This window comes from Variovorax sp. dw_954 (genome assembly GCF_018449755.1).
Lineage (GTDB): Bacteria > Pseudomonadota > Gammaproteobacteria > Burkholderiales > Burkholderiaceae_C > Variovorax.
Window position 1 is genome coordinate 112,254 of sequence record NZ_JAAVVD010000003.1, and the last position, 110,488, is coordinate 222,741.

At 67.1% G+C, this 110,488-nt stretch carries 109 protein-coding genes and 4 pseudogenes (2 of these 113 only partly in view); 51 read left to right on the forward strand and 62 right to left on the reverse strand.

What is annotated here, in order from left to right:
* A protein-coding gene (locus HB681_RS06615; protein WP_213954001.1) for a hypothetical protein crosses the window boundary here: on the forward strand, positions 1-174 show its 3' portion. It extends 144 nt beyond the left edge of the window; the window shows 174 of its 318 coding nt (coding positions 145-318); its start codon lies beyond the left edge, outside the window; its stop codon occupies positions 172-174.
* 15 nt (positions 175-189) lie between these two features.
* On the opposite strand, the gene HB681_RS06620 is transcribed toward HB681_RS06615, so the two are convergent.
* A complete protein-coding gene (locus HB681_RS06620; protein ID WP_213954002.1) occupies positions 190-1,092 on the reverse strand; it encodes a LysR family transcriptional regulator in 903 nt (300 codons plus the stop codon).
* Between the two features lie 141 nt (positions 1,093-1,233).
* Here HB681_RS06620 and HB681_RS06625 point away from each other — a divergent pair, with 141 nt between their 5' ends.
* The 6 genes from HB681_RS06625 to HB681_RS06650 are packed head-to-tail and all read left to right on the forward strand — an operon-like array spanning position 1,234 to position 7,623.
* Complete coding sequence (locus tag HB681_RS06625; protein ID WP_213954003.1) at positions 1,234-2,310, forward strand: amidohydrolase family protein; 1,077 nt, start codon at positions 1,234-1,236, stop codon at positions 2,308-2,310.
* Positions 2,307-3,218: a VOC family protein gene (locus HB681_RS06630; protein WP_213954004.1), complete on the forward strand. Its 912-nt coding sequence runs from the start codon at positions 2,307-2,309 to the stop codon at positions 3,216-3,218. The genes HB681_RS06625 and HB681_RS06630 overlap by 4 nt, the downstream gene beginning before the upstream one ends.
* Entirely contained in the window at positions 3,215-4,078 is an 864-nt protein-coding gene (locus HB681_RS06635; protein WP_213954005.1) for a fumarylacetoacetate hydrolase family protein, read from the forward strand. Before HB681_RS06630 ends, HB681_RS06635 begins: the two co-directional genes overlap by 4 nt.
* A gap of 16 nt (positions 4,079-4,094) precedes the next feature.
* The gene (locus HB681_RS06640) at positions 4,095-5,666 is read left to right on the forward strand and encodes a bifunctional 3-(3-hydroxy-phenyl)propionate/3-hydroxycinnamic acid hydroxylase (protein WP_213954006.1); all 1,572 of its coding nucleotides are present in this window, start codon (positions 4,095-4,097) and stop codon (positions 5,664-5,666) included.
* Positions 5,666-6,643: a tripartite tricarboxylate transporter substrate binding protein gene (locus HB681_RS06645; RefSeq protein ID WP_213954007.1), complete on the forward strand. Its 978-nt coding sequence runs from the start codon at positions 5,666-5,668 to the stop codon at positions 6,641-6,643. Before HB681_RS06640 ends, HB681_RS06645 begins: the two co-directional genes overlap by 1 nt.
* Entirely contained in the window at positions 6,640-7,623 is a 984-nt protein-coding gene (locus tag HB681_RS06650) for a tripartite tricarboxylate transporter substrate binding protein (protein WP_213954008.1), read from the forward strand. The genes HB681_RS06645 and HB681_RS06650 overlap by 4 nt, the downstream gene beginning before the upstream one ends.
* Before the next feature lie 4 nt (positions 7,624-7,627).
* Here HB681_RS06650 and HB681_RS06655 read toward each other — a convergent pair whose 3' ends face one another.
* Positions 7,628-8,053: a heme-binding protein gene (locus HB681_RS06655; protein ID WP_213954009.1), complete on the reverse strand. Its 426-nt coding sequence runs from the start codon at positions 8,051-8,053 to the stop codon at positions 7,628-7,630.
* Between the two features lie 443 nt (positions 8,054-8,496).
* Here HB681_RS06655 and HB681_RS06660 point away from each other — a divergent pair, with 443 nt between their 5' ends.
* Positions 8,497-11,958 (forward strand): SdrD B-like domain-containing protein, encoded by a 3,462-nt coding sequence (locus tag HB681_RS06660; protein WP_213954010.1) that lies wholly within the window; start codon positions 8,497-8,499, stop codon positions 11,956-11,958.
* 106 nt (positions 11,959-12,064) lie between these two features.
* Here the strand turns inward: HB681_RS06660 and HB681_RS06665 are convergent, their stop codons facing one another.
* From HB681_RS06665 to HB681_RS06675, 3 genes are read right to left on the reverse strand one after another with little or no spacing between them, the layout of a single operon-like run.
* Positions 12,065-13,786, reverse strand: a complete 1,722-nt coding sequence (locus HB681_RS06665) for a tannase/feruloyl esterase family alpha/beta hydrolase (protein ID WP_213954011.1) — start codon at positions 13,784-13,786, stop codon at positions 12,065-12,067.
* 23 nt (positions 13,787-13,809) lie between these two features.
* Positions 13,810-14,802, reverse strand: a complete 993-nt coding sequence (locus HB681_RS06670; RefSeq protein WP_213954012.1) for a tripartite tricarboxylate transporter substrate binding protein — start codon at positions 14,800-14,802, stop codon at positions 13,810-13,812.
* A gap of 31 nt (positions 14,803-14,833) precedes the next feature.
* Positions 14,834-15,307, reverse strand: coding sequence for a DUF3237 domain-containing protein (locus HB681_RS06675; protein WP_213954013.1), 474 nt, complete (start codon positions 15,305-15,307; stop codon positions 14,834-14,836).
* A 64-nt stretch (positions 15,308-15,371) separates the two neighbouring features.
* Between HB681_RS06675 and HB681_RS06680 the strand changes: the two genes are divergently transcribed.
* Positions 15,372-16,160: a helix-turn-helix transcriptional regulator gene (locus HB681_RS06680; RefSeq protein WP_213954014.1), complete on the forward strand. Its 789-nt coding sequence runs from the start codon at positions 15,372-15,374 to the stop codon at positions 16,158-16,160.
* Positions 16,161-16,166: 6 nt separating this feature from the next.
* Here the strand turns inward: HB681_RS06680 and HB681_RS06685 are convergent, their stop codons facing one another.
* The 4 genes from HB681_RS06685 to HB681_RS06700 all read right to left on the reverse strand — a co-directional run bounded on the left by HB681_RS06685 (position 16,167) and on the right by HB681_RS06700 (position 18,667).
* Positions 16,167-16,337: a hypothetical protein gene (locus tag HB681_RS06685; RefSeq protein ID WP_213954015.1), complete on the reverse strand. Its 171-nt coding sequence runs from the start codon at positions 16,335-16,337 to the stop codon at positions 16,167-16,169.
* Between the two features lie 94 nt (positions 16,338-16,431).
* Positions 16,432-17,403, reverse strand: coding sequence for an aldo/keto reductase (locus tag HB681_RS06690; RefSeq protein WP_213954016.1), 972 nt, complete (start codon positions 17,401-17,403; stop codon positions 16,432-16,434).
* Positions 17,404-17,427: 24 nt separating this feature from the next.
* A complete protein-coding gene (locus tag HB681_RS06695) occupies positions 17,428-18,027 on the reverse strand; it encodes a chromate transporter (protein WP_213954017.1) in 600 nt (199 codons plus the stop codon).
* A gap of 49 nt (positions 18,028-18,076) precedes the next feature.
* Complete coding sequence (locus HB681_RS06700) at positions 18,077-18,667, reverse strand: chromate transporter (RefSeq protein ID WP_213954018.1); 591 nt, start codon at positions 18,665-18,667, stop codon at positions 18,077-18,079.
* Between the two features lie 124 nt (positions 18,668-18,791).
* Here HB681_RS06700 and HB681_RS06705 point away from each other — a divergent pair, with 124 nt between their 5' ends.
* The 4 genes from HB681_RS06705 (at position 18,792) to HB681_RS06720 (ending at position 22,339) form a co-directional block, all read left to right on the forward strand.
* Positions 18,792-19,241, forward strand: coding sequence for a CHRD domain-containing protein (locus HB681_RS06705; protein WP_213954019.1), 450 nt, complete (start codon positions 18,792-18,794; stop codon positions 19,239-19,241).
* 180 nt (positions 19,242-19,421) lie between these two features.
* Positions 19,422-20,549, forward strand: coding sequence for a patatin-like phospholipase family protein (locus HB681_RS06710; RefSeq protein WP_213954020.1), 1,128 nt, complete (start codon positions 19,422-19,424; stop codon positions 20,547-20,549).
* 94 nt (positions 20,550-20,643) lie between these two features.
* Positions 20,644-21,390, forward strand: a complete 747-nt coding sequence (locus tag HB681_RS06715; RefSeq protein WP_213954021.1) for an acetoacetate decarboxylase — start codon at positions 20,644-20,646, stop codon at positions 21,388-21,390.
* Positions 21,391-21,556: 166 nt separating this feature from the next.
* Positions 21,557-22,339, forward strand: coding sequence for a 3-hydroxybutyrate dehydrogenase (locus HB681_RS06720; protein WP_213954022.1), 783 nt, complete (start codon positions 21,557-21,559; stop codon positions 22,337-22,339).
* A 9-nt stretch (positions 22,340-22,348) separates the two neighbouring features.
* Here the strand turns inward: HB681_RS06720 and HB681_RS06725 are convergent, their stop codons facing one another.
* Positions 22,349-23,248 carry a crotonase/enoyl-CoA hydratase family protein gene (locus HB681_RS06725; RefSeq protein ID WP_213954023.1) on the reverse strand — a complete coding sequence of 300 codons (900 nt, stop codon included), beginning with the start codon at positions 23,246-23,248 and terminating at the stop codon, positions 22,349-22,351.
* A 61-nt stretch (positions 23,249-23,309) separates the two neighbouring features.
* A pseudogene (locus tag HB681_RS38680) lies at positions 23,310-23,432 on the reverse strand (SMP-30/gluconolactonase/LRE family protein); the annotation flags it as partial.
* Positions 23,433-23,688: 256 nt separating this feature from the next.
* Between HB681_RS38680 and HB681_RS37940 the strand changes: the two are divergent.
* The gene (locus tag HB681_RS37940; RefSeq protein WP_256734842.1) at positions 23,689-23,817 is read left to right on the forward strand and encodes a hypothetical protein; all 129 of its coding nucleotides are present in this window, start codon (positions 23,689-23,691) and stop codon (positions 23,815-23,817) included.
* Positions 23,814-24,644: a peptidoglycan-binding protein gene (locus HB681_RS38685; RefSeq protein ID WP_213954024.1), complete on the forward strand. Its 831-nt coding sequence runs from the start codon at positions 23,814-23,816 to the stop codon at positions 24,642-24,644. Before HB681_RS37940 ends, HB681_RS38685 begins: the two co-directional genes overlap by 4 nt.
* Before the next feature lie 16 nt (positions 24,645-24,660).
* Here HB681_RS38685 and HB681_RS06735 read toward each other — a convergent pair whose 3' ends face one another.
* Together HB681_RS06735 and HB681_RS06740 are read right to left on the reverse strand one after the other, a co-directional pair.
* Complete coding sequence (locus tag HB681_RS06735) at positions 24,661-25,038, reverse strand: hypothetical protein (RefSeq protein WP_213954025.1); 378 nt, start codon at positions 25,036-25,038, stop codon at positions 24,661-24,663.
* Between the two features lie 134 nt (positions 25,039-25,172).
* Positions 25,173-25,619, reverse strand: a complete 447-nt coding sequence (locus tag HB681_RS06740; protein WP_213954026.1) for a hypothetical protein — start codon at positions 25,617-25,619, stop codon at positions 25,173-25,175.
* On the opposite strand from HB681_RS06740, the gene nirB reads away from it, so the two are divergent.
* From nirB to HB681_RS06765, 5 genes are all read left to right on the forward strand, one after another.
* Positions 25,618-28,149 (forward strand): nitrite reductase large subunit NirB, encoded by a 2,532-nt coding sequence (gene nirB, locus HB681_RS06745; protein WP_213954027.1) that lies wholly within the window; start codon positions 25,618-25,620, stop codon positions 28,147-28,149. The genes HB681_RS06740 and nirB overlap by 2 nt on opposite strands.
* Positions 28,150-28,168: 19 nt before the next feature.
* Complete coding sequence (gene nirD, locus HB681_RS06750; protein WP_213954028.1) at positions 28,169-28,510, forward strand: nitrite reductase small subunit NirD; 342 nt, start codon at positions 28,169-28,171, stop codon at positions 28,508-28,510.
* A gap of 40 nt (positions 28,511-28,550) precedes the next feature.
* Positions 28,551-29,363 carry a formate/nitrite transporter family protein gene (locus HB681_RS06755; protein ID WP_213954029.1) on the forward strand — a complete coding sequence of 271 codons (813 nt, stop codon included), beginning with the start codon at positions 28,551-28,553 and terminating at the stop codon, positions 29,361-29,363.
* 174 nt (positions 29,364-29,537) lie between these two features.
* Positions 29,538-31,256, forward strand: a complete 1,719-nt coding sequence (locus HB681_RS06760; RefSeq protein ID WP_213954030.1) for a protein kinase — start codon at positions 29,538-29,540, stop codon at positions 31,254-31,256.
* Positions 31,257-31,407: 151 nt separating this feature from the next.
* Complete coding sequence (locus tag HB681_RS06765; RefSeq protein ID WP_213954031.1) at positions 31,408-31,899, forward strand: cupin domain-containing protein; 492 nt, start codon at positions 31,408-31,410, stop codon at positions 31,897-31,899.
* Positions 31,900-31,916: 17 nt separating this feature from the next.
* Here HB681_RS06765 and HB681_RS06770 read toward each other — a convergent pair whose 3' ends face one another.
* The gene (locus HB681_RS06770; protein WP_213954032.1) at positions 31,917-32,873 is read right to left on the reverse strand and encodes a helix-turn-helix domain-containing GNAT family N-acetyltransferase; all 957 of its coding nucleotides are present in this window, start codon (positions 32,871-32,873) and stop codon (positions 31,917-31,919) included.
* 166 nt (positions 32,874-33,039) lie between these two features.
* Here HB681_RS06770 and HB681_RS06775 point away from each other — a divergent pair, with 166 nt between their 5' ends.
* Complete coding sequence (locus HB681_RS06775; RefSeq protein ID WP_213954033.1) at positions 33,040-35,490, forward strand: YgiQ family radical SAM protein; 2,451 nt, start codon at positions 33,040-33,042, stop codon at positions 35,488-35,490.
* 31 nt (positions 35,491-35,521) lie between these two features.
* On the opposite strand, the gene HB681_RS06780 is transcribed toward HB681_RS06775, so the two are convergent.
* Positions 35,522-36,205, reverse strand: coding sequence for a DUF1294 domain-containing protein (locus HB681_RS06780; RefSeq protein ID WP_213954034.1), 684 nt, complete (start codon positions 36,203-36,205; stop codon positions 35,522-35,524).
* A gap of 99 nt (positions 36,206-36,304) precedes the next feature.
* The gene (locus tag HB681_RS06785; RefSeq protein WP_213954035.1) at positions 36,305-36,793 is read right to left on the reverse strand and encodes an Lrp/AsnC family transcriptional regulator; all 489 of its coding nucleotides are present in this window, start codon (positions 36,791-36,793) and stop codon (positions 36,305-36,307) included.
* A 111-nt stretch (positions 36,794-36,904) separates the two neighbouring features.
* Between HB681_RS06785 and HB681_RS06790 the strand changes: the two genes are divergently transcribed.
* From HB681_RS06790 to HB681_RS06820, 7 genes and pseudogenes are all read left to right on the forward strand, one after another.
* Positions 36,905-37,936 carry a histone deacetylase family protein gene (locus tag HB681_RS06790; RefSeq protein ID WP_213954036.1) on the forward strand — a complete coding sequence of 344 codons (1,032 nt, stop codon included), beginning with the start codon at positions 36,905-36,907 and terminating at the stop codon, positions 37,934-37,936.
* A gap of 42 nt (positions 37,937-37,978) precedes the next feature.
* Positions 37,979-39,058 carry an ornithine cyclodeaminase gene (locus HB681_RS06795; RefSeq protein ID WP_213954037.1) on the forward strand — a complete coding sequence of 360 codons (1,080 nt, stop codon included), beginning with the start codon at positions 37,979-37,981 and terminating at the stop codon, positions 39,056-39,058.
* Positions 39,059-39,090: 32 nt separating this feature from the next.
* The gene (locus HB681_RS06800) at positions 39,091-40,299 is read left to right on the forward strand and encodes a M20 aminoacylase family protein (RefSeq protein ID WP_213954038.1); all 1,209 of its coding nucleotides are present in this window, start codon (positions 39,091-39,093) and stop codon (positions 40,297-40,299) included.
* Positions 40,300-40,356: 57 nt separating this feature from the next.
* Positions 40,357-41,925: an ABC transporter substrate-binding protein gene (locus HB681_RS06805; RefSeq protein ID WP_213954039.1), complete on the forward strand. Its 1,569-nt coding sequence runs from the start codon at positions 40,357-40,359 to the stop codon at positions 41,923-41,925.
* A gap of 40 nt (positions 41,926-41,965) precedes the next feature.
* Positions 41,966-42,936: pseudogene (locus tag HB681_RS06810) on the forward strand (ABC transporter permease).
* Between the two features lies 1 nt (position 42,937).
* Positions 42,938-43,780: an ABC transporter permease gene (locus tag HB681_RS06815; protein ID WP_213954040.1), complete on the forward strand. Its 843-nt coding sequence runs from the start codon at positions 42,938-42,940 to the stop codon at positions 43,778-43,780.
* Positions 43,777-45,414, forward strand: a complete 1,638-nt coding sequence (locus HB681_RS06820; RefSeq protein ID WP_213954041.1) for an ABC transporter ATP-binding protein — start codon at positions 43,777-43,779, stop codon at positions 45,412-45,414. Before HB681_RS06815 ends, HB681_RS06820 begins: the two co-directional genes overlap by 4 nt.
* Positions 45,415-45,417: 3 nt before the next feature.
* On the opposite strand, the gene HB681_RS06825 is transcribed toward HB681_RS06820, so the two are convergent.
* From HB681_RS06825 to HB681_RS06850, 6 genes are all read right to left on the reverse strand, one after another.
* Positions 45,418-46,455, reverse strand: coding sequence for an alpha/beta fold hydrolase (locus HB681_RS06825; protein ID WP_213954042.1), 1,038 nt, complete (start codon positions 46,453-46,455; stop codon positions 45,418-45,420).
* Positions 46,456-46,646: 191 nt separating this feature from the next.
* Positions 46,647-47,780 carry a peptidoglycan-binding protein gene (locus HB681_RS06830; RefSeq protein ID WP_213954043.1) on the reverse strand — a complete coding sequence of 378 codons (1,134 nt, stop codon included), beginning with the start codon at positions 47,778-47,780 and terminating at the stop codon, positions 46,647-46,649.
* An 11-nt stretch (positions 47,781-47,791) separates the two neighbouring features.
* The gene (locus tag HB681_RS06835) at positions 47,792-48,724 is read right to left on the reverse strand and encodes a hypothetical protein (RefSeq protein ID WP_213954044.1); all 933 of its coding nucleotides are present in this window, start codon (positions 48,722-48,724) and stop codon (positions 47,792-47,794) included.
* Positions 48,721-49,038, reverse strand: a complete 318-nt coding sequence (locus HB681_RS06840; RefSeq protein WP_213954045.1) for a hypothetical protein — start codon at positions 49,036-49,038, stop codon at positions 48,721-48,723. Before HB681_RS06840 ends, HB681_RS06835 begins: the two co-directional genes overlap by 4 nt.
* Positions 49,039-49,231: 193 nt before the next feature.
* Entirely contained in the window at positions 49,232-50,761 is a 1,530-nt protein-coding gene (locus tag HB681_RS06845) for an MFS transporter (protein ID WP_213954046.1), read from the reverse strand.
* Positions 50,758-51,240 (reverse strand): MerR family transcriptional regulator, encoded by a 483-nt coding sequence (locus tag HB681_RS06850; RefSeq protein ID WP_213954047.1) that lies wholly within the window; start codon positions 51,238-51,240, stop codon positions 50,758-50,760. Before HB681_RS06850 ends, HB681_RS06845 begins: the two co-directional genes overlap by 4 nt.
* 246 nt (positions 51,241-51,486) lie before the next feature.
* On the opposite strand from HB681_RS06850, the gene HB681_RS06855 reads away from it, so the two are divergent.
* The 5 genes from HB681_RS06855 to HB681_RS06875 are packed head-to-tail and all read left to right on the forward strand — an operon-like array spanning position 51,487 to position 57,140.
* Positions 51,487-52,455, forward strand: a complete 969-nt coding sequence (locus HB681_RS06855) for a VOC family protein (protein ID WP_213954048.1) — start codon at positions 51,487-51,489, stop codon at positions 52,453-52,455.
* A gap of 49 nt (positions 52,456-52,504) precedes the next feature.
* Positions 52,505-53,728 carry an amino acid ABC transporter substrate-binding protein gene (locus tag HB681_RS06860; protein WP_213954049.1) on the forward strand — a complete coding sequence of 408 codons (1,224 nt, stop codon included), beginning with the start codon at positions 52,505-52,507 and terminating at the stop codon, positions 53,726-53,728.
* A gap of 10 nt (positions 53,729-53,738) precedes the next feature.
* A complete protein-coding gene (locus HB681_RS06865) occupies positions 53,739-54,599 on the forward strand; it encodes a branched-chain amino acid ABC transporter permease (protein ID WP_256354341.1) in 861 nt (286 codons plus the stop codon).
* On the forward strand, positions 54,596-56,428 hold the full coding sequence (locus HB681_RS06870) for a branched-chain amino acid ABC transporter ATP-binding protein/permease (RefSeq protein WP_213954050.1): 1,833 nt from the start codon (positions 54,596-54,598) through the stop codon (positions 56,426-56,428). Before HB681_RS06865 ends, HB681_RS06870 begins: the two co-directional genes overlap by 4 nt.
* Complete coding sequence (locus tag HB681_RS06875; protein WP_213954051.1) at positions 56,421-57,140, forward strand: ABC transporter ATP-binding protein; 720 nt, start codon at positions 56,421-56,423, stop codon at positions 57,138-57,140. Before HB681_RS06870 ends, HB681_RS06875 begins: the two co-directional genes overlap by 8 nt.
* 81 nt (positions 57,141-57,221) lie before the next feature.
* Here HB681_RS06875 and HB681_RS06880 read toward each other — a convergent pair whose 3' ends face one another.
* From HB681_RS06880 to HB681_RS06905, 6 genes are all read right to left on the reverse strand, one after another.
* Complete coding sequence (locus tag HB681_RS06880; protein ID WP_213954052.1) at positions 57,222-57,602, reverse strand: glutaredoxin domain-containing protein; 381 nt, start codon at positions 57,600-57,602, stop codon at positions 57,222-57,224.
* Between the two features lie 204 nt (positions 57,603-57,806).
* The gene (locus HB681_RS06885; protein WP_213954053.1) at positions 57,807-58,211 is read right to left on the reverse strand and encodes a hypothetical protein; all 405 of its coding nucleotides are present in this window, start codon (positions 58,209-58,211) and stop codon (positions 57,807-57,809) included.
* 327 nt (positions 58,212-58,538) lie between these two features.
* On the reverse strand, positions 58,539-59,168 hold the full coding sequence (locus HB681_RS06890; RefSeq protein WP_213954054.1) for a LysE family translocator: 630 nt from the start codon (positions 59,166-59,168) through the stop codon (positions 58,539-58,541).
* Between the two features lies 1 nt (position 59,169).
* Positions 59,170-59,562, reverse strand: a complete 393-nt coding sequence (locus tag HB681_RS06895; RefSeq protein ID WP_213954055.1) for a DUF4345 family protein — start codon at positions 59,560-59,562, stop codon at positions 59,170-59,172.
* 10 nt (positions 59,563-59,572) lie between these two features.
* Entirely contained in the window at positions 59,573-60,043 is a 471-nt protein-coding gene (locus tag HB681_RS06900) for a cupin domain-containing protein (protein ID WP_213954056.1), read from the reverse strand.
* Positions 60,044-60,179: 136 nt separating this feature from the next.
* Entirely contained in the window at positions 60,180-60,851 is a 672-nt protein-coding gene (locus HB681_RS06905) for a dihydrofolate reductase family protein (RefSeq protein WP_213954057.1), read from the reverse strand.
* 140 nt (positions 60,852-60,991) lie between these two features.
* Here HB681_RS06905 and HB681_RS06910 point away from each other — a divergent pair.
* Positions 60,992-61,132 (forward strand): annotated as a pseudogene (locus HB681_RS06910) (tyrosine-type recombinase/integrase); the annotation flags it as partial.
* A 3-nt stretch (positions 61,133-61,135) separates the two neighbouring features.
* On the opposite strand, the gene HB681_RS38690 reads toward HB681_RS06910, so the two are convergent.
* From HB681_RS38690 to HB681_RS06925, 3 genes are read right to left on the reverse strand one after another with little or no spacing between them, the layout of a single operon-like run.
* Positions 61,136-62,365, reverse strand: coding sequence for a beta-ketoacyl-[acyl-carrier-protein] synthase family protein (locus HB681_RS38690; RefSeq protein WP_213954058.1), 1,230 nt, complete (start codon positions 62,363-62,365; stop codon positions 61,136-61,138).
* Positions 62,362-62,601: an acyl carrier protein gene (locus tag HB681_RS06920; RefSeq protein WP_213954059.1), complete on the reverse strand. Its 240-nt coding sequence runs from the start codon at positions 62,599-62,601 to the stop codon at positions 62,362-62,364. The genes HB681_RS38690 and HB681_RS06920 overlap by 4 nt, the downstream gene beginning before the upstream one ends.
* Before the next feature lie 60 nt (positions 62,602-62,661).
* Positions 62,662-63,363, reverse strand: a complete 702-nt coding sequence (locus HB681_RS06925; RefSeq protein WP_213954060.1) for a phosphatase PAP2 family protein — start codon at positions 63,361-63,363, stop codon at positions 62,662-62,664.
* A gap of 218 nt (positions 63,364-63,581) precedes the next feature.
* On the opposite strand from HB681_RS06925, the gene HB681_RS06930 reads away from it, so the two are divergent.
* Positions 63,582-64,328: a hemerythrin domain-containing protein gene (locus HB681_RS06930; protein ID WP_213954061.1), complete on the forward strand. Its 747-nt coding sequence runs from the start codon at positions 63,582-63,584 to the stop codon at positions 64,326-64,328.
* Here HB681_RS06930 and HB681_RS06935 read toward each other — a convergent pair whose 3' ends face one another.
* The 3 genes from HB681_RS06935 to HB681_RS06945 are packed head-to-tail and all read right to left on the reverse strand — an operon-like array spanning position 64,329 to position 66,651.
* Positions 64,329-65,699, reverse strand: coding sequence for a GAF domain-containing protein (locus HB681_RS06935; protein ID WP_213954062.1), 1,371 nt, complete (start codon positions 65,697-65,699; stop codon positions 64,329-64,331).
* A gap of 14 nt (positions 65,700-65,713) precedes the next feature.
* The gene (locus HB681_RS06940) at positions 65,714-66,214 is read right to left on the reverse strand and encodes a hypothetical protein (protein WP_213954063.1); all 501 of its coding nucleotides are present in this window, start codon (positions 66,212-66,214) and stop codon (positions 65,714-65,716) included.
* Complete coding sequence (locus HB681_RS06945; RefSeq protein ID WP_213954064.1) at positions 66,214-66,651, reverse strand: universal stress protein; 438 nt, start codon at positions 66,649-66,651, stop codon at positions 66,214-66,216. Before HB681_RS06945 ends, HB681_RS06940 begins: the two co-directional genes overlap by 1 nt.
* A 115-nt stretch (positions 66,652-66,766) precedes the next feature.
* On the opposite strand from HB681_RS06945, the gene HB681_RS06950 reads away from it, so the two are divergent.
* Positions 66,767-67,696, forward strand: coding sequence for a pseudouridine synthase (locus HB681_RS06950; RefSeq protein ID WP_213954065.1), 930 nt, complete (start codon positions 66,767-66,769; stop codon positions 67,694-67,696).
* Here HB681_RS06950 and HB681_RS06955 read toward each other — a convergent pair.
* From HB681_RS06955 to HB681_RS06965, 3 genes are read right to left on the reverse strand one after another with little or no spacing between them, the layout of a single operon-like run.
* Positions 67,656-68,159 carry a hypothetical protein gene (locus tag HB681_RS06955; protein ID WP_213954066.1) on the reverse strand — a complete coding sequence of 168 codons (504 nt, stop codon included), beginning with the start codon at positions 68,157-68,159 and terminating at the stop codon, positions 67,656-67,658. The genes HB681_RS06950 and HB681_RS06955 overlap by 41 nt on opposite strands.
* Entirely contained in the window at positions 68,138-68,737 is a 600-nt protein-coding gene (locus tag HB681_RS06960; protein ID WP_213954067.1) for a GNAT family N-acetyltransferase, read from the reverse strand. The genes HB681_RS06955 and HB681_RS06960 overlap by 22 nt, the downstream gene beginning before the upstream one ends.
* Complete coding sequence (locus HB681_RS06965; protein WP_213954068.1) at positions 68,734-69,159, reverse strand: Cd(II)/Pb(II)-responsive transcriptional regulator; 426 nt, start codon at positions 69,157-69,159, stop codon at positions 68,734-68,736. Before HB681_RS06965 ends, HB681_RS06960 begins: the two co-directional genes overlap by 4 nt.
* A 247-nt stretch (positions 69,160-69,406) precedes the next feature.
* Here HB681_RS06965 and HB681_RS06970 point away from each other — a divergent pair, with 247 nt between their 5' ends.
* Together HB681_RS06970 and HB681_RS06975 are read left to right on the forward strand one after the other, a co-directional pair.
* A complete protein-coding gene (locus HB681_RS06970; protein WP_213954313.1) occupies positions 69,407-71,518 on the forward strand; it encodes a heavy metal translocating P-type ATPase in 2,112 nt (703 codons plus the stop codon).
* A gap of 203 nt (positions 71,519-71,721) precedes the next feature.
* Positions 71,722-72,354 (forward strand): OmpA family protein, encoded by a 633-nt coding sequence (locus tag HB681_RS06975; protein WP_256354355.1) that lies wholly within the window; start codon positions 71,722-71,724, stop codon positions 72,352-72,354.
* A gap of 33 nt (positions 72,355-72,387) precedes the next feature.
* On the opposite strand, the gene HB681_RS06980 is transcribed toward HB681_RS06975, so the two are convergent.
* The gene (locus HB681_RS06980; protein WP_213954070.1) at positions 72,388-72,936 is read right to left on the reverse strand and encodes a phosphatase PAP2 family protein; all 549 of its coding nucleotides are present in this window, start codon (positions 72,934-72,936) and stop codon (positions 72,388-72,390) included.
* A gap of 231 nt (positions 72,937-73,167) precedes the next feature.
* Complete coding sequence (locus HB681_RS06985) at positions 73,168-74,205, reverse strand: AraC family transcriptional regulator (RefSeq protein ID WP_213954071.1); 1,038 nt, start codon at positions 74,203-74,205, stop codon at positions 73,168-73,170.
* A gap of 259 nt (positions 74,206-74,464) precedes the next feature.
* On the opposite strand from HB681_RS06985, the gene HB681_RS06990 reads away from it, so the two are divergent.
* Positions 74,465-74,866, forward strand: a complete 402-nt coding sequence (locus HB681_RS06990; RefSeq protein WP_213954072.1) for a response regulator — start codon at positions 74,465-74,467, stop codon at positions 74,864-74,866.
* A 151-nt stretch (positions 74,867-75,017) separates the two neighbouring features.
* Here the strand turns inward: HB681_RS06990 and HB681_RS37960 are convergent, their stop codons facing one another.
* The 7 genes and pseudogenes from HB681_RS37960 to HB681_RS07015 all read right to left on the reverse strand — a co-directional run bounded on the left by HB681_RS37960 (position 75,018) and on the right by HB681_RS07015 (position 80,836).
* Positions 75,018-75,509, reverse strand: a complete 492-nt coding sequence (locus tag HB681_RS37960) for a PaaI family thioesterase (protein ID WP_256734857.1) — start codon at positions 75,507-75,509, stop codon at positions 75,018-75,020.
* Positions 75,506-75,976, reverse strand: a complete 471-nt coding sequence (locus tag HB681_RS37965) for a PaaI family thioesterase (RefSeq protein ID WP_218510663.1) — start codon at positions 75,974-75,976, stop codon at positions 75,506-75,508. The genes HB681_RS37960 and HB681_RS37965 overlap by 4 nt, the downstream gene beginning before the upstream one ends.
* 226 nt (positions 75,977-76,202) lie before the next feature.
* Positions 76,203-76,943, reverse strand: a pseudogene (locus tag HB681_RS37970) (DMT family transporter); the annotation flags it as partial.
* Between the two features lie 54 nt (positions 76,944-76,997).
* Complete coding sequence (gene trmB / locus HB681_RS07000) at positions 76,998-77,783, reverse strand: tRNA (guanosine(46)-N7)-methyltransferase TrmB (protein ID WP_213954074.1); 786 nt, start codon at positions 77,781-77,783, stop codon at positions 76,998-77,000.
* Entirely contained in the window at positions 77,741-78,640 is a 900-nt protein-coding gene (gluQRS, locus tag HB681_RS07005; RefSeq protein WP_213954075.1) for a tRNA glutamyl-Q(34) synthetase GluQRS, read from the reverse strand. Before gluQRS ends, trmB begins: the two co-directional genes overlap by 43 nt.
* Before the next feature lie 113 nt (positions 78,641-78,753).
* A complete protein-coding gene (locus tag HB681_RS07010) occupies positions 78,754-79,824 on the reverse strand; it encodes an FAD-dependent oxidoreductase (RefSeq protein ID WP_213954076.1) in 1,071 nt (356 codons plus the stop codon).
* A gap of 58 nt (positions 79,825-79,882) precedes the next feature.
* Positions 79,883-80,836: a LysR substrate-binding domain-containing protein gene (locus HB681_RS07015; RefSeq protein ID WP_213954077.1), complete on the reverse strand. Its 954-nt coding sequence runs from the start codon at positions 80,834-80,836 to the stop codon at positions 79,883-79,885.
* A 149-nt stretch (positions 80,837-80,985) separates the two neighbouring features.
* Here HB681_RS07015 and HB681_RS07020 point away from each other — a divergent pair, with 149 nt between their 5' ends.
* The 11 genes from HB681_RS07020 to HB681_RS07070 all read left to right on the forward strand — a co-directional run bounded on the left by HB681_RS07020 (position 80,986) and on the right by HB681_RS07070 (position 92,571).
* Entirely contained in the window at positions 80,986-81,687 is a 702-nt protein-coding gene (locus HB681_RS07020; RefSeq protein WP_213954078.1) for a pirin family protein, read from the forward strand.
* Positions 81,688-81,805: 118 nt separating this feature from the next.
* Positions 81,806-82,252 carry a DoxX family protein gene (locus tag HB681_RS07025; RefSeq protein ID WP_213954079.1) on the forward strand — a complete coding sequence of 149 codons (447 nt, stop codon included), beginning with the start codon at positions 81,806-81,808 and terminating at the stop codon, positions 82,250-82,252.
* A 435-nt stretch (positions 82,253-82,687) separates the two neighbouring features.
* Entirely contained in the window at positions 82,688-83,248 is a 561-nt protein-coding gene (locus tag HB681_RS07030; RefSeq protein ID WP_213954080.1) for a flavodoxin family protein, read from the forward strand.
* A gap of 187 nt (positions 83,249-83,435) precedes the next feature.
* On the forward strand, positions 83,436-84,353 hold the full coding sequence (locus tag HB681_RS07035; RefSeq protein ID WP_213954081.1) for a pirin family protein: 918 nt from the start codon (positions 83,436-83,438) through the stop codon (positions 84,351-84,353).
* A 52-nt stretch (positions 84,354-84,405) separates the two neighbouring features.
* On the forward strand, positions 84,406-85,458 hold the full coding sequence (locus HB681_RS07040; protein ID WP_213954082.1) for a DMT family transporter: 1,053 nt from the start codon (positions 84,406-84,408) through the stop codon (positions 85,456-85,458).
* Positions 85,433-85,891, forward strand: coding sequence for a hypothetical protein (locus tag HB681_RS07045; protein ID WP_213954083.1), 459 nt, complete (start codon positions 85,433-85,435; stop codon positions 85,889-85,891). The genes HB681_RS07040 and HB681_RS07045 overlap by 26 nt, the downstream gene beginning before the upstream one ends.
* Positions 85,892-86,069: 178 nt before the next feature.
* Entirely contained in the window at positions 86,070-87,332 is a 1,263-nt protein-coding gene (locus HB681_RS07050; protein WP_345944633.1) for a TolC family protein, read from the forward strand.
* Positions 87,333-87,372: 40 nt separating this feature from the next.
* A complete protein-coding gene (locus tag HB681_RS07055; RefSeq protein WP_213954085.1) occupies positions 87,373-87,933 on the forward strand; it encodes a hypothetical protein in 561 nt (186 codons plus the stop codon).
* Entirely contained in the window at positions 87,930-89,033 is a 1,104-nt protein-coding gene (locus HB681_RS07060; RefSeq protein ID WP_213954086.1) for an HlyD family efflux transporter periplasmic adaptor subunit, read from the forward strand. The genes HB681_RS07055 and HB681_RS07060 overlap by 4 nt, the downstream gene beginning before the upstream one ends.
* Position 89,034: 1 nt before the next feature.
* Positions 89,035-92,154, forward strand: a complete 3,120-nt coding sequence (locus tag HB681_RS07065) for an efflux RND transporter permease subunit (RefSeq protein WP_213954087.1) — start codon at positions 89,035-89,037, stop codon at positions 92,152-92,154.
* Between the two features lie 42 nt (positions 92,155-92,196).
* The gene (locus HB681_RS07070) at positions 92,197-92,571 is read left to right on the forward strand and encodes a hypothetical protein (RefSeq protein WP_213954088.1); all 375 of its coding nucleotides are present in this window, start codon (positions 92,197-92,199) and stop codon (positions 92,569-92,571) included.
* Positions 92,572-93,031: 460 nt separating this feature from the next.
* On the opposite strand, the gene HB681_RS07075 is transcribed toward HB681_RS07070, so the two are convergent.
* Both HB681_RS07075 and HB681_RS07080 read right to left on the reverse strand, forming a co-directional pair.
* A complete protein-coding gene (locus HB681_RS07075) occupies positions 93,032-93,817 on the reverse strand; it encodes a sulfurtransferase (RefSeq protein ID WP_345944634.1) in 786 nt (261 codons plus the stop codon).
* 44 nt (positions 93,818-93,861) lie between these two features.
* Positions 93,862-94,026 (reverse strand): hypothetical protein, encoded by a 165-nt coding sequence (locus tag HB681_RS07080; RefSeq protein WP_213954090.1) that lies wholly within the window; start codon positions 94,024-94,026, stop codon positions 93,862-93,864.
* 281 nt (positions 94,027-94,307) lie between these two features.
* Here HB681_RS07080 and dnaE point away from each other — a divergent pair, with 281 nt between their 5' ends.
* Complete coding sequence (gene dnaE / locus HB681_RS07085) at positions 94,308-97,832, forward strand: DNA polymerase III subunit alpha (RefSeq protein WP_213954091.1); 3,525 nt, start codon at positions 94,308-94,310, stop codon at positions 97,830-97,832.
* 215 nt (positions 97,833-98,047) lie between these two features.
* Here the strand turns inward: dnaE and HB681_RS37975 are convergent, their stop codons facing one another.
* The 14 genes from HB681_RS37975 to HB681_RS07150 form a co-directional block, all read right to left on the reverse strand.
* Complete coding sequence (locus HB681_RS37975; protein WP_256734843.1) at positions 98,048-98,176, reverse strand: hypothetical protein; 129 nt, start codon at positions 98,174-98,176, stop codon at positions 98,048-98,050.
* 1 nt (position 98,177) lies between these two features.
* Positions 98,178-99,203, reverse strand: coding sequence for a cell envelope integrity protein TolA (gene tolA / locus HB681_RS07090; RefSeq protein ID WP_213954092.1), 1,026 nt, complete (start codon positions 99,201-99,203; stop codon positions 98,178-98,180).
* 3 nt (positions 99,204-99,206) lie between these two features.
* Positions 99,207-99,644 carry a biopolymer transporter ExbD gene (locus HB681_RS07095; RefSeq protein ID WP_213954093.1) on the reverse strand — a complete coding sequence of 146 codons (438 nt, stop codon included), beginning with the start codon at positions 99,642-99,644 and terminating at the stop codon, positions 99,207-99,209.
* Between the two features lie 15 nt (positions 99,645-99,659).
* The gene (gene tolQ / locus HB681_RS07100) at positions 99,660-100,358 is read right to left on the reverse strand and encodes a protein TolQ (RefSeq protein ID WP_213954094.1); all 699 of its coding nucleotides are present in this window, start codon (positions 100,356-100,358) and stop codon (positions 99,660-99,662) included.
* Positions 100,355-100,843, reverse strand: a complete 489-nt coding sequence (gene ybgC, locus HB681_RS07105; protein ID WP_213954095.1) for a tol-pal system-associated acyl-CoA thioesterase — start codon at positions 100,841-100,843, stop codon at positions 100,355-100,357. The genes tolQ and ybgC overlap by 4 nt, the downstream gene beginning before the upstream one ends.
* 34 nt (positions 100,844-100,877) lie before the next feature.
* Positions 100,878-102,149, reverse strand: a complete 1,272-nt coding sequence (locus HB681_RS07110) for a pyridoxal phosphate-dependent aminotransferase (protein ID WP_213954096.1) — start codon at positions 102,147-102,149, stop codon at positions 100,878-100,880.
* Positions 102,146-102,676 carry a transcription antitermination factor NusB gene (nusB, locus tag HB681_RS07115; RefSeq protein ID WP_213954097.1) on the reverse strand — a complete coding sequence of 177 codons (531 nt, stop codon included), beginning with the start codon at positions 102,674-102,676 and terminating at the stop codon, positions 102,146-102,148. The genes HB681_RS07110 and nusB overlap by 4 nt, the downstream gene beginning before the upstream one ends.
* Entirely contained in the window at positions 102,673-103,137 is a 465-nt protein-coding gene (gene ribH, locus HB681_RS07120) for a 6,7-dimethyl-8-ribityllumazine synthase (RefSeq protein ID WP_213954098.1), read from the reverse strand. The genes nusB and ribH overlap by 4 nt, the downstream gene beginning before the upstream one ends.
* A gap of 2 nt (positions 103,138-103,139) precedes the next feature.
* Positions 103,140-104,297, reverse strand: a complete 1,158-nt coding sequence (ribBA, locus tag HB681_RS07125; RefSeq protein ID WP_213954099.1) for a bifunctional 3,4-dihydroxy-2-butanone-4-phosphate synthase/GTP cyclohydrolase II — start codon at positions 104,295-104,297, stop codon at positions 103,140-103,142.
* Complete coding sequence (locus tag HB681_RS07130; protein ID WP_213954100.1) at positions 104,294-104,947, reverse strand: riboflavin synthase; 654 nt, start codon at positions 104,945-104,947, stop codon at positions 104,294-104,296. Before HB681_RS07130 ends, ribBA begins: the two co-directional genes overlap by 4 nt.
* A 129-nt stretch (positions 104,948-105,076) precedes the next feature.
* Positions 105,077-106,177: a bifunctional diaminohydroxyphosphoribosylaminopyrimidine deaminase/5-amino-6-(5-phosphoribosylamino)uracil reductase RibD gene (gene ribD / locus HB681_RS07135; RefSeq protein WP_256734845.1), complete on the reverse strand. Its 1,101-nt coding sequence runs from the start codon at positions 106,175-106,177 to the stop codon at positions 105,077-105,079.
* Positions 106,178-106,239: 62 nt separating this feature from the next.
* A complete protein-coding gene (locus tag HB681_RS07140; protein WP_345944635.1) occupies positions 106,240-106,692 on the reverse strand; it encodes a type IV pilin protein in 453 nt (150 codons plus the stop codon).
* Positions 106,689-109,892: a PilC/PilY family type IV pilus protein gene (locus tag HB681_RS07145; protein WP_213954102.1), complete on the reverse strand. Its 3,204-nt coding sequence runs from the start codon at positions 109,890-109,892 to the stop codon at positions 106,689-106,691. Before HB681_RS07145 ends, HB681_RS07140 begins: the two co-directional genes overlap by 4 nt.
* Positions 109,889-110,488 carry the 3' portion of a PilX N-terminal domain-containing pilus assembly protein gene (locus HB681_RS07150; RefSeq protein ID WP_213954103.1) on the reverse strand. The gene runs 60 nt beyond the window's last position, so only the last 600 of its 660 coding nucleotides appear in the window; the start codon falls outside the window, past its right edge; its stop codon occupies positions 109,889-109,891. Before HB681_RS07150 ends, HB681_RS07145 begins: the two co-directional genes overlap by 4 nt.

The following is a 110,488-nucleotide window of genomic DNA, read 5'->3' on the forward strand; positions in this document are numbered from 1 at the left end:
AGCATGGACGCCCGCGACGACGGCGACAGCAACCTGGCGAATGCGCTCGAAGGCATTGCCAAGGGCTTCGCGAATCAGGAAGAGGGCTTGTCGATCGGCCTGCTGAAGGCCGCGCATGGCGTGCGCAACGACGAGGCGCTGGGCGATATTCCGCTGGCGCCGGACAACGGCTGAGCCTTCGCAGCCTGATCAGGCGCCAAAGAGCTTTTGTACGCGCCCGCGCAGCCAGATGTTGGCCGCGTCCTGGTGGAATCGCCGGTGCCAGAACTGGTGCACCTCGACCACTGGCGCCTTGAAGGGCGGGTCGACGATGCGGATGTCGGCATGCCGAACGCAGATGTTCGCGAGGTCGCGCGGCACCGTCGCGACGAGGTCGGAAGTCTCGATGATCGGCAGCAGGCTCATGAAGTGCGACAGCCCCACCAGCACGCGTCGCTTCAGGCCGCGCCGCTGCAGGAACTGGTCGAGCAGGTGCTCGCGGCCGTCGGGGCTCACCACGGCGTGGGAAGCGGCCAGGTAGGTCTTGAGCGTGAGCCGCTCGCCGATGGTGGGATGCCTTCCGCGCACGATGCACACGTAGTCGTTGCGAAACAGCTTCTGCAGGAAGAAGCCGGCCTTCTGCAGGTCGGGCAGGTAGCCGATGGCGAGTTCCGCCGCGCCGGTTTCCAGGGCCTCCGCCGCGGCCTGGCGCGGCATCGACAGCGTCCGCAGGTCGCAATGCGGCGCCTCCTGCGCAAAGCAGGCGAGGATCTTCGGCAGGAAATGCACCTCGGCGATGTCCGGCGTGACCAGGGTGAACACCTTGCTGTCGCGCAGCGGATCGAAGGCCGGCGCCGGGAGGATCTCGGCCTTGACCGTGTCTATCACGCGGCGCACCGCGCCGTCGAGTTCGGCCGCGCGCGGGGTGGGCTGCATGCCCGCGCCGGTCTTCACGAACAGGGCGTCGTTGAACAACAGCCGCAGGCGCGCGACGGCCGCACTCATGGCGGGCTGGCTCAGGCCGATCGACTCCGCGGCGCGCGTCACGCTGCGGTGTTCCGACATGGCGTGGAAGGCCACGAGCAGGTTGAGATCGACTTGCCGGATATCCATGCCGTGGATTCTATGTATATGACCAATCCACTTCATCAATGCAAGGCAGCTGCCTAGACTCCACCTCCACAAGCCTGCCGACCTGATCGCGCCGGGCGCCAGGAGACAACATGGATCGAAGGACTTCGCGGGGTGCAGCGCATGGTTGACGACGCAACGCAGCGGCTGCGCTGCGCCTGTGGCATCGACGTGCATGCGCACATGGTGCCGGCGGAATTCCCGGCCTACCTCGGCCGCAGGATGCCCGCGCAATGGCCATCGACCGCCGCCGCGCCCGATGCCGGCGGCCTGTGCCACAGGCACGTGATGATCGCCGGCAAGAACTACCGGACCGTTTCGGAAAAGAGCTGGAGCGTGACGCGCCGCCTGGCCGACCTGCCCGCCATGGGCCTGGCGCACCAGGCCATCTCGCCGATGCCCGAGTTGCTGTCGTACTGGATGGAGCCAGCCGATGCGCAGCAGTTGCTGCGCTACCTCAACGAGCAGATCGCGTCGATGGTGGCGGAGGGCGGGGGCGCCTTGATCGGCATGGGCGCGGTGCCGCTGCAGGACGTCGACGCCGCGATCGTGGAGCTTCGCTACGTCATCGAGACGCTGGGCTTCGCGGGCGTGGAGATCGGCAGCAACGTGAACGGCGTGCCCATTGGCGACCCTTGCTTCGATCCATTCTTCGAAGCCTGCGAGGCGCTCGGTGCGGCGGTGTTCGTCCATGCGCTCAAGCCGACCGGCATGGACCGCCTGGTGGGCCCGGCGCCACTGCAGCAGGTGCTGGCCTATCCGACCGATGTCGGGTTGGCGGCCGCGTCGGTGATCACCGGCAACCTGATGCTGCGCCGGCCAGGGCTGCGCATCGCCTTCAGCCACGGCGGCGGCACGCTGGCGATGCTGCTGCCGCGCTTGCAGCAAGGCTGGGGCGTATTCCCGGCACTGAAGGAGCAGGTGCGGACCTCGCCGGTCGAACAGGCCCGGCACTTGTTCTTCGACACCCTGGTGTTCGATGCGCCGACGCTGGCACATCTGGCCACCGTGTTCGGCCCCACGCAGTTGATGGTCGGCACCGACTACCCGTTCAACTTCCACGAGCGCGCGCCGCTCGCGCGAATCGAGGCGGCCGGACTTGGCGCCGACGCGGCGGCGCTTCTGACCGATGGCAATGCGCGCCGCTTCCTGGCGCGCGCGTTTGCTGCACAGACCGAATCATCGAAGGAGAGGCCATGAGCTCACCCTGGATCAACGGCCTGCGCAGCGTGGCACTGAACGTGCCCGACCTTGCGCGCGCCGAGGCGTTCTACACCGATGTGTGGCACCTGGACGTGGCCGAGCGCCGCGACGATGCGCTCTACCTGCGCGGCACCGGCGCCGACCATCACCTGCTGTCCCTGCATCGCGATGGCGGCCCCTGCGCGATCCGCCATGTGACCTTGCGCGCCCGCAGCGCCGAAGCATTGCAGGCCGTGGCCGACGCCGCGGTGAGCGCCGGCGGCCATGTCCTCGAGCCGATCGCACCCCTTGTGGCGCCCGGCGGCGGCACGGGCCTGACGATCCGCGATCCGCACGGCCGGTTGCTGCAGGTCGTGCACGGGGATGCGCAGCACCCCGACGCGCACGAGGCGAAGGACCGGCCATCACGCCTCGCCCACGTCGTGCTCAACACCCATGACGTCGCTGCCACGCAAGCCTTCTTCGAACGGGCGCTGTGCTTCCGGCTGGCCGACCGCACGCGCATCATGGCCTTCCTCAACTGCAACAGCGACCACCACAGCGTGGCGCTGGGCGACACCGACAATGACGCGCTGAACCACATCGCCTTCGTCATGCCCGACCTCGAATCGGTGATGCGCGGTGGAGGCCGCCTAAAGGACGCAGGCCATGCCATCGAATGGGGCCCCGGCCGCCATGGTCCCGGCGACAACGCCTTCAACTACTTCATCGGCCCGTTCGGCGAAGTCATCGAGTACACGGCCGAGGTCGAACAGATCGACGACAGCTACGTGGCCGGCGGCCCCGCCGACTGGACGTGGCCGCCCGGCCGGGTCGACCAGTGGGGCATCTCGCAGCCGCCCTCGGTGCGACTCAAGGAAGCGCAGCGACAGGTTTTCTTCATCCCGACTCCGGAGCATTCATGAGATTCACCACCTTCCTGAAGGACGATCGCGCGCGCCTGGGCGTTGTCGACGGCGCGCAGGTCATCGACCTGAACGCGGTGCAGCCGCAGGTGCCGGACAGCCTTCGCGCGGCGCTCGCCGCCGGCGTCGATCTGGCAGCCGCCACGAAAGCCGCCATCGCTTCCGACGCACCGCGGCAGCCCCTCGCGTCGCTGAAGCTCGCGCCGCTGGTCCCGGAGCCCGGCAAGATCATCTGCCTCGGCCTCAACTATTTCGACCATGCGAAGGAGGGCGGTCGCGAGAAGCCCGAGTACCCGTGGTTCTTCTTCCGCGGCGCGACCTCACTCGTCGCGCACGGCGCGCCCGGCATCCTGCCGAAGGTCTCGAGCAAGTTCGACTACGAGGCCGAGCTGGCACTCGTCATCGGCAAGCGCGTTCCGCGCCATGTGTCGCAGGACGACGCGCCGAGGTACGTCTTCGGCTACACCGGCTTCAACGACATGTCGGTGCGCGACTACCAGAAGCGCACGCCGCAATGGACCATCGGCAAGAACTTCGACGGCACCGGTGGCTTTGGACCGGTGCTGGTCACGGCCGACGAATTGCCGCCTGCGGCCACGGGACTCAGGATCCAGGGCCGTCTCAACGGCAAGGTCATGCAGGACGCCAACACCACCGACATGATCTGGAGCGTGGCCGAGACCATCTCGCTGCTGAGTGACGTGCTCACGCTGGAGCCCGGCGACGTGATCGTCATGGGCACGCCGGCCGGCGTCGGCCAGGCGCGCACGCCGCCGGTGTGGATGAAGGCGGGCGACACCTACGAAGTCGAGATCGAGCGCATCGGCACGCTGGTGAACACGATCATCGCCGAGGCCTGAGCGAATGGCGTCCGCAATGCAACGCGACGCCGTCTTCGACGTCGCGGTGGTCGGCTTCGGCCCGTCCGGCGCTGTGGCCGCGGGCCTGCTCGCGGGATTGGGCCTGCGCGTGTGGGTGTGCGACCGGTCGCGCGAGGTGTACGACAAGCCGCGCGCCATCGCCGTCGACCACGAGATCCTGCGCGTGTTCCAGCAACTGGGCGTGATGGACGCGGTCGCGCCGCACCTGGAGCCTTTCACGCCCTCCGAGTACTTCGGTGTGGACGGGCAGCTCATCAAGCGGCTCACGATGGTGGAGCCGCCGTATCCGCTGGGCTACACGCCGTCGAACGTGTTCACGCAGCCGCTGGTCGAGGCCGCGCTGCGTGCGCATGTGCAGCCGCTGGCCAACGCCCACATCGCGCTCGGCACCGAGGTGGCGGCGCTTTCGCAGGACGCCGATGCCGTCACCCTGCAGTGGCGGCGCGACGACGGCCATGCGGGCCAGGTGCAGGCCCGCTACGTCGTCGCCTGCGACGGCGCATCGAGCTTCGTGCGCGAGCGGGTGGGCATCGCGCTGGAGGACCTGAGCTTCGACGAGCCCTGGCTGGTGGTCGACGTGCTTGCCAACGAGCGCGGTCTGGCGAAGCTGCCGAAGACCAGCGTGCAGTACTGCGAGCCCGACCGGCCCTGCACGATGGTGATCGGGCCCGGAAACCATCGGCGCTGGGAGATCTCGCTCAAGCCGGAGGAAGACCCGCGCAAGGTCGTTGAGCCTGCCGAGACCTGGAAGCTTCTCTCACGCTGGCTGTCGCCGGACGAAGGCAGCTTGTGGCGGCAGGCCAGCTACCGGTTCCATGCGCTGGTGGCGGACACATGGCGCCGTGGCCGCGTGTTCGTCGCCGGCGATGCGGCGCACCAGCAGCCGCCCTTTCTCGGGCAGGGCATGTGCCAGGGCGTGCGCGACGTCGCCAACCTCGCATGGAAGCTGGCGGCGGTGTGCCGTGCCGAAGTGCGCGGCGCCGCCGCGGAATCGCTGCTCGACAGCTATGGCATCGAGCGAAAGCGGCACGTCGAGCAACTGACGACGCGCATCAAGGGCATCGGCGCGGTGATCTGCGAGCGCAACGAAGCGAGGGCGCGCGAACGTGACGCGCGCATGCTGGCCGAATGTAGCGGTGTGGTGCGCGACATGCCGCGGCAGGACGTGATTCCAGGCCTCGAAGGGGGGATGCTTTCCCCGGTCGCGCATGCGGCCACCGGCACCATCTTTCCGCAACCGTGGATCACGCAAGGCGACAGCCAGGTGCGCCTCGACGCGCTGGCGGGCCATGGCTGGTGGCTGGTGCTGGACGAAGGTTTCGAGGACGTCGAGTTCGAAAACGCCGCGCCGCGCATGACGACGCTGCGCCTGGGCGATACGCTGCGCGAGACCGAAGGCATTGCTGCGGGCTGGTTCCGTCGCCATGGCTGCCGCGCCGCCATCGTCCGCCCCGACCGCTATGTGTACGGCGTGGCCTCGACCGCGTCCGAACTCGGCGCGCAGCGCGACGCCCTCGCAGCCCGTTTCGCAGATCAATCACCAATTCAAACAACGGAGACGACGTGATGATGAACAGAAGAAGCTTCCACCTGGCGCTTGCGGCGGCGGCTTGCGGGCCGTGGGGCCTGGCGAGCGCGCAGGACCCGTGGCCTTCCAAACCGATCAAGCTGGTGCTGTCGCAGCCTGCGGGCTCGGGGCCGGACGCGATCGCACGCATGCTGAGCGACGGCGTGGCGCAGTCGATCGGCCAGCCCTTCGTCATCGACAACAAGCCGGGCGGACAGAACGTGATCGGCGCGCAGGCGGTCAAGCAGTCCGCACCGGACGGCTATACCTTCTACTTCGCGACGACGGCGGCGCTGGTCACCAACAGCTACCTGTTCAAGTCGCTTCCCTATGACCCATTGAAGGACTTCGCGCCGGTGGCGTTCGTGGCCAACAGCCCGTTTGCGCTACTGGTGGGCGCGGAGTCGCCGATCAAGACCGTGCAGGACCTGGTCGCGCGCAGCAAGGCCGATCCGGGCAAGCTTTCGTTGGCCAACGAGGGCCCGCGCACCTTCGGCGGGATGATCGCGCGGCTGTTCAACGCGCGTGCCAAGGCCGGCGCCAACCTGGTGGCCTACAGCTCGATCGGCACGGGCGTGCAGGACCTGATCGGCGGGCAGGTGGATGCCTTGGTGGCGGACGTGGCATCGACCGGACAGCTCGTGAAGCAGGGCCGTATGCGCATGCTCGCCGTGACCTCGCCCAAGCGCATCGCCGGCTGGGACAACGTGCCCGCGTTGGCCGAGACCTTGCCCGGCTTCGACATGGTCGGATGGCTGGCCGTGGTCGCGCCCGCGGGCACGCCCGCACCCATCGTCGCGCGCATGAACACCGGCATCAACGGCATGCTGGAGAAGCCGGCCCTCAGCGAGAAGATGCTGGCGGTCGGGCCGATCGCGGCGCCGCCGCAGACGCCCCAGCAGTTCGATGCCTTCCTGCGCGAGGAACACCAGCGCCTCGGCCAGATCGCCGTCGAGATCGGCTTGTTGCCGGAATGAAGGCCACCGTGTTCCAGCGGTCGCGGCGGCACCTGCTGGCGCTGCTGGGTGCCCAGCCACTGCTGGCATTGGCGCAGCCCGCCGCATGGCCGACGCGGCCGGTCAGGCTGATCGTTCCAAACGCGCCGGCCAGCTCGGTCGACACCATCGGCCGCATCGTGGCCAACCAATTGGCGCAGCCCTTGCACCAGCCTGTCGTGGTGGACAACCGCGCGGGCGCCGCGGGCGCGCTGGGCGTGGAGGTCGGACGCATGGCCGCGCCCGACGGCTACTCCCTGATCGTTGCTTCCAGCAGCTCGATGAGCGTCGCGCCGCTGCTGCAGAAGGCTGTCACCTACGACCCGTTGAACGACTTCGACTTCGTCTCGCTGATGGCCGTGTTGCCGAACGTCCTGGTGTGCCATCCGGCACGCGCGGTGCGCAACACTGCGGAACTGATCGCTTGGGCAAAGTCGCGCGATGGCAAGACCAACATGGCCTCGGCCGGCGTGGGATCGGTGAGCCACCTGGCTGGCATCGCGCTGCAGTCGGCGGCGGGATTCGAGTCGCTGCACGTGCCGTACAAAGGCGGTAGCCAGGGCGTGGCCTCGGTGGTGTCCGGGGAAACCGACTGGGTGCTGACGCCCGCGCCTGCGGCACTCGGCCTGGTGCAGTCGGGGCGGCTGCGACTGCTGGGCCACAGCATGGGCGTCGAGGCGCATCCGCTGGGGCCTGTGCCGTCGATCGGGGAGACGGTTCGCGGCTTCGAGTTCTCCAGCTGGATCGGGCTCATGGCGCCAAAGGGCCTGCTGCCCTCGGTGGCCGACACCCTGCGGCAGGCGCTGACCGTGGCGCTGCAGCAGCCGGCCGTGCGCGAGTCCTTCGAGGCCAATGGCGCGGTGCCGGCGACCGATACGGGACAGGAGTTCCGCGTCTGGGTCGAGCGGGACATCGCGCTGAACCGCAAGGCCATCAAGGTGGCCGGCGTGCAGCCCGAATAGCGCTTCAGCCCGGCGCCAGGCCGGCAGCCTTGACACCCGCGATGCAGATCGCCTCGTCTTCATCGCCGGTGCCGCCGCTCGCACCGACGGCGCCGAGCACTGCACCATTCGCATCCTTGATCAGCACTGCGCCGGTCTGCGGCAGGAAGCGGCCGTTCGAGGTGGCGGCGAGCGACACGAAGAAGTTCGGGTTGCCCTTGGCGCGCTCGCCGAGCGTGCGGCTGGAAACGCCCATACCGACGGCGCCCCAGGCCTTGGCCTGCGCCACGTCGAAGCGGAACATGCTGGCACCGTCCTCGCGCGCATAGGCCTTGAGGTTGCCGGACTCGTCGAGCACGGCGACGCCCATGGGCGCGTAGCCTGCTTCCCTGGAGGCGGCAAGGGCGCCGCTGATGATCTGTTGGGCCTGGTCGAGGGTGAGTGTGGTCATGGCTTGTGAGGGGGAGTGGGAGCTGTGATTGTCGGCCGTGCAAGCATCGAAGCCGAAGCGGTTCGCGGCCCCGAAGGCCGGTCCGGCGGGACGCGGCACGAAGCCCTGTGGTCTCGCGCTTTTCCGCCCGTTGTCATACCTCTGAACTAGGTCGATTGATACGAGAAAAGTTCTGGTTGCTCGATAGCATCCTTCATTCACCGAAACCGGTGAATTGGATTGGCAGGGGGGATGGAGAGCAGGCTTGCGGCGCACTCGCGTGTGACCGGCGGAAGCCCTCGTTCATCGCGCGCGACCCGTCCGGGTGCGCGTGGCGGGCGCCGGAAGAGCGCAATCGCACATCACCCTTGTTCATCCTGCATGCCGGTGCATGTGCCGGTCGAGGCCCGCTTCGACTGCCGTCGTGCATCGGGTTTGTTGACCTGAGACAAGGATCGCTCGACATGGCAACTGCCTATTTTTCTTCGCCCATCGTCATTGCAAAGCCGGCATCGCCCGGCAATGACAGTTACTACGATGTCCTGTTCAATGCCGCCTCGCCGCTCGGGCCCTCGGGCACCGTGCTGGACGGCTGGTGCATCCAGCCGTTGGTCAGGTTGGACTACAACAGCGGCTACGTGTACTCGGGCTTCGGTTATCCGGGCTTCGAAGTGGCCGCCGACAACGGCTTCGAGCAGGAGGGCGCCATCAACTGGCTGCTCAACTACTACCGCAGCGGAACGTCGGGCTATTCGGCCCAGTCGGTGCAAGAGACCATCTGGCAACTGGTCGCACAGGACTTCTCGATCCCCAACGGGCTGGCCGACCTGGCGCTGAGCCACAACGACTTCGTGGCCGATGCGGGCCAGATCATCGCCGTGGTCATCGACCCGGTGACGGGGGCGCAGATCCACGACCAGAACCTCATCGTCGAGACCAAGGCGGCCAAGCTTGGCGACCGCGTCTGGCATGACGCCGACGCGGACGGCATCCAGGACGCGGGCGAGGCCGGCATCGCCGGCGCCACCGTGCAACTCGTGCGGGACGTCAACGGCGACGGCCAGTTCGTCGGTGCCAACGAGGTGCTCGGCATCACCACCACGGATGCCAACGGCAACTACAGCTTCAAGGGCCTGACGCCGGGCCTGAGCTACCAGGTGCGTTTCGTCAGCCCCAGCGGCTACGACGCAGCCAGCCCGCGCCAGGTGGACGGCAACGCCGCCTCCGGCACCGACAGCGATGGCGCGCTGTCCAGCATCATCAAGCTCGCCCCCGGCGAGTACAACGCCACGGTCGACTCCGGCTTCTACAAGTACGCCCGTATCGGCGACAAGGTGTGGATCGACACCAACGGCAATGGCGTGCAGGACACGGGCGAAGCGGGCAAGGCGGGCGTGAAGGTCGAGCTGTACACCTCGGTGAACGGCGCACCCGGCACCGTCGTCGCGACGCAGACCACGGACGCCAACGGCAACTACAACTTCACCGGCCTGAAGCCGGGCGACTATGTCGTGAAGTTCACCTCCGCCGACGGCACGCTGCTGAGCACGGCCAACGTGGGCAATGATGCGCTCGACTCGGACGCCGGCGTCAACGGCTTCACCGGCACGTACACCCTCAGCTCGGGCCAGGTCAACACGACGGCGGACGCGGGCTTCAAGGCGCTGACCGCGACTTTGGGCGATCGCGTCTGGAACGACGCCAATCGCAGCGGCCTCCAGGACGCCGGTGAAACCGGCATTGCCAACGTCGGTCTGAAGCTCTACACCGTCGGTGCGGACGGGTTCGCTGGTACGGCGGATGACGTTTACACCGGCAAGAGCACGACCACCGATGGGAACGGCAACTACAGGTTCAATGACCTGGCGCCCGGCACCTACAGCGTGCGCCTCGACGGCAGCGGCCTCAACGCGGCAACGCAGGACTTCACGCGCCGCAATGTGGGCGGCAATGATGCGGTGGATTCGGATGTCAACATCTTCAATGCCAACCGCATCACCGGCTACACCGACGCCGTGACGCTCAAGGCAGGCGACTACAACACCAGCGTCGACATCGGGGTGGCGAGCCGCACGGGCAGCATCGGTGACACGGTCTGGTTCGACAAGAACGGCGACGGCCTGCAGAACGATGGCAATACCGGCATGGCGGGGATTCTCGTCACGTTGAGAAGCGCGGGCGCGGACGGCACTTTTGGTACTGGCGACGACGTGGCCCTCGGAAACCAACTCACCGACAGCAACGGGAAGTACCTGTTCACGAACGTGGAGGCGGGCAACTACCGAGTCGTCTTCAACGGGCTTGGCGAGGGCCAGCAGTTCACGACTGCCAACTATGGCGCCAACGGCTACGACACGCAGGACAGCGACGTGGTCGGCCTGAATGGCTCGACGCAGACCTTCACGCTCGCGGCCGGCCAGGACCGTACCGACATCGATGCCGGCATCCGCAATGCCGCCCCGGTGGTGGCAGGCAAGGCTTCCCTGGGCGACCGCGTGTGGATCGATGCCAACAACAACGGCGTGCAGGATGCCGGTGAAGCCGGCAAGGCCGGTGTCGTCGTCAAGCTGCTCGACGCCACCCGGTACAACGCAGCCGCGCTCAATACCGTAAATGGCGATGACATGACCCAGAACGCCGTCATCGCCACGACGACGACGGATGCCAACGGCAACTACCAGTTCACCGGCCTGGCGGCGGGACAGTATCAGGTTCGCTTCATGGCCGTGGACGGGTACGAGTGGTCGGGCAAGGACAAGGGCGCCGACACGGTCGATTCCGACGTCAACATCAACACCGGCGTGACCGACGTCATCACCCTGGCGGCCGGCCAGAGCAACATGACTGTCGATGCTGGCCTGCATGCATCCGTCAAGGGCGCCGTGGGGGACAAGGTGTTTTGGGACTTCGACCACGACGGCCTGCAGCAAGCCAACAACCCCGGCTGGGGCAATGTGCGCGTGTCGCTGCAAAACGCCAGCGGCCAGACCATCGCCTCGATGGTGACGGACACCGATGGGCTGTACCGTTTCAACAACGTGGAGGCTGGCAACTACCGCGTCATGTTCGAAAAGGACGGCTGGAACTTCGCGGCACAGGATGTCGGCACCAACGACGCGATCGACGCGGATGCCTACAGCACCACGAACACGGCATACACGGCCTATTTCGCGCTCGCCGCCGGCCAGACCGACCTGACCTGGGACGCCGGCATCACGCCGATCGTGCTGGACCTGGACGGCAATGGCATTCACACGGTGAGCCGCTTCGATGCGCAAGGCAGCTTCGACCTGTTGGGCAACGGCACGGCTGTGAAGTCGGGCTGGATCTCCTCGGGCGATGCGTTCCTGGCGGTGGACAACAACCACAACGGCACCATCGACAGTGTTTCGGAGCTGTTCGGCGGCACTGCCAAGGGCGCTGGCTTTGCGAAGCTGGCGAGCTTCGACAGCAACGGCGACGGCGTGGTCGACGCGAAGGATGCGCGTTTCAACGAGCTGACGGTCTGGCGCGACGCCAACGGCAATCACGTCACCGACGCGGGCGAGCTGATGACGCTGGCGCAAGCCGGTGTCGACAGCCTCAAGGTGGCCCACACGGACGTGCCGGAGATCGACGCGCAGGGCAACCTGCACCTGGAGCGCAGCAGCGCGACGCTGGCCGGTGGCCAGCAGGTCGACATGACCGACGTGTACTTCGCGGTCTCGGGCGAGGACGCGAAGGCGGCAGGACTGTCGGGCGTGAGCATGGCCGACCTGCTGGGCGACGGCTCGCTGGATGGCGTGCTGGGCAGCGTGGGCTCGACCCAGGCGTCCGCAGCCAACGATGCAGCCACTGCGCCGGACTACGGCGATGCCGCCGAAGTGCTGCGCAAGCTGACGGCGGCGATGCAGGCGGGCAACGAAGTGCACGTCGCATCGGCCTGAGCAGGCCAGGACACGGGCCGGGCGCCGAGCCCAGGCCTGTCGTCATGAACGAGAAGCCGCGCAGCCCACGAGCCGCGCGGCTTTTTTCATGGGGCCGAATGTGGCCTCAGGGCATGCGGCAACTGAAGCTCGCGGCGTCCTCGATGCTGCCGGCACCGTTGTACCGCGGCTGCATCGGCCACGCGCACAGCGGGCGGGTGCGGCCAGGCGTCGTCACGTCGGGGTTCTGGGGTCGCGCGCGGGCCACGATGCGGCTGGGCGCCTCGCCTTTTTCCACCCAGTTCACCAGCGCGGTGAGCCCGTCGTACTGGTCGGTGGCCGGGCCGCCCGAGCAGTGCGCCATGTTGGGCACGGGGAAGAAGCGCGCAATGTCATCGGTGCGCGTGCCGTAGCGCTGGCGCAGGCCGTCGACGTAGCGGATGGTGTCGTTGATCGAGAAGACCGGGTCGCTCTGGCCGTGGAAGAACAGCAGCTTGCCGCCATGCTTCACGTAGGCGTCGACGTCGGTCGAATCGGCGGCCACGGAGCGCATCGACGATTCGCGGAAAGTGGCGTTGGTGGCGTAGACCTTGGGCGCGTCGCGGTCGAAGTCGAAAGCCATCGCATACGACCAGAAGTCGTTCGTCACCGTCGGCGGCGTGGTGAAGAACATCGCCAGGCCGCCGGTCATCAGGATGATGTTGCGCGCGTTCGACGTCGCGGTGGGCGAGTCGCCGAAGCGCCAGCGCGTCCATTCCGGGGAATGCAGGCCGGCGTCGAAGACCCAGTCGGAATAGAGCAGCTTGCCGCTGGAGTCCCTCACGCCCGCGAACGACTTCGTGATGGCGTCGACCTGCGTGCCGGTGAGGCACTGGTCGGTCTTGGCGCCGGTGCACTTCAATGTTTCGGGCTTGAACCTGCACGCGGGGAAGTTGGCGACGATGCCGTCCTTCAGGCCATCGAGCGCGTCGCACTGGTTGAGCACCTCGTTGGTGAGCAGCTTCATGTCGGCGGTCGAGAAGGCCTTCGACAACACCGGCCGACCGTCGACGAGCGGCGCGTTCTGGGCCGCCGCCTTCGCGAAGAGCTGCGTGTCGTACACCGCCTGCACCGAGGCCAGCGGCACGCGGTAGGCGGGCGCGGAAGCGATGATCCCGTCGAACATGTCGGGGTAGCGCTGCGTCATCATCATCGCCTGTCGACCGCCGTTGGAGCAGCCGACGAAGTACGAGCGCTGCGGTGCGCGGCCGTAGTGCGTGCCGATGAGCGCCTTGGCCACGCGGCCGGTCTCGGCCATCGAGTTGTAGCCGTTGTCGATGCGCGCCTGCGGGTCGAGCCCGAACTGGTACGGACCGTTGGGGCCGGGCTCGTCGCGGTGGCCGGTGTCGGTGAAGACCACGGCATAGCCTTGCGACAGCGCGTTGCTCGTGTTGCCGCCCCCGGTCAGCACGCCGACCGCGTCGCGCAAGGTGCCGTCGGTGCCGCCGCCGCCCTGGAAGAAGAAACGGCCGTTCCATTGAGAAGGCATGCGCAGGTCGAAGCCGATCGCGTAGCGCTTGCCGTCGATGCCGGTGCGCTCGTTGATGTTGCCTTGCACATGGCAATGCGCCGGCACCGGGGCTTGCGAGCCGGGTGTGCCGGGTTGAACGCCGGTGAGTTGGATGCTGCCGGCGGCCACCGATTCGGTGAGCGTGATGCGCGTGCCGGGAACGGCGGTGGCGGCGAGTTGCGCGCAGGCCGTTGGCGCGGTGGCCGAAGCCGGTCGGGTGTCCGACGGGCTGCTGCAGGCCGCGAGCAGGGCCGCAGCGGCCAACACGGACAAGGGGGCGTGGAAAGGCGATGTGTGCATGTCAGTGCTCCATGAAGCTGGGTTCAATCGGCCTTGAACCCGGTGGCCGCGACGGCCTTGCCCCAGGTCACCGTATCGGCCGCGATGATGCGGCCGAACTCGGCGCCCGTGGTGCCGGTCACCCGAAAGCCGGCGTCCTCGATTCTCTGCCTGCCTTCGGGCGAGCTGACAGCTTTCTGGATGTCGGCGCTGAGCTTGGCAACGATCTCCGGCGGTGTCTTCGCCGGCGCGACGATGCCGAACCAGGAGTTGAAGGCCAGCGTCGGGTAGCCCTGTTCCTTGATGGTCGGCACGTCGGGCAGAGCAGGACTGCGCGTGGCGCCGGTGGTGCCCAGTGCGGCCAGCTTGCCCGACTTCACGTTGGGCGCGGCCAGCGCGACGCTCGCGAACACGCCCTGCACGTCGCCGCTGAACAGGCCGCCCAGCGCATCGGTGGGCGTCTTGTAGTGCACCGGCTCTGGCTTCTGCTTCACCGCTTCGCCGAACATGTAGGCGCCGAAGTGGCCCGGCGTCCCTGTCCCGAAGGTGGCCAGGAACAGCCCTTTCTGTTGCTGCGTCCAGGCCGCGAATTCCTTGACGTTCTTCGCCGGCACCTTCTGTGGATTGACCAGCAGCACGAAGTCCGAGGTCACGACCTGGCTCACCGGCACGAAGTCCTTCTGCGGGTCGTAGGGCAGCTTGTTGTAGCTGCTGGGCGCGATGCTGAGTTGGCCGGTCTCGCCGAGCATCAGCGTGTAGCCGTCGGGCTGGGCGCGTGCGGCTTCGCTGGCCGCGATGAGGCCGCCAGCACCGGGCTTGTTGTCGACGATGACACCCTGGCCGCCCCAGGCTTCGGAGAGCTTCTGCGCGAGCAGGCGCGCGACGATGTCGGGTCCGGTGCCGGCCGCGAAGCCGACGATGATGCGCACTGGATGGGTGGGATAGGCCGTTGACTGCGCGAACGCGTGCGGCGCGAGCATGGCAGTGGCGAGGGCGATTGCGGCCGCGAGGCTGCGGCGGCGGATGAGGCGGGGCATGGGTTCTGGTCTCCGGAAATATCGGCAGGGCTCAATTCAATGCAAAGAAGCGCATCACCACCTGCGCCGGGTGCCGCACGCCGACACCGACGAACAGGCGCTCGTTGATCCAGCGCAGTGCGGGCGCCGCGGTCTCGAAGTGCGGCGTGCAGCGGAAGTAGATGCTTGCCGGGTCGACCGGCTCGCCGCGCAGCAGGGCGGCCATCACCGCGGCCGGGGCGGCGCGCACGGCATGGTTCTGAACGTAGATCAGGTCGCCGGCCTCGGTCTCGAGGCCGTAGCGCGCGTCCAGGATGGACAGCGTGTCGCTGACGATCAACTGGAAGTCGCTGCCGCCGGTCAGCACCCGCGCACGCCAGCCGGCGCCGGTGGCGCTGCCGCCGAGGATCGGCACCACGCGCCGGAGGCCGCCTGGCCCGTGTCCGAGCACCTGGGGCGTTCCGACATCGACATGCAGGTCGGCGAAGTGGTCGAGGGTGGGAGGGGCGAGCGGGTCGATGGGCATGCCCCGAGCGTAAGTCGGGCGACAATGCCCGCCTGTCATCCGCGAAGATGACGGGACAACCCTCATGCGCTCCTGGAAGCCCGACCCCGCCTCCACCGCCGGCAATGCGCTGGCGGACACGGTGTTCGCGCTGGGCGAAGGACGCTTCGGCGAAACACTGCTCGGGGACCTGCGCGATACCTTGCCCGTGAACTCGGTGTCGGTGTACCGGACCGGCACGCTGCCAGCCATCTTCCTCAGTGCCAGCCTCGGCGTGCCCGACACCACGCGCGACTGCTGGAGGGCCTACCTTTCAGGCCCGATTGCCGTCGACCGGACGCTGCGTCCCGCGAGCGATGGCGCGTCGGCGCCGGAAGCGGGCCTGCGCCTGTGCCACATCACCGCGCCTGAAGTGCCCGCCGAGCATCGCGCCAAGGTTTATGAGGCACACGGCGTGGCGGAGCGCGTTTCGGTGGTGCAGGAAGAAAGCGACCGTGGGATCTTCGCGGTCAACTTCTATCGCCACCAGCACCAGCGCCCGCTGAGCGACGGGCAACTGGCCGAATTCGGCCGCCTGGGTGGGCTGCTGATGGCCCTGGCCCGCAAGCACATCGCGCTCGCGCAGGTGCAGCCGCAACTGCAGCCGCTTGCGCGCATGAGCGACCGCCTGCGACTGCTGCAGCCGGACCTGACGGCCCGGGAAATCGATGTGTGCGTGCGCCTGCTGCAGGGCATGACGCAGGAAGGCATCGCGGCGGACCTCGGCCTCGGTGTGCCCACCGTCAAGACCTACCGCAACCGCGCCTTCGGCCGGCTTGGCATCCACTTCCGCAACGAGTTGTTCGCGTTGATGCTCGAGCGCGGTGCGTCCTGATCCGCGTCAGGATGGGTCTTTGCTGCGCGTGCGGCCGACGGCGCTGAAGATGCCGATGCCGAGGATGACCAGTGCGCCGATCCCGATGTAGAGCGTGGGCACGCCGGCGACCGACGCACCCCAGACGATGCCGCCGAGGAAAATCAGAAAGCCGATCATGTAGAGGGCAAAGGACATGGTTCTTCTCCGTGAGCTGTAGTGCTCCGAAGTATTCATGTCCGGGCCGCTCGCACGCACCCGGCCTTTGCCGCCAGTCGCTGTCGGAGCGAGCCTACCGGGTCGTCGCCCCGGCCTCGCTGCTGGCCGCGTCCAGCGCCGCGATGGCTTCGGGCGCGAGCTTCAATTGCGCGGCCTTCACCAGTTCGTCCAGCTGCTGCATCGACGTGGCGCTCGCGATCGGCGCGGTGATGCCCGGCCGCGCGATCTGCCATGCGATGGCGACCTGGCCCGGCGTGGCGCCGAGCGGCCCTGCAACCGCGTCCAGTGCGTCGAGGATGCGAAGGCCGCGCGCGTTGAGGTACTTCTTCGTCGTGCTGCCGCCGCGCTTGCTCTTGGCCGCGTCGGCTTCGCTGCGGTACTTGCCGGTGAGGAAGCCAGCGGCCAGCGCATAGAAGTTGATGACGCCCACGCCGCGCTCGATGCACAGCGGCTCCAGTGCCTCCTCGAACACCGCGCGGTCGTAGAGGTTGTAGAGCGGCTGCAGGCTCTCGTAGCGCGGCAGGCTGTTGCGCTCGGCCACGTCCAGTGCCTCGGCCAGCCGCGGCGCGGTGTAGTTGGAGGCGCCGATCGCGCGCACCTTGCCGGCCTTGACGAGTTCGCCGAAGGCGCCGAGCGAATCGGCCAGCGGCGTATTGGCATCGTCGTCGTGCGACTGGTAGAGGTCGATGTGGTCCGTCTGCAGGCGGCGAAGCGACGCGTCTACCGCCTCGCGGATGTAGGCCGGCGCGAGGCCGACCTTGCCTTCGCCCATCGGTTTGCCGACCTTGGTGGCGAGCACCACGCGGTTGCGCTTGCCGGTCTGCCTGAGCCACTTGCCGATGATGGTCTCGGACTCGCCGCCGGTGTGGCCAGGCACCCAGCTCGAGTACACGTCGGCTGTGTCGATGAAGTTGAAGCCGGCGTCGAGCCAGGCATCGAGCAGGCGGAACGAAAGCGCCTCGTCGATGGTCCAGCCGAACACGTTGCCGCCGAAGGCGAGCGGGGAGACCTTCAGGTCGGAGCGGCCGAGGGAACGCAGTTGCATGTCAAGAGTCCTTGGAAGTGATCATCAAACGAAGCCGAAGGCGCCGAGCAGCGCACCGGCGCCCAGCAGCCAGAGCAGGTGGATGCGCGTGCGCCAGACGATGAGCGCGGCTACGCCGCTCACCAGCCACAGGTGCCACGCGGGCGTGTCGCCGGCGCGGTTGCTGTTGGCGAGCACCCATCCGGTCGCGATCAGCAGGCCGACGACGACCGGCGCCATGCCCTGCTTGAAGGCCCGCACGCCGCGCTTCTCGCGATTGCGGTGCCCCCAGCGCGTGGCCAGGTAGGTGAGGGTGGTGCTGGGCAGCATGATGCCGGTCATCGTGGTCGCGAGGCCCAGCAAGCCGAGCGGCCACGCATGCCAGCCGGCGGCCAGCCCTCCGCCGGCGTTGATGCCGACGTTCCAGCCCATCAGTGCGACAAACAGCACGTTGGGCCCGGGTGCGGCCTGCGCGATGGCCACGGACGAGGTGAACTGCGCGTCGGTCAGCCAGTGGTGCTGGGCCACGAGGTAGCGGTGCATGTCGGGCACCGTGGTGATGGCGCCGCTGATCGACAGCAGCGACAGCATCATGTACTGGGCGAAGAGGCCCAGCCAGTCGTGCCATTCCATGACGATGGTCATGTGGCCCCCACGCGTGGGAATGGCGTGTCCTCGCGGCCCGGCGCTGCGCTCATGCCGGAATCCTCCGCCAGGTCCAGACGCATGCGGTGCCGCCGAATGCCACCAGCACCCACAGCAAGGGCCAGCGCAGCGCCGCGATGGCGATGGCGACCAGGGTGACGAAAGCGAGGCACACGCCGAAGCCCAGCGGGTTGCGCCGCAACTGCGGCACGAGCTTGATGCCGGTGGCCGCAATCAGGCCACCCGCCACCGCGCCCATGCCGCGCAAGGCGCCCGCCACTTGCGGATGACCGGCGTACTGTGCATAGAGGATGGCCAGCGCGAGGATCACCACCAGCGGCACCGCCAGCATGCCGGCGAGCGCGGCGATGGCGCCACGCAGCCCGAAGTAGCGGTCGCCGATCATCAGCGCCAGGTTGATCACGTTGGGGCCGGGCAGCACCTGGGCCACGGCCCAGTCCTCGAGGAACTGGTCGGGGCTGAGCCAGCGCTTCTTCTCGACCATCTCGCGTTGCACCACGGCCAGTACGCCGCCGAAGCCTTGCAGCGCCAGCCAGGTGAAGGAAACAAACAGGTCGCGAGGGGATTCGGGTCGGGCGAGTTCGGCCGAGGGGGCCGCGCCGGCAGGGGCTGAAGGCATGCGCCCGATTATGGTTCGGACCTGCGCGGCGCGTGCGGACAGGGAAGTCGCGGCAGTGGCCGACACGGGCTTTCCGCGACGCAGGTCTATGCTGTTGCGCTTCAATCACGAAGGAGTCGACACCATGAACCGATACGGTATTTATCTGCGCGCTTCCCTGCTGGCCGGCCTGGCCACCGTGGCCCTGGTGGGCTGCGGAATGATGGGAGGGTCCAAGACCGCATCCTTCAGCGGGGCCATGAACGCGGCGAGCGAGGTGCCCCCCAACATGACGCGCGGCAGCGGCACGGCGGAAGCCTGGCTCAACAAGGACACCAACGTGCTCAAGTACAAGATCACCTATGACGGCCTGAGCGGTCCGGCCACGGCCGCGCATTTCCACGGCCCGGCGGTTGCCGGTTCCAATGCCGGCGTGGTGCTGCCCTTTGCCAACCCGTCAAGTCCCATCGAGGGCCAGGCCACGCTCACGCCAGCGCAGGCGGCCGACCTCATGGCCGGCCGCTGGTATGCCAATGTGCACACGGCCGCCAACCCCGGCGGCGAGATCCGCGGACAGATGCTGCCGAAGATGTGAGTCCGGGCGAGCCCTGTCAGGCTCGCCTAAGCGCTACGGGTGTCCAATGACGGCATGAGCACACCCGCAGCCAATAAGTCCCGATCCAGCCAACCCCAATCCGTCCCGGCCACAAAGACCGCCAAGGCACTCAAGGCTATCCAGGCCGCCGCCCCGGCCCCCGCATTCAAGCTCCCCGACATGAGCGTCGCCCGCAAGGTGATGGTGTTGCAGGGCGGCGGCGCACTGGGCTCCTACCAGGCCGGCGTGTACGAGGCGCTGAGCCGGCACGGTCATGAGCCGCAATGGATCGCCGGCGTTTCCATCGGCGCGATCAACGCTGCATTGATCGCCGGCAACGCGCCGGAGAAGCGTTCGGAGCGCCTGCGCGAATTCTGGGCGCTGGTGTCTTCCGGGCCGTCGCAGCGCCTGCCCGGTTGGGCGGGCGACCGCGCCTTGCTCAACCAGTGGAGCGCCAATGCCGCTTCGATCTTCGGCATCCCCGGCTTCTTCCGGCCGCGCATCACGCCCGCGCTGCTGTTGGGTGGCGCAGCCCCGCTCCTGAGCTACTACGACACCACGCCGCTGAAGGAAACGCTGGAGCGCCTGGTCGACTTCGACCGCATCAACGATAAAGCCAGGGAGGTGCGCCTGAGCGTTGGCGCGGTCAACGTACTCAGTGGCAACTCCGTCTACTTCGACAACACCACGCAGAAGATCGGGCCCGAGCACATCATGGCCAGCGGCGCGCTGCCGCCCGGCTTTGCGCCGGTGGAAGTGGATGGGCAGCCCTACTGGGACGGTGGGATCGTTTCCAACACGCCGCTGCAATACGTGCTCGACAACCAGCCGAGCAGCGAGCCGCTGGTGGTGCTGCAGGTCGACCTGTTCAATGCCCAGGGGCCGATGCCGACCAACATCTCCGAGGTGCTGGAGCGGCAGAAGGACATCACCTATTCGAGCCGCACCCGCATGAACACCGATGCGCTGGCGGCCAACGTCAACCTGCAGCAGGCGATTGCCGACCTGATCGGCAAGCTGCCGCCTGCGCTGCGCGACGACGCCAGCGTGCAGGCGGTGCAGGCGCAACTCACGCACCAGCCGATCGACATCTTCCACCTGATCTACCGTGACAAGCCCTACGAGCGCGACTCGAAGGATTACGAGTTCTCGCGCATCACGGTCGAGGAGCACTGGAAGGCCGGCGCGCGCGACATGATCTGCACGCTGCGGCACCCCGAGGCGCTGCGAGGCGACGTGCAGACCAACGGCGTCACGACCTTCGACCTCGGCGAGCCGGGGCAGGTTCGCGTGAAGCGCCCGATGTAGGCGGTTGTAGGCGAAGGCCGCGATCCTCGCGCAGATCAGGTTCAGCTAAGCGGGGCGGCCGAGAGTGGGCTCCTGTTCAACGAAAGAACCACCCATGAAGATCGATGACGTGCGCAAGGCATTCGCCATGCCGGCCACCAGCCCGGCGTTTCCGCCCGGGCCCTACAGGTTCATGCAACGCGAGTTCGTGGTCATCACCTACCGCACCGACATGGACGCCCTGCGCGCCGTGGTGCCCGAGCCGCTGGAGGTGGCCGAGCCGCTGGTGAAGTACGAATTCATCCGCATGCCCGACTCCACCGGCTTCGGCGACTACACCGAGTCCGGCCAGGTCATTCCGGTGCAGTTGCGCACCGGCAAGGGGCTGGAGCAGGGCAACTACACCCATGCGATGTACCTGAACGACCATCCCCCGATCGCCGGCGGACGCGAGCTCTGGGGTTTTCCGAAGAAGCTGGCGACGCCGACGCTCGACTACGAGATCGACACCATCGTCGGCACGCTCGACTACGGGAAAGTGCGCGTGGCCTCGGCCACGATGGGTTTCAAGCACCGCGCGGCGGAGCCCGGTCCGCTTCTTGCGGCGCTCGCGCAACCCAACTTCCTGCTCAAGATCATTCCGCATGTGGACGGTACGCCGCGCATCTGCGAACTGGTGCGCTATCACATGGTCGACATCGACCTCAAGGGCGCCTGGACCGGGCCCGCCGCGCTCGAACTGCACCCGCATGCGCTCGCGCCCGTGGCGTCGCTGCCGGTGCTGGAGGTGGTCTCGGCCCTGCACTACATCGCCGACATGACGCTGGCGCTCGGCACTGTTGAACTCGATTATTTGAAGTAGCTCATCGGGCAGGAATTCGGACAGCCGAACGCAGAAGGAAGTCAAAAGTTACGCAGAAGTCGCAGAAGAAAACCAATCAGATTTTTTCGGTTTTTCTTTTGCGACTTCTGCGTTCGGTACCCGCATTCCCGCGCCCACATCTGAACAACCACCCAAAGGACTCACCATGCAACTAAAGGACAAGGTCGCCTACATCACCGGCTCGGCCAGCGGCATCGGCAAGGAGATCGCCATCGTCTTCGCGAAGGAGGGGGCGAAGATCATCATTGCCGACCTCAACAAGGACGCTGCGGTCGCGACCGCCGAGGAGCTCAAGGCCACCGGTGCACAGGCCATCGGCGTCGGCGTGGACGTGACCAACGAGGACCAGGTCAATGCCTCGGTCGAGGAGGGCGCAGCGGCCTTCGGCGGCATCGACATCCTGATCAGCAACGCCGGCATCCAGATCGTGCACCCGGTCGAGGAGTTCACTTTCGCCGACTGGAAGAAGATGCTCGCGATCCACCTCGACGGCGCGTTTCTCACGACCAAGGCCTGCCTCAAGCACATGTATGCGCAGGGGCGCGGCGGCAGCGTGATCTACATGGGCTCGGTGCATTCCAAGGAGGCTTCGCTGCTGAAGGCGCCCTACGTCACGGCCAAGCACGGGCTCATCGGGCTGTGCAAGACGGTGGCGAAGGAAGGTGCGAAGCATGGCGTGCGCGCCAACGTGATCTGCCCCGGCTTCGTGCGCACGCCGCTGGTCGAGAAGCAGATACCGGAGCAGGCGAAGACGCTGGGCATCACGGAGCAGCAGGTCATCAAGGACGTGATGCTGAAGGAAACGGTGGACGGCGAGTTCACCACGACCGACGACGTGGCGCAGGTCGCGCTGATGTTCGCGGGGTTCCCGACCAATGCGCTCACGGGGCAGTCGCTGGTGGTGAGCCATGGGTGGTTCATGCAGTAGCGCGAGAGGTTATTTCCGTTTCGCGTCGTGGTCGCGGATCAGCGCGCGGGCCTCGTCGCCTTCCGGAATGGGCCGGCCGCTGTCGCGCCATTGCACCGCCGACTTGAAGCCTTCGGCCTGCGCTTGGCGGCGGAACCACATGCCCTCGGGGTTGTGGCGCGTGATGCCGTCGAACACGGTGGCCATCTGCTGGCTCTGCTCCAGGCCCATCGTCAGCATGACCTGGTTGACCACCATCTTGTGCATCGCGAGGTGGCTGCGTGGCACGCCGGCGATGCGCCTGGCCAGCTTCATCGTCGCGTCTTCGAGCTGGTCGGCGGGTACGACCTCGTTGGCCAGGCCCCATTCGGCGGCCTTGCGCCCGTCGATGGTGTCGCCGGTGAACATGAGCTGCTTGGCGCGCGTCGGGCCGAGGCGGTAGGTCCACATCGCGGTGGTGGGGCAGCCCCAGACGCGGGTCGGCATGTAGCCGATGCGCGCGTCCTCCGCCATCACCAGCAGGTCGCAGCACAGCGCGATGTCGCTGCCGCCAGCGGCGGCGTAGCCGTGCACCTTGGCGATGGTGGGCTTGGCGCTTTTCCACAGCGTCATGAAGTCCTCGGTGTTGCGCTTCATGTAGGCGTAGTCGTCCATCGGGTCCCAGGGGAAGCGCTCCTGCTGGCAGGGGTGGTCCATCACGCCCTCGCCGAACTGCGAGAGGTCGTAGCCGCCGCAGAAGCCCTTGCCCGCGCCCTCGATGACGATGACATGCACCTCGTCGTCATCGTTGGCCCATTCGACGGCGGCGCGGATCTCGCGCGGCGTCTGGTCGTTGATCGCATTGAGCCGCTCGGGGCGGTTCAGCAGCAGGCGGGCGATGCGGGGTTCTGCGGCATCCTTGTCGATGCGCAGGGTGGTGAAGGCGGGCATGGGGTCTCCAGGATTGTTCTGAAACGATCATAGGCGTGCCCTCACGCCGCAAGGAGCTGCGCTACCTCAGTGATACCCCGCGGTGCAGTCTCACGCCCGGCGCATCCAGCCGCGCACGCAGGATGTTCCCATGCGTCGAGTCGGTCACGAACAGGGTGGACCGGTCCGCGCCACCGAAGACGATGCCTTGTTGAGTGCGCCGTTCAGCTTGGCAACCACGTCCTTCGGTGGCGCGCCTATTCAGTCCAATCGATAGTTTTTGAAGATCGATAGATCCGGCTGGGGCATCGGGGCGGTGACGAGGCCATGAGGCCTCCCCAAATGTGGCGAGGCAAAGGGCGCCGCAGGGCAGTAGATTCGATCATGCCGTTCAATCCCAGCCTGTCCGCAATCCCAGGCAGAACAAGGTCTGCGCGGTGCCGATGAGGGCCTTGGCGGGAATGCTGACCTTCGACGACGCCAGCAACAGCGGGTCCCCAGCCAGCCACCTGACTTTGCAGATGCGTTCCATGCCGACCCACAATGGCGGCTTTGCCGCTGTTTTCACCCTTTTCGAGGAGACGACGTGATCACTCTCAAGATGATGCAGACGATGTGGCCGCAGAACACCGGTGTCCCTCCGCAGCCTGATGAGCGACTGCTTGAATGCATTGCCAGCGACGCTCCCACCGTCTTCCCCAAGTACGACTTGACCAGCGACCGCCTGGTCGCCCATGCCATCTCGCAATTCAGTCATGAATGCGGCAATGGCCGCACGATGACGGAAAACATCGGCTACAGCCCGCAACGCGCAGCGGAAGTCTGGCCCGGGCGTTTTTCGAGCGCTGCGGATTGCCTGGCGAAGGTCAGATGCAGTGCCGGGGACCCGGCGTTCCCGACGAAGTTGATGGACCTGGTGTATGGCAATCGCAACGGCAACCGGCCCGGCACCAGCGACGGCTCGAAATACATCGGCAGAGGCCTGGCTCAGGCCACGGGACGTGCGAACTACCTGAAGCTCGGCAATCTCGTCGGCCTCGATCTGATCAGCCAGCCCGAGCTGGTCAACCAGCCGGAGCATGCCCTGGAATGTGGCGTCGCAATGTTCATCCTGTGTGGTTGCCTGGCGCCCGCCAAGGCGGATGACGTGGAAAGTGCGACGCGTCACCTCAACGGCGGCACGATCGGCCTGGAGGACCGCATCCTGAAGCTGGAGCTGTGGAAGAACGCGCTGCTGCAGGACGCATTGAACCGGCTCGGTGCCGACCCCGTCCTGGCGACAGACGGTGCATTCGGGAAGAAGTCGATCGACGCATTGATGAGCTTCCAGCGGCGCAAAGGTCTGGATCCCAATGGTCGTCCCCGAGACACGGCTACGTTGGCGGCGATCGAAGGAGCGCTCGCCGCCTCTGCCTGATCCTGGGCTGGCGAGATCAAGGACTCGAACGCTCGAGAATTTCCTGCCCCATCAGGACGCACTTGCCCGGAATCCTGGCGTAGATGACTCGCATCTGGTAGCTGGCGCGATACACATACCCCTGGACCTGGAGTACATCGAACTGCTGCCGCCGGTCGACTGGATTGCGCAAGGGAGGAAGGACTTTGACGCCGTCCTCCACGCCCGCATCGGCTTGGCTGTCGGTGCCCGCATGGAACAAGAGCAGCGACTTGGCCTGCTTCAAGGCATCCTCAGCACAGCGGTGGGCCGGTGCGGCCTGGGCGAGCGTACAGGACATCACGAGCGGAAAAAAGATTCGCAAATGCGCCAACTTGAATACCTCCGGAATTGGGCGACCCGCTGCCGCCGCCATCGATTCTGCGGTTGAACTTGCGCTCGAGGCTCGCGGCGTTGCATCGAGCGCCAAATGGCGACTTGCGCATAGCTATTCGCGGTCGATGTGATGCTTTGGTATTCCGGCGGCTCTGGAGGCTGCCAGACCGACTGTCAGAGCGGTGGTCCGTCGGCGTATTTCGCCAACAGGTCGATCAGCCTTTGCGCGGCCGGCGAGATGTAGCCGGTGTCCCGGTAGGTCACGACCAATGCGGCGGCGCATTCGCTGCCCAGTTCGGTGCGGTGGCAGCGCCGTTGCACCAGATGGGCGCGCGCCGTAAACATGAACGGCGATTCAACGTGCATTTCGGGCTCCAACCGCCGGCACGCATATTGCTCACCATCATCACTGACCTGCTCGGCACCGTTGCCGCAGGTATCAGTGCCTCCGCTAATGAAGGCGGGATCCGAGCGAATCGACAGCGATGCAGCTGGCGGTTCGTCTGTTCCAACCCGATTCGCATCCGTTCCATGCGGGGGCCCACTGCCGCTGTCGTTCCAGACAGCATGGCCGGTGGTCTGCACCCTCACGGCATCGGCTGTGTGTGCAGGATCCGACATGAAAATCGCAGTGATTGGCCACGGCATGGTGGGCCACAAGTTCCTCGAGCAACTCCACGAGCTCGACGTCGCGCAGGCAGAGGTCACGGTGCTGTGCGAGGAGCCTCGCCCGGCCTACGACCGGGTCCACCTCTCCGAATTCTTCGCAGGCAAGACGGCGGAAGACCTCTCGCTGGTCGAGCCCGGCTTCTTCGAGCGCAGCGGCTTCACGCTGCGCCTGGCGGCGAAGGCCGTGGCCATCGAGCGCCGCAACAACACCATCACCACCGCCGATGGCGAAGTCGTGCACTACGACAAGCTGGTGCTGGCCACGGGCTCCTCGCCCTTCGTGCCGCCGGTGCCGGGCCGCGACCGGCCCAATTGCTTCGTCTACCGCACCATCGAAGACCTCGAAGCCATGAAGGCCTGCGGCGCGCGCTCGAAGACCGGCGTGGTCGTCGGCGGCGGACTGCTCGGCCTGGAGTGCGCGAAGGCCCTGCGCGACATGGGCCTGGAAACGCACGTGGTCGAGTTCGCGCCGCGCCTCATGGCCGTGCAGGTCGACGAGGGCGGCGGCCGCGCGCTGCGCAACAGCATCGAGGCGCTCGGCCTGCATGTGCACACCGGCCGCAACACGGTCGAGATCGTCGATGGCGCGAGCGCGCGGCACCGCATGGTGTTCGCCGACGGCACGCACCTGGAGACCGACATGATCGTGTTCTCCGCCGGCATCCGACCGCGCGACGAACTGGCCCGCCAGAGCCTGCTGGCGCTGGGTGCGCGCGGCGGCATCGCGGTGGATTCGCACTGCCGCACCAGCGACCGCAACGTGTACGCCATCGGCGAATGCGCTGCATGGAACGACCAGACCTTCGGCCTTGTCGCGCCCGGCTACGACATGGCCCGCGTCGCCGCCAAGCACATCGCGGGACAGGACGAGGCCGCCTTCACCGGTGCCGACATGAGCACCAAGCTCAAGCTGATGGGCGTGGACGTCGCCAGCATCGGCGACGCGCACGGCAGGACGCCGAAGTCGTGCTCTTATCAGTACGTCAACGAGCACAAGCAGATCTACAAGAAGATCGTCGTCAGCGAGGACGGCAAGCAACTATTGGGTGCCGTGCTGGTCGGCGACGCCGCCGAGTACGGCAACCTGCTGCAACTGGCGCTCAACGGCATCGCGCTGCCGGAAGAGCCGGAGTTCCTGATCCTGCCATCGAGCGATGGCAAGGCGCGTCCCGGCATCGGCGTGGAAGCGCTGCCCGACACGGCGCAGATCTGCTCGTGCAACAACGTGAGCAAGGGCCAGCTCTGCGCGGCCGTTGGCGAAGGCGCCTGCACGGTCGCCGATCTGAAGGCCTGCACCAAGGCCGGCGCCTCCTGCGGCGGCTGCGTGCCGCTGGTCACGCAGGTGATGAAGATGGAAATGAGCAAGCGCGGCATGGCGGTCAACAACCACCTGTGCGAGCACTTCCCGTACTCGCGCCAGGAGCTGTTCCACCTGGTCCGCGTGGGCGAGATCAAGACCTTCGGCGACCTGCTGCACAAGCACGGCAAGGGGCTGGGCTGCGACGTCTGCAAGCCGACGGCAGCCAGCATCTTCGCCTCGTGCTGGAACGATTTCGTGCTCAAGAAGGACCTCGCCAGCCTGCAGGACAGCAACGACTACTTCCTGGGCAACATCCAGAAGGACGGCTCGTACTCGGTGGTGCCGCGCATGCCGGGCGGCGAGGTATCGGCCGATGGCCTGATCGCGGTGGGGCAGGTCGCGAAGAAGTACGGGCTGTACACCAAGATCACCGGCGGCCAGCGCGTGGACCTGTTCGGCGCGCGCGTTGAACAGCTGCCCTCGATCTGGGAAGAGCTGATCGCCGCTGGCTTCGAGTCGGGCCATGCGTATGGCAAGTCGCTGCGTACGGTCAAGAGCTGCGTCGGCTCGACCTGGTGCCGCTACGGTGTCGATGACAGCATGGGCATGGCGATCGAACTCGAGAACCGCTACAAGGGTTTGCGCACGCCGCACAAGATCAAGTTCGGCGTCTCGGGTTGCACGCGTGAGTGCGCCGAGGCGCAGAGCAAGGACGTGGGCGTCATCGCCACCGAGAAGGGCTGGAACCTATACGTGTGCGGCAACGGCGGCATGAAGCCGCGGCATGCCGAACTCATCGCTTCCGATCTTTCGAAGGCCGAGCTGATCAAGCTGGTCGATCGCTTCCTGATGTTCTACGTGCGCACCGCGGATCGCCTGCAACGCACGAGCACCTGGCGCGAGAGCCTGGAGGGCGGCCTCGACTACCTGAAGGGCGTGCTGATCCAGGACACGCTGGGCCTCGGCGCTGAACTCGAAGCGCAGATGCAGCACGTCGTCAGCACCTACCAATGCGAGTGGAAGACCGCGGTGAACGACCCGGCCACGCGCCAGCGCTTCCGCTCCTTCGTCAACAGCGAGAAGCCGGACGAGCACATCGTGTTCGTGGAAGAGCGCGGCCAGATCCGGCCGGCGCGCGGCGCGCAGCGCGATGAAGCAGCGACCGATCTTGAAACCGCCTGATGCACGCGAGGACATCCCCATGACCGCTGAAACCCTCCACTGGACCGCCGTGTGCGCCGCGAGCGACATCCTGCCCGACACCGGCGTCTGCGCTCTCGTCGACGGCGTGCATGTCGCGATCTTCAACGTTGCCGGCGCGCAGCAGTTCTTCGCCATCGACAACGTCGATCCGAAGTCCAGGGCGAGCGTGCTGTCGCGCGGCCTGGTCGGCAGCCTGGGCGAACGCATCGTCGTCGCCTCGCCGCTCTACAAGAACCACTTCGACCTGCGCAGCGGCGAATGCCTCGAAGCGCCGGAGCACTCGGTGCGCGCCCACGCGGTGCGCGTCCACGAAGGCCGCGTGCACGTCGCGCTGTCCTGAGCCCCCATTTCGTTTTTCATCAAGATCCCCAAGGAACCCTATGGCCTACCTCGCACCTGCCGAATTCGTCACCAAGATGGTCGACGCCGGCGAATCCAAGCTCCTGATGTCCACCCGCGACACGCTGATCCGCTCCTACATGGCCGGCGCCATCCTCGCGCTGGCGGCGGCCTTTGCCGTGACCATCACCGTCAACACCGGCAATGCGCTGGTGGGCGCGATGCTCTTCCCGGTCGGCTTCATCATGCTGTACCTCATGGGCTTCGACCTGCTGACCGGCGTGTTCACGCTGGCGCCGCTGGCCGTGCTGGACAAGCGCCCCGGCGCCACCTGGAAGGGCGTGATGCGCAACTGGAGCCTGGTGTTCTGCGGCAACTTCGCCGGCGCGCTGACCGTGGCGGTGTTCATGGCCATCATCTTCACCTTCGGCTTCAGCGAGGCGCCCAATGCCATCGGCCAGAAGCTGGGCCACATCGGCGAAGGACGTACGGTGGGCTATTCGTCGCACGGCGCGGCAGGCATGCTGACGCTGTTCATCCGCGGCGTGATGTGCAACTGGATGGTGTCGACGGGCGTGGTCGCCGCGTTGATGTCCACCACCGTTTCGGGCAAGGCGATCGGCATGTGGATGCCCGTGATGATCTTCTTCTACATGGGCTTCGAACACTCGATCGTCAACATGTTCCTGTTCCCCACCGGCCTGATGCTCGGCGGCAACTTCACGCTGATGGACTACCTCATCTGGAACGAGATCCCGACGGTGCTGGGCAACCTCGTCGGCGGCCTGAGCTTCGTGGGCTTGACGCTGTACGCGACGCACTACAAGACCGCCCCCAAGCGCGCCCTGACCTGAGAAGGCGTGAGTATTTCTACTGCGGCCACCGATCTCGGGTCTGCGGTGCTCAGCGCACGAGAGTGCGGTTCCGCTCCGCGACCCGGCCTTCCGGCAGGCGCCCTCGCTGCGAAATCTTCACGCCTTCGCGGCGCCGAGGATCAGGCAGAAGGGCGGCAACGGAAGGAGCTTCGCGTGACGCTGGGGCAGCACTCGCTGGCCGGCGCGGAGGGCGTCAACCAGGACTTCCACGGCGCGGTGCTGCCTCGGGGTTTCGCGCGCATCTCAAAGGGCATCGTCGTGGCGATTGCCGATGGCATCGGCTCCAGCCGCGTGAGCCAGGTGGCCAGTGCCGCCGCGGTGCGCGGCTTCCTGGACGACTACTACGCCACGTCCGAGGCGTGGTCGGTGCGGCGCGCGGGCCAGCGCGTGCTGAGCGCCACCAACTCCTGGCTGCATGCGCAGACGATGCGCAGCGATGCACGCTTCGACAAGGACAGCGGCTACGTCTGCACCTTCAGTGCGCTGATCCTCAAGGGCCGGGACGTGCACATGCTGCACGTCGGTGATGCGCGCATCTACCGGGTGCATGCCCATGCGCTCGAACAGCTCACGGACGATCACCGCGTGCATCTGTCATCGGTGGAGTCCTATCTCGGTCGCGCATTGGGCGCGGACTCGCGCGTGGAGATCGACTACGCCCATTGGGAAGCCGAAGCCGGCGAGGTCTACCTGCTGGCCACCGACGGCGCCTACACGCACCTCGACGCGCAAGCGGTACACGATGCGCTCGCGCATTGCGATGGCGACTTCGATGAAGCGGCGCGGCTGCTTGCGACCGAGGCCAGGGCGCGGGGCTCCCGAGACGATGCGACCGTGCAACTGCTTCGCATCGACGAACTGCCGGCGGCCAATGCGGCACGACTGCCGATGCAGCGCGACCACTTGGCGATCTCGCCACCGCTGGCCTCGCGCGCAAGCTTCGAGGGCTTCACGCTCGTGCGCGAGCTGCAGGTGAGTGCGCGCAGCCACGTGCACCTGGCCGTGGACGACGCCACCGGGCAGCAGGTCGTGCTGAAGCTGCCCTCCGTCGACCTGCGCGATGACGCCGATTACCTCGACCGCTTCGTGCTCGAGGAGTGGGTGGCGCGTCGCGTCGACAGTCCGCATGTGCTCAAGGCCAGCGCCATCGACCGGCCGCGCAGTCACCTGTATGTCGCGATGGAATACGTCGACGGCCAGACGCTCGCGCAATGGATGGTCGACCATCCGCGCCCCAGCCTGGACACCGTGCGCGGCATCATCGAGCAGTTGGCACAAGGCCTGCAGGCCCTGCATCGGCGCGAGATGCTGCACCAGGACATCCGGCCAGAGAACGTGATGATCGATCGCGCCGGCACTGTCAGGATCATCGACCTGGCGTCCACGCATGTCGCGGGCCTCGCTGAAAGCTCCGGCGAGCGCCGCGCACTCGCCATCGCCGGCACCTTGCAATACACGGCGCCCGAATACTTCCTCGGGTGCGGCGGCGACGTGCGCTCCGAGCTGTTCTCGCTGGCCGTGATCACGTACCGCATGCTCACCGGCCAACTGCCCTACGGACTGGACGCCTCGCGCATCCGGACGCCGACGGACGTGAAGAAGCTGCGCTATGTGCCGGTCCGCCACTTCCGGCCCGAGTTGCCGGCATGGCTCGATGCGGTGTTGCAGAAGGCGCTGCATCCGGATGCTGCGAAGCGGCAGCAAGCGGTGAGCGAACTGGCGCATGACCTGCGCGCGCCGGGGCCGGAGTTCATGCGTGCAAGGCCACCGCCGTTGATCGAGCGGAACCCGGTGCGCTTCTGGCAGGCCACGACGGTGATGCTGGGCGCGGCGGTGATCGTGCTGATCGGGATGCGCGTCGTCGGAGGTTGATGCGCCCGCAGGGTAGCGTGAAGTGGTCGAAGCTGGTGAAGGAGCGGGACATCAGGATCGAGTGAGTGTGGCGGCATCGTTCGAGGCCCCTGGATTTCGCGGCGGAAGAATGAAAGACTCGCGCGACCACACCACGCACGCGGAGCTCCTCATGCCGCCCACCGCCCCGATCACGGACGCCAACCCCACCGTCGAAGAAATGCAGGCGCGCGTCGCAAGATTTCGTTCGCTTCAGCCGACGACGGACTACGTCGATGCATCCATCCCGGGATGCGAGCGGACGACTTATCGCGTGCTCGGCACGCCGCCCGCCGCGCCGCTCGCGGCGGAAGGCTTCCACCTCAACATCGTCTGCTGCGAGCCCGGCAAGTCGGCGCCGCTGCACAACCACCTGACGCAGGAAGTGTTCGTCGCGCTCTCCGGGCGATGGGAGATCTTCTGGGGCCCGACTGGCGAGCGCAGCGTGGTGCTTGAACCGTGGGACACGGTGGCAATTCCGCCGGGCGTCTCGCGCGGCTTCAGGAACATCGCGGCGGAGCCCGCGTACCTCATGGGCATGGCCAGCGGCCAGGACCCGGGGAACATCAACTGGCCGGCACAGGTTCGTGCGGCGGCTGCGGCAGCCGGGGTGGCATTGCCCTAGAGAGGCCCTCGTCGTCGCTACAGTTTCAATTCCCAGGTTTCCCCGACGAGCTGCTGCCCGAATCCCTCATAGGGCTCCGACTTGGTGAGCTTGAACCCGCGCGCCGCGTAGATGCCGCGTGCCGCCGCCAGGCAACTGTTGGTCCAGAGCACCATCTTCTTGTACCCCTTGCGGCGTGCGAAGCCAATGCATTCATCGGTGAGTCGGGCGCCCAGGCCCAGGCCGCGCGCCTGGGGCGCAAGGATCAGTATGCGCAACTGCGCCGTCGTGGCCGACTTGCGGACGACGAACACCGCGCCGACGCGTTCGCCGTTGAGTTCCGCGATCCAGCAGCGCTCACTGTCGGGTTGGAACTTGCGGAGGAACTGGGCCGCGATCTCGGCGACCAACGCTTCGAATTCACTGTTCCAGCCGTATTCGCGGGCATAGATCTCGCCGTGCTGCTGCACCACCCAGCCGATATCACCGGGCACAGGGTCGCGCAGGATCGCTGTGGTGGGCCGGGTCGCAGCAGACCTGGCGGGTTCGAGCAAGGCCTGTACCGTGCTCATCGCGTCCAGCATCTGCTCGCGTTGCGCCGCGGAGAGTGGGGCGAGCAGGGCGCCTGCTTCGTCGCGCGACTTCTGTTGCAGCGGCGCGAAGGCGGCATGGCCAGCCTCGGTCAGCGCCAGCAACTGGTGGCGCCCATCGCCGGGGTGTGGTTTGCGCGTCAGCCAGCCGGCCGCATCGAAGCGGCGCAGGATGCGGCTGAGGTAGCCGGCGTCCAGGCCCAGCGACTTGCCGATCTCGCTGGCGATGGGCGTTTCGCGATGCGCCAGTTCATAGAGCACGCGCACGTCGGTCAGCGAGAGATCGCTGCCAAGGTAGCCGTCGAGTGCGCCGATGCGGGCGGTGTAGAAGCGGTTGAATTGGCGGACCGCCTTCACGGCGGCGGCGTCTACGGGGCGGGTGCCGGGAACATTCATGCTTGCCATTGTCATGGATATTAATTGACAAAAGCAACGATTTCCGAATGGTCGACCGGTTCGACGGATGGCCTTTGGGGCGACAAAGCTAAGGAAAAACCCTAAAATCGAGGGTTGCCCATATCGGGCCCATATGGCGTTGCATTGCGCCAGCCCCTCGCAAGCCGCAATTTCAATGAACGCCCCTGTCGACGTCTCCTTCTTTCATCGCGCCGCCAAGCCGCTGACCAGCTACCGCAAGTACTGGGCGGCCCGCTTCGGCACCGCGAAATTCCTGCCCACGTCGCGCAAGGAGATGGACGCTCTCGGCTGGGACAGCTGCGACATCATCGTGGTCACCGGCGACGCCTATGTCGACCACCCGAGCTTCGGAATGTCGGTGATCGGCCGCATGCTCGAAGGGCAGGGCTTTCGCGTCGGCATCATTGCCCAGCCCGACTGGCAGAGCGCCGAGCCCTTCAAGGCGCTCGGCAAGCCGAACCTGTTCTTCGGCGTGACGTCGGGCAACATGGATTCGATGATCAACCGCTACACGGCGGACCGCAAGATTCGCAGCGACGACGCCTACACGCCCGGCGACGTCGGCGGCAAGCGGCCCGACCGCGCGGCCATCGTCTACTCGCAGCGCTGCAAGGAAGCCTGGAACGACGTACCGATCGTGCTCGGCGGCATCGAAGGCTCGCTGCGCCGCATCGCGCACTACGACTACTGGTCGGACAAGGTGCGCCGCTCGATCGTGGTGGACAGCAAGTGCGACCTGCTGCTGTACGGCAATGCGGAGCGGGCGATCGTGGAGGTGGCGCATCGGCTTGCCGCGAAGGAGCCGATCCAGCAGATCACCGATGTGCGCGGGACCGCGTTCGTGCGGCGCGACACGCCGGAGGGATGGTTCGAGATCGACTCGACCAGCGTGGATGAACCCGGCCGCGTCGAGGCGCATGTCAATCCGTACCTGATGGTGTCGGAGCAGGCCAAGGCGAATGGCGCGAGCTGCGCGCGTGAAGACGAGGCTGAGGCGGTCGCCAAGGCGGCAGAGTCCCGGGGTTCACTCCCTCTCCCGCGAGCGGGAGAGGGCAGCGGTGAGGGCGCGGCGCAGCCGCTGGTGTTCGTGCCCAACCCGAATCTGAAGACGAAGAGCCCTCACCCTAACCCTCTCCCGCCAGCGGGAGAGGGGACAACAGCCAGGGAGCGAATCAAGGTGCCGCCACGGGATCGGTCGGTGATCCGGCTGCCGTCGTACGAGCAGGTGCGCAGCGACCCGATCCTGTATGCCCATGCCAACCGCGTGCTGCACCTCGAAACCAACCCCGGCAACGCCCGCGCGCTGGTGCAGGCCCACGGCGAAGGCACGACCGCGCGCGATGTCTGGATCAACCCGCCACCCATCCCGCTGACCACGGCCGAGATGGACTACGTGTTCGACCTGCCGTACGCCCGCAGCCCGCATCCGCGCTATGCCGACGAGGCCGGCAGCCACGACGGCGCGACCAAGATCCCCGCGTGGGAAATGATCCGCTTCAGCGTGAACATCATGCGCGGCTGCTTCGGCGGCTGCACCTTCTGCTCGATCACCGAGCACGAGGGCCGCATCATCCAGAGCCGCTCGGAAGAGTCGATCATCAAGGAGGTCGAGGCCATTCGCGATTCGGTGAAGGGCTTCACCGGCACCATCTCCGACCTCGGCGGCCCCACCGCCAACATGTACCGCCTCGGCTGCAAGTCGCCCGAGATCGAGGCCGCCTGCCGCAAGCCGAGTTGCGTCTACCCGGGCATCTGCTCGAACCTCGGCACCAACCACGATCCGCTCATCAAGATCTACCGCCGCGCGCGTGCGCTGAAGGGCATCAAGAAGATCCTGATCGGCTCCGGCCTGCGTTACGACCTGGCCGTGCAGTCACCGGAGTACGTCAAGGAACTGGTGCAGCATCACGTCGGCGGCTACCTGAAGATCGCGCCCGAGCACACCGAGCAGGGCCCGCTCACCAAGATGATGAAGCCGGGCATCGGCAGCTACGACAAGTTCAAGCAGCTGTTCGAGAAGTTCAGCGCCGAGGCCGGCAAGAAGCAGTACCTCATTCCGTACTTCATCGCCGCGCATCCGGGCACCAGCGACGAGGACATGATGAACCTCGCGCTGTGGCTGAAGAAGAACGGCTTCCGCGCCGACCAGGTGCAGACCTTCTACCCGAGCCCGATGGCCACGGCCACGGCGATGTACCACACCAACAAGAACCCGCTGCGCAAGATCACGCGCGAGAGCGAGACGGTGGACATCGTGCGTGGCGACAAGCGCCGCCGCCTGCACAAGGCCTTCCTGCGCTACCACGATGCCAACAACTGGCCGCTGCTGCGCGAGGCGCTCAAGAGCATGGGCCGCTCCGACCTGATCGGCAACGGCAAGCACCACCTGATCCCGACCTGGCAGCCGCTCACCGATGGCAGCTACACCAGCGCGCGGCGCAGCAACTCCAGCGCGTCGGCCGAGACGGTGAAGTCATCGCCCGTGACCAAGGGCCGCCTGCTCACGCAGCACACGGGCCTGCCGCCGCGGGACAACGGATCGGGCCGGCCGGCGGTCGGCAAGAAGCCGGGCAGCGCGCGACCGCCGATTCGCAAGGCACGCTGAGTCGCTTGACGGACAGGCAATCCGACGAGACTCAGGCCTGGAGACTCAGGACCCCGACAGGCCTGCTGGCAACAGCTTGCCGACCCATGCGCCCACGATGGCGACATGGCCCCGCCGCCATCGTCCAGTAGACCGCCATGAAGTCCGGCTTGCGAACCTTGTGGCGAAACAGGCGCTGGGCGCACCAGGCGCCCGGCCAGCCGCCAAGCAGTGACAGCATGTGCAACGTGGTCTCCGACGTGCGCCAGCGGCCTGCCTCGGCGGCGCTCTTGTCGAGGCCATAGATGAAGAAGGTCGACAAGCTGATCACCAGCAACACGGCGAGTGTGATCGGCGAGATGCGCGCGATCCAGACGCCATAGCCAAGTAACGCAACATAGATTGCGATCAGCAGGGCCATGGGCAACGAAGAAGTCGACGGCGCAACGTCGCGCGATCGGCCGTTCGGACGGTCGGATGGCCGGCGGGACGGTTCGGAAGCGCTCCGACCTTGCGGCTGCCGCGCCGCACCGGCCGCCTGCACCGCGACCGCGCGCGGACCCTTGCCGCCCATGTGAATCTCCTCGAAGCGCAGCATCATGCCGACCTGCGGCGTGATGCCCTTGTCGGTGAAGTCGCGCAGATGCACGAACACATCGGCTGAGATGTCGGGACAGTGGATGAAGCTGAAGCCCCGGTCCTTGACCCAGCGTACGAGCGTGCCTTGGCGTTTCATCGCCGGGATTCTCGCCGCTGTGCGCACCGCATCCATCGTTGCCGGGAGCCGGTCCCGCTCCCGCGTCAGTCCGTCAGTCCAGGGGCTCGGTGGATTGCCTCAACGCCTCGGCACCGGAATCCGCGCAGACGACTTCACCTCTCGCAGCGCCAAGCTCGACTTGATGGACGTCACGCCTTGCTGCTTGCGGAACACCTGCTCCACGAAGTCGCTGTATGCGTCGAGGTCGGTGGCGAGGACCTGCAGCAGGTAGTCGGCGTCACCCGTGATCTTGTGGCATGACAGCACCTCGGGTTGCAGCTTCATGGCGTTTTCGAACTTGTCCGGCGCGTCGTCCCCGTGCATGCCGAACTGGATCTGGACGAAGGCCAGCACATTGAGCCCGAGCATGCGCCGATCGAGGTTGGCCTGGTAGTCCTTGATCACACCGTCGTCCTGCAGTCGCTTGCGACGGCGCCAGCATGGCGTGACGCTCAGGGAGAGCTTGTCACCGAGTGCCGCATTCGAAATGGCGCCGTCGGCCTGCAGCAATTCGAGCATGGCAACGTCAATGTCATCCAAAGGTGGTGAAGGGCGATTTTTGCTCATGGGTTGACTTTTATAGTCGAAATGTTCGGAAAGCATAGCCTTTGCTGTCGCGATAGCAATGTTTTTCCGCGCCTGGAGAGCTAAGATTTTTGTCTTCAACAGAGGGCAAAGATGCTTACGGTTTTCAGTTCTTCACATCACCTGCACCACGGCAAGGAACTCAAGGACGGCGCGCTGACCCCTTCGTTCGAAGAGCCGGGTCGGGCCGATACGATCCTTCGCCGCGTGCGGTCGGTGGGCCTGGGCGATGTCATCGGGTGCCGTCCGTTTGGCGCCGAGCGCTACGTCGGCGCGCACAGCGAGCGCTATGTGCAGTTCCTGTCCACGGCCTGGCAGAAATGGAGCGCGGGCGGGCGAAGCTCCGACGCATTGCCGCTGGTCTGGCCGGTGCGCAACATGCGCGACGACATCGAGCCTTCGGTCATCGAGGGCAAGCTCGGCTACTTCTCCATGGACGCCGGCGCACCCATCACGGCCCACACCTGGAATGCGGTCGCGGAAAGCGCCAACCTGGCGCTCACCGGCGCCGAGCTCGTGCTCGAAGGCGCGCGCAGCGCCTTCGCCCTGTGCCGGCCGCCGGGACACCATGCGGGCCGCGAGTACATGGGCGGCTACTGCTACCTGAACAACGCCGGCATCGCGGCATCCCACGCCATTGCCAGGGGCGTCAAGCGCGTCGCCATCCTCGATGTCGATTTTCATCATGGCAACGGCACGCAGGACATCTTCTATGAGCGGCCGGACGTGCTCACCGTTTCCATTCACGGCGACCCGTCGGTGTCGTACCCGTACTTCAGCGGACACGCCGACGAGCGCGGCTGCAATGCCGGCCTGGGCTTCAACGTCAACCTGCCGCTGGCCAAGGGCACGGATTGGGCTGCCTACACCGTGGCATTGAAGGCCGCGTGCCAGGCGGTCGCCGCGCATGCGCCGGAACTGCTGATCGTCTCGCTGGGCGTCGACACGTTTGAGAACGACCCCATCAGCCACTTCCTGCTGAAGTCCGATGACTTCTCCAGGCTGGGCGAGCAGATCGCCGCCATCCAGTGCCCCACGCTCTTCGTGATGGAGGGCGGCTACATGGTGGATGAAATCGGCATCAACGCCGTCAACGTCCTGCAGGGCTTCGAGGCGCGCGGCTGAGCGCTTCCAACCCTTTTTGAACCCAACCAAGACTGACCAGATATGACTCAATACATCGACGTCCAGGATGTCGCGGAACTCGTCAAGCGCGAAGGCCTTCCCAGCGTGATCGGCGCCATGGCCGGCTACATCGAATCGGACTACCGCGACTGGGAGAACTTCGACAAGTCCGCGCGTGTCGCAAGCCACTCGACGGTGGGCGTCATCGAACTCATGCCGACCGCCAACGAGGCGCTGTATGCGTTCAAGTACGTCAACGGCCATCCGCAAAACACCTTCAGCGCGCTGCCGACGGTGATGGCCTTCGGCGTGCTCGCCGACGTCGGCACCGGCTTTCCGTTGCTGCTCAGCGAGATGACGCTGCTCACCGCGATCCGCACCGCCGCCATGTCCGCGCTGGCGGCCAGCCGCCTGGCGCGCAAGTCCTCGCGCGTCATGGCCATCATCGGCAACGGTTCGCAGAGCGAGTTCCAGGCGATCGCGTTTCATTCGATGCTCGGCATCCGGCAGGTTCGCCTGTACGACACCGACCTCGAGGCCTCGCAGAAGCTGAAGCGAAACCTTGCGGCGTTCCCGGAGCTCGAGGTGACGATTGCACTGACCGCCGAGCAGGCCGTGCGGGGCGCCGACATCGTGACGACGGTCACCGCGGACAAGACCAATGCCACCATCCTGCGGCCCGAGATGCTGGAGCCCGGCATGCACATCAACGCGGTGGGCGGCGACTGCCCTGGCAAGACCGAACTGCATCCCGACGTGTTGCGGGACGCGCGCGTGGTCGTCGAATACGAACCGCAGACAAGGATCGAAGGCGACATCCAGCAGATGCCGGCGGACTTCCCGGTGACCGAGTTCCACCAGATCCTCTCGGGGGCGCAGCCGGGCAGGGACAGTGAGCAGCAGGTCACGGTGTTCGATTCGGTCGGCTTTGCGCTCGAAGACTTCTCCGCGCTGCGGTACCTGCGCGACCTCGGGCAGCGCCATGGCGTGGGGCGCGAGTTGAACCTCATCCCTTCGCTGGTCGACCCCAAGGACCTCTTTGCCCTGGTGCGCCAGGAGCCATCGACTGCCAGGGCGACGGACAGGCTGTCCGGCGCCACGGCCCCTGCGGCGATGGCCTGATTCGCCCACCGCTTCGAAGGAAAGCTCGCCCCATGCGCCATGTCCACGAAGTCATCGATGTCGCGCCGGTGCGCGAACTGAGACGCCGGCTTCATGCCTGCGCCGAACTCGGCTATGAGGTCCACCAGACAGCACAAGTCGTTTGCGAAGCGCTCGAATCCTGGGGCGTCGAAGTCACGCGCGGCATCGGCAAGACCGGCCTCGTCGGCACGCTCGCCGGCCGCCCGGGCACGACGGCCATAGGCCTCCGCGCCGACATGGACGCGCTGCCGATCCACGAGGCCAACACCTTCGCGCACCGCTCGCGCAACGACGGCGTCATGCACGCGTGCGGGCATGACGGCCACATGGCGATGCTGCTCGGGGCCGCGCGCTACCTCGCCGCGCATCGCGATGAATTCAGCGGCACGGTGCACTTCATCTTCCAGCCGGCGGAAGAGGGCGGCGCGGGCGCCAGGGCCATGATCGAGGATGGGCTGTTCGAGCGCTTCCCGGTGGATGCGGTGTTCGGCGTGCACAACTGGCCCGGCCTGCCCCAAGGCAGCATTGCGCTCCGCCCGGGTGGGCTGATGGCGTCGAGCAACCTGTTCAAGGTCCAGGTGCAGGGAACCGAGTGCCACGCGGCCATGCCGCACAACGGCGCCGATGCCCTGCTCGCAGCCTCGCAGATCGCGTTGTCGCTGCAGACCATCGTCTCGCGGCGTTTGCGGCCCATCGACAGCGCGGTGCTGTCGGTGACGCAGATCCATTCGGGCAACGCCGATGGCATCGTGCCCGGCTCGGCATGGCTCAGCGGCGCGGTGCGCACGTTTGACAGCGCAGTCACGGACGCCATCGAGAAGCGCATCGACGAGGTCGCACGCACCGCGGCTGCCACCTTCGGCTGCACTGCGCAAAGCAGCTTCTTCCGCAGCTACCCGCCGACCGTCAACGACGCCTTCGAAGCGGACTACGCCGCGCAGGTCGCCACCCAGGTCGTCGGCGCAGACAACGTCATCGTCAACTGCGAGCCGACCATGGCCTCGGAGGACTTCTCCTTCATGCTGCAGGCCAGGCCGGGCTGCTATGCCTTCATCGGCAATGGCGCGGCAGACCAGAGCATCGACGGCAGGGCGGCAGGGCCCTGCGAACTCCACAACGCCAGCTATGAGTTCAACGACGAACTCATCCCGGTCGGCGTGCGATATTTTGTGCGGCTCGCCCGGTCATTCGGCGAGCGTGCAAAGCGCAAGAGCGCCTAGACGCTTCATTTCTAAAACCAGAGACAAACCACCCAGAGCCCCAAGGAGGACATCCCCATGCAACGACGCAATCTCATCAAACTCGGCGCCGCCGCGGCGACCGGCATCACGCTCGCCGGCGTTCCATTGCACCTGCTGGCCGCCGGCAAGCGCGGTGGCGTGATCAATGCGGTGGTGCAGCCCGAGCCGCCCGGCCTGATGCTGGGCATCACGCAGAACGGGCCCGCCGCGCTGGTCGCCAGCAACATCTACGAAGGCCTGCTGCGCTACGACGACAAGATCAACCCGATGCCCGCGCTGGCAACGTCTTGGACGGTGAACAAGGAAGGCACGGTCTTCACCTTCAAGCTCAAGCCCGGCGTCACCTGGCATGACGGCAAGCCCTTCACCTCGGCCGACGTGGTGTTCTCCGCGGACGTGTTCCTGCGCAAGACGCATGCACGCCTTCGCAACAACCTCGCGGCTGTCGAAAGCATCAAGGCGATCGATCCGCTCACGGTGGAGTTCAAGCTCAAGTATCCGTTCGCGCCCTTCCTCTACATCTTCGATGCCGCCGGCATGCCGATGGTGCCCAAGCACATCTACGACGGCACGGACTTCCTCACCAACCCTGCCAACGCCAAGCCGATCGGCACCGGCCCCTTCCAGTTCAAGGAGTGGGTCAAGGGCTCGTACATCCACCTGGTGGCAAACGACAAGTACCACGTAAAGGACCAGCCGATGGTCGAGAGCGTGTACTTCCACGTGATCCCGGATGCGGGCGCGCGCGCGGCGGCCTTCGAGTCCGGCAAGATCGACCTGGTGCCGGGCGGGGCGGTCGAGTACTTCGATGTGCAGCGACTGGCCAAGCTGCCGGGCTGCGCCGTCACCACCAAGGGCTGGGAGTTCTTCGCGCCGCAGTCGTGGATCTGGGTGAACAACCGCAAGGCGCCAATGAACAACGTCAAGTTCCGCCAGGCACTGATGCACGCCATCGATCGCGAGGCGCTGTGCAAGGTGGCGTGGCAGGGTTTCGCCAAGCCCGCGACCGGCCCGTTCAACAGCAGCGTCAAGTTCTACAGCGCCGACGTTCCGAAGTACCCGCGCAGCATCGACACCGCCAAGAAGCTGCTGACCGAGGCCGGCTACAAGGGCGAGACGATCCGCCTGCTGCCCATTCCCTATGGCGAGACCTGGAACCGCTCCGCCGAGATCGTGCGGCAGAACCTGTTGCAGGCCGGCCTCAAGATCGAGATGTCGGCGACCGACGTGGCCGGCTGGAACCAGAAGCTCAACGACTGGGACTACGACCTGGCCTTCACCTTCCTCTACCAGTACGGGGACCCGGCGCTGGGCGTGGCGCGCAACTACACCTCCGGCAACATTGCCAAGGGCTCGCCCTTCAACAATGTCGAGGGCTACGAAAACCCGAAGGTCGATGCGCTGTTCGACAGCGGCGCGAAGGAGGTCGACCCGGAGAAGCGCAAGGCCATCTACCACGAGGTGCAGAAGATCCTGCTGGAAGACGTTCCCGTGGCCTGGCTCTACGAGATCAACTTTCCGACGCTCTACCGCACCAAGGTCAAGGACTTCATCAGCTCCGGCGTGGGCCTCAACGACAGCCTGGGCGGCGCGTCCGTCTCGTGATGACGCAGCAGTCGCACCGGCGGCCTGATGGAGGCCGCAGATGAAGCGCGTGCAGTTCCTGCTCACGCGCGTGCTGCAGGGGATGGTGGCGCTGCTGCTGATCGCCATCGTCAACTTCATGCTGGTGCGCGCGGCGCCTGGCGACCCGGCCTCGGTGCTGGCGGGCGAGGCCGGTGCCACCGACCCGCAGTTCGTGGCGCAGTTGCGCGAGCAGTTCGGGCTCGACCAGCCGATGACCACGCAATTGGCCACCTATGTCGGCAAGGTGCTGCATCTGGACCTGGGCTTCTCCTATCGGCAGCAACAGCCGGTGCTGGACCTGATCCTGGACCGGTTGCCCGCAACGCTGCTGCTGACCGGCAGCGCCTTCGTGTTGTCGCTGCTGTTCGGCGTGACGCTCGGCGCGCTGTCTGCCCGGAAGGTCGGCACGTGGGTGGACAGCGCCATCACCGTGGTCGCGCTGGTCTTCTACGCGATGCCACCCTACTGGCTGGCGTTGATGGCGGTGCTGGTGTTCTCGGTGCAGTTCGGCTGGCTGCCGGGCTTCGGCTTCAGCACCGTCGGCGCGGGCTTGAGCGGCCTGGCACTGGCCCTCGACATCGGCAAGCACCTGGTACTGCCCTCGCTCACCCTGGCCCTGTTCTACATGGCGGTGTATGCGCGCATGACGCGCGCCTCGACGCTCGAAGTGGCGCAGATGGACTTCGTGAAGACCGCGCGCGCCAAGGGCGTGCGGCCCAACCGCATCCTGCGCGCGCACGTGCTGCGCATGCCTTGCTGCCGGTCGTCACGCTGGCGGGCATCCAGGCCGGCGGGCTCATCGGCGGGGCGGTGCTGGCCGAGACGGTGTTCGCCTGGCCGGGCATCGGCCGGCTGATGTTCGATGCGCTGCTGCAGCGCGACTACAGCCTGCTGCTGGGCGTGTTCCTGGTCACGGCCGCGATGGCCGTGCTGTTCAACCTCATCACCGACCTCGTCTACACGCTGGTCGATCCACGCATCGAGATCTGAAATGAACAGTGCATTCTGGCGGCGCTTTCGCCGCAACAAGGGCGCGGTGATCGGGGTGGCCGTGCTGGCGCTGGTGGCTGTGGTCGCGCTGGTCGGACCATCGCTTGCGACGAACGACCCGTGGGCCATGGTCGAGCAGCCGTTCCTGCACCCGTGGAGCGAGCCCGGCCTGGCTCTGGGCACCGATGCGCTGGGGCGCGACGTGCTGGCGGGCGTGGTCTACGGGGCGCGCATCTCCTTGCTGATCGGCCTGGTCTCCACCGTGGTCGCGCTGCTCATCGGCGTGACGGTGGGTGCGCTGGCGGGCTATTTCGGCGGCTGGGTCGACGTGGGGCTGATGCGCTTCACCGAACTGTTCCAGTCGGTGCCCAGCTTTGCGCTGGCCATCGTGCTGGTCGCGATCTTCCAGCCCTCGGCGTATTCGATCGTCACCGCGATCGCCATCGTCTCCTGGCCGCCCGTGGCGCGGCTGGTGCGCGGGGAGTTCCTGACGCTGCGGCAACGCGACTTCGTGCAGGCCGCCATGCTGGCCGGCGAGTCGACGCCGCGCATCATGCTGACGCAGATCCTGCCCAACGCCATGTCGCCGATCATCGTGATGGCCTCGCTGATGGTGGCGACGGCGATCCTGCTGGAGTCCAGCCTGAGCTTCCTCGGCCTGGGCGACCCCAACCAGATGAGCTGGGGCTATATGGTGGGTGCGGCGCGCACGGTCCTGCGCCAGGCCTGGTGGATGGCGGTGTTTCCGGGGGCGGCGATCGTGCTGACGGTGCTGGCGCTGAACCTGGTGGGCGAGGGACTCAACGATGGCCTCAACTCGCGCCTGGACGGGAGGAGCAAATGAGCGGCAAACCAGCCAACCCGGTCCTGCAACCGGTGCTCGAAGTCATCGGGCTGAGCATCTCGCTGCCCAGGGGCGCCGACCGCGCGTTGGCCGTGACGGAGGCAAGCCTGTCGGTGATGCCCGGGCAGACCTTGTGCGTGGTCGGCGAGTCGGGGTCGGGCAAGTCGATGATCGCCAACTCGGTCATGGGGCTGCTGCCCAGGCCGCACGTGCAGCCGGTGGCCGGCCAGGTGCTGTTCGAAGGCGTGGACCTGTTGAAGCTGACCGAGGAGCAGATGCGCGAACTGCGCGGGCGGCGCATCGGCATGATGTTCCAGGAGCCCATGACGGCCCTGAACCCGGTCATGCGCATCGGCGACCAGATCGGCGAAGTCTTCGATGCGCACGGCCACGTGCCGGCGCAGGAGAAGCGGCGCCGCATCCTGGCGGCGCTGGCCGACGTGGGGCTGCCCGAGCCGGAACTGATCATCGACGCCTACCCGTTCCGTCTCTCCGGTGGCCAGCGGCAGCGCGTGATGATCGCCTGCGCGCTGGTGCTGGAGCCTTTGCTGCTGATCTGCGACGAGCCCACCACCGCGCTCGACGTGACCACGCAGGCGCAGATCCTGAAGCTGATGCGCGAACTGCAGCAACGGCGCGGCACGGCCATCCTGTTCATCACGCACGACTTCGGCGTGGTGTCGGAAATCGCGGACCAGGTGGTGGTCATGCAGACCGGGCAGGTGGTCGAATCGGGTCCGGCGCGGCAGGTCCTCGACGCGCCGGCACACCACTACACACGCAAGCTGATCGCGGCGATTCCCACGGGCTTGGCCGAGCGCGCCACGCCCGGCGGCGATGTGGCCGACGTGCTGAAGGTGGTGGACCTGTGCAAGACCTACCGGTCCGGCAACGGCCTGTTCAGGAAGGGGCGCTCGGTCCAGGCGGCGCGCAACATCAGCTTCAACCTGCGACGCGGCGAGACGCTGGGGATCGTGGGCGAATCCGGCTCCGGCAAGTCGAGCGTGGGCCGCTGCCTCGTCGGGCTGGCGCCGTACGACAGCGGGCAGATCCTGTTCAACGGCAGGCCGCTGCCGCGAGGGCCGGCTTTCCGGCGCGAAGCGGGCGGCAAGATCCAGATGGTGTTCCAGGACCCGTATGCCTCGCTCAACCCGCGCCATCGGATCGGCGCGGCGATTGCGGGCGGGCCGATCGCGCAGGGCGTGGACAAGGCGGAAGCCATGAAGCGCACGGCGGAGCTGCTGGCGCTCGTCGGCCTGCGCGCCGATGCGGCGGAACGCTACCCGCACGAGTTCTCCGGCGGACAGCGGCAACGCATCGGCATTGCCCGCGCCCTGGCAATGCGGCCCGAACTGCTGGTGGCCGACGAGCCGGTGTCAGCGCTCGATGTGTCGGTGCAGGCCCAGGTGCTGGAGTTGTTTGCGCAGGTGCGCGAGCAGTTTCACTTGGCGATGGTGTTCATCACGCATGACCTTCGGGTGGCCGGGCAGATGTGCGACCACATCGCGGTGATGCAGCGCGGCGAGGTGGTGGAGTACGGCGAGACGCACCGCGTGCTGGGCGATCCGCAGCATGCCTACACGCAGAAGCTGATCGAGGCGGTGCCGCGGCTGGCGGCGGTCGCGCCGGCGTGATATTCAGGGCTTGACGCCCTGCTTGACGAGCCATTGGTCGATCAGGCCGGCGATCTGGTCGGAGTTGCGGTCCATCATCAGCATGTGCGTGTTGCCCTTGATGCCCAGGTCGGGCAGCACGATACGGTCGCCGATGCCGCCGGCCGCGATCAGGTTGCCGCGGAACTTCTCCTGCTGGGCCGCGATGCGTCCCCAGAAGGGGAACTTGCCGAGGTTGTCGCCCCACACCCAGAGCATCGGCACGCCCTTGACGCGCGCGAAGTCGAAGGTGTCCGGGTTGGACGAGCCCGATGTCTCCACCGCCACCAGCGCCTTGACCTTGTCCGGGTACTTCAACGCCGAGTTGAACGCGAAGTTGCCGCCCTGGCTGTGCACCACGATCACGCACGGGCAGACCTTGTCGACGTAGGCGTCGTAGGCGGCCTGCGTGGCCGCATCGTTGGTGCCCCAGCGCGGGATCGACTGCTTGGTGAACTGGTCGAAGGCGGCAATCGGGAACTGCGTGCCCGGCAAGGCCGTGCGCTGTGCCGGGTCGGTGTTGTAGGAATCGGTGTCGCCGATGCGGAACAGTTCCCAGGCTTCCTTCTTCGGACGGAAGAAGGGCTCGCTCTTGAAGATCTCCGGGTAGCGCGCCCACGATGCGCGGCCGCGTTCGACCGCGTCGCTGATGTAGACGTCGTAGCCGGCGCGCAGGAAGTAGCTCTCCCAGCCGGGCTTGCCGTCGGGCTTGGTCTCGAAGGTGGTGCCGGCTAGGCCGCCGCCGTGCCACAGCAGCAACGGGTACCTTGCCTTCGGGTTGGCCAGCCGCGTGTACCGCGCATAGAGGGCCTCGACCTCGAAGTCGCCATTCGGATTGAGCTTGAGCGGCGGTGCGCCGGGCGTGAAGGTCAGTTCCTTCTCCGGCAGGCCCGAGAGCGTGACCGCGCGGCCGCCGACATGGAAGCTGCCGACCTCGGTGACCTGCAACGCAGGCGCGGCGCAACCGAGCAAGGCAGCAAGCGCCACGCAAGCCGCGGCGAATTGGAAGGCTCTTTTCTTCATGGTGACTCCGGTCGAGGGAGCCATCATCGTTCAAGTGCCTTCGCGCTGCTCGACGTGGGAAGGAATCAGGACCTTCTCCGGGGGCAGCCGGGCGCCGGCGCGCTTCGCTGGCGCCGCGTTCGCGATGGCGCCCGCGCTGTCGACGGGCGCAATCCTTCCTTCTTCTTCAGGGTGATGGGAAATTCGCGCGCTCAGGTAGTGAGTTCGCCAATCATGGCCGCGTCGAGCACGCTATTGGCCGGATGTCCGTTCTGCGCTTGCCAGGTCTTGACCAGGTTGGCAGAGGTCTGGCCGAAGACACCGTCGGCGTGGATATCGACACCGCGATCGGAGAGCCCGAGTTGCACCAGGCGCACGTCCAGCCCGCGCGCCAACGGCGCCTGCAGCGCGATCGGCCGCGATCCCGGGTGCGGACCGTCGTAGCAGCCCGGTGGCATCGCGGCCAGGGTCGCCGCCGAGATTTCCTGGCTGCGCACCAGCAGCGGCAGCCCGAGCGCCCAGAAGCCCTGGTCGATCAGGCGCTTGAAGGCGTCCATGCGGTAGACCGTGGGGCGCAAGTCCGCGCGTACGTTGTTCTCGAGCCAGTCTCGCCGGGTGGCGACGTACGCGGTGATCCAGGCGCGTTCTCCGATGGCGTCCGGTGCGCCGGCAGACTGCGTGGTGCGGTCGCGCATGGCAGCCCACGCGCCTTGAACGAAGCCGTCATAGACCACGGTGGTCGCCAGCGGGCTGTTCAGTCCCAGCTTGCCGGCCGCGCGCAACGCGGGCTGCCAGTAGGTCTGGTCGAAGAAGATGTCCTGCGTCTCGCGCATGACCGGATCGTCGGCGGTGGCACGCAGCACGTTCTGCAACTTGAGGTCGTTGTCCAGGGAATGGTCGATGGCCACGAAGCGCGGCAGCGACGGCTTGAGTCGCGCGCCGAACCGGGCGCCCAGGTTCGCACAGTATTTCTGCAGCAGCAGCGCCAGGTTTCCCGAGCCCAGCGTGGTCTGCGAGCGACCGAAGGTGAGGTGGCCCGTGTCGCCGGCAATCAGCGTCACGTTGCCGTAGTCGCCGAGCACTTCGCCCGTCTCGAAGATGTTGACGATGGCCTTGCCCGCGGCCACCTGCGTGGGAGTGATGGCGGCTGTCACGCCGGCCGCCGGGGCAGCCTGTGCGCGGGCCGGGGCGGTCGCAGCCGCAGCCGATGCGGCGACTTCTTCGAATGTCAGGATGCAGCGGCCCGGGCGCGCGGGGTCCGGGGCGCAGCCGGTGACGTGAAAGCCGATCTGCTCGGTGTCCTGCGTTCTTGCGGCGCAGTCTTCGCAGGGGATGTTGCGGTTCATGGGAGCTCCTTCTACGCAGGGGATGGACGACCGGCGAGCCCGCAGACGTATTGACGGTGCAGGTTCATGCGCAGGGTGGTGTCTGGCGAATCGGCGTTGATTTCCACGAGGAACATCGTGTACCTGTTACGGGCTGCGGCCGGGGTCATGGTGGCGAAGTCGCCGACCTTTGCTTCCTTGTCCAGCACGCCGAGGGCGTCCGCGTTGTTCCATACCTTGGGCAATTGCGCGTCGCTCAGGCTGGCCAGGCAACTCAAGGTGACCAGCGCAGCCCGGCTCTGCGTGCGCTCTTCCAGCCGATAGGCATCCAGTGCGGAATTGGCCTTGGACATGAACACCCTGCGCACTTCAGGCTGTCGCGCGAGATCGGTGGCGACGCTGCCGGTGGCGAACAACTGGCCCGCGCCGAACTGCGTGGCCTGTGCCGACGTGCCGTCCACATCGGACTGCAGTGTCGCCAGGACCGATGGGAAGGCGCCGTCGGTCACCGGAATGACCGAGAGTTCCTTGCGCTTGTAGCCCAAGGTGAAGGTCGACGTGCTGCCGCTGGCTTCGAAGCCGAGTTTCAGCCCGAGGGTGGTCGAGGTGCCGAAGAACATCGGCTTGAAGTTGCCTGTCAGCGCCGGGTCCGGCGAAGTTTTCACGTTCGGGTTGGCCAACACCCGGGCGGCGTCGCCGGTCGCGTAGACCTGCTTCACCTGCCGGTCCAGGAGCTTGCCGTTCGTGGTGAAGGTTGCCAGCACGGGCGGCACGGCGCTGGTGTCGTAGCGGGGGCCGAAGTAGCCCTCGACGCGGTCGTAGGCGATGCTGGCGGTGGGGGGCGTCTGCTCGACATCGATGGCGAGCGAGGACTTGGTCACGAAGACCACCGTGTCGGGTCCGGTGGCGCAGGCTGCCAGCAACAGCGAGACCAGGAGGCCGGGAAGGGCATGCAGGCATTTCATCGCGATGTCTCCAGGTGAGCCGCCCGTACCGGTGCAACGCACACGTCGTTGCGCAGGAAGCCGAGCGTGGTGTCGCCGTATCCCAGGACGAGGGCGTTGCCGGCCTCTGCCTCGGTCCACGTCAGCCCGACCGTGCGCACGTTCAGGGTCTCTGCCGCAGCCTGCGGATTCATCGGCGGGAGCGTCAGGACCATCGCACCCACGATGTGCCGGTTTCCTTCGCTGTCGACCCACACGTGCGCGCAGCCAGCCAGCAAGGCCAGGCCGGCAACAGTTGCCAGTCGACGCAGGGTCTTGCTGGAATCAGGCTCCATGCGGCCATTACATCCATGGCGGGTTGCGGTGCCATCCTCACAAGAGGTGAGATTCGGCCGGGACCGACACCTGCCGAAAGCTCAGGAGTTCATACGACTTTGCAATCAAGCGCAGAACAAGGCGGAGCGCCGCAGACAGTGCTGTAGCACGGCAAGGCGATCCAACGCAGTTATGCGTTTGATTGCGAAGTCGTCAGTCGATGCGCCGCTGCCACGCCGCGAACAGCCCTGCCGCCAGCGCGATCGCCGCGATCGCGGTGAAGCCGTCCATCGAGGCCATGAATGTCGCCTGTTGCTCCAGCATGCGCTGCAAGGTGCCAAGCGCCATCGCATGCGCCTGCGACACAGCATGTCCCGAGGCCTCGAAGCCTCGCGTGAGCGCATCGACGGCCTGCATGAAATTCGCGTTCGCAGGCGTCGTCGTCTCGCTCAGCCGCACTTCGTGCACCGCCAGCCGATGCTGCTGCAACGCGATCACGCTCGATGTGGCGAATGACATGGCAAGCTGCCGCATCAGGTTCTTCAGCCGGTAGCCGTGCGCGAACTCCTCGCCCGCGAACTGCCGAAAGGTGAGGTTGGCCACGGGCAGCACGATGAACAGCATCAAGAGGCCGCGCAGCACCAGCGGCCCGACCAGCGCGACCTCGCTGGCCTCGGGCGAGAGGTGCGCCATCCAGAAGCCCGCGATGGCCGCGACGCCGAAGCCGGCCACGATCAGCCACTTCTTGCGCGTGAGCCGCGAGGCGTAGCGCAGGTAGACGAACAGCGGCAAGCCGGTCACCAGCGCGATCGTGCCTGTGAGGTAGCCCGCTTCGCTCACCGTGTAGCCGTAGCCGCCTTCCATCAGGCGCGGCAGCAGGTAACTGAAGGCCGTCGAGAGGTAGTAATAGACGACGTACAGCGCCAGGCCCACCTGGAAGGTCTTGTTCTGCAGCGTGCGCATGCGAATGATCGGCGCGGGATGCTTCCACTGCCGGACCGCGAACCAGCCGAGCCCGGCCAGCCCTGCGATGGCCATGCCGACCATGGCCGGCGAGCCGGAGAACAACTCGAAGTGCGTGCGCGTCAGCACCACTTGCAGCGCGGCCTGCGCCAGTGCGAACACCAGGAAGGCCACATGGTGGGGCTCGGTGCGCTGCTGGAAAGGCACATCGCCCACGTCAGGCACCGACCACAGCACCAGCAGCCCCACGCCCACGGCCGGGATGGCGGTGCACACGAACAGCCAGCGCCATTCGAAGCCGGCCACCAGCCAGGCGCCGAGGATCGGCGCGAGCCCCCCGCCGAAGACGACCAGCGTCATCAGCGACTTGAGGGCCTTGGGTCGGCCGGAGGCGGGTAGGTTGTTCTGGATCAGGATGCGGCAGGCGCCGAGCATCGGGCCGATGAAGTAGCCCTGCAGCGACCGCGCGAGCGTGAGCTGCGCCGAGTTGTCGCACAGCGCGGCGCCGAAGCCGCCGAGCGCGAACATGAACATGCAAATGGCCAGGTAGCGGCGGTAGCCGATGCGTTCGACCCACGCATGTTGCTGCAGGATGCCCAGCACCGCGAACAGGGCGTAGGCGCTGGAGGCCCAGACCAGTTCCTCGGGCGACGCGTTGACGCCCGCGGAAATGTAGGTCGCGAAGAAGGCGAACAGCGCCGCGTCGAAGTAATCGAGCGCGACCACGAGGCCGATCGCCCACGGCATCGCCGATGAGGCGCTGATGCGCTGCGGCTTCATCGCGCCGGCCCGCCGCGGCGGAGATGCGCCAGCGCGGCTGCCGGCGCCTCGCCTGCGAGGCGGCGCTCCACGTACTGCTGGTCGCGCTGGAGTTGCGCGTGCAAGGCGGAGGCTTCCTTGAGTTCGCGGCGGACCTGCGCCATGCGGGCATCGAGCGCGGCGATCTGTTCGCCGAGCGTGTCGTGCAGCTTGCGCAGCGACGCCTCGGACAGCGCCGACGAGCCACCTTCCGGCGCTTCGTCCACGGGCTGCTGGAGCATCGCGGTGATGACGGTGAGCGAGAAGCCCAGCGACTTCATGCGCAATGCGCGCGCGAGCTTCTCGAGGTCGGCCGCTTCGTAGAGGCGGTAGCGGCCTTCGCTGCGCATGGGCACGACGATCCCGCGCTCCTCGTAGTACTTGAGGGTGCGCGGCGTTACGCCGAGCCGGGCTGCGGCTTCACGGACGGTGACGGGTGGGGCTGCTTCCTTGATGGGCATGGCCGATTCGCTCCTGGCGGGAGCAAGTCTAGCACAACATATACGTGAACGTACAGGTTTGGGTGAGGCGGCCCCGCCGTGTTGTCGCGCGTCCGACGATGGAAAACCGGCGTCCCACATCGGGGCTGCGGGCACTACTGTTGCTAATTGTTAACCCTAGCCATCCCAAAACTTCCCGTCGATATAGTTTGATTGGCGAATCAAATTGTTTTCATCGAGGTGGGCGCGACCACCGGGAAGAGGCAGATGACAGGTCTCCAGCTACGCACACAGAAGTCCGCTGAACGCGCCAGCGTCCACGGCGTCCACTCGCTGGACCGCTTCGTCTTCACCGTGCCGGACCTCGACACGGCGGTGCGCTTCTACGATGCCTTCGGCCTGCAGTTGCGGCGTACGAACGGCCAGCTCGACCTGCGCACCTGCGGCCATCCGCACACGTGGGGGTCAGTCTTCCAGGCGCCGGGGCCGAAGAAGCTGCAGTACCTGCGCTTTGCCTGTTTTGCCGAGGACTTCGACGCCATCGCCGCACGCATCGATGAACTGAAACTCCCGCCCTGCGCGCCGCATCCACTGGGCAACGACGAAGGCCTCTGGCTCATGCATCCGGACGGCTTTCCGGTGCAGGTCGTGGTGGGGCCGAAGAGCATGGCGGATGCGCGCAGCACACCCATCGTGGCGGACCCGGTGCCGGTGGGTACGGGCGCATCGCTCGCGCGCTCGCGCATTCCCAAGGTGCATCCACGCCGCTTGTCGCATGTGCTGCTGTTTTCGCCGGACGTCGCCGCCGCCGCGGACTTCTATGAGAAGGCGCTGGGCCTGCGCGTCTCCGACCGCTCGGCCGACATCATCGTGTTCCTGCATGGTGCGCATGGCAGCGACCATCACATGATCGCGATGGCCAAGTCGAACGGACCGGGCCTGCATCATTCGAGCTGGGACGTGGGCAGCGTCGACGAGGTGGGGCGCGGCATGGAGCAGATGCTTGCGGCTGGCCACACCGAGGGCTGGGGCGTGGGCCGGCATGTGCTGGGCTCCAACTATTTCTACTACGTGCGTGACCCGTGGGGCAGCTACGCCGAGTACTCCTTCGACATCGACTACGTGCCCGGCGACTTCGACTGGACCTCGGCGGACCACCCGCCGGAGGACTCGTTCTACGCCTGGGGTCCGAAGGTGCCGGAAGAGTTCGTCACCAATTTCGAGATCCAGGGCTGAAGCCCGCGCGGTCGAACAGGCCGCATTCCCCCATTTCAAGGAGACAAGCATGACCATGGACCGTCGTTCATTCGTGGCCGCTGCCGGCTCGATCGGCGCGCTCGGCGCGAGTTCGCTGCTCGGGGGCAACGCCGGGGCGCAGCCCGCGGGCGCGCCGATTCGCATCGGCGGCACGCTGGCGCTCACGGGACCGCTGTCGGCGACGGGCCTGGTGCACAAGCTCACTGGCGAGATCTATGTCGACGGGCTCAACAAGCGCGGCGGCCTGCTCGGCCGGCCAGTGGAATGGGTGCTGAAGGACGACCAGTCGAAGACCGACCTGGCGCGCACGCTCTACGAGCAACTCGTCACCTCCGACAAGGTCGACCTGCTGATCGGCCCCTACGCGACGGGCAACATCCTGGCGGCGATGGGCGTGGCGGAGCGCTACAACAAGACGCTGGTGCACCACACCTTCGGCATCCCGAACCTGGCGAAGTACGCGCAACAGTTCCCGGCCTGGTCGATCGGGCCGGACCCGGAGAAGACCTTGCCGGCGCTGGTGCTGGACGCGCTCAACAAGACGGCGCAGCCGCCGAAGACCATCGCGGTGGTCACGAGCAAGTTCCCGTCGGTGCACTTCGTTGCGCTGGGCGCGCGCGAGGTGGCGAAGCAGCGCGGACTGAATGAAGTGCTGTTCCTCGAATGGGACTTCGGCAACCGCGACTACGGCCCGATCGCCGGGCGCATCAAGGAAGCGAACCCGGATTTCATCTGGACCGGCGCGATCGGCCTGGAGGGCACGCAACTGCTCGATGCGATGAAGAAGATCGACTATGCGCCGCGCCTGCACTTCTATCACTTCCCTTCTCCGGCGCCGATGCTGAAGGCGCCGGAGGCCAACGGTGCGCTCTCGATGACGATCTTCGAGGACCATCCGCCGTTCACCAGCAACCCTGCCGCCGCCGAGTTCGTGAAGGTCTACCGCGAGCGTGCCACGCAAGCCAACCTGCCGGACACGACCGTCGAGACGCAGGCCGCGGCCTCGTTCACCGCCTGGCAACTCATCGAGGCGGCGGTGGTCGCCACCAAGGGCATCGACGACAAGGCGATGGCCGCCTGGCTCAAGGCGAACCAGGTCGACACCATCCAGGGCAAGCTGCGCTTCAACGAGCGCGGCAACTTCGGCGCCGACCTGAGCAAGGTGAAGCAAGTGCAGAACGGCAAGTGGGTGACGGTCTGGCCGCCCGAGTGGGCCGCGCCCGGCGCGAAGCTGGTGACCCGAAGCACGTAGCCGAGCCCGGATGAACCTTCCCAGCGCCACGCTGCTGGCCCAGTCGGTTCTTGCAGGCCTGTTCACCGGCGCGCTCTACGGCTTGCTGGGACTGGGCCTGAGCCTGTCGTGGGGCCTGCTGCGGCAGATCAACCTGGCGCATTTCGCACTGGCCTTCCTGGGTGCGTACCTGACCTACGAGCTGTCGAGCCGGTTCGGCATGGACCCGCTGCTCACGCTCGCGATCATCGTGCCGCTGTTCTTCGTGCTGGGGGTGGCCTTGCACGCGCTGCTGACGCGCTTCCGCGTGAGTCCGTTCAACTCGCTGCTCGTGACCTTCGGCGTGACGGTGATCATCGAAGCGCTGATCCAGTGGGTGTGGACTGCAGACTTTCGCAAGCTCGAATCGAGTTACGCGGAGCACAAGCTGCGGCTCGGACCGCTGTTCCTGCCGGTGCCGGAACTGATCACGCTGGGCCTGGGCGTCGGGATTTCATTCGCGGTGTGGCTCGTGATGAGCCGCACCGACCTCGGCAAGGCGATGCGCGCCGCGGCGGAAGACGCGCCGATCGCCGCGGCCTTCGGCGTGAACCAGAATGCGCTGGCCCTGATGCTCTCGGGCCTGAACGCGGCGCTCGCCGGCGTGGCGGGCGTGTGCATCGCGCTGGCCTACACGATGTCGCCTTCGCAGATCTACGCGTGGATCGGCGTGGTCTTCGCGGCGGTCATGCTGGGTGGGCTGGGCCGGCCGTTGGGGCCGCTCATCGCCGGCTGCATCATCGGTGTGACGGAGGCGGTCACCATGGCCGTCACCGCGCCTTCGTGGGCGCCGCTGGTGTCCTTCTCGCTGCTGATGGCCGTGCTGCTGGCGCGGCCGGGGAGGGTGGCTTGAGGCGTTCGCTGTTGCTGCTGTTCGCCGTGGGCGCGGTGTTGGCCGTGGTCCCGTGGCTGCGCCTGCCCGCCTTCTATGAATCCATCCTCTACCTGGTGCTGCACTGGATCGCGCTGGCGACCTCGTGGAACCTGCTCTCGGGTTACTCGGGGTACTTCTCCTTCGGGCATGGCGCGTTCTTCGGCATCGGCATGTACACCACGGCCACGCTGGCGACGCGCTTCGACGTGCCCTTCCTCTGGACCTTGCCGGCAGCGGCCGTGGCTGCCGCGCTGTTCGGCTCGCTGCTTGGCGCCGTCGCGTTCCGCGTGCAGGCCGTTCGCGCGGAGCTGTTCTCGCTGCTGACGCTGGCCGCGACCTTCGTGGTGGCCACGATCATCCTCAACACGCCGATCGATGGCGGGCCGGGCGTGTCGATGGCCGGCGTTGCGGTGCCGGCGATCGGGCCGACGGCATCGGGCACCTTCTACCTGCTTGCGCTGGCTGGCGCGCTGCTCGCGGTGGTGGCGGCGCTGGTCGTGCATGGCTCGCGCTTCGGCACCGGCCTGTTTGCCATCCATGACGACGAGGACGTGGCGGAAGTGATGGGCGTGCCCACTTTCCGCTACAAGCTGGGCGCCTTCGCGCTCTCCTGCGGGCTGGCCGGCTTGGTGGGCGGCGTGCATGCGCTGTTCATCTCGTACGTGACGACCGGCGACACCTTCACCATCGCGATGCCGCTCACCGTCATCCTGATGGCGGTGCTGGGCGGCACGCGCCATTGGGCCGGGCCGATCGTCGGCGCTACCGCGATCACGCTGCTGCTCTATGCCTTCACCGGCAGCGAGAGCGCGGTCATCGGCAAGGGGCTGACGGGGTTGGTGCTGATCGTCGTGATCCTGTTCATGCCGGAGGGCTTGCTGGGGCAGGCGCTGAAGTGGTGGGGGGCGCGGCGCGGGCCTGCGACAGCGGGGCGCAAGGTCGCTGCAATGTCGACGACGCAACCCGTGTCAGAAGCGGATATGGCCTCCGCAAGATCGCTGACGCAGCCCGCATCGCCCGCGCCGCAGACCGGCGAGGTGCTGTTGCGCGCACAGGGCGTGCACAAGTCCTTCAAAGGTGTGCAGGCGCTGCGCGGCGTGGACCTGGAAGTGCGGCAGGGCGAGATCCTTGGCCTGCTTGGGCCCAACGGGTCGGGCAAGTCGACTTTCATCAACGTCGCCAGCGGCCACTATGCGGTGAGCGCGGGCAACATCGAGTTCGCGGGACGGCGCATCTCCGGCATCCCGGCCCACCGCATCGCGCATGGCGGCATGGCCCGCACCTACCAGATCCCGCGGCCCTTCGCGCACCTCATGGTGCTGCAGAACGTGGCGCTGCCGGCGATGTTCGGCGCCGCATCGCTGGACCGCCGCGCGGCCGAGGACGAGGCTTGGCAGTGGCTGGCCTTCACCGGCCTGACCGGGCGGGCCCATGCGTTGCCGGCCGAACTCAACCTGCACCAGCGCAAGTTCCTGGAATTCGCCCGCGCCCTGGCCGCGCGGCCGCGGATCCTGATGCTGGACGAGGTGCTGTCCGGCCTCACGCCTTCGGAGATCGACGAGGCCGTGGCGCTGATCCGGCGCATCCGCGACCAGGGCGCGACCATCGTCTTCGTCGAGCACGTCATGCGTGCGGTGATGGCGCTGTGCGACCGCGTCGTGATCTTCAACCGTGGCGAAGTGCTGGCCGAAGGCCTGCCGGCCGAGGTGATGCAGCGGCCCGCCGTGGTCGCGGCTTATCTCGGCCAGGCGAAGGAAGCGGGTTTGCCGACAGCAGCGGGCTTCGACCCGGAGCCGGCCCATGCTTGAGCTGCATTCGATCCGCGTCGCCTACGGCCAGGCGGTTGCGCTGTGGGATGTGTCGCTGAGCATTGGCGCTGGCGAACTGCTCTGCGTCGTCGGCCCCAACAGCGCCGGCAAGAGCACGCTGATCCATGCCATTGCCGGGCTGCACCGCATCGGCGCCGGGCGCATGGTGTTCGAGGGGCAGGACATCTCGCGGCTGGCGCCGCATCGCTTCTGCGCGCGGGGCATTGCGCTGGTGCCGGAAGGGCGTCGGCTGTTCACCGGGATGACGGTGCGCGAGAACCTGGAGATCGGCAGCTACCTGCCCGCGGCGCGGCGCGAGCGTGCGCGTTCGCTGGCTCGCGTGTGCGAGCTGTTCCCCGTGCTCGCCGAAAAGCTGTCGCAGCCGGCCGGTGCGCTGTCCGGCGGCCAGCAGCAGATGGTGGCCATCGCCCGCGCGCTGATGGCGCAGCCCCGGCTGCTCCTGCTCGACGAGCCCTCGCTCGGCCTGGCGCCGAGCATCGTGCTCGACATGTTCGAGGCGATACGTCGCATCCACCAGGACGGCATCTCCGTCCTGCTGGTGGAGCAGAACGTCAGCATGGCGCTGGCGATTGCACAGCAGGCCGCCGTGCTGGAAGAGGGGCGCATCGTGGCGGTCGGGCCGCCCGATGAGCTGATGGCGCGGCCGGAATTGCGACGTGCCTATCTTGGGCTGGAGGCCGCGAGCGCTTGATGGGGGCGGGCCGGGCTTGGCCCGGCGCTGGGGGTTCTCGAGTCGATGTGGCTTTGCCATCTCGACGCGATCCCCCCGCTCTCAACTCGGCGCGCCGCGCTGCAGCAAGGTCTTCAATTCGCCGCTGTCGATCAGCTTCTGCACCTCGGTCGCGCCGCCGACCAGCACGCCCTTGACGAAGACCATCGGGAAGGTCGGCCAGCCGGTCCAGATCTTGAGCGCATTGCGGTCGCGCCACTGGCTCAGGTAGCTGCCGTACTCCAGGTACTTGTAGGCTTGCCCGGCCTGGTCCAGCGCCTTGCGCGCTCTCCGGGGATGCGGGTTCATCGCCATGCCCACCACGACCACGTCGTTGGAAGCGATCGCGGCCACGACCTCGCGCACGAGGGTCTGGCGGCTCTCGGCCACCTTGGTACGGATGGCGGGGTGGATGTGGGCTTCGTCGAGGACGGGGCGGGGCATGGGCGGCTTTCAGGGGTTGAGTGACTGTGCCGCGCGCAGACGCGAGCGCCTGGGTGGCGGCAGCAGGCAGCATTTTGGCGTCCGCGACCTCCGTTTGCATCGCGTGCCGTTGCCGCCGCCTTGTCACTTTCCCGTGCGACACCGACCCGGCCACGGGTCCGTCGCTGTTGGCCCTCTGGCGCCCGGCCGGCGCCTGAAAGCGCCTTACTCGAAGAGCACTTCCGCCACGACCGGCGCGCCAGGCGAATTGGTGTCCGCGTTGGCCAGCGTGTCACCCTTGCGGAACCAGTAGCGGCAGCCCGTGCGCTTGACCATCGTCACACACATCTGCCCGTCGTCGCGAATGGCCCAGGTGCCGCTGGCCTTGCCCATGCCGGAGCGCGACGCGTCGACCGTGCCGTCCGCGTGGTAGGCCCAATGTGACACCGCGCCGCTCTGCAGGTTCTTCGACAGGATCGCCTTGCCGACCAGGCTTTCCTGGATCTCGCCCTTGTTCAGGTAAGTGCGGTCTTCGGCGACCGCCGGGATCGGATGCAGCAGTGCGCCGAGTGCTGCCACCAGCGACAGCATGCAGGTCGTCCAGAACAGGAAGCGCGAAGAGAGTTTCATGGGCCGTGCTCCGAAGTGGATTCGCGCCGGTTGCGCGACTTGGGTGCGGGCAAATTTAGTCGTCCTGTCCTCTTTGAAGGAGTGCAGGCTGCATAGGGGTCATGTGACTTTTGTCACTTTCCGTGGCGCAATGGCGGCGCGGTGTATCAGGCGTGATGCACTCGTGCTTTCATGTACCGCGAATGGGTGATGTACCGGACCCTGAATGGGTCGCGACTTTGCTGTGCACTTGCTGACCGGGAGGGCTTGTGATGGCGCACGGTGGCTACCCCGTCTCCCGCCTGCGGGAGAGGGCCGGATTGAGGGCATGCCCCGCCGCCGCGCCCCTCAGCGCCGATTCCCCAGCACCAGTATCGACACCCCCGAAGCGACAAACGTCGCCCCCGCCCCGAAGTTGAGCCAGCTCGTCGCCTTCGGCCGTCGCTCCAGCCATCCGGACAGCCTGGCCGCATAGCTGCCCAGCACCGAGAAGATGATGGCCGTCACCACCGCGAAGATCGCGCCGTAGACCAGCATCTGCACCGTCACCGAGCCGCGCGACGCGCTGACGAACTGCGGGATGAACGCCAGCACGAACAGCCCCGGCTTCGGGTTGAGCACGTTCGACAGAAGCCCCGTCGCGAACACGCGCGGAAGGCTCTGCCGCGCGGCCGGCGTGAAGGAGATCAGATTGCGCGAGGCCAGCGCCTTGAACCCCAGCCACAGCAGGTAGGCCGCGCCAATCAATTTGACCGCCCAGAAGGCTGCAGGCGACGCCTGGATCACCAGCGTCAGCCCCAGCGCCGCGGCCGTGGTGTGGACCATGATGCCCAGCCCAGCGCCAATCGATGAAAGCACCGCCGCGCTCCGCCCCTGGCTGAGCCCGCGGCTGATCGCGAGGATGTTGTCCGGCCCTGGCGCGATCACGACCAGCAGCACGGCGAAGAGGTAGGCGGCGAGGACTTCGGTGGGGAACATCTCAGACTCCGTGACCGGCGTAGTGCGCACCGGCGATGACGAAGGGCAGCACCAGTTCCGGAACGAGATAGCCCAGCCAGACCGCGGCCGGCTTCGGCAACCCGACCTTGCTGATCGACAGCAGTCGCCCGCAACCGGCCAGCAGCACGCCCAGCGCCAGCAGGTAGACCAGGGTTCCTTGCTGCCGGATCGTGATGCCGGCCCAGAGGCTGATGAGCCCCGTCGAGAAGTACACCCCGGCCATGAAGCGGTGCACGTTGTCCAGCCGTGGCTCGGTGTGCGGCTGGCCCAGCACCATCTGCAAGGTGCCCCCGGCCATGGCAATTGCCGCCACCAGGAACAATCCGATGCGCACGACCCATTGGCTCGCGAGCAGCGCTTCGCTGTCGGGCATGGCGCGGGACTCAGTTCATGAAGACCGTGTCGTCCTTCGGCTGCGGCGGTATCTTGATCGCAATCGCCTTGACCGGTCCGCTCGTCACGATCGAACCGCCATGCGCCATGCCTTTGGGAATGATGATCAGCGTGCCCGGCTTGAACTCCTTGCGTTCATTGCCGAGCCACATCGCGCCGGTTCCCTCGATGATGTACTGGATCTCATCCGTCTTCGGATGGTTGTGCTTGGCGACGTTGCCGGACTGGATCGCGATGGTGGCGTTGTCGGTGCTCACCAGGCCCTTGGAGTTCATCTCGGGCAGCGGCGTTGTGGGCAGGTCGCCATGCTTGATCGCCATCAGGTCGATCACCATCGGCTGCAACGGCGCCGCCTGCGCATGCGCCTCGCCGATCAGGTGATGGGCCGTCGGTGCGACGACGATGCCGGCAACGAATGCAACGGCAATGAGTAGACCCAGGGTTGTCCTGTGAAGGCGCATGCAGACCATCCTTTCTTCGCGTGCGGATATTCGCGAAGGAAGTATGCGTTCGGCACCGGGCCGCGCAAGAGGGCGTTCACCCCCTTCACTCCCTTCACTCCCACTCCCGCGCGCGGGAGTGGGCCGGGGTCGGGATTCACCAGATCCCCTTCGCCATCCTCTCGCGTCGAGCCAGTTCCCTCTCGCTCGGCGCGGCGCTCGCGAACGAACCGGGCTCTATATCGCCGCTCGGCAAATAGGTGCTCATCACCACGCCGCTCGTCGAGAGCTTCGACCGGACAAGCCGAAGCGCCGATGGCCTGGCCGTCTCGCCGAAGAGCCGCTTGCCTCGTCCCAGCACCACCGGAAAGGTCCACACGTTGTACTCGTCGATCAACGAAGCGGCCTGCAGCGTTTGAATCAGGTCGCCGCTGCCGATCATCTGGAGGTCCGGGCCCGGCGAGGCCTTGAGCGCGGTGATCGCCGGGACCACGTCTGCATCGAGCAGGACCGAGTTGTTCCAGTGCAGCGTTGTCAGCGTGCGCGAAGCCACATGCTTTCTTGCTGCATTGAGCGTCTTCGCGATCGGGTTGTCGTCTGGCTGGTAGGGCCAGTACGCCTCGAAGATCTGATAGGTCTTGCGCCCCAGCACCAGCTCGCGATCCTTTCCGTCGAAGCCTGCCTCGGAGATGTCCATGCTGTCGTCCGCGTAGCTGAACATCCAGCCGCCAAGGCTGAACCCACCCGTGGGGTCTTCCTCCGGCCCGCCCGGCGCCTGCATGATTCCGTCGAGCGAGGCGAATGTGGATGCGATGAGTTTTCTGGCCATGATGGAAACGCTCCTGTCCTCAGCGGGTGGCTCGTTCGCCGACTTTAATGTCGCGCGCAGTTTTGGCTACCCTGTCGACTCATAGCGCATCGCCAACCCCGGACTTCCTCGTTATGAATGGCATGGCGGGAGGGGGCAGGTCACACATCCTCCAGGCCGGCTACGACATCCGGACGGTCCAGGATCTGGTCGGCCACAGTGCCGTGAGCACCACCATGATCTACCCGCACGTGCTCAACAAGGGCGGGCGCGGCGTGCTTAGCCCGCTCGACACCCTCTGAAGATCACTTCCTGGTGAACACCAGCACCGAGTTCGTCCCGCCGAACGCGAACGAATTGCTGATGGCCGCTTCCAGCCGCGGCGCGCTGGCGCCGGGCTCGCGCACCAGGTTCAGGCCGCCGCATGCCGGCTCGACGGTGGCGCAGTTCGCATTGGGCGGCAACGCTCGGTGGTGCAGCGCCAGCACCGTCACGACGGCTTCCAGTGCGCCAGCCGCGCCGAGCAGGTGGCCGTGCAAGGCCTTGGTCGAACTCACGCGCAGATCGCCAAAGGCCTCGTCCTCACCCCAGACGGAAGCCAGCGCATCGCGCTCCACCACGTCGCCGATGCGCGTGGCCGTGCCGTGTGCGTTGCAGTACCCGACGTCCCGGGGCTGCAGCCCGGCCTGTTTCAGCGCGGCGCGAATGGCGCGGGCCTGGCCCGTGGCGTCGGGCTTGGTCAGGTGCGTGGCGTCGCAGCTCATGCCCCAGCCGGCCAGCGTCGCATAGCTGCGGGCGCCTCGCGCCCGGGCGCGCTCGGCCGATTCCAGCACGATGAACGCGGCCCCTTCGCCCAGCGCAAAGCCGCTGCGATCGGCCGCGAAAGGCCGCACCGCCGAAGCCGCCTCGCCGGGCTGGAAGGTGGCGAGCGTCTGCATCGCCTGCCAGGCCAGCACCACGCCGGGCACCACCAGCGCCTCGCTGCCGCCGGCAATGGCCACGTCGATCTCGCCGCGCTGTATCGCCTTGGCTGCTTCAGCAATGGCGATCGCGGACGAGGCGCAGGCCACGGAGTAGGTCAACACCGGCCCCTGCACACGCTGGCGCAGCGCGATGTGCGAGGCGGGCGCGTTGGGCATGAAGGCCGGGATGGTCAGCGGCGGCACACGTCCGCCACTGCGGTAGGCGGACTCGAGCGCCGTGGCCCCACCCATGCCGCAGCCCGCGTAGATGCCGATGCGCTCGGCGTCGACATGGATTTCGTTGCTGCGGTCGGACAAGCCCGCATCGCGCGTGGCCAGGTCGGCCGCGGCCACTGCAAGCTGGCTGACCCGGTCGACGCCGGCCAGTTGCAGCTTGGTGAACCAGCGCGTCTCGTCGAAGGCCACGGTGGCTGCGGCGGCGGGCTTGGGCAGTTCCGGAAAGACTGGCCGCACCGCGGATTCGCCGCGCATCAGTGCCTCGAACATCGCCTGGGCGTCCGCGCCATGCGGCGCCATCACACCCAGGCCGGTGACGTCGACCCGCACGTTCACGTTGTCTGCGCGGCCTTGAGCTGGTCGACCAGATCGGCCAGCTTGGCCAGCGTGTCGACGTCGGTGTCGGCATCGGGCATGGTGATGCCGAACCTGTCTTCGATCGCGAACACGAATTCCACCAATGCCAGCGAATCAAATCCCTTGTCGCGCAAGGAAGTGGTCGGGTCGAGCGTGGAAGTGTCGATCCCGTACTTCTCGTGGATCAGTTCCTGCAATTCTTTCAGCGAACTCATGCCTGTATCGCGTGGCCACCGAGCGAGGCCAGTTAGTCATTGATAACGGATGATATCCGTTCAGACCGTGAGGGCTTCCATCCGATGGGGGGTGGGACGCCAGTGCAACGAGGGCAGCGCGAAAGCCAGGCCCAGGAGCGCGCCGGCCAGGGCGTCGAGCGCCACGTGCTGCTTGACCGCCAGCGTCGAATACACGATGGCCATGAACCAGAGTGCGTTCGCCAGCCGGAAGGCGATCGGCGTGCGCGCCTGCCGGAACACGTCGTCCAGCCGCAAGGCCGTGAACATGGCCGCCGCCACATGCATCGAGGGGCAGGCGTTGCCCGCCGCGTCGACGCCCTGCAGCATGGCAAAGCCGGCATAGCCCGAGACGTCGAAGGCCAGCGGGGGCACCGCGGTCGGCCACACGTAGAACAGGGCCAGGCCGGACAGGCATAGCCCGCCCACCCAGAGGCCATAGACCACAAGCTCGGCAAAGTTGCGCTGCAAGCCGGGCGCAACGCCCACGTAGAGCCAGAGCGACAGGTACGCGCCCAGCCATTGAGGTCCGAACGGGATCAGGTGGTCCAGCGCGGTCAGCGGCATCTCCGTCACGGAATTGACCGGATGGCGCAGCAGGTGGAAGTAGCCGATGAAAAAGAGCCAGGTGAAGGTCGTGGTGCCCACGAGCTTCAGCCAGAACAAACTGCGAAAGCGCAGCCACATCTCGGCTTTCCAGGGCGGTGGGGCGGGGATGCCAAACGAGTCTGTCGATGGATTCATGTGCGTGGTCGAGCCTGCCCGAGCATATGCCGAACGCACGACAACAAGCTGACGGCGTGGCATGCAAACCCCTTGGGCGCCCAAGCCCATTTAAGAAATTCTGAGTAATCCCTTAGGCATTTCTTAGCAGCGCTGCGGCGCGCCGGTTCCTAGACTTCCGTGCAAGGCTGGCGCATCCGGCACCGCCTTCCACCCACTTGAATGAAGGACCGATCACCATGAAGAACGACCTCGACGAACTGCAACGAGTGGCGCAGGCCGCGGCCGCAAATGCATCGCGCGTCGATTTGTATGCGGGCATTCACAAGGGGCTGCGCGCGCTGATGGCAGACACGCTGCTGGCGGTGGGCCGCATGGACTGCGACGACGCGCTGGAACTGGCGCAGACCACGCAGCGCGTGATGGAACTGCTCGACTTCTGCCGTTCGCACCTGGCGCACGAGAACGAGTTCATCCATCCTGCACTGGAGGCGCGTGCGCCGGGCGCGAGCGGCGTCATCGCGCATGAGCATGAAGAGCACGAGCGTGACATCCGCTTGCTCGGGGAAATGGTCACGGCCCTTCTGCAATGCGCGCCGGAGGACCGGGCGCGGGCCGCGGCGACGCTCTACGGCCGGTTGTCGCTCTTTGTCTCGCACAACTACGAGCACATGTACATCGAGGAAACGGCGCACAACGCGGTGCTGTGGGCGCGCTACACGGACGCGGAGCTGATCGACATCCACAACGCCCTGCTGGCCTCGATTCCGCCGCATGAAATGATGTTCGCCGTGCGCTGGATGGTGCCGTGGATCAACCCGGCCCAGCGCGCCGCGATGCTGGGCGACATGCAGGCCCATGCGCCCGCGCCGGCCTTCGAGGCGGCGCTCGGATTGGTGCGACCGCATCTGCGCGAGCAGGAATGGACCACGCTGATGAAGAGCCTCGGCCTGCCGGTGGAACGCGGACCACTCGAAGGCTGTTGATCAGCCCATCTCGACCAGGTTCACGGCCCGCTCGACGCGCAACCGAAAGCGTCCCCACCCGGTCTTCTCGATGCGGATGTGGGGACTGTTCTCCACCAGCCGGCGCTGCAGCAGCACCAGGCGCGCCTCCAGGTTGTCGGCCACGTCGGGCAGGCCGATGCCCGGGTCGAGCCGCAGCTCGCGGTTGCTGAACTCGCTGCGGCCGTGGCCGGCGTGGTCGCGCAGCAGCTTCCACAGGATGGCGCCGGCCACGCCCTTGATCAGGTACTGCCCGTCGATGAACACGCTGTCGTTGACCCGGTAGTGCCGCAGCTCCAGCGCGGCTGCGCCGGGCGCTGGCTGCGCGCGCGGCGGCGCGGCGTCCTGCACGGAAGGCGTCTCGCCGGCCGGTTCCGCGGCGTTCTGCAGCAATTCCAGCGCGGCGCCCAGTTGCCCGGCAATGGCGACCATCGCGTCCTCGTCCTCGTAGCCGAAGCGCATGTCCAGCGGACTCTCGACGAAAAGCACGCCCAGCAGCCGGCCGGTCGAGACGATCGGCACGGCCAGCTGGCTGTGCGGCTCGGGCAGGCCGGGGTAGGGGATGTCGGTGTCGAGCGCCAGGCCCGGCTCCAGCAATTGCATGCTGCTGCGCACCGCGTGGCTGTAGCTCGCCGCGTTGGTCATGTGGCTGATGCGCACCGGCGTGCATTCGCGTGCCGCGACGCCGATCACGCCGTGGCCCATCTCGATCTCGGAGCCCACGCCGGAGGTCGCATAGCCCGCGCTGGCCACCGTGTAGAGCCGGTGCGCGTTGGCGTCCAGCATCAGCACCATCGCATGCTGCACGTCCATCTGGTCGTGCAGGGTGGTGAGCGTGGCCTGCAGCAGTTCGTCGGTGCCGCTGCAGCGCATCAGCCGCTCGGCCGAACGGCGCAGCGCACCCAGCAGGCCGATCGCCGGCGCCGGTGGCGCGGGCAACGGCGAGCCGTCCACGCATTCGATGGACAGCACCTCGTAGATGTCGGCGCCCAGCAGCTTGAAGACGCCCGCCATGCCGGAGTGCGAGGCAATGCCCGCCAGTTGCGCCTTCATGCTCTCGAAGGTCGGGCCGCTGGTTTCGGTGCGCAGGTACTGCAGGTGCAGCCGGTAGAAGGCGGCGGTGCGCGGATGCATCACCAGTGCCGCCGCGTGCGGGTTGGCCAGGATGTTCTGGCGCGTCTTGTTGAAGAACTGGAAGGACAGGGCGACGTGGCGATCGTCCACATAGCAGACCTGCGACAGGTAGGCGACATTGGGCGTGCCGTCCTGCGCGCAGGTCGCCATCATCGACGGCACCATGCCTTCGAGGCAGCCGCGGATCGCGGACAGCTCGATTGTGGCGTGGATCGTCATCGGTGCGCCGGCGTTCAGTTCGTCGCCGGCAATGCGCTGCCCGCGCGCGGGCCCGGCGTCTGGTCGAAGGCGGCGGCTGGCGAGAAGCTGATCGCCACCAGGTCTTCAAGCCGGCAGGCCAGCATGGCGTCGACCACGCTGGTCGGGTAGCCGATGGCGCTGATCTCGCGCTCCATCGCGAGCAGGTAGCGCCTCAGCAGGGCCGTGTCGCCCGCATCGGCGTTGCGAAGCTCGACCGCGCCTGCTTTCACCTGCAGGGTGCGGTGGCTGCCCGGGTCGCTGAACACCACTGCGATCTGCCCGGTGGACGCCACGTCAAGCAACAGTTGCCTGCCCTGGCTGCGCGCCAGGAACACGGTGATGCGCGTGCCGTCCATCGAGATGGAACTGCCCATGGCCCGCATCAGGCTCGGCCGCAAGGCCGCGTCGCGCGACGCGACCACGGTCGACACGCCGCGGTTCACCATCGCGATGAACTCGGCCGTGAGCAGCGCGCAGGGCGGGGCTGCAGCCATCAATCCCCGACGGCCTTCACCAGCATCACCGGAACGCTCGCGCCGTGCAGCACGGAATGAGAGACCGAGCCCACGAGCGCACTGCGCAGGTCGCTCGCGCCCGAGGTCTGCATGATGATCATGTCGCAGCCGAATCCTTCCGCCATGTCCACCAGCGTGTGGCCCGGGTCGCCCGTGCCGACCTCACTTTCGAATTCGAGGCCCGCGTGCCGCAGCAGCGCCTCGGCCGACGCCAGCAGGTGCGTGCCGGCGCTTGTGCTCACTTCTTCGAGCACCCCGATGTCGGGCGCCGACACCATCTCGTAGAGGTTGGCCGGCGCCTGCACGTTGGCCACCACGAAGCTTGCCTTCAGCCCTTCGTCCACGAGCCGGATCGCATGCCGCACCGCGGCCAGTGCCTCGTCGGAGCCGTCAATGGGCAGAAGAATCTTCATCATCGCTTTCCCCGGGAGCTGTGGATGCATGAGGATACGACGGCTGTCGTGCGGCGTCATCCATGAAGCGACGGTGGGCTGCGCGGTGATCGCTCGATGTGACGATAGAGTGGGCGCCATGCCCATCCCGCCATCGACTCGCCCCGTCGCGCCCTTGCCCACGCGCGACGGCGTCGGGCCCAGCGTGGTGGCGCTGCCGGAAGGCGACTGGCCGACGATGCTGGACTTTCTCGTGGAGCGCTTTCCGGCGATCGCGCGCAGTACGTGGCTGGAGCGCATCGCGGCGCTCACGGTGGTCGACGAGCGCGGCGAACCGGTCACGCCCACGCGGCGCTACCAGCCGCGCCTGCGCCTTTTCTACTACCGCTCGCTCGGCAGGGAGCCCGAACTGCCCGAGTACGAAACGGTGCTCCATCAAGACGCCGAGCTGGTCGTCGTGGACAAGCCGCATTTCATGCCTGTCACGCCCTCCGGACCGTACCTGCAGCAAAGCCTGCTGGTGCGCTTGAAACGGGCGCTCGGCATCGACGCACTGGTGCCGCTGCACCGCATCGACCGGGCGACTGCGGGCCTCGTGCTGTTCTCCGCCAACCCGGCCTCGCGCGGGCAGTACCAGCGGCTGTTCATCGATCGTGCGATGCACAAGGAATACGAGGCCATCGTGCATTGGCCGTCCGGCGCCACGGCGCCGGCTTCGTATGAGAGCCGGCTGTTGCCCGACGCCCATTTCATGCGCACGCAGGAGGCGCCTGGCGAGCCCAATTCGCAGACGCACATCGAGTTGCTCGAAGTGCGCGGGCAGCATGGGCGGCTGCGGCTGTCGCCCGTGACCGGCCGCAAGCACCAGTTGCGCGTGCATTGCAACGCGCTCGGCATGCCGATCGTCAACGACGAGATCTACCCGGTGCTCAAGCCCTTCGGCCCCGACGACCTGGCGCGGCCGATGCAATTGCTCGCGCGCAAGCTGGCCTTTGACGACCCGCTCACCGGCATGGCGAGGGAGTTCGTCAGTGCGCGTTCGTTGACGGGCTGGCCGGTGTCGCCCTGAACGCCAGGAAGTCGCGCAACGCCTGCCGGTCCAGCTGGTACTGGCCGTTGCAACGGTGCACCGCGAAGCCCAGGCGCTGGTTGATCGACAGGATCGGCGCATTCATCTCGGCGTTGGAGGTGATGATCATCTGCACCTCGAGATGGCGTGTGTGCACCAGCTCGAGCATGGCGGCCTTCATTGCCTTCGCCAGGCCCTTGCCGCGCCACGGTCTCGTGACGCCGGTGAGGGCCTGGAACAGCCGGTCCGGAAAGCGTGCGTCCCAATGGGCGTTGCACACCGCGGCCACCTCGTTCCTGCCGTCGACCAGCATGACGACGAAGTGCTCGCTGCCGATGCGGTCCATCTCCTCGTACCAGGTGATGTGGGCTTGCAGTTCGAAGCGCAGCGACGGGCCGGCGCCCTGGGGCATGTCGTCGACGATGGCCGTGAAGGGGCCCATCAGTTCGGCAAGCCGGTCCATCGGCACCCGGCCCGCGTGAATCTCCAGCGCAGGCCCAGCGCCGGCGCGTCCACGCCGGCCTTCCAGCGCGCCAGTTCGGCCCAGTCCAGCCCGGCCAGCGGCAGGCGGTTCTCGATCATCCGCAGCTTCTCGGTAGCGCCGAGGGCGCTGAGGAAGGCGTGGCCTGCGGGCAGGTCCGCGCTCGCGGTGGCTGTGTGCTTCCCGTGCGCTTCCATGAAATCCAGCAGCGGCCGCAGCAAGGCGGTGGCGACACCCTGCCGGCGATGCTCGTGCAGCACGCCGCCACCGGCGTCGAGGAAGGGCGCAAAGGTCTCGTAGTCGGGCGAGCCATTGCGGCGCGCGCCGATGAACAGGTTGCCAACCACCTCGCCGTCGATCAGCGCGACGTAGCGGCGCGATTCGATGAGCGGGGAGCGCTTGCGCACGGCAAGCTCGAAGTCCGCGTCGGCCAGCACAGGTTCATCCGGCGTGTCCTGGCTGGCGCGCAGCCTGCGGTAGCGGTGGTAGGCGGCCCATTCGGCGGGCGACGCGTTGTGGATGTCGAGGAAGCGGGTGTCGATCGTCCTGGCTGGGGTCATGTCGGATGGCAGGCGCACGCTTCACCGTGCGCGGCGGAGACGAGCTCGTTGAGGATCCCGCAGTCGGCGGCCTCGTGCGGCTCGGTGCAGCGGCTGCGCAATTGCGTGAGTTGCACCTCCAACGCCTGCAGGCTGGCGAGGCGGGCGCGCACGCGGCCGATCTGGTCGTCGATGAGGCGGTTGATGTCGCCGCAGTCGCCGCCGGGTGCGGCGCTGAAGGCCAGCAGCCGGGCCACGTCGGCCAAGGGAATGTCGAGCGCCCGGCAATGCCGCACGAAGGACAGGCCTTCCAGGTGCTCCGGCCCGTAGGCGCGGTAGCCGTTGGGTTCGCGCGCGGGCGCGGGCAACAGGCCCGTCTTCTCGTAGTAGCGGATGGTGTCGCTGTCGACGCCGGTCGCCCGGCTGAGTTCGCTGATTTTCATGGCCGTGGCTCCGTGCTGGTGCGTTCTCCGCATGCTACGCGCTTGACCTTGGAGCGGCTCCAAGGTGTGAAATGCCCGCTCCAGTCGATGTGGCATTGCCATCCCGGCTCGAGCTCAGAAAGCGAACATGGCAAATCATTCACACACACACGGCGCACACACAGGCGCTTGCTGCGCACCCGAACCAGAGGCGTTGACCCCGGCTGCCGCGCTGGTCGCCGCGCCCGGCACCTATCGCATCGCAACGATGGATTGCAGCATCGAGGAATCGGAGATCCGCCGTGTCGTCGAACCGATCGCGGGCATCCGCGGGCTGCATTTCCAGTTGGCCCGGCGGCTGCTGCGCATCGACGGCAGCGATGAGGCGCTGCCTCTTGCGCTGGCCGCGATCCGCAAGGCGGGCTTCGCGCCGGTGCCGGTCGGCGCGGGTCCGTTGCCGGGTGCCTCGGTGGAGGGGCACGGTCATGCGGATGACCACGATCACGCGCAGCACGCTGCATCCGGCACGTCGATCCACGCCCGCCTCGGCGCCGCGCTCGCCCTCGCACTGCTGGCCGAGTGCGTCCACTACTTCGCCCCCGACACGACGGCTTGGCGCGTCGCCGGCATGGGCGTCGCGGCGGTGGCGATCTGGCTCGCCGGCATCGAAACCTACACCAAGGGCTTGCTGGCCCTGCGGCATGCCCGCCTCAACATCAACGCCCTGATGTCGGTGGCCGTAACCGGCGCCTTCGTGATCGGCCAGTGGCCGGAGGCGGCGATGGTGATGGCGCTCTACGCCATCGCGGAACTGATCGAGGCTCGCGCCGTCGACAAGGCCCGGCAGGCGATCCAGGGCCTGGTCGCGCTTGCGCCGGACGATGCCGAGGTCATGCAGGACGGCGCATGGCAGCGCGTGAAGTCCGCCGCCATCGAGGTCGGCGCGATCGCCCGCGTCAAGCCGGGCGAGCGCGTGGCGCTCGATGGCACGGTCACCAAGGGCTACGGCAGCGTCGACCAGGCGCCGGTCACGGGCGAGAGCATGCCCGTCGACAAGGGGCCGGGGCTGCCGCTCTTCGCGGGCACCATCAACTTCGATGGTGAACTGGAGTACCGCGTGACGACCGCGGCCAGCGACACCACGCTGGCCCGCATCATCCACGCCGTCGAAGAGGCGCAAGGCACGCGGGCGCCGACGCAGCGTTTCGTCGACCGCTTTGCGGCCATCTATACGCCGGCCGTCTTCGCGATGGCGTTGGCGGTGGCGGTGCTGCCGCCGCTGCTGCTCGACTGGGCGTGGCTCGACGCCATCTACAAGGCGCTGGTGCTGCTAGTCATCGCCTGCCCGTGCGCGCTGGTCATCTCGACGCCGGTCAGCGTGGTCAGCGGGCTGGCATCGGCGGCCCGGCGCGGCATCCTCATCAAGGGCGGCACCTACCTGGAGACGGCGCGGCTGATCAAGGCGGTGGCGCTGGACAAGACCGGCACGCTGACCGAAGGCAAGCCCCGGCTCGTCGAAGCACGGGCCATCGATGGCGCGCAGGAGGCGCGCGCATGGCTGCTGGCCCGCAGCCTGGCCGTGCGTTCCGACCATCCGGTCTCGCGCGCGATCGCGGCGGGGCTGGACGCGGTGCCGGTCGAGGTCGATTCGTTCAAGGCGCTCGTGGGTCGGGGCGTCGAGGGATGGGTCGGCGGCCGACGGCTGGTGCTGGGCAACCACCGGCTCATCAAGGAACGCCAGCAAAGCACTAGCACGCTCGATGCCGAACTCGAAGCCCACGAGGCCCTGGGCCGCACCGTCACGCTGCTGGCCGACGAGGACGGCGTGCTGGCGCTGTTCGCTGTGGCCGACACGCTCAAGCCGGGCTCGGTGCACGCCGTGGCGCAACTGGCGCGCATGGGTGTCGCGGCCGTCATGCTCACCGGAGACAACCCCGCCACCGCGCAGGCCGTTGCCCGCGAGGCCGGCATCGCGGACGCACGCGGCGGCCTGTTGCCGCAGGACAAGCTGGCCGCAATCAGCGAGATGCAGAAGCGCTACGGCCCCACCGCCATGACCGGTGACGGCATCAACGACGCGCCCGCGCTCGCGCAGGCCGACATCGGTTTCGCAATGGGCGCCGCCGGCAGCGACATTGCCGTGGAAACCGCCGACGTGGTCATCATGAACGACAACCTCGGCCGCATCGCCGACACCATCGCTCTCTCGCGCCGCACGCACGCCATCCTGTGGCAGAACATCGCCATCGCGCTGGCGATCAAGGCGGTGTTCTTCGTGCTCGCGGTGATGGGCAGTGCAACGATGTGGATGGCCGTGTTCGCCGACATGGGCGCGAGCCTGCTGGTGGTGGGCAACGGCCTGCGCCTGATGCGGAAGTAAGGCCTGTCCCCGAATGCGCCTGCGCTGCTTCGGGTTTGATCAACGGGTCCAAAGCACATTTTTTGCTACGAAAGTAATAGCATGAAATGGCGTTGCGATCGGCGATCAAGGGGTTATGGCAAGAAGCTCCTGGAGACGAATTGAATTTCTGATTGTCTGGGTGACAATCCGTTTTATTCGTTTCAGGGAGCCACGTGAAAACCATGTCTCGTGTCGTCAGCCGCCCGGTTGCCGGGTTCGCATTCGCCTATTTGCTGCTGGTCTACCGCACGTCGTCCGCCGACGCTCAGCTCGTGGCCAGCGAAGACAGCAGGCGTCTGCCGCCTGCCCAGGTGCTGATTCTTCGGGACGACGCTGGCAACGACGAGATCCATGTGCCAGTGGACCGGCGCGACGGTGCGCAGCACATGCGTCCGCCGATGCCGGGACAAGAGCCAATGCCCGGCCCGTCAGGGCAGGTCTTCAGCGCTGCGGAGTTGGGCCGAAGCCTCGATGTCAATGGCAAGGTGGTGATCGGTGGCGTCATGTTCAACGACCGGGACCACCTCGACCCCTCCAGCAAGCCTGCGCTCGATCAGATCGGCAAGCTCATGAAACTGCGGCCCGGTCTCCGGCTGCATGTCGTGGGGCACACGGACAACATCGGGGCCTTGGCCGGCAACCGCGAGATCAGCAAGCGGCAAGCGCACGCGATCTGCGTCGCATTGGTGGTGGATTACGGAATCGAGCGCAACCGCTTGACGGCCAACGGAATGGGCAGCCTCTCACCGATGGTGTCGAACCAGAGCAGCAGAGGCCGTGCAAGAAACCAGCGCGTCGAACTGGTCGCCCAGTAGCGGCGATCAAGCCCGGCTTCTACGAGATGGGTGTCAGGCAGGGAGCGTAGGCCGCGGCACCTGGAGACGTTTCAGCCATTGGCTGGCCAAAGCCGGGCCGGCTGCCATCGTGGCGCCGAGAAGCAGGCCGGCTGCAACGTCCAGGGGGAAATGAACGCCAACATAGACGCGTGCCCAGCCCGTCAGAAGTGCCAGCGCGGCCAGGATTGCGCCAAACACGCGCAATTGCGGTCGGTACAGGAAGCACAGCGCCACGGTGAACATCACACTCGCGTGGGTGCTGGGCAGCGAGCCGCGGCCGCCGTGGGCGATCCAGGGCGGGCTCAGCCCGATCATGAACGGCCTCGGGTGCTTCAGCGTGGCTGCGATCTCATGGGCCAGCATGCCCGCGCACACGGCCATCAGGCACGCCGCAAGGATGTAGGGACGGTCTGCGGGGCGCCGCCAAGCCGCGAAGGCAACCGCGCCCGCCATCATCCAGGACGTGCCGACAGCCAATTGCGTGGCCAGCCAAAGCAGGGCGGCGTTGGGCGAGAAGCCGGCGCCGATCCACTGGAAGAGTTGGTGATTGAGGAGGTTCATTGGGCGGGACACCTCGCTGCCGCAGGGGCAGGACGCAGCCCAGGAGGTCTGACGGATTGCAAGCTGGCAGGCTATCGCTTGCGCGTGACTGCAGCATGAACCATACGTTCAGGAATCGATCAGGTAGCGCTCGCGAATGTCAAAGCGGCAAATACACCGGCGCAGTCTAGCGGAGCTGTCGCAATGCGGATCGCGGATCGCGGCGGTGTATGCGCCAGGCGCGCTGCCGTGCTACACGGATCCGGCCGACGGCGCCGGCCACGCACTGCCCGACGCGTGGGCGCCCGGCGGCAACGGCAACGATGGAAGTGCTGCGCCGCTGCGGTAGACGTCGGGCGTCTGGCCGGTCCAGCGCTTGAAGGAGCGGAAGAAGGAGTTGGGATCGACGAATCCCAGCAAGTAGGCGATCTCGGTCAGGCTGGCGCGGCCGGCTGCCAGGTGGTGCCGCGCCATCTCCAGCCGCACCTCGTCCAGCAAGGCTGTGAACTGTGCGCCCTCCCGCGCCAGCCGCCGCTGCAGCGTGCGCTCGCTGACGCACAGCCTGCTGGCCACCTGCTCGATGGTGGGTAGCTCGCCGCGCAACATCTCGCGCAGCGCGTCGCGCACGGCCTTCGTCATGCTGCGAGGCATGCGCCAGGCAAGCAGGTCGCGTTCGGCCGCATCGTCGAACAAGGCCGTGACCTGCGGATTGGCGCCGACCAGCGGCAGATCGAGATCGGCGCGGCGGAACACGATGGCATCGTGCGGTTGCTCGAACAGGGCAGGGCAGGAGAACACTTCGGCATACCGGGCATGGTAGGGAGGGTGCTCGCCGCGCAAGGCGAGGCGCAGCGGCGTGATCGGCTGTCCGGTGAAGAGACGCCCGAAGCTGAGGAGCGCACCCATCTGGATGTCCATGCGACAACGGCTGTAGCTTCGCTGCGGCCCGGCGCAGTGCATGCGCACCTCGATCTCCCGCGCGTCCTGCACGAGTTCCACGTTGCAGGCCGATGCGAGCGCCGTGTAGCGGACGATGCGCGCCAGCGCTGCACCGAAATTCGGGCAGGTCATGACCGAGAAGCCGACCACGCCGAAGAGCTCGGGCCGCATCTGCATTCCGATGGCCAGGCCAGCGGCAGGATCGCCGAGGGATTCGTAAGCGGCGGTAAAGAAGCGGTCGGCCTGTTCTTCGCCCAGTGACTTCTTCAGGTCCTCGACGGTGAGGTGGGCGCTTGCCGCAGCTTCGGCGAGATCGATGCCGGCTTTTTGCAGGCCATGGAGGATGTTCAACGGCAGAGGAGCGCAGGACGCCACGACGACAGGCCTTGATCGAATAATCCGGCCGCGAACCTCATTCACGCTTGGCGCGAAAAGCGAGTGGATTGGCGGCTGCGGACAGTCTTGCTCCCCGTGGAAAGCTTAATCTGTGTCTGCATATAAACACAAGTATTACTTTCTGTATGACTCAAGGGCGATGTCATCGAGGTCGACCCGCGCGCGAGGCCGGCGCGCCCGCATGCCGGGCCCGTGACGCCTGCGCGGGAGGCCCATGCCGCGCATCCTGATCGTCGAGGACAACGACGCGGAACGTGACGCGCTCTCGCGCCGGCTGGTGCGGCAGGGCTTCGAGATCGCCGTGGCCGGCGACGGCGCGGTGGCCATCGAGCGGGCGCGCATGGAGTCGCCCGACCTCATCCTGATGGACTGCAGCCTGCCGGTGATCGATGGCTGGGAGGCCGCGCGCCGGCTGAAGGCGGACCCGGGAACGCTGTCGATCCCGATCATCGCGTTGACCACCCAGGGCGTGCCCGAGGAGAGCGAACGTGCGCTCGACGCGGGCTGCAATGACGTCGACACCAAGCCCATCGACGTCCCCGGGCTGATCGTCAAGATCAATCGCGCGCTGGGTCTGCCGGATCGGATGCGGACGCCGTCACCCCGGGGGGATTGACACCCACTCCCGTGGCGCCAGCGGCGCCACCCTCGAAGGGGGCGCACCCGGCGGCCCGGCAGATCCGGGTCCGGAGGTGCTCCCGAACGGATTCGCCTTGCCCAGCCTCCGCTGGCGTGGCAGGCACTCGCGAATTGGCGGTGAGAGGCCGCTAGTCCTTCTGGTCCGCCGCCCTCAGCGAGGCGTCGGACGCCGAGTGCGCCACGTACACGTGCGCGCGGCCCAGCGCTACGGGTTCCTCCGCACTGCGTTGCCAGCAGCGGATGCCGACGGCGGCGATGCGCCGGCCGACGCGGTGCATCTCGCATTGCGCATAGAGGTCCGCCGCGCCCGCGGAACTGAGGTAGTCGAGCGAGAAATCGACCAGCTTGGGCGGCATCAGGTTGCCCAGCGCGGCGCTGGTGGCCGTCAGGGCAGCGGCCTGCATGAACGTGGCCAGCACGCCGCCGTGGATCGCGGGCAGGGATGCGTTGCCGATCCACCGTGCATCGAAGGGCATGTGGAACGTCAACTCCCCGCCTGGCGCGCCCGGCGCCAGACGGATGCCGAGATAACGGCAATAGGGCGCGGCCCCCAGTGCCGCAGCCGTCCTGTCGCGCAGGGTTTGCGCGCCGACTTCGCCGGGATCGAGCTCCTTCGTCATGCGCGGCTCCCACGCGGCGTGCTCGACGAGAGCATGAAGGTGCCCATCACGACGGCCACGAGCTTCGACGCAGGTCCGGCGATGACTTCGCATCGGGTGAAGGCCACTGTGCGGGTCATGCGGTAGCACTCGGCTTGCGCGCACAGTTCGGCATCCATCGTGGCCGGTGCGAGGTGGTCGATGCGCATGTCGAGCGTGGCAATGGGAACGACGCGCTCCAGCGCCCGCATCACCGCCAGCCCGCAGGCCGAGTCGGCCAGGCTGAACAGCACGCCAGGAAAGAAGAACGCGCCGCCGTTGTCGCCCGACAAGTGGGGCCGTGGCGCGAGGCGCACCCGCGTCTTGCCGTCCGCGCCCGCGTCCTCGACTTGCATGCCGATGTCGAGGCCATGCGGTATGCGGCGGGCAAATAGCTCGCCAAATTCGCGGGCCTTGGCGTCTGCGCTGCTTGTCTCTTGCGATGTCATGTTTCCTGGGGGCTGTTGAAGGCTTCGCTGATGATGTCATGCAACCGGAGCAGGGCCTGTCGCCACTTTTGCAAGGAAGCATCGGGGTGGCCGCGTGAACGCAGGCGTCAGGCTTGCCCCGGCGTGGCGCGTCCGCGCGTCGTCGCGATCCAGATGCCGAGGGGACGGCGAAGAGGCCCGCGACGAGGTTCCAGCCGATCGGTTCGCGCAGCAACCATGCGCCGACCAGCGCGGCCATGATGGGGTTGACCGTGATCGACACGGCCACGCGCGTGGGCGTGGTGCGTTCCAGCGCATAGGCCCAGAGGATGAAGACGACGGCGCCGCCAAAGACGCCGAGGTAGAGCAAGGCCCACCACTGCGCCGCGCCAAGCTTCGCCACCGAGGCAAAGCCGCCGCGCCAGGCCGAGATGGCGCTGAGGCACAGCGCACCCACGCCCATGGCGAAGGCGGTGAATGCGACTGGCCCGGAGCGTGCCATCAGCGGCCTCGCGCTCACGCTGTAGAGCGCCATGCAGAGCGCTGCGGCCACCATCAGCAGGTCGCCGCGCCAGGCGCCCGCCGGCGCGTTGGCAAGACCTGCCAGCAGCGCCAGCGCAACGCCGCTCATGGCGATCAACACCCCCGCGGACTTGCGCCGCGTGAGCCGTTCGACGCCGAACAGCGCCGCGATCAGCATGGTCAGCAGCGGCAGCGTCGACAGCGCCAGCGCGCCGCGTGCAGCCGTGGTGTGGATCAGCGAGGCATTGAACAGCACCGGAAAGAGCGCGAAGAACAACAGGCCCAGCGCGGCGACCGCGGGCCAGTCGCGCGCACCGGGCCAACGCTCGCGCCGCAGCAGCGCCACCGGCAGCAGCAGCGCGACGCCGATTCCGAAGCGAAAGGCGCCCAGCGTGAGCGGATCGGTCAGCCCGATCAGGTAGCGCGTGGCGCCGATCGCCGTGCCGCCGAGGCCGCTCGACAGCATGGCCGCGAGCACGCCTGCGAGCTCACCCACGACGGGCGGCCTGCAGATGCATCTTCACTCCCTCGGCTTCACGAACACCAGGTCCCAGACGCCGTGGCCGAGCTTGAGCCCGCGGTTCTCGAACTTGGTCAGCGGCCGGTAGTCGGGCTTGGGTGCGTAGTCGTTCGCGGTGTTGCGCAGCAGCGGTTCGGCGCCGAGCACTTCGAGCATCTGTTCGGCATAGGGCTGCCAGTCGGTGGCGCAATGCAGGTAGCCGCCGGGCGCCAGGTGTTCGGCCAGCTTGTGCACGAAGGGCGTCTGCAGCAGGCGGCGCTTGTTGTGGCGCTTCTTGTGCCACGGGTCCGGGAAGAACACATGCACGCCGGCGAGCGTGCCGGGCCGGATCATGTGGTCGAGCACCTCGACCGCGTCATGGGCCACGATGCGGATGTTGCCGATGCCCTGTTCGCCGCAGCGCTTGAGCAGCTTGCCGACGCCGGGTTCATGCACTTCGCAGGCCAGGAAGTTCGTTCCGGGCAGCACCGTGGCGATGTGCGCCGTTGCCTCGCCCATGCCGAAGCCGATCTCCAGCACCGTGGGCGCATGCCGGCCGAAGGCGGCGTCGAAGTCGAGTGGCGCCTGCTGGTAGGGCAGGAGGAACTGCGGCCCGAAGTCCTCGTAGGCCTTGGCCTGGCCTTCGGTGGTGCGGCCGCCGCGTTTGACGAAGCTCTTGAGTCGGCGGTGCAGGGGATGCGGCTTGTCGTCTTGGCCCGGAGGGGTGGCGGGCGGGAGGTCGTGGGGGGTGGAAGGGGCTTGGCTCACGGGGCCGGATTGTAGAGATCGCGCCATGCGGGCACCCATGCGGCTAGCGCCTCGGGGAGGGTGGCCGCGCTGCCGGCGGGGAGGCCGAGCGCGACGGCGGCGGCCTTGAGAGCCGTCAGTGCGGCAGCGGGTGTGCCGGTATCCAGCGGCTGTGCGCCGTTCTGCTTGGAGAGCTTCTGGCCGTCCGCCGCGAGCACCAGCGGCGTGTGCAGGTAGCTGGGCGTCGGCAGGCCGAGCGCGCGTTGCAGCAGGATCTGGCGGGCCGTGTTGTCGGCCAGGTCTTCGCCGCGCACGACGTCGGTGATGCCCTGCGCCGCATCGTCGACGACGACCGCGAGCTGGTAGGCCCAGGGGCCGTCGGCACGCTTGAGGATGAAGTCGCCGACCTCCGCGCCAACGTCCTGGTGCTGCGCGCCGAGCCGGCGGTCGACCCATTGAACATCGCCGGGCGGCACGCGGAAGCGCCACGCGCGTGCGGGCTTGCCACGCAATCCGTCCCTGCAGGTGCCGGGGTAGACGCGCTCGCCGTGTCGGTGGTGCACGAGGCCCAGCCGCGTCAGCGCATGCTCGATGTCCTTGCGCGAGCAGGCGCAGGGATAGGCCCGGTCCAGCGATTGCAAAGTGTCCAGCGCCTGCTGGTAGAGCGCGACGCGCTGCGTCTGCCACCCCGGGGGTTCATCCGGCGCCAGTCCGCAGGCCGCGAGTTGCTGCAGGATGACGTCGCCCATGCCGGGCAGGCAGCGTTCGGTGTCGGCATCTTCGATCCGCACCAGCCATTCCGCCTGCGGTCCGCGTGCGCGCACGTCGAGCCAGCTTGCCAGCGCAGCGACCAGCGAGCCTGCGTGCAGCGGGCCGGTGGGCGATGGGGCGAATCGACCGGAAGGAATCGCGGGCATTGCCGGAGTCTGTGGGCACCCAGTCCGCGAACAGCGTGAAACGGGCCTTGCCGGGCGATTGGCGTTCCCTTGGGGGGAAGGCGCACGCCGTGCGCGGAGCCTGGGCGTGAGCCTTAGATCACATCCAGCGCAAGCGAGAGGCCCGACAGGAATCCGTCCTCGACCCGATGCCCGGTGCACCAGTCGCCGGCCAGCCCGATCTGCGCCTCGGCATCCCAGAAGTGGGACGCGCCCGCCGGCGCCAGCGTCTGCGCCTCGGGCCAGCAGCGGGCCTGCGAATAGCTCGGCGTGGCCAGGATGCCGGTGATTTCCGAGAAGGCGCGCAGCAGCTTGGCTTCGACGCGCTGGGCATCGTCGCGGATGTGTTCCTGCGACCAGGCGGGGCTGGCCTGCAGCGTCCAGCGCTCGATCGGGTCGCGGCCGGGCTTGGACGATTCGCGCGCCAGCCAGGCCACGCGGTGGTGGTTGCTGCGCGCGGCGTTCCATTGCGGGCCGAGGTGCGACATGGTCGGCTGGTTGGCCTGCGGGAACGCGATCATCAGCGTCCAGCAGGGCGCGATGCGCACATGCTCGATCTTCTTGCCGAGCGTGTCCGGCACCTTGCTGTTGGCGAGCAGCGTGCGCGCGAGGCCTGCCGGCACGGTGACGAGGACGCTGTCGAAATCAGAGTACACATGGGAGCTGTCGCCCGCGCCAGTGGTGCGCAGCTGCCAGCGTGCGGGATTGAGCGCATCGCGTTCGATGCCGGTCACTTCGGTATCGGTCACCAGCGCGTCGTCGAGCGGTCGCGCCCACGTGGCGACCAGGGCGTCCATCCCCGGTTGTGCGACCCAATGCGGCTCCAGCGAGGGCAATGCGGCCTCGGCCACGCGGCCATGCGCATCGAGCACGCGGATGAGGTTGGCGCTCCACGGCTTGCACAGCGGATGCACGGTCTGCAGCGCCAGCGCGAAGCGGTCATCGCGGATGGTGAAGTACTGCGCGCCGCTGTCGAAGCGGCCGAACTGCGTCGCCTCGCTGGCCATGCGGCCGCCCGCGCCGGAATTGCGCTCGAACACCGTCACGCGGTGGCCGGCCTGCACCAGCGTGCGGGCTGCGGTGATGCCCGCGATGCCCGCACCAACGATGGCGAAATGCCTGGCGGCGGTGGGTCGATGGCGGTCGGCGGGAGGGCGTACTTTCATGAGAAGTCTCTTTCTTTGACGACGTGTTCGGGCAAGCAGACTCTACCTCGCGCGCGGCTCATCGCCCCCTGTGGCGTTCCAGCAATGCGCGACGCGTACCTTCGTGTTCAAACTGCGCGAGCCACCATTCCAGCGCGCGTCCGGGCTTGCCCGCCGAGGGGGCGCGCCATGCGACGTGCATCTGGCCGACCGGCATCACGCGCTCGGTCTGGCACTCGACCAGGTGGCCGGCCTCGATGAAGGGACGCGCCATCGGCTCTGGCAGGAAGCCGCCACCCAGGCCATGCAATTGCGCCGACAGCTTGGTGTGCATCGTGGGCACGGTCAGCCGGTCTTGTCCGCCGGCCAGGTTGACCGTCATGCTCGGACCGGCGCGCGAGGAGTCCGCCACCGCGACCGCGCGATGCTGCCGCATGACCGCGTCGCTGAGCGGCCCGGTCAGGCGCGCAAGCGGATGGTGCGGCGCGACGGCGAAGACAAAACGCAACTCGCCGAGCGGCCGCGTGCGGATGCCGGTCGCGGTGAAAGCCAGGCTCGATGCATCGAGCACCGTGCCGATCGCCAGGTCCGCCTCGCCCACGCTGAGCGCCTCGATGGTGCCGAGCAGGGTCTCGTTGCGCAGCTTCAATCGCGTCGGCGGTTCGAGCGCATAGAAAGCGCCGACGAGGTCCAGCACCGGGTCGCGCGCGATCACGCTATCCAGCGCGATGGTCAATTGCGGCTCCCAACCCGTGGCCACGCGCTTCACGCGGTTGGCGACCGCATCGATGTCGGCCAGCAGGCGATCGGTCTCGCGCAGCAGCTCCGCGCCCGCTTCGGTCAAGCGGGCCTGGCGCGCGCTGCGGTCGAACAGCAGCACGTCCAGCGCATCCTCGATCTGCCGCACACGGTAGCTCAGCGCGCTGGGCACCAGGTTCAACGATCGCGCGGCGGCGGCAAAGCTGCCGGTGGCCGCCACCGTCTGCAGCATCGCCAGGGCGTCGGGGGTCAGGACATCGCGCGGTGAAGGCATTTGGCGGGTCATTCGTTCAAATTATTTGAATGGTGCCATCAAAACCGCGCGCTGGTGCGGAGGATTGCACGCCCTAAAGTTCTTCACATCCGCTGCGCATCCGGCGCGGCATTCGAAGAGAAGGCCATTTGGGCCTCAGGAGTTCAACGATGTTGCAAGTCCGTAAATCACAAGATCGCGGTTATGCCGACCATGGCTGGCTGCGTTCATTCCACAGTTTCTCGTTCGCTGGCTACTACGATCCGGCCCACATGGGCTTCGGCAACCTGCGCGTGATCAACGAAGACCGCGTGGCAGGTGGCGCCGGTTTCGGCACCCACGGCCACAAGGACATGGAGATCATCAGCTACGTGCTGTCGGGCGAACTGGCCCACAAGGACAGCATGGGCAACGTGAAGTCGATCCCGCCCGGCGACGTGCAGCGCATGAGCGCGGGGCGCGGCGTCCAGCACAGCGAGTTCAACCACAAGACCGACCAGACCACGCACTTCCTGCAGATCTGGATCGAGCCCAACGTGCGCGGCATCGCGCCCGACTATGAGCAGAAGAATTTCGACGTGGCCGAAAAGCGCGGCAAGCTTCGCCTGGTCGCATCGCCCGATGGCGCCGATGGCTCCGTCAAGGTGAATGCCGACGCGAAGCTGTTCGCCGGCCTCATCGACGGCGACGAGCAGGCCACGCTGGCGCTGGACCCGAAGCGCAAGAACTACGTGCACCTGGTGCGCGGCGAGCTTGAAGTGAACGGCCAGAAGCTGGGCACCGGCGACGCCGCCATGCTCGAAGGCGAGTCGACGCTCACGCTCTCCGGCGGCAAGGACGCGGAAGTCCTGGTCTTCGACCTGAATCCGTAGTTCACCTACAGGCGCCGCGCAGGTCGCGGCGCTTCATTCCACGCATCACAGCCGCGGGCCGGCCCGCCCGGTCCGGCAGCACGGTACCCATTTGTTTTTCTCAACCAAGGAGTCAGTCATGGCCTCAGCTTCCACCACCTCGACCTTTTCTTCGGGCGTCTCGACCAATTCGTTCCAGGACATCACGGCGCTCATCGGCCGCATCCTGATCGCGTACCTGTTCATCCCGGCCGGCATCGGCAAGCTCATGAACTTCACGGGCACCGTCGGCTACGTCGCTTCGGCGGGCTTGCCACTGCCGGAAGTCGGCGCGGCCATCGCCATCTTCGTGGAGGTCGGCCTCGGCATCGCGCTGCTGCTGGGCTTCAAGACGCGCCTGACCGCGCTGGCCATGGCCGTGTTCACCGTGGCCGCGGCGCTGTTCTTCCACAAGTACTGGTCGGCGCCTGATGCGATGAAGATGATGCAGACGATCAACTTCAACAAGAACATGGCCATTGCCGGTGGTCTCATCGCGCTGGCCGGTTTCGGGGCAGGGCGGTTGAGCTTCGACGGCAAGCGCTGAGCAGCGGTGGGGTACGGGCGACAGCGTGGCGGCGGCCAACCCCGTCGCGCAGCGCGATCGCCCGGTGCCGATGAGTCAGGCTCCCGCTCGAGCGGCGGGAGCCCGCCGAGCGTTCCGCCACTTTGAATTCCAGGCGCATGCAATGTGCAGTGACAGGGCTTCCACCGTCCCTGCCCGAGCCTGATCCTTCCTGGCCCGCGGATGCGGGCTTTGGCGCGCTTATTCCCTGCCCAGCCAGGATTCGCCTGCATCCCTGACGACGGCTTGTCGCCGAAATCGGCGCGTGGCCATGAATTCGGGATCCGGCGCAGCTTCCAGCCTCCCGGGGAAGCGAATCGAAGGGGGCGCCGGCACGGCAGAATCGCCGGCACTGCACGGCGATGGACGAAGCGATCGTCATGCCGTCGCTCCCGTCACCCTTCGCCAAGGACATTCATGGCCGACATCGTCGTCGTTTTTCATTCAGGCTACGGCCACACCCAGCGCGTGGCGCAGGCCGTGGCGGACGGCGCCGGCGCGGTGCTTCTGCAGATTGACGGCGACGGCAAGCTGCCGGCAGGCGGATGGGAGATGCTTGCCGCGGCGGACGCCATCATCCTGGGCGCGCCCACCTACATGGGCGGGGCGAGCTGGCAGTTCAAGCGCTTTGCCGATGCCTCGTCGAAGGTCTGGTTCGCCCAGGGCTGGCGAGACAAGCTCTTCGCCGGCTTCACCAACAGCGCCGCCATGAACGGCGACAAGTACGCGACCATCACCTACCTTTGGACGCTCGCCATGCAGCACCACGGCCTGTGGATCAGCCAGGGCCTCATGCCCAGCAACAACAAAGCCGCCACGCGCGAGTCGCTGAACTACGTCGGCGGCTACGGCGGGTTGATGACCACCTCGCCGACCGATGCGAGCCCGGGCGAGATGTCCAAGGGAGATCTGGAGACGGCACGGGCTTTCGGGGAGAGGGTGGCCAGCATCGCAACCCGCCAAGCGCCGAAGGTGTGAATCTTTCTGTTGCGGCCACCGATGCCGGGGCTGCGGTGCGTACCGTACTGGCGTACGGCTCCGCTCCGCGAACCGGCCTCCCGGCTGGCGCCCTCGCTACGAAATCTTCACACCGTCTTCGTCGCTGCAGGCCTACATGCGGCGCAGCGACGTGCATCGCAGGCCCGTTTCCAGCATGATCGCGGCCATGAACCCAGACTCGCTCCAGTTGCTGCAACCCGCCGACAAGGACCTCGGCGGCGGCTTCAAGGTCAGGCGCCTGCTGCCTGCCGCGAAGCGCCGATCGGTCGGACCCTTCGTCTTCTTCGACCACTTCGGCCCGGCCACCGAGCAGCCCGGCAACGCGCACGACGTGCGGCCGCATCCGCACATCGGACTGGCCACGGTCACCTACCTGTTCGAGGGCGCGATGATGCATCGCGACAGCATCGGCAGCGTGCAGGAGATCCTGCCGGGCGCCATCAACTGGATGACCGCCGGGCGCGGCATCGTGCATTCCGAACGCAAGCCCGAGCGGCTGCTCGATGCGAGCTATGTGAACCACGGACTGCAACTGTGGTGTGCACTGCCACAAGCCTTCGAGGAAACAGACCCGAGTTTCGAGCACACCGCCGCATCGGACATTCCAGAGACGGTGGTGCAGGGCGTTCCGGTGCGCGTGCTGATCGGCACGGCCTTCGGGCTCAGCTCGCCAGTGAAGACGTTCGCGCCGACGCTGTACCTCGACATCGCTTTGCCCGCCGGCGAGTGGTTCGAACTGCCGGCGCTGGCGCGGGAGATGGCGATCTACGTCGTCGAAGGGGACGTCATGCTCGACGGCGCGCCCGTGGCGGAGCACACCATGGCCGCGCTGGCCGACAACACCGGCGCCTCGCTGGAAGCGCAAACGGCGGTGCGCCTGGTCGTGATCGGCGGCGACCCACTCGACGGCCCGCGCTTCATCACCTGGAACTTCGTATCCAGCCGGCGCGAGCGCATCCTCGAAGCGGGCGCCGACTGGAAGGCGCAGCGCATGGGTCACGTGCCCGGCGAAACGGAATTCATCCCGTTGCCTGAACATCCCTTCGGCAACGCGCAGCCGGACGTCAAGACTACGCCGACGTAGCTTCGTCATTCCCTCTGCAAGAGGATTCCAGGACGCGGGCAGACAGCCACTCATGAAGATCAGGGAGACCATCGACCAACCCGGCGTTGCGGCAGCACTGGCGGCCGCACTGCTCTTCGGCATCGGAACACCGCTGGCCAAGCGGCTGCTGGAGGGCGTCGGTCCGTGGATGCTCGCGGGACTTCTCTACCTTGGCTCAGGCATCGGCCTCGCGCTGCTGCGAAGGCTTCGGCGCGCGCCGCGGGTCGAACTGCCGCGGGGGCAGGGTGTGTGGCTGGCAGGCGCGGTCCTGTCGGGTGGTGTGGTGGGCCCCGTCCTGTTGATGCTGGGGCTCTCGCGCTTGCCGGCATCCGGTGCGTCCCTGCTGCTGAATGCCGAAGGCGTGTTCACCGCGTTGCTTGCCTGGTTTGCCTTCCGGGAGAACTTCGACCGGCGCATTGCGCTCGGCATGCTGTGCATCGTGATCGGCGCCTTGGTCCTGAGCTGGCCGGGCGAGGCGAGCTTCGGCGATGCATGGCCCGCGTTGCTGGTGCTGGGTGCTTGCCTTGCATGGGCCGTCGACAACAACCTGACCCGGAAGGTCTCGCTCAACGACGCGATGTGGATCGCGTCGGTCAAGGGCCTCGCTGCCGGCGTCGTCAACCTGTCGCTGGCCTTCGCAATGGGCGCTGCGCTGCCGTCCGCGGCTCTGGTGGCCGGTGCCATGACGCTGGGCTTCCTGGCCTACGGGCTGAGCCTTGCGTTGTTTGTCGTGAGCCTGCGGCACCTGGGCACCGCGCGAACCGGCGCCTATTTTTCGGTGGCACCCTTTTTTGGCGCATTGGTGGCCGTGGCGATGCTGGGTGAAGCCGTCGATGCGCGCTTGCTGGCGGCCGGCCTCCTGATGGGCATCGGCGTCTGGCTGCACCTGAGCGAGGACCACGCGCACGCCCATGTCCACGAGGCCATGGAACACGAGCACGCGCACGCGCACGACGCGCACCACCAGCATCCGCACCCGCCGGACATCGAGGAGGGCGCGCGTCACTCGCATTGGCATCGCCACGAGCCGCTGGAACACGCGCACCCGCATTTCCCCGATGCGCATCACCGGCACCCGCATTGAGCAAGGGGTGGCTGCTGTTGACCACACCCCCTCGAGCGAGCGCACATCTCCCGTGGGCGAGGCAAGGGCAATCATCGCGCTGCTAAACTCGCCCGCGATGCGTCGCTGGCTCTCCCTGTTCATGCTGGTTCTCCTCCCGCTCCTGTCGAGCTGGAGCGCGGCGGCCGCCTATTGCGGCGATGAGCCCATCGAACGCCCGGCGCATGTGGCCCACCATGTGGACGCGCACCATGACGACGATCAAGGTGGTTCGAATGCGGGCGCATCCGAAGCCCACTGCGACCATTGCCACAGCCCTGGCGCGATGCTTCTGCTGGTTGTTTCCGATGGCCATCGTGCCGGTGCCGGCCAGCCCGCGCCGTGGTCCCGGGCGGCGCTGCGTGCGCCGCCTGCATCTCCGCCCGATCGCCCGAAATGGGCACGCCTCGCCTGATCGGCGGGGCGGCACCTCACATTCCCTGAGCACCGTTCGCGCACGGCACTGAGCCGCGCGTCGCGCTGGCGTATGCCGTGCGTGGCGATCCTATCGATCGCACCTCGCCGATCTCTCGTGAGTTTCAACTTCACCGGAGGATCGGATGCACCGAAGAAAACGAAGACTACTGGGCCTCGTGCGCGTTCACGCGATCGCGCTGGCCATCCTTTGCGGGGCTGGCGCTGCCGCGCAACCGCGCACGATCGAGCCTGCGGCGACGACGCTGCGACAGGCCTTCGAGGCCGCATGGTCGCGCCAACCCGAAGCAGCAGCATTGCGTTTGCGCCACGACGCTGCCAGGGCCCGGCAGGACGCCGCACAAGCCTGGACGCCCGAACCGCCGGCGCTGGCCATCTCGAACAAGACCGACCGGTTCAACCGGGATCTCGGCGCGCGCGAACTGGAGGTCGGCGTGGCCATCCCGCTGTGGCTGCCCGGTGAGCGTTCCAGCAGTAGTGCGCTTGCGGATGCCGAGGCCGCAGGTGTCGAGAGCCGCGCGCTCGCGGCCCGGCTGCGCTTGGCCGGCGTGCTGCGCGAGGCGTGGTGGCAATGGCAGCGGGCACAGGTCGACGTCGATCTGGCGCGCGATCAACTGACCAACGCTCGACTGCTGGCCGCGGATGTGGAACGGCGCGTGAAAGCCGGCGACCTTGCGCGTGCCGACCAGCACCAGGCCGATGGCGCAGTGGCTGCCGCCGAGGCCGCAGCAGCACGCGCGCAGGCAGCCGGTGCGAGCGCTGCGCAGCAATTGCGCGTCGCGATGGCCGGAACCCCGCCGACCGCATCCAGCGCAACGCAGCCCGCCGGTGCAGCGCAGCTTGCCGCCGAGCCCGAACCGCCAAACGATCCAGGGCCCCCCGACGCCGCCGCGCACCCTGCGATCCAGGACCTGCAGCATCGTGTGGCCGTTGCCGACCGCAATGCTGCATTGAGCGCCGTGCGCACGCGTGCCAACCCCGAGTTGCTGATCGCGGCGACGCGCGAGCGCGACCTGCGCAACGAACGCTACGACCCGTCCATCACGCTGGCGCTGCGCATTCCATTTGGCGCGGGCAGCCGCGAATCGGCCCGTACGGGGAGCGTCCAGGCCGAAGCTATCGAGTTGCAGGCGCAGCTGGCGCTGGAGCGCGAACGCCTCGCGGCCGAGTACGAGGCATCGCGCCAACGCGTGGGTTCGGCACGAGCCCTGGTGGCGGCTGCCGAACGGCGCGCTCGGCTGGCGAACGAATCGCGCGGCTTCTTCGAGAAGTCATTCCGCATGGGCGAGAGCGACTTGCCCACGCGCCTGCGCATCGAGGCCGAGGCGGTCGAAGCGCAGCGCCAGGCCGCGAGCGCATGCATCGAGCTCGCAGCAGCCATCTCGCAATGGCGCCAGGCGCTGGGCCTCCTGCCCGAGTGACGCATCGCCGCACCCATTCCCCGAATACGAAAGCTTCCCCATGACACCGAATTTCTTCTTCACATGGAGCCTCGCGGCCATGCTGCTGGCGACCGGCCCCGCAGCGGCCAGCGACGGCCATGACCACGGCAATGCGTCGTCCGCCGCCGCCGGCCCGGCCTCGCCGCGCTTTGCCGCCGTCTCCGACACTTTCGAACTGGTCGGCGTGCTGAACGGCAAGCACCTGACGCTGTACCTCGACCGCTTTGCCGACAACAGCCCGGTGAAGGATGCCCGGCTCGACCTCGAGATCGATGGCGTCAAGTTGAAGGCTGAGCCGCACGGCGAAGGCGAGTTCGAGGCCACGCTGGCCGCGCAGCCGCGGGCGGGCGTGCTGTCGATCATCGCCAACGTCGACGTCGACGTCGACAACGAGTCCGACCTGCTCGCGGGCGAACTGGACATTCACGCCGACGCGCATGAGGACGCCGCTGCAAACGGACGCGATTGGAAAGCGATCGCGGGCTGGGCCTTCGGCGGGGTGGCGACACTGGCCTTGCTGGTGCGGGGAGCGCGGCGCACGGGGCCGGCGCGCGAACGGCGCGCGGGAGGTGTCGCATGAACCGCCTCGTTCTGCTCGCGGCCATCGCATTGCCGCTCTTTCTAGCGCCTGCGCACGCCGGCGAAGGCCATGACCACGGTGGCGCGTCCGCTGCGTCGAACACCAATGGTCCGCACCGCCAACCCGATGGAAGCGTGTTCCTGCCCAAGCTGGCCCAGCGCCAGCTCGGCGTGCGCACACGCCTGACCGCAGCCGGCGAACTGCCGCGCACAGTCGAACTGAGCGGCAAGGTGCTGATGGACCCCAACGCCGGCGGACGCGTGCAGGCGATGGTCGCCGGTCGCATCGAGCCCGGGCCCAAGGGCCTGCCGGTGGCCGGCCAGCCGGTTCGCCAGGGCGAGGTCCTGGGCTGGGTGTTGCCATCGGCCGCACCCATCGAGCGCTCGAACCAGTCGGCGCTGCTGGCCGAACTGCGGGCGAGCCAGGCGCTCGCGAACAAGCGTGTCGCGCGGTTGAAGGAACTTGCCGACACCGTGCCGCGCAAGGACATCGAGGCCGCCGAAAGCGAGGCCGCAAGCCTTGCGGCCCGTGCCGCAGCCATCGGCGCGGGATTGAGCAACCGGGACCCGCTGGTCGCGCCGGTGACCGGCCTGATCGCCTCAGCGAATGTGGTCGCCGGCCAGGTCGTGGATGCGCGTGAACTCGTCTTCGAAGTCGTCGACCCATCCCGCATGCGCATCGAGGCACTGGCCTTCGACACCGCCGTGGCAGCCGACATCGCCGGGGCCACGCTGGCCATCGGCGACGAACGGCTTGCGCTCACCTTCACCGGCGCGGGACGCAGCCTGCGCCAGCAGGCGTTGCCGCTGGGCTTCAAGGCGCAAGGCGATGGCGTCTCGAAGCTGGCAGTCGGCCAGCCGGTGCGCGTGTTCGTGCAGACGCGGCAGAAGGTCAAGGGCATTGCCGTGCCGGTGGCCGCCTTGATGAAGAACCCTGCGAATCAAACCATCGTGTGGGTCAAGACTGCGCCCGAGCGCTTCGAGCCGCGCACCGTCACGGTCGAGCCGCTCGACGGGGTCGACATCGCGGTCACCTCGGGCCTTGCCGCGGGCGACCGTGTCGCGACGCAGGGCGCCACGCTGATCAACCAGGTGCGCTGAGATGTTCAAGTGGCTACTGGAAAACAGCTTGCGCAACCGGCTGATGGTGATCATCGGCAGCCTGGTCGTGATGGGCTACGGCGCCTTCACGCTGTCGCGCACACCGGTGGATGTGTTCCCCGATCTCAACAAGCCCACCGTCACCATCGTCACCGAGGCGGGCGGCATGGCGGCGGAGGAGGTGGAGCAGCTCATCACCTTCCCGCTGGAGACGACGATGAACGGCCTGCCCGGCGTGGATACGGTGCGCTCCGTGTCGTCGGCCGGTCTGTCCTTCCTCTACCTGACCTTCGACTGGCGCACCGACATCTTCCGTGCGCGCCAGCTCGTGTCGGAGCGGCTGGCGTCGATGGAGGAGGGCATCGCAGCCGGCGTCACGCCGCGCATGGGGCCGATCAGCTCGATCATGGGCGAGATCATGCAGATCGCGATCCCGGTCGACACCACCAAGATCAGCCCGATGGCGGTGCGCGAATACGCCGACTGGGTGTTGCGCCCGCGCCTGCTGTCGGTGCCCGGCGTGGCACAGGTCATCCCGATCGGCGGCGAGGTGCGGCAGTTCCAGGTGCAGCCGAACACCGTGCGCATGGCTGAACTCGACATCACGCACGCGCAACTGGAGGCTGCGCTCAAGGGGTTTTCGTCCAACACCTCGGGCGGCTTCCTGGAACTGAACGGGCGCGAGTACCTCATCCGCAACCTCGGGCGAACCTCGCGCCTCGACGACCTGAAGGACCTGCCGATTTCGACGAAGGACGGGCAACCCTTGCTGCTGCGCCAGATCGCCGAGGTGGCCTTCGCGGCGGCCACCAAGCGCGGCGACGCAGGCTTCGAAGGCAAGCCCGCCGTGATCCTCGGCATCCAGAAGCAGCCGAGCGCCGACACCATCGCGCTGACGCGCGCACTGGAAGACGCGCTCACCGGCATGAAGGCCTCGTTGCCGCCCGGCATGGAGGCGCCGCGCGTCACCTTCCGGCAGGCCAGCTTCATCGAGGCCTCGATCACCACGCTGCAAGGCAAGCTGATCGGAGCCTCGGTGTTCGTGGCGGTGATCCTGTTCTTCTTCCTCGGCACCTTGCGCCCGACCGTGATCGCGCTCACGGCCATCCCGGTGTCGATCTTCGTCACGGCGCTGGTCTTCAGGTACTTCGGCCTGTCGATCAACACGATGACGCTGGGCGGACTGGCGATTGCCATCGGCGGACTGGTCGATGACGCGGTGGTCGGCGTGGAGAACGTGTTGCGGCGGCTGAAGGAAGACCGCGCCGCGCATCCGGAACGCCCAATGGACACCGTCGAGTTGGTCGGTCGGGCGACCATGGAAGTGCGCTCGGCCATCCTCTATGCGACGGTGATCATCGTGCTGGTGTTCATCCCGCTGTTTGCCTTGCCGGGGCTGGAGGGGCGGCTGTTCGTGCCGCTCGGCATCGCGTTCATCGTGTCGACTCTGGCCTCGCTGGTCGTGTCGGTCACCGTGACGCCGGTGCTCAGCTACTACCTGCTGCCGCGCATGAAGTCGCTGGACCACGGTGACACGAAGATGCTGGCCTGGCTGAAGGCGCGCTACCGTGCCGGATTGCAAGGCGTGCTCGACCGGCCGAAGGCCGCGCTGGCCGCGGCCGGCATCGCGGTGCTGGCCGCAGGCGCGTCGGTGCCATTCTTTCCGACCACCTTCCTGCCGCCCTTCAACGAAGGGACCTTGCTGATCGGGCTGCGCCTGAACCCCGGCGTGACGCTGGCCGAAACAGCCGCACTCGCGCGGCAGGCCGAGGTGCTGGTCAAGCAGGTGCCGGAAGTCACACACGTGGGCCGGCGCAGTGGCCGCGCCGAACTCGACGAGCATGCCGAGGGTGTGCATGTCAGCGAACTCGACGTGGGCCTGCTGCCGACGGCCGAGCTGACGCGCAGCATGGACGACATCAAGGCCGATATCCGCGCCCGGCTGTCCAACCTGCCGGCCGCGCTGGAGATCGGCCAGCCGATCTCGCACCGGATCGACCACATGCTCTCGGGCGTGCGCTCGCAGATCGCCATCAAGATTTTCGGTGAAGACCTCGATGTGTTGCGGGGGCAGGCCGACGCGCTGCGTGCAACGCTGGCGACCATCCCGGGCATCGCCGATCTGCAGGTCGAGAAACAGGTGCTGGCGCCGCAGATCAAGGTGCGCGTGGACTATGCGGCTGCCGCGCAGTACGGCGTGCCCGCGCCGCAGGTGATGGCCACGCTGCAAGCCCTGGTCGAAGGCGAGAAGGTGGCGCAGATCGTCGAGGGCGGGCGGCGCTTTGCGCTCGTCGTGCGCTTGCCCGAAACGGCGCGCTCGGTCGACGGGCTGGGGCAGATCCTCATCGAGACGCCGACCGGCCGCATTCCGCTGTCGAGGATCGCGACCATCGAGGACGGCGACGGGCCGAACCAGATCAGCCGCGACGACGGCAAGCGGCGCATCGTGCTCTCGGCCAACGCGCAGGGCCGGCCGCTGTCGGAGGTGGTGGCCGACATCCGCGCCGCGGTGGCGCAGGCCCGGTTGCCCGAGGGCTACTTCATCACGCTGGGCGGGCAGTTCGAGGCGCAGGAGGAGGCGTCACGGCTGGTCGGGCTGCTGTCGCTCGTGTCGCTCGCGCTGATGTTCGTGGTGCTGTACGGCCGGTACAAGTCGGTGGTGCTGTCGGCGCTGATCATGGTCAACATCCCGCTGGCGCTGGTGGGCGCGGTGGTCGGTCTGTGGATCTCAGGGCAGCCGCTGTCGGTGGCGGCGCTGGTGGGCTTCATCACGCTGGCGGGCATCTCGGTGCGCAACGGCATCCTGAAGGTCAGCCACTACATCAACCTGATGCGCCTCGAAGGCGAGGGCTTCGACCGGCAGATGATCGTGCGCGGCTCGCTGGAGCGGCTGGCGCCGGTGTTGATGACCGCGCTGGTGACGGCATTCGCGCTGGCGCCGCTGCTGTTCGAGGCCGAGCAACCGGGCACCGAGGTGCTGCATCCGGTGGCGGTGGTGATCTTCGCGGGCCTGATCAGCTCGACCTTGCTCGACACCTTCCTCACGCCGGCGATGTTCTGGCTGTTCGGCCGCAAGCCGGCCGAGCGCTTGCTGGACGACAAGGACGCGGGCGCGCTGTGAGCGTGCCGATCCCATCCATTTTTCTCAACACAAAGGTTCATCATGAAACGCTCATTGCTCGTTGCCCTCTGCGCCGCCGTCGTCTCTGCGTCGGCATTCGCTGCCGGAGACCACGGTCACGCCCCTCGCCACGGCGGCGTGGTGGCGGAAACAAGGCAGCTCGACCAGGAACTGACCGCCAAGCCCGATGTGATCCGGCTCTACCTGCGCGACCACGGCAAACCAGTCGATATCACCAAGGCCAGTGCCCGACTCACCCTGCTGTCGGGCAGCGAGAAGCAAGAGGTCGAGTTGCGGCCCGCGGGCGACAGACTCGAGGCGACGGGCGCCTTCAAGGTAGGGCCTGGCACCAAGGCGGTGACGGTCGTGACGGGGGCCAGCGCATCGCCGTCCACCGCCCGTTTCACGCTGAAATGAACAGCTCGGATGCCTCCGACTGCCCTTGCAAGCCGGGACGCGGATTGGAGGCTGGGGCGGGATCACGCCGAGGGCGGTGGGTGTCCCCCGCAGCGAAATGACCCTGGAACCGCAGCCGCATGTGCCTGAGCGTGCCGTGATCGGCGTGCCAGGCAAGGGGCGACGACGCAGTGGGCTCCTGCCCACAAGGAGGAGCAACGCCGCATGGCGCGTCGAGCGCGGTGCGATCGGGTGCATGGGGCCGCGGGCTCCAGGGTCCGGGGAGGAGCCGAAGGCGGGGGACATTCGCGGAGGGGGATGCCCACCGCCCTCGGCCCGCGCCCCGATGTGTACTCGACCCACACTCCCGCTCAAGATTCATGCGTCGCGGGTCGCGCGAAATCGCGGTGGGAAACTGAAATTGAAATAGCGGACGAGCGACCTGGCCTGCGCACTGGGACGCTCGCCGCCAAGGCAGCAACTATTGCTTGATCGCGATATCCGGGTCTTCCGCAGCGCGGGCGCTCGCGGCGTGGCCGCTGGCTGCAAGGTTGGCGTCGAGCGTGCGGCGGCCATCAAAGACGAAGCATTCGCCCCGGTAGTGCGCGCCGCCAACTTCCTCGAAGTACTTGAGGATGCCGCCTTCGAGCTGAAGTACGTCGGGCAGGCCGGCTTCGTGCATCAGGATAGCGGCCTTCTCGCAGCGGATGCCGCCGGTGCAGAAGCTCACGACGGTCTTGCCTGCCAACTCGTCGCGATGGTCGAGCAAGGCCCTCGGAAACTCGGTGAACTTCTCGATGCGCCAATCGATCGCGCCTTCGAAGGTCCCGTGATCGACCTCGAAGGCATTGCGCGTATCGAGCAGCACCACGGGCTTGCCCGCATCGTCATGCCCCTGGTCGAGCCAGCGCTTGAGTGTTTGCGCCTCCACGCCCGGCGCGCGGCCGGTGGCGGGCTGGATCGCCGGATGGTCCATGCGAATGATCTCGCGCTTGAGCTTGACCAGCATGCGCCGGAAAGGTTGCGCGGCCGACCAGCTTTCCTTGGTTTCGAGGTCGGCAAAGCGCGGGGCGGCACGCAAGGCCGCGACAAATTCGCGCACCGCATCGCCCGGCCCGGCCAGGAAGAGGTTGATGCCTTCGGGCGCCAGCAGGATGGTGCCCATGAGGCCGAGCCCCCGGGCTTGCGAGAGCAACTGCTCGCGCAGTTCGTGCCCGTCGTCGATGGCGACGAACTTGTAGGCGGCGATGTTCAGGATTTCATTCACGGGGCGGGATTCTAGGCGGGGCATGCCGGCCCATCCGGGCATGCCTACTGCCCGACCAGCCGCTGGATCGCCTTGCCGTGCCTGTAGTGGAAAAGCTGCATGAACGTGGCGACCAGCAAGCCGCCGACCAGCCCGCCTATTGCGGCGAGCGATCCCCGCGCCAGGTTCTCCTGGCCCCACGACAGGCCCAGCCACAGAACCGGCAGCAACGGCACGAGCGTGAGCAGCAGCGGACCCCAGACCGCGCGTGCTTCGCGGCTTGCCTTGCCAGAAAGAGGCGCTGGCCCTCTGGAACGTGCCGCAGCACCGGAAATCGCTGCAACAGCCGGGCTTCGCGCGCGGCGATGGAAATGGCCATGAAAGGTGTCTCCCTGAAATTTTTTGCAAGTATCGTCAATAAGCGCGTGGGTGCTCGTTCTCCCTGATGAGGACAACCCTTCGACCACCCGTGAATGCACCTTGTGAAAGGCCCGCTTCCTACAATGGAGGCATGTTTGTTCACCTGCGCCTGCACACCGAATTTTCCGTCGTCGACGGCACCAACCGCATCGACGAAGTTGTCAAGGCCGCCGCCAAGGACAAGCAACCCGCGCTGGCCATCACCGACCTGAGCAACCTCTTCGGCGCGATCAAGTTCTACAAGGAAGCACGGGGCAAGGGCGTGAAGCCGGTGCTTGGAGCCGAGATTTTCCTGGAAGGCCTGGGAAAGGAGCCCGGCGCGCTGACCCGCATGGTACTGCTGGTGCAGGACATGCAGGGCTACCTGAACCTTTCGGAACTGCTGGCGCGTGCCTGGACGCAGAACGTCGGGCGTGGCCAGTCGCAGGCGGCCTGCAAGCTGGAGTGGCTCGAGGAGTTGAATGGCGGCTTGATCTGCCTCTCCGGCGCGCAGGCCGGGCCGCTGGGCCATCCGCTGCTGCAAGGCGGTGCGCATGGCGATGCACGCGCTCCTGAAATCGCGTTGCAGCTCGCCGGGATCTTCCCGCATCGCTTCTACGTCGAACTGCAACGCGCCGGCCGTCCAGAGGACGAACCGCACGTCATCGCCGCCGTGCAGTTGGCGGCGCGCCTGCAGTTGCCCGTGGTCGCAACGCATCCGGTGCAATTTGCCGCGCCGGAAGACTTCGAGGCGCACGAAGCGCGTGTCTGCATTTCCGAAGGCGAAATCCTGGGCAACCAGCGACGCGTCCGCAAGTTCACGCAAGAGCAGTATTTCAAGTCCTCTGCCGAGATGAAGGCGCTGTTCGCCGACGTGCCCAGTGCCATCGCCAACACGGTCGAGATCGCCAAGCGCTGCAACCTCACGCTGGTGCTCGGAAAGCCGCAGTTGCCGGACTTTCCGACGCCGCTCATCGACGGCGTGCCGATGCCGATCAACGACTTCTTCAGGGAGGAGTCATTCGAAGGGCTGGAGGTTCGGCTCGCGCACCTGTACCCCGATGCGGCCAAGCGCGACGCGCAGCGGCCACGCTACGTCGAGCGCCTGGAGTTCGAGATCAACACGATCCTGAAGATGGGCTTCCCGGGCTATTTCCTCATCGTGGGCGACTTCATCAAGTGGGCCAAGAACAACGGCTGCCCGGTCGGTCCGGGTCGCGGTTCGGGCGCCGGCTCGCTCGTGGCCTATGCGCTCAAGATCACCGACCTCGACCCTCTCGAATACAACCTGCTGTTCGAGCGCTTCCTGAACCCCGAACGCGTCTCGATGCCCGACTTCGACATCGACTTCTGCCAGGGCAATCGCGACCGCGTGATCGACTACGTGAAGGACAAGTACGGCCGCAACGCGGTGAGCCAGATCGCCACCTTCGGCACCATGGCCGCGCGCGCCGCCATCCGCGACGTGGGCCGCGTGCTCGACATGAGCTACATGTTTTGCGACGGCATCAGCAAGCTGATCCCGAACAAGCCGGGCATGTCGTACACGCTGCAATACCCGCCGGTTCCCAAGGTCGACGGCGACAAGAACAACTACGCCATCGAGATGGAGCCGCAGCTCGCGGCCCGCATCGAGAAGGAAGAAGAAGTGAAGATGCTGGTCGAGCTCGCGCAGAAGCTCGAAGGCATGACCCGCAACATCGGCATGCACGCGGGCGGCGTGCTGATCGCGCCGGGCAAGCTCACCGACTTCTGCCCGCTCTACCAGCAGCCGGGCAGCGACTCCGCGGTAAGCCAGTACGACAAGGACGACGTCGAAGCCATCGGCCTGGTGAAGTTCGACTTTCTGGGTCTTGCCACGCTCACGATCCTGGAGATCGCCAAGGACTTCATCGTCGCGCGCCACAAAGGCCAGGAGGACTTCGCGTTCGAGAACATCCGGCTCGACGACGCCGCCACCTACAAGCTCTTCGCCGACGGCAAGACCGAGGCCGTGTTCCAGTTTGAATCGCGCGGCATGCAGGGCATGCTGAAGGACGCGCGTCCCACGCGGCTCGAAGACCTGATCGCGCTCAACGCGCTGTATCGCCCAGGCCCTATGGACCTGATCCCGAGCTTCGTCGCGCGCAAGCACGGCCGCGAGCCGGTCGAGTACCCGCATCCGCTGGTCGCCGACATGCTCAGCGAGACCTACGGGATCATGGTCTACCAGGAGCAGGTCATGCAGACCGCGCAGATCCTGGGCGGCTACTCGCTCGGCGGCGCCGACCTGCTGCGCCGCGCGATGGGCAAGAAGAAGCTCGAGGAAATGGCCGAGCACCGCGCCATCTTCCGCAAGGGCGCGGCGGTCAATGGCATCAACGAAGAGAAGGCCGACGAGATCTTCGACTTGATGGAGAAGTTCGCAGGCTACGGCTTCAACAAGTCGCACGCTGCCGCCTACTCCTTGCTGGCGTATCACACGGGCTGGCTCAAGGTCCATTACTGCGCCGAGTTCTTCTGCGCGAACATGACCGTGGAAATGGACGACACCGACAAGCTCAAGGTGCTGTTCCAGGATGCGATCAAGAACTTCGGCCTGACCTTCGAGCCGCCGGACGTCAACCGTGGCCGCTATCGCTTCGAGCCGGTCACCGACAAGGTGATCCGCTACGGCCTCGGTGCCGTCAAGGGCACGGGCCAGCATGCCATCGACGCCATTGCGGCAGCGCGGGAAGAGAGCGGCCCATTCAAGAGCCTGTTCGACTTCTGCGTGCGCGTGGACCGCACGCGCATCAACAAGCGCACGGTCGAGGCGCTGATCAAGGCCGGCGCCTTCGACCTGATCCAGCAGAACCGCGCGTCGCTGGTCGCATCGATCGATCGTGCCTACGAGTTCGCCAACGCCACGGCAGCCAACGCGGCGCAGGTCGACATCTTCGGCGACAGTGAGCACGGCTCGGCCACGCAGGAGCCCGAACTCGTCGCGGCAACGCCGTGGGGCGTGAAGGAGCGCCTGACCTACGAGAAGACCGCCATCGGCTTCTACCTCTCCGGCCACCTGTTCGACGAGGTCGAGCACGAGGTGCGCCGCTTCTGCAAGCGCGAGATCACCGACCTGCTCGACTCGCGCGACCAGCAGGTGATCTCGGGCATCGTGAGCGACCTTCGCATCATCAACGGCCAGCGTGGCCGCATGGTGCTGTTCAAGCTCGACGACAAGAGCGACGCCATCGACGCCACCTGCGACGAAGCCACTTACAACGCCAATCGCAACGTGCTGAAAGACGACGAACTCGTCGTCGTCAGCGGCGTGCTGCAACAGGGCCGAGGCGGCTTCGAGGCGCGCTTCAAGGTCGCGCAAGTTTGGAGCCTGGCTGCGGCGCGTTGCCGCTTCGGCAAGTTCCTGCGTGTCGCGGTGAATGGCAAGGCGCCGGACATAGCGCGCATCGCCCGGGACTTTCCGCCGCGCAGGCCGGAGAACAGCGAGCCCGACGAGCCGCGCATCGGCCTGCCGGTGCGGCTGTCACTTGCGCGTGGCGGTGCGCAGGTGGAGCTGCAGCTTGGGGAGGCGGCGCGATTCTTCCCGGAAGATGCGGCGCTGGCGAGCTGGACGGCGCAGGCCGAGGCGGGGAATGCGGTGGTGGTCTACGAATAGGGGCGGCGAAAGGGGCCTGCTGAATGCGGGCTTCCGAACGCAGAGGACGCAAAGATTCCGCGGAAGTCGCAGAAGAAGACAAGAAAAAATCCAAGAATTCTTTGGGTTTTCCTTTTGCGACTTCTGCGAAAGCTCTGCGACTTCTGCGTTCGGCACCCGATCCCGAATTCAGGTCTGCGCTTCGCAGGGTCGAGGTGACTGTGCAGGCCGCACTGTCAAATTGTTCGTTCCAGCGCGGCGATCACTTCATCCCGTCCAGGCACTTCGACCCGCAGCAGCGTGGCAACGAGCCGCGCATCGGCCCTGCCGGGGCGGCTGTCGCCATTGGCAGCGCTGGGATTCATGTCAGTCCCTGGGACGCAAGCCGACCAGCATCGGCGTGATGATCCGGCCATCTGCCGTGCGAGGCAGCTTGTCGGTCTTGCGCAGCCCACCTTCTGCAGCGGTGTCCCAGGCCGAGTTCCCGCTGGACCGTACCAGCCGGACACCGGTGATCGTGCCGTCAGGCGCCAATTTGACCTCGAACTCCGCGCGTGGATTGCCGCTGACCGTGTCGGCGTCCGGATAGGTGATGTTGGGACGAACCGCGTTCGCGATGCGTGCGCCGTACCCGGCGTCACCCCCGCTTCCCGAGCCGCCGGCATTGCCGATCTTGGGCGCCGAATTCTGATCGCCGGACGCCAGCCCCTGCATCCGCTTGAGCGTGGCCGCGCGATCGGCCGCAGCTTGCTTCGCCGCATCAGCCGCTGCCTGCTTGGCCGCTTCGGCTTTCTTCGCTTCAGCCTGTTTTGCTGCGTCCGCCAGCTTGGCCGCTTCCGCCTTCTTCGCTTCCGCTTCGTCGCGCTTGCGCTGCTCGGCAAGCTTCTGCTTCTGTTCGTCCTTCTTGCGCTCGGCTTCGTCGTCCGCGCGCTGTTTGGCTTCGCGGTCCTTCTGGGCCTGCGCCTTCTTTGCGGCGACCTGCTGCTGCCGCAGCCGTTCCTGCTCCTCTGCCTCGGCCGCCTCGCGCTGCTCCTTCAGCTTCTTCTCGCGTTCGAGCGCGATGTCGGGCGCCTTCGGCGTGGGCTCCGGCGGCTTCACCGCTTGCGGCGGCGGTGGAGGGGGTGGCGGTGGTGGTTGCGGGGCCGGGGCCGGGGTGGGCGGCGGCGGTGGCACGGGCACTGGCGGCGGCTCCGGCCGCGGCGCGGCGCGCTGCACGGTCGCAGACCAGAGTTCGGCCTCGACCGCCTCGTCGTCGGCTTCCCGCTTCCAGTGCACGCCCCAGGTGAGGGCGGCGATCAGCAGCGCATGCGCGATCAGCGCGAGCACCACGGCGCGCGGTGTGCCGCGTTGCGGTGGCGGCGCGAATTCGGGGCGGTCAGCGGCCAGTGACATGCGTTATTTGCCGCCTGTCGTGGTCACGGAGAGGCCGACGCGGTCGATACCGCCTCGCTTCAGCTGATTCATCGCCTTGACGACGGTTTCGTACTTGACCGACTTGTCGGCGCTGATGACCACCGGGCGCTGGTCGTCGCCGCCCTGTGCATCCTTCGCGGCCTTGCCGATCTGCGCCATGGGTATCGACGTGCCGCCGGTGCCTTGCGACGAGTCCTTCTTGAACTGCACCTCGTCATCGCTCTTGATGACGATCTCGATCGGCTTGTCGGGCTGCTTGTTGGCCTTGTCGACGCTCGGCAGGTTGATCACGCTCGGCGTGATCAGCGGCGCCGTGACCATGAAGATGATCAGCAGCACCAGCATCACGTCGATGAACGGGACCATGTTGATCTCGTTGATGGTGCGGCGGCCTCGGCCGCGGGAGGACATGGCGGGCATGGCGGGCGTCTCCGTTCAGCGGTTCGTCGCGGCGGCGACGTTGGCCGACAGGTTGCGCTGCAGGATGTTGGAGAACTCCTCGATGTAGGTCTCCAGCGCGATCGCGATCTTGTCGATCTCGCGTGCGAAGCGGTTGTAGGCCACCACCGCCGGGATCGCCGCGAACAGGCCGATGGCCGTGGCCACCAGTGCTTCGGCGATGCCGGGCGCCACGGTGGAGAGTGTCACCTGCGCCAGCGCGGCGAGGCCGGTGAAGGCATGCATGATCCCCCACACCGTGCCGAACAGCCCCACGTACGGCGACACCGAACCCACGGTGGCCAGGAACGAGAGGTTCTGTTCCACCGCATCCAGCTCACGCTGGAAGCTCGCCCGCATCGCGCGGCGCGCGCCGTCGAGCAGCGTGCCTGCGTCGATGATGTTGCGCTCGCGCAGCTTCTGGTACTCGCGCATGCCGCTCGCGAAGATGCGTTCCATCGGGCCGGCCAGCTTGGCGTTCTGCGCAGCGGAGGCGAACAGTTCGTTGAGGCTGGTGCCCGACCAGAACTCGCGCTCGAACTCATCGTTGAGCGCACGCGTGCGCTTGAGCGAAAAGTACTTGCGGAAGATGGCGGCCCAGCTCGCGACCGACACCACGACCAGCAGCAGCACCACCAGCTGCACAGGAATGCTGGCGTGGATCAGCAGGGAAAGTATCGAGAGGTCTTGGTTCATGGCTTGAGCTTAGGTGAGGGCCCCTTGGCCGCTTCGTCGCGCGGGCCCCCCGGCGATTCGTTGTTGAGACATGGAGCCGCCGGCGCGCCGAGGGTTCCCGTCACGCGGGCCGGAATGCGCGCTGGCCGCAAGGTGGTGGCATCGACCCATCCGATGCGGATCGTGCCTTCGCAAAGCAGCTTGCCTTGCTCCGTTTTTGATAGCACGCGCTGGCCGATTATCAATGACGCCGAGCCGATTTGTTGAACATCGGCTGTAACGAGCAGTTCATCGTCGAGGCGGGAGGGGAGGTGGTACTTGATCTGCGTCTCGCTCACGACGAACTGGCAGCCCGTCTCGTCGCGCAACTGCCGCTGTTCGATGCCGAGCGAGCGCAACCATTCGGTGCGCGCGCGCTCCATGAACTTCAGGTAGTTGGCATAGAACACGATGCCGCCGGCGTCGGTGTCTTCCCAGTACACGCGGATCGGGAACTGGAAGCTCATGGGAGCCTCCACGCGCCGCGGTTCGTGTTCGCGCTCATGCAGCCAAAGCCTTCAGTCGCTCGATGGCCTCTTGCAGATGCGCCATCGAACTCGCCGTCGAGAAGCGCACGAATTGCGCCGTCTCGGCCGTGCCGAAGTCGCGGCCCGGCGTGACGGCGACATGCGCGCGTTTCATCGCCTCGAAGGCGAAGTCCCAGCTGCCTTCGATGCCCAGTTTCCGTGCGAGCGAACTGCAATCGGCCCAGGCGTAGAAAGCGCCATCCGGCACCACCGGCACGGTCAGGCCGAGTGCGTTCAACTGCGGTATGAACCAGTCGCGCCGCGCCTTGAATTCGGCGCGCCGGCGTTCGTATTCGGCAATGCTTTCCGGCTCGAAGCAGGCCAGTGCCGCGTACTGCGACACCGTACTGGCGCAGATGAACAGGTTCTGCGCGAGGCGTTCGATCACGGGCACCAGCGCTTCCGGCACGACCAGCCAGCCCAGTCGCCAGCCGGTCATGTTGAAGTACTTGCTGAAGCTGTTGATGCTGATGACGTTGTCGTCGATCGCCAATGCGGTCTGTCCGAAAGCGTCGTGGTCACGTGCCCCCACGCTCGGCACTGGCGTGTCCTCGCTGCCCCCCGGGGGGGCGCCGGCTTGCTCGGGGTGGCCCAGCGCTGCGCCGTACGACAGGCCCAGGTAGATTTCGTCGATCAGCGTGATGCCGCCGCGCCTCGTCACCACTTCGTGGATGCGCCGCAGTTCGTCCGGCGCGATCGACGTACCGGTCGGGTTGGAGGGCGAAGCCAGCAACACGCCGCGTGTCCGGTCGGTCCAGGCCGCCTCAACCTTTTCCGCGCTGAGCTGGAAACGCTCTGCCGCGGTGGTCGGCACCAGTACCGCCTTGCCTTCGGCGGCACTCACGAAATGGCGGTTGCACGGATAGCTCGGGTCGGGCAGCAGCATCTCGTCGCCGGCCTCGATCAACGCCAGGCAGGCCAGTTGCAGCGCGGCTGAAGCGCCGGCCGTCACCACGATGCGGCGCGCCGGCACATCGACGCCGAAGCGCTGCGCATACCAGCCACTGATGCGCTCGCGCAGGGCGTCCAGGCCGACGGCGTGCGTGTAGTGCGTGGCGCCGCTGCGCACGGCCCGCATGGCCGCCTCCTGCACCAGCGGTGGCGCGGTGAAGTCGGGCTCGCCGATGTTGAGGAAGATCATCGGGCGATCGGTGTTGGCCACCTCGCGCGCCAGCTTGCTGGCGGCCTTGGCCACTTCCATCACGTAGAACGGCTCGATGCGCTCCGCCCGCGCCGACACCCTCATCGGACGTTGCCCTTGGCCCGGTCCGCCTCGACTTCCGCCGCGCGCAGCTTCGGCGCCAGCCCGTTGAGCACGGCGTTCACGTACTTGTGCCCGTCGGTACCGCCGAACTCCTTGGCGAGTTCCACGCATTCGTTGAGCACCACGCGCCACGGCACGTCGAGGCAATTCTGGAATTCGTAGACGCCGATCCACAGCACCGCGTGCTCGACCGGCGAGATCTCTTCCATCTTGCGATCGAGCAGCGGCAGGATCAGCGCGTCCATGTCCGACGCCTGCTCGATCGAGCCGTGCAGCAGCGCATCGTAATGCGCTGCGTCGGCCTTGTGAAAGCCCGCGAGGTCGCGCGTGAAGTGGTCGATCTCGGTCGCGTCGTTGCGCCCGACCAGGTGCTGGTACAGCGCCTGCAGCGCAAACTCGCGTGCGCGGCTGCGGTTGGACTTTGCCGAGGCCTTGCGCGCGCCGGTGCTCGTCAGGCCGGGGGCCGACTTTCGCGGCGGCTTGTTCTTGCTGGGGGTTTGTTCGGTCATGACAGTTGTGCCAGCAGCTGCGCCATCTCGACCGCCACGCGCGCCGCGTCGCGGCCCTTGTCGGTCTGTCGGGCCACGGCCTGCGCCAGGTTCTCGGTGGTGATGATCGCGTTGGCGACCGGGATGCGGTAGTCGAGCGCCACGCGGCTCACGCCTGCGCCCGACTCGTTGGCCACCAGTTCGAAGTGATAGGTCTCGCCGCGGATGATGCAGCCCAGCGCGATCAGCGCCTGGTAACCGCCGCGCTCGGCGAAGGCCTGCAGCGCCACGGGCACCTCCAGCGCGCCGGGCACGAAGACGTGGTCGATGTCGTCGTCCGCAACACCCAGCGAAGCCAGCTCGGCCAGGCAGGCCGCCGCGAGTGCGCCGGTGATGTCCTCGTTGAAGCGCGCCTGCACGATGCCGATGCGCAAGCCCTTGCCATCGAGCGCGCCAGCGGCGCCCTTGTTCGCGTTCAGCATGTTCAGCAGTCCTTGTGGGTGTAGCCGACGATCTCGAGGCCATAGCCGGGCGTCATGCTCGGCATGCGACGCGGGTTCGCCATGAGGTTCATCTTGTGCACGCCGCAGTCGCGCAGGATCTGCGCGCCCACGCCGTAGTTGCGCAGGTCCATGCGGCCGCGCTCGGGCGCCTGGGCCGGTCGCGCGGTGCCTTCGAACTGGCTCAGCAACTCGGCCCCCGACTCGCCGCAGTTGAGCAGCACGGCCACGCCTTTGCCTTCTGCCGCGATGTGCGCCAGGCTCGCATCGAGGCTCCATGAATGCAGCGCGCGGTTGACTTCGAGCGCATCGAGCACCGACAGCGGCTCGTGCACGCGCACCGGCACGACATCGTCGGTCGCCCAAGCGCCGCGCACGAGTGCCAGGTGCACGCCGTTGCTTGGCTTGTCCCGGAAAGCGTGCGCCGTGAACGCACCCCAGGCGGTGTTGATCTCGCGGCTGCCGACCTTCTCGATCAGCGTTTCAGTCTGCGCGCGGTGCTCGATCAGCGCGGCGATGGTGCCGATCTTGAGCCCATGCTCGGCGGCGAACACCTGCAGGTCCGGCAGGCGGGCCATGGTGCCGTCCTCGTTCATCACCTCGCAGATCACCGAGGCGGGCGAGCAGCCAGCCATGGCGGAGAGGTCGCAACCCGCCTCCGTATGGCCCGCGCGCATCAACACGCCGCCATCCACCGCCTGCAACGGGAAGATGTGGCCCGGCTGCACCAGGTCGGTTGCCACGGCATTGCGCGCGACGGCCGCCTGCACGGTCCGTGCGCGGTCGGCCGCGGAGATGCCGGTGGTCACGCCCTCGGCCGCCTCGATCGACACGGTGAAAGCGGTCGAGTGCTTGGCGCCGTTGCGCGCCACCATCGGCGGCAGGTTCAGGCGCTCGCACATCTCGCGCGAGAGCGTCAGGCAGATCAATCCGCGCGCGTGGCGGGCCATGAAATTGATGGCTTCCGGCGTGACGTGATCGGCTGCGATGACGATGTCGCCCTCGTTCTCGCGGTCTTCCTCGTCGACAAGGATGACCATCCGGCCAGCGCGGAGGTCGGCCACGATGTCCTCGACGGGGGAAATGGGGGCGGGCGTTCGCCCGTTGACAGGAGCGCCAAGCGGCGTGACGGAGGCGTTCATGGCTTGTTCGTCTGGGTGGGAAGAGGGATGGCGCCAGCCTGGAGCATGCGCTCCACGTAGCGCGCGACGGTGTCGATTTCGAGGTTAACTCGGCTGCCTTCGACCAGCCCTCCCAGCGACGTGTTTTCCACGGTGTGCGGAATCAGGTTGATGCTGATCTCGCTACCCTGCGGGCCGTCGCTGACGCTATTGACCGTGAGGCTCACGCCGTTGACCGTGATCGAGCCCTTGTAGGCCAGGAAGCGCGCGAGCGCAGGAGGCGCGACGATGCGCAACTCCCAACTCTCGCCCACCGGCGCAAAGCGGCTTACCGTGCCAATGCCATCGACGTGGCCGGACACGATGTGGCCGCCCAGGCGATCGCTGGCGCGCAAGGCCTTTTCGAGGTTGATGCGCGCGGAGGCTTCGGTCAGGCCGGCCGTCTTGTCGAGCGACTCGGCGGAAATGTCGATTGTGAACTGCTTGGTGGCGGGGTCCAGGGTGGTGACGGTCATGCACGCGCCGTTCAGCGCAATGCTGTCACCGAGCCCCACGTCGTCGAGATAGCCGTCGGGCGTGGCGATGCTGAGTCGCTTGCCGTGGGAAGAAGAGCTGCCGAGGTCGTGGATGGCGGCGATGCGCCCCACGCCGGTGATGATTCCGGTGAACATTCGCACATTTTCGCAGAGTATTGGCCTGCCTCCGGGCTCCACGCATTTCGTGCGCTTCGCAGAGCCCAAACCAGTGGCCGGCAAAGCCGGTTCCACGATGTTTCTGGCACGGGGCGTGCCCGTTCAGGGCTAGAAGACGTCGCGGCCGGCGACCCGGGCGACGATCCGCAGATCGGGGCCCAGCATCTCGACGGATCGGAACTCAAGCGGCAGTGCGCCGGCCAGCTCGGTCAACGGTCCGTCGGCGTGAACGTGGCTGGCCATCCCCATGCCGCTGCCGATGAACTTCGGCGCCAGGTAGACCAGCAGTTCATCGACCAGACCCTCGCGCATGAGCGAGCCGTTGAGCTTGTGGCCGGCTTCCACATGCAGTTCGTTGATCTCGCGTCGCGCAAGGTCGGCCAGCATCCCGGCCAGGTCGACCTTGCCCTGCGGGTTGGACAGGTGCGTGACCGTGGCGCCGCGTGCCTTGAGCGCTTCTTCCTTCTCGGGGCTCGGGCGCGCGCCGGCATAGATCCACACGGAGCGGCCGGGCATGAAGAGGCGCGCATCGGGCGGTGTCTGCAACTGGCTGTCGATGATCACCAGGTGGGGCTGGCGGCCCGTTTCGACCAGGCGCACGTCGAGCAGAGGGTCGTCCTCCAGCACCGTGCCCACGCCTGTCAGCACCGCGCTCGCCCGTGCCCGCCAGGCGTGCCCGTCAGTGCGTGCCGCAGGGCCGGTGATCCACTGGCTCACGCCGTTGTCGAGGGCGGTCTTGCCGTCGATCGAGGCGGCGACTTTCATCCGCAGCCAGGGCGTCTTGCGCACCATGCGGCTGAAGAAGCCGATGTTGAGTTCGCGCGATTCGGCGGCGCCCAGGCCGACCTGGACCTCGATGCCCGCCGCGCGCAGCCGCGCAAAGCCCTCGCCCGCGACGAGCGGGTTGGGGTCCGCGATCGACGCAACCACCTTCCGGATGCCCGCGGCGATCAGCGCATCGCAGCACGGGCCCGTGCGTCCGTGGTGGGAGCAGGGCTCCAGCGTGACGTAGGCCGTTGCGCCCGCGACCGAATGGCTGCGTGCCGCGGCATCGTGCAACGCCATGATCTCGCCATGCGGACCGCCCACCGTCTGGGTATGGCCTTGGCCGATGACCTCGCCGTTGCTGTTCGTGATGACGCAGCCGACGGCGGGATTGGGTGAGACATTGGCGTGTGCCGCGCTCGCCAGCGCGAGTGCCAATTCCATCGTTTGCGCGGCAGGGGGCATGGATGCGTGATCAGGATGTGAAGTTGAGCAGTACGGGCTTTTCAACGACTCCAGCAGTCCGCCACCAGTTCGGGCGACGCGGTGGGGGAAGACAGGCCACGCTTGCCATCGTGTGTCAACGTGAATTCGCCGCACTTGTCGCCGACCTGGCCGTTCTGCGGAGTCGCCTTCAAAGTGTAGCGGGCGCCATTCGTATCCGTGCCCGCGAGGCTGATGGAATAGCTCTTGGAGGGCACGGCCTCGAGCGCCGACGGAAACTTGGTCGCGGCCTCTTCCGTGGTGAGGTAGGTGCCGCGGGCCGTCGCCACGCGCTCCAGCCAGTGGGCCGCCTGCAGCAACCCGGCGCGCGCCTCGGCGCGGTGGCCGCGGCGGATGTACTCCCGGTAGCTCGGCAGCGCGATGGCGCTGAGGATCCCGATCACCGCGAGCACGATCATGGCCTCGATCAGCGTGAAGCCGCGTAGGCGCGGGCGAGCCTTCGTCTGCACCTTCACCGCAACTGCCTCCAGCTCGGCCGCAGGCTGATCTTGCCCAGGCGATCCCGGTCGTCGCAGGTTTGGCCCGAGGGGCAGACGCTGATGAGCTTCTTGTCCGTCTTGAGTGCGTATCGCAGCGACGATTCAATGCGCGAGGCGTTCATCGGGGCATCCGCCGTGGCGGTGCTTGCGGTGTAGCCGTAGAGCTGCGAGCGCGGGGCGCCGCCGGTGATGGCGTTCAGGGTGGTGAGGTAGCTGCGTCCGTTCACCATGGTTGGACCGCAGGTCTCTTCGGTCGTGTTGCCATCCACTCCGGGGATGGCGCTCGGCACGTCCACCAGCAAGCCGTCGAACCAATCGAGGTTCTGCGCCACGCGCTCGCCCACGGGCAGGTCGAGGTACCACCCCCTGTGCGAAGTGAAATCCACCTCGTTGCTGCTGAGGCGCCAAAGCCGGCTGCCGGTGGCGTTGGACGTGCCGGCCTCTGCGCCGATGGTCTGTGCGACCAGCGAAAGGCGGCCGTTGGACACGGCTTCGTCTTCCGACAACACCACTGCGTTCTCTGAACTGCGCGTGATCACGGTGTTGTCGCGGATGCCGTAGATGCTCTGAGGTGCGGTGTCGCCCCGATCCTCGTTGGTGAGATTGCGCCCGGTGCCGAACACCAGCATGAGGCCACCGTCCGGATGGGGCAGCCACACCGGGGCGTTGGTGATGGGCTGGGCCTTGCCGGTCGCATCATGGGCGGTGTACAGCGGCGCGTTGTCGAAGGAAAGCTTCCATTGGCCTGCGGTATTTCCCGTCAGGTCGAACTTCCAGAGTTGGCCCTTCAGGTCGCCGGCATAGGCGATGTCCGGCTTGCCGTCGCCATTGAGGTCGACGAGGCGGGGTGCGCCCAGGCCGTTGCCGCCCGCGTGGCCTGCGTTGATCTTGACCAGCGCTTTGTCGCCGTCGAGGTACTGGATCAACAACACCGCTTTTTCGTTCGGGCTGTTGTAACCATTGCCGGTCACCAGCGCCCAGCGGCCGTCGTTGAGCTGGGTGATCTGCTGTGTCACGTTGGGGTTGGCCTGTTCGATGGCCGGTCGGCTGAAGATGCTTCCGATGTCCGGGTCGGCATCGGCGCCGGTCTTGTCCAGTACCACCAGGCTGCCCGGCGATGCGGATGCGAAGGCGGCCGGATCGGTTGCATCCAGCACGAAGTAGCCATGGCCTCCGGCGCCGAGGAAGCCCGCAAGGTACGTCTTCCAGGCGCCGTCGACCGGCTTGATGTCACCCGAAAGCGGCGAGCCATCGACGAAGTACTGGTGCTCGTAGGCAGGCGAGCTCAGTTGCGACAACTTGCCGTACAAGCCCTGCGGCACATAGGCGATCTTCTCGGCGCCGTCGGCGGTGTCGAAGCCATGGAGCATGCCGTCGTTGGCGCCGACGTACAGCATGGAGGGCCGCGCTGCTCGGGCGTTGCGGAATCTGGCGTAGGTGGCGTCGTTGTAGGTTCCCGCGGGCTTGCCTGGCACCACCCACGGCGCCGAATTGACGATATCGCCGTGACGCGATTTGCGGTTGCGGAAAGTCCCGCCATTGGAGAGTTCCTGGGTGCGGTCGCCGCGCAGGTAGGCAAGCCGGCCCTGCCCCTTCCCGTCGACGCCTGCGCCGCCCGTGTCGAGCGCGGCCTTTTGCGCTTCGGAGAGGCTGTCCCAGGTCCACGAGATGCCTTCGGTGCCGTTGTGGGACAGCACAAGCCGGCTGGCGGGGACGTAGGAACTGGCGTCCAGAAGGGTGGCGGTCGAAACCGGCTTTGCGAGCGTATTGCCCGCGGCGGCAACCGCCGTGCCCCAGGCGCCGCCCGCCGACACCACGGCGGTCCCCGCGGCCACGTTGTAGGCGGTGACGGCGCCATGCCATCCGTCCGCTGAATACCCGGCCTCGAACGACATCGACGCGCCCCGTGCCGATCCGGAACTGCCGGTCACCGAGCTGAGCGCGCTGCCCGTCTCCGCGGCGATCGTGTTCAGGACGTCCTTGAAAGCCACGGCCAACGATGCAGCGGTGGGGGCCGGAATGAACTTGCCGCGTGAGTTGAGGGCGGAGTGCCACAACTCGGGCATCCGCTTCGTGTCATCGATGGCGGAGGCGAAGTTCAACGGGTTGGGCCAGGACGTCGTACCAAGCATCAGGCGGTTGTAGTCCTCACCGCTCCAGGTGCTGTCGCCCAACACCGGTCCCACGCTCGCGTCCCACTTGGCGGCGCCGTTGAAGCCCACGGTGTACAGCGTCAGGTGCTGCCAGTTGGCGGGATCGTTGCGGGGATTCCAGAATTCCGTGAGGGTGCGCGTCTTCGTGCCCTCCGCGTCCGTGAAGGTCTCGCTGCCTTCGCGTGCGATGCGTCGGGGCACGTTGTTGGGCAAGTCCGGCTGCAGATCGGTCGCCCAGTAGTAGAAGGCCAGGTCCGAGAAGGTCGGCAGCACGCCGGAGCTGTAGCCGTCGCCGTATAGGCCGGCGCCGAAATCGTCGCGGTAGATCTGCGTTTGTTCATTCGTCGTGGCGTATGGCGTCGTCCCGTCGCCGAGCGTGCGCGAGGTGCCGTCTGCATTTGGAATCAACGCCGCGGCCTGCGGGTTGCCCGCATCCCATCGGACCGGGTCATCCCGATTTCCGAAAGGCGTGTTCCATCCCCCGTCGGTCATGAACAGGTTGTAAGCCTTGCGGCAGCCCAGCATCGGCTCCTGAACGCGCCCCGGCACGCTGGCCCAGGGGCTGTTGATGCCGGGTGGCATGCGCAGGTATTGGCCGGCGTTGAACAGCATGCGATGGGACGTCGTGTCACCCACTGCTGCGAGCGTGCGGACCCAAGTCTTGAAATTGTTGCGGTGCGCGGCGTCCAGCACCCGCATTTCATTCTGGCCATCGCAGTCGCCACCGCTCGGAATCGTGTAGCAGTGCGCCATCGATTGCCAGGCCAGGCGAATGGCGCCATCCGGCACGTTCGCTTGCGAGAAGGTGTCGAGCAATGCTTCGCGCAAGGTCTGCATGCCTTCATCCCCCATGCTGCCCGAATCGTCCACCGACACGATGACGTTCGGTGCCGGCTTCCTGTAGCTCGTGCCGGCGGGTGCGGTGCTGAACTGCAGCGGAGCCGCGGCCGCATGCGACGACAGCATCGCGAGCGCCAGCAGCAGCGCGCAAGCGGTGGACTTGGGGAGTTGTGACCTCTTCATGAATCCATCCGCTTCCGCACGAACACCGTCTGCACGACGGCCAGACTGTTGGGCTTGAGCCCTTTCGCGATCGCCGTGATACGAAAGACGTAGGGGCTGCCGGCGTCGGGCGCATACCGTTGTGCCGGACCGGCCGCGGTGGCCGCGCCGACGTCGTAGGGCAGCACCTCGACCCAGTACCAGGCCCGCGCCTCCTGGCCAGCGCCCGTCATCAGGAGCGGGTTGCTGGCGGCCGTGGCCTTGGCTCCCGTGTGGGCGCCGTAGGTGGCTGCGACTTTCTTCATGGCCTCCAGATCACCTTGCGAATTCAGGAACTTGCCGTCGTTGGCAAGGCAGATGCCGCGTACGCAAAGGAGCGGCGCCTTGCGCAGGGAATCCGAAAGATTCTGGAAGTCGGCTTCGTCGGCCGGGAAGAAGATCCCGCCGGACAGTTCACGGCAGCCGACGTACGCGGCGCCGCGCCTGCATTCGGTCCTGCCGTCCGAGAGGGTGCCCATGATGTCGAATTCGGCATCGCGCACCATGGCCTGCGCGGCCTCGAACGCGCGCTGGTAATCGCTGTCGTTGCCGGTGATCATTTCGCTGAAGAGGGCGGT

Excerpts from the sequence above, each read along its gene's own strand:
- HB681_RS06620 (WP_213954002.1), bottom strand. The coding sequence starts at position 1,092 with ATGGATATCCGGCAAGTCGATCTCAACCTGCTCGTGGCCTTCCACGCC.
- HB681_RS06625 (WP_213954003.1), top strand. The coding sequence starts at position 1,234 with ATGGTTGACGACGCAACGCAGCGGCTGCGCTGCGCCTGTGGCATCGAC.
- HB681_RS06630 (WP_213954004.1), top strand. The coding sequence starts at position 2,307 with ATGAGCTCACCCTGGATCAACGGCCTGCGCAGCGTGGCACTGAACGTG.
- HB681_RS06635 (WP_213954005.1), top strand. The coding sequence starts at position 3,215 with ATGAGATTCACCACCTTCCTGAAGGACGATCGCGCGCGCCTGGGCGTT.
- HB681_RS06640 (WP_213954006.1), top strand. The coding sequence starts at position 4,095 with ATGCAACGCGACGCCGTCTTCGACGTCGCGGTGGTCGGCTTCGGCCCG.
- HB681_RS06645 (WP_213954007.1), top strand. The coding sequence starts at position 5,666 with ATGATGAACAGAAGAAGCTTCCACCTGGCGCTTGCGGCGGCGGCTTGC.
- HB681_RS06650 (WP_213954008.1), top strand. The coding sequence starts at position 6,640 with ATGAAGGCCACCGTGTTCCAGCGGTCGCGGCGGCACCTGCTGGCGCTG.
- HB681_RS06655 (WP_213954009.1), bottom strand. The coding sequence starts at position 8,053 with ATGACCACACTCACCCTCGACCAGGCCCAACAGATCATCAGCGGCGCC.
- HB681_RS06660 (WP_213954010.1), top strand. The coding sequence starts at position 8,497 with ATGGCAACTGCCTATTTTTCTTCGCCCATCGTCATTGCAAAGCCGGCA.
- HB681_RS06665 (WP_213954011.1), bottom strand. The coding sequence starts at position 13,786 with ATGCACACATCGCCTTTCCACGCCCCCTTGTCCGTGTTGGCCGCTGCG.
- HB681_RS06670 (WP_213954012.1), bottom strand. The coding sequence starts at position 14,802 with ATGCCCCGCCTCATCCGCCGCCGCAGCCTCGCGGCCGCAATCGCCCTC.
- HB681_RS06675 (WP_213954013.1), bottom strand. The coding sequence starts at position 15,307 with ATGCCCATCGACCCGCTCGCCCCTCCCACCCTCGACCACTTCGCCGAC.
- HB681_RS06680 (WP_213954014.1), top strand. The coding sequence starts at position 15,372 with ATGCGCTCCTGGAAGCCCGACCCCGCCTCCACCGCCGGCAATGCGCTG.
- HB681_RS06685 (WP_213954015.1), bottom strand. The coding sequence starts at position 16,337 with ATGTCCTTTGCCCTCTACATGATCGGCTTTCTGATTTTCCTCGGCGGC.
- HB681_RS06690 (WP_213954016.1), bottom strand. The coding sequence starts at position 17,403 with ATGCAACTGCGTTCCCTCGGCCGCTCCGACCTGAAGGTCTCCCCGCTC.
- HB681_RS06695 (WP_213954017.1), bottom strand. The coding sequence starts at position 18,027 with ATGACCATCGTCATGGAATGGCACGACTGGCTGGGCCTCTTCGCCCAG.
- HB681_RS06700 (WP_213954018.1), bottom strand. The coding sequence starts at position 18,667 with ATGCCTTCAGCCCCTGCCGGCGCGGCCCCCTCGGCCGAACTCGCCCGA.
- HB681_RS06705 (WP_213954019.1), top strand. The coding sequence starts at position 18,792 with ATGAACCGATACGGTATTTATCTGCGCGCTTCCCTGCTGGCCGGCCTG.
- HB681_RS06710 (WP_213954020.1), top strand. The coding sequence starts at position 19,422 with ATGAGCGTCGCCCGCAAGGTGATGGTGTTGCAGGGCGGCGGCGCACTG.
- HB681_RS06715 (WP_213954021.1), top strand. The coding sequence starts at position 20,644 with ATGAAGATCGATGACGTGCGCAAGGCATTCGCCATGCCGGCCACCAGC.
- HB681_RS06720 (WP_213954022.1), top strand. The coding sequence starts at position 21,557 with ATGCAACTAAAGGACAAGGTCGCCTACATCACCGGCTCGGCCAGCGGC.
- HB681_RS06725 (WP_213954023.1), bottom strand. The coding sequence starts at position 23,248 with ATGCCCGCCTTCACCACCCTGCGCATCGACAAGGATGCCGCAGAACCC.
- HB681_RS37940 (WP_256734842.1), top strand. The coding sequence starts at position 23,689 with ATGCTGACCTTCGACGACGCCAGCAACAGCGGGTCCCCAGCCAGCCAC.
- HB681_RS06735 (WP_213954025.1), bottom strand. The coding sequence starts at position 25,038 with ATGGCGGCGGCAGCGGGTCGCCCAATTCCGGAGGTATTCAAGTTGGCG.
- nirB (WP_213954027.1), top strand. The coding sequence starts at position 25,618 with ATGAAAATCGCAGTGATTGGCCACGGCATGGTGGGCCACAAGTTCCTC.
- HB681_RS06740 (WP_213954026.1), bottom strand. The coding sequence starts at position 25,619 with ATGTCGGATCCTGCACACACAGCCGATGCCGTGAGGGTGCAGACCACC.
- nirD (WP_213954028.1), top strand. The coding sequence starts at position 28,169 with ATGACCGCTGAAACCCTCCACTGGACCGCCGTGTGCGCCGCGAGCGAC.
- HB681_RS06755 (WP_213954029.1), top strand. The coding sequence starts at position 28,551 with ATGGCCTACCTCGCACCTGCCGAATTCGTCACCAAGATGGTCGACGCC.
- HB681_RS06765 (WP_213954031.1), top strand. The coding sequence starts at position 31,408 with ATGCCGCCCACCGCCCCGATCACGGACGCCAACCCCACCGTCGAAGAA.
- HB681_RS06770 (WP_213954032.1), bottom strand. The coding sequence starts at position 32,873 with ATGGCAAGCATGAATGTTCCCGGCACCCGCCCCGTAGACGCCGCCGCC.
- HB681_RS06775 (WP_213954033.1), top strand. The coding sequence starts at position 33,040 with ATGAACGCCCCTGTCGACGTCTCCTTCTTTCATCGCGCCGCCAAGCCG.
- HB681_RS06780 (WP_213954034.1), bottom strand. The coding sequence starts at position 36,205 with ATGAAACGCCAAGGCACGCTCGTACGCTGGGTCAAGGACCGGGGCTTC.
- HB681_RS06785 (WP_213954035.1), bottom strand. The coding sequence starts at position 36,793 with ATGAGCAAAAATCGCCCTTCACCACCTTTGGATGACATTGACGTTGCC.
- HB681_RS06790 (WP_213954036.1), top strand. The coding sequence starts at position 36,905 with ATGCTTACGGTTTTCAGTTCTTCACATCACCTGCACCACGGCAAGGAA.
- HB681_RS06795 (WP_213954037.1), top strand. The coding sequence starts at position 37,979 with ATGACTCAATACATCGACGTCCAGGATGTCGCGGAACTCGTCAAGCGC.
- HB681_RS06800 (WP_213954038.1), top strand. The coding sequence starts at position 39,091 with ATGCGCCATGTCCACGAAGTCATCGATGTCGCGCCGGTGCGCGAACTG.
- HB681_RS06805 (WP_213954039.1), top strand. The coding sequence starts at position 40,357 with ATGCAACGACGCAATCTCATCAAACTCGGCGCCGCCGCGGCGACCGGC.
- HB681_RS06815 (WP_213954040.1), top strand. The coding sequence starts at position 42,938 with ATGAACAGTGCATTCTGGCGGCGCTTTCGCCGCAACAAGGGCGCGGTG.
- HB681_RS06820 (WP_213954041.1), top strand. The coding sequence starts at position 43,777 with ATGAGCGGCAAACCAGCCAACCCGGTCCTGCAACCGGTGCTCGAAGTC.
- HB681_RS06825 (WP_213954042.1), bottom strand. The coding sequence starts at position 46,455 with ATGAAGAAAAGAGCCTTCCAATTCGCCGCGGCTTGCGTGGCGCTTGCT.
- HB681_RS06830 (WP_213954043.1), bottom strand. The coding sequence starts at position 47,780 with ATGAACCGCAACATCCCCTGCGAAGACTGCGCCGCAAGAACGCAGGAC.
- HB681_RS06835 (WP_213954044.1), bottom strand. The coding sequence starts at position 48,724 with ATGAAATGCCTGCATGCCCTTCCCGGCCTCCTGGTCTCGCTGTTGCTG.
- HB681_RS06840 (WP_213954045.1), bottom strand. The coding sequence starts at position 49,038 with ATGGAGCCTGATTCCAGCAAGACCCTGCGTCGACTGGCAACTGTTGCC.
- HB681_RS06845 (WP_213954046.1), bottom strand. The coding sequence starts at position 50,761 with ATGAAGCCGCAGCGCATCAGCGCCTCATCGGCGATGCCGTGGGCGATC.
- HB681_RS06850 (WP_213954047.1), bottom strand. The coding sequence starts at position 51,240 with ATGCCCATCAAGGAAGCAGCCCCACCCGTCACCGTCCGTGAAGCCGCA.
- HB681_RS06855 (WP_213954048.1), top strand. The coding sequence starts at position 51,487 with ATGACAGGTCTCCAGCTACGCACACAGAAGTCCGCTGAACGCGCCAGC.
- HB681_RS06860 (WP_213954049.1), top strand. The coding sequence starts at position 52,505 with ATGACCATGGACCGTCGTTCATTCGTGGCCGCTGCCGGCTCGATCGGC.
- HB681_RS06865 (WP_256354341.1), top strand. The coding sequence starts at position 53,739 with ATGAACCTTCCCAGCGCCACGCTGCTGGCCCAGTCGGTTCTTGCAGGC.
- HB681_RS06875 (WP_213954051.1), top strand. The coding sequence starts at position 56,421 with ATGCTTGAGCTGCATTCGATCCGCGTCGCCTACGGCCAGGCGGTTGCG.
- HB681_RS06880 (WP_213954052.1), bottom strand. The coding sequence starts at position 57,602 with ATGCCCCGCCCCGTCCTCGACGAAGCCCACATCCACCCCGCCATCCGT.
- HB681_RS06885 (WP_213954053.1), bottom strand. The coding sequence starts at position 58,211 with ATGAAACTCTCTTCGCGCTTCCTGTTCTGGACGACCTGCATGCTGTCG.
- HB681_RS06890 (WP_213954054.1), bottom strand. The coding sequence starts at position 59,168 with ATGTTCCCCACCGAAGTCCTCGCCGCCTACCTCTTCGCCGTGCTGCTG.
- HB681_RS06895 (WP_213954055.1), bottom strand. The coding sequence starts at position 59,562 with ATGCCCGACAGCGAAGCGCTGCTCGCGAGCCAATGGGTCGTGCGCATC.
- HB681_RS06900 (WP_213954056.1), bottom strand. The coding sequence starts at position 60,043 with ATGCGCCTTCACAGGACAACCCTGGGTCTACTCATTGCCGTTGCATTC.
- HB681_RS06905 (WP_213954057.1), bottom strand. The coding sequence starts at position 60,851 with ATGGCCAGAAAACTCATCGCATCCACATTCGCCTCGCTCGACGGAATC.
- HB681_RS06920 (WP_213954059.1), bottom strand. The coding sequence starts at position 62,601 with ATGAGTTCGCTGAAAGAATTGCAGGAACTGATCCACGAGAAGTACGGG.
- HB681_RS06925 (WP_213954060.1), bottom strand. The coding sequence starts at position 63,363 with ATGAATCCATCGACAGACTCGTTTGGCATCCCCGCCCCACCGCCCTGG.
- HB681_RS06930 (WP_213954061.1), top strand. The coding sequence starts at position 63,582 with ATGAAGAACGACCTCGACGAACTGCAACGAGTGGCGCAGGCCGCGGCC.
- HB681_RS06935 (WP_213954062.1), bottom strand. The coding sequence starts at position 65,699 with ATGACGATCCACGCCACAATCGAGCTGTCCGCGATCCGCGGCTGCCTC.
- HB681_RS06940 (WP_213954063.1), bottom strand. The coding sequence starts at position 66,214 with ATGGCTGCAGCCCCGCCCTGCGCGCTGCTCACGGCCGAGTTCATCGCG.
- HB681_RS06945 (WP_213954064.1), bottom strand. The coding sequence starts at position 66,651 with ATGATGAAGATTCTTCTGCCCATTGACGGCTCCGACGAGGCACTGGCC.
- HB681_RS06950 (WP_213954065.1), top strand. The coding sequence starts at position 66,767 with ATGCCCATCCCGCCATCGACTCGCCCCGTCGCGCCCTTGCCCACGCGC.
- HB681_RS06955 (WP_213954066.1), bottom strand. The coding sequence starts at position 68,159 with ATGGACCGGCTTGCCGAACTGATGGGCCCCTTCACGGCCATCGTCGAC.
- HB681_RS06960 (WP_213954067.1), bottom strand. The coding sequence starts at position 68,737 with ATGACCCCAGCCAGGACGATCGACACCCGCTTCCTCGACATCCACAAC.
- HB681_RS06965 (WP_213954068.1), bottom strand. The coding sequence starts at position 69,159 with ATGAAAATCAGCGAACTCAGCCGGGCGACCGGCGTCGACAGCGACACC.
- HB681_RS06970 (WP_213954313.1), top strand. The coding sequence starts at position 69,407 with ATGGATTGCAGCATCGAGGAATCGGAGATCCGCCGTGTCGTCGAACCG.
- HB681_RS06975 (WP_256354355.1), top strand. The coding sequence starts at position 71,722 with ATGTCTCGTGTCGTCAGCCGCCCGGTTGCCGGGTTCGCATTCGCCTAT.
- HB681_RS06980 (WP_213954070.1), bottom strand. The coding sequence starts at position 72,936 with ATGAACCTCCTCAATCACCAACTCTTCCAGTGGATCGGCGCCGGCTTC.
- HB681_RS06990 (WP_213954072.1), top strand. The coding sequence starts at position 74,465 with ATGCCGCGCATCCTGATCGTCGAGGACAACGACGCGGAACGTGACGCG.
- HB681_RS37960 (WP_256734857.1), bottom strand. The coding sequence starts at position 75,509 with ATGACGAAGGAGCTCGATCCCGGCGAAGTCGGCGCGCAAACCCTGCGC.
- HB681_RS37965 (WP_218510663.1), bottom strand. The coding sequence starts at position 75,976 with ATGACATCGCAAGAGACAAGCAGCGCAGACGCCAAGGCCCGCGAATTT.
- trmB (WP_213954074.1), bottom strand. The coding sequence starts at position 77,783 with ATGGGTGCCCGCATGGCGCGATCTCTACAATCCGGCCCCGTGAGCCAA.
- gluQRS (WP_213954075.1), bottom strand. The coding sequence starts at position 78,640 with ATGCCCGCGATTCCTTCCGGTCGATTCGCCCCATCGCCCACCGGCCCG.
- HB681_RS07010 (WP_213954076.1), bottom strand. The coding sequence starts at position 79,824 with ATGAAAGTACGCCCTCCCGCCGACCGCCATCGACCCACCGCCGCCAGG.
- HB681_RS07015 (WP_213954077.1), bottom strand. The coding sequence starts at position 80,836 with ATGCCTTCACCGCGCGATGTCCTGACCCCCGACGCCCTGGCGATGCTG.
- HB681_RS07020 (WP_213954078.1), top strand. The coding sequence starts at position 80,986 with ATGTTGCAAGTCCGTAAATCACAAGATCGCGGTTATGCCGACCATGGC.
- HB681_RS07025 (WP_213954079.1), top strand. The coding sequence starts at position 81,806 with ATGGCCTCAGCTTCCACCACCTCGACCTTTTCTTCGGGCGTCTCGACC.
- HB681_RS07030 (WP_213954080.1), top strand. The coding sequence starts at position 82,688 with ATGGCCGACATCGTCGTCGTTTTTCATTCAGGCTACGGCCACACCCAG.
- HB681_RS07035 (WP_213954081.1), top strand. The coding sequence starts at position 83,436 with ATGAACCCAGACTCGCTCCAGTTGCTGCAACCCGCCGACAAGGACCTC.
- HB681_RS07040 (WP_213954082.1), top strand. The coding sequence starts at position 84,406 with ATGAAGATCAGGGAGACCATCGACCAACCCGGCGTTGCGGCAGCACTG.
- HB681_RS07045 (WP_213954083.1), top strand. The coding sequence starts at position 85,433 with ATGCGCATCACCGGCACCCGCATTGAGCAAGGGGTGGCTGCTGTTGAC.
- HB681_RS07055 (WP_213954085.1), top strand. The coding sequence starts at position 87,373 with ATGACACCGAATTTCTTCTTCACATGGAGCCTCGCGGCCATGCTGCTG.
- HB681_RS07060 (WP_213954086.1), top strand. The coding sequence starts at position 87,930 with ATGAACCGCCTCGTTCTGCTCGCGGCCATCGCATTGCCGCTCTTTCTA.
- HB681_RS07065 (WP_213954087.1), top strand. The coding sequence starts at position 89,035 with ATGTTCAAGTGGCTACTGGAAAACAGCTTGCGCAACCGGCTGATGGTG.
- HB681_RS07070 (WP_213954088.1), top strand. The coding sequence starts at position 92,197 with ATGAAACGCTCATTGCTCGTTGCCCTCTGCGCCGCCGTCGTCTCTGCG.
- dnaE (WP_213954091.1), top strand. The coding sequence starts at position 94,308 with ATGTTTGTTCACCTGCGCCTGCACACCGAATTTTCCGTCGTCGACGGC.
- HB681_RS37975 (WP_256734843.1), bottom strand. The coding sequence starts at position 98,176 with ATGAATCCCAGCGCTGCCAATGGCGACAGCCGCCCCGGCAGGGCCGAT.
- tolA (WP_213954092.1), bottom strand. The coding sequence starts at position 99,203 with ATGTCACTGGCCGCTGACCGCCCCGAATTCGCGCCGCCACCGCAACGC.
- HB681_RS07095 (WP_213954093.1), bottom strand. The coding sequence starts at position 99,644 with ATGCCCGCCATGTCCTCCCGCGGCCGAGGCCGCCGCACCATCAACGAG.
- tolQ (WP_213954094.1), bottom strand. The coding sequence starts at position 100,358 with ATGAACCAAGACCTCTCGATACTTTCCCTGCTGATCCACGCCAGCATT.
- ybgC (WP_213954095.1), bottom strand. The coding sequence starts at position 100,843 with ATGAGCTTCCAGTTCCCGATCCGCGTGTACTGGGAAGACACCGACGCC.
- HB681_RS07110 (WP_213954096.1), bottom strand. The coding sequence starts at position 102,149 with ATGAGGGTGTCGGCGCGGGCGGAGCGCATCGAGCCGTTCTACGTGATG.
- nusB (WP_213954097.1), bottom strand. The coding sequence starts at position 102,676 with ATGACCGAACAAACCCCCAGCAAGAACAAGCCGCCGCGAAAGTCGGCC.
- ribH (WP_213954098.1), bottom strand. The coding sequence starts at position 103,137 with ATGCTGAACGCGAACAAGGGCGCCGCTGGCGCGCTCGATGGCAAGGGC.
- ribBA (WP_213954099.1), bottom strand. The coding sequence starts at position 104,297 with ATGAACGCCTCCGTCACGCCGCTTGGCGCTCCTGTCAACGGGCGAACG.
- HB681_RS07130 (WP_213954100.1), bottom strand. The coding sequence starts at position 104,947 with ATGTTCACCGGAATCATCACCGGCGTGGGGCGCATCGCCGCCATCCAC.
- ribD (WP_256734845.1), bottom strand. The coding sequence starts at position 106,177 with ATGGAATTGGCACTCGCGCTGGCGAGCGCGGCACACGCCAATGTCTCA.
- HB681_RS07145 (WP_213954102.1), bottom strand. The coding sequence starts at position 109,892 with ATGAAGAGGTCACAACTCCCCAAGTCCACCGCTTGCGCGCTGCTGCTG.